This window comes from Pseudomonas caspiana, assembly GCF_040224095.2.
Classification (GTDB): domain Bacteria; phylum Pseudomonadota; class Gammaproteobacteria; order Pseudomonadales; family Pseudomonadaceae; genus Aquipseudomonas; species Aquipseudomonas caspiana.
The window spans coordinates 3,332,826-3,448,168 of the sequence record NZ_CP167995.1 but is presented as its reverse complement, the minus strand read 5'-3'; the positions used below and the strand labels follow the sequence as shown (position 1 = coordinate 3,448,168).

General features: G+C 57.3%; 98 protein-coding genes and 3 pseudogenes (2 of these 101 cut by a window edge). 57 read left to right on the top strand and 44 right to left on the bottom strand.

What is annotated here, in order from left to right; genetic code table 11:
• The 3 genes from modB to ABRP31_RS15750 all read right to left on the bottom strand — a co-directional run.
• A protein-coding gene (gene modB, locus ABRP31_RS15760; RefSeq protein WP_349969250.1) for a molybdate ABC transporter permease subunit crosses the window boundary here: on the bottom strand, positions 1–143 show its start. It extends 538 nt beyond the left edge of the window; only the first 143 of its 681 coding nucleotides appear in the window; the start codon lies at positions 141–143; the stop codon falls past the left edge of the window.
• Positions 144–911, bottom strand: coding sequence for a molybdate ABC transporter substrate-binding protein (modA, locus tag ABRP31_RS15755; RefSeq protein ID WP_349969248.1), 768 nt, complete (start codon positions 909–911; stop codon positions 144–146).
• 102 nt (positions 912–1,013) lie between these two features.
• Entirely contained in the window at positions 1,014–2,090 is a 1,077-nt protein-coding gene (locus tag ABRP31_RS15750) for a nitronate monooxygenase family protein (protein WP_087263990.1), read from the bottom strand.
• A 118-nt stretch (positions 2,091–2,208) separates the two neighbouring features.
• Between ABRP31_RS15750 and ABRP31_RS15745 the strand changes: the two genes are divergently transcribed.
• Positions 2,209–2,841: a TetR/AcrR family transcriptional regulator gene (locus ABRP31_RS15745; protein WP_349969247.1), complete on the top strand. Its 633-nt coding sequence runs from the start codon at positions 2,209–2,211 to the stop codon at positions 2,839–2,841.
• Positions 2,842–2,887: 46 nt separating this feature from the next.
• Positions 2,888–3,871 (top strand): MDR family oxidoreductase, encoded by a 984-nt coding sequence (locus tag ABRP31_RS15740; protein WP_349969246.1) that lies wholly within the window; start codon positions 2,888–2,890, stop codon positions 3,869–3,871.
• Positions 3,872–4,014: 143 nt separating this feature from the next.
• Here ABRP31_RS15740 and ada read toward each other — a convergent pair whose 3' ends face one another.
• From ada to copC, 3 genes are all read right to left on the bottom strand, one after another.
• The gene (gene ada, locus ABRP31_RS15735) at positions 4,015–5,127 is read right to left on the bottom strand and encodes a bifunctional DNA-binding transcriptional regulator/O6-methylguanine-DNA methyltransferase Ada (RefSeq protein ID WP_349969244.1); all 1,113 of its coding nucleotides are present in this window, start codon (positions 5,125–5,127) and stop codon (positions 4,015–4,017) included.
• 87 nt (positions 5,128–5,214) lie between these two features.
• On the bottom strand, positions 5,215–6,072 hold the full coding sequence (gene copD, locus ABRP31_RS15730) for a copper homeostasis membrane protein CopD (protein ID WP_349969243.1): 858 nt from the start codon (positions 6,070–6,072) through the stop codon (positions 5,215–5,217).
• 4 nt (positions 6,073–6,076) lie between these two features.
• Positions 6,077–6,466: a copper homeostasis periplasmic binding protein CopC gene (gene copC, locus ABRP31_RS15725; protein ID WP_349969242.1), complete on the bottom strand. Its 390-nt coding sequence runs from the start codon at positions 6,464–6,466 to the stop codon at positions 6,077–6,079.
• Positions 6,467–7,032: 566 nt separating this feature from the next.
• Between copC and ABRP31_RS15720 the strand changes: the two genes are divergently transcribed.
• Entirely contained in the window at positions 7,033–8,367 is a 1,335-nt protein-coding gene (locus ABRP31_RS15720; RefSeq protein ID WP_349969241.1) for an OprD family porin, read from the top strand.
• Between the two features lie 378 nt (positions 8,368–8,745).
• Here the strand turns inward: ABRP31_RS15720 and ABRP31_RS15715 are convergent, their stop codons facing one another.
• Entirely contained in the window at positions 8,746–9,018 is a 273-nt protein-coding gene (locus ABRP31_RS15715) for a DUF2790 domain-containing protein (protein ID WP_087264004.1), read from the bottom strand.
• Positions 9,019–9,297: 279 nt separating this feature from the next.
• Between ABRP31_RS15715 and ABRP31_RS15710 the strand changes: the two genes are divergently transcribed.
• From ABRP31_RS15710 to ABRP31_RS15665, 10 genes are all read left to right on the top strand, one after another.
• The gene (locus tag ABRP31_RS15710; protein ID WP_349969240.1) at positions 9,298–9,690 is read left to right on the top strand and encodes a cupin domain-containing protein; all 393 of its coding nucleotides are present in this window, start codon (positions 9,298–9,300) and stop codon (positions 9,688–9,690) included.
• Positions 9,683–11,182 (top strand): methionine--tRNA ligase, encoded by a 1,500-nt coding sequence (locus ABRP31_RS15705; protein ID WP_349969239.1) that lies wholly within the window; start codon positions 9,683–9,685, stop codon positions 11,180–11,182. Before ABRP31_RS15710 ends, ABRP31_RS15705 begins: the two co-directional genes overlap by 8 nt.
• Before the next feature lie 15 nt (positions 11,183–11,197).
• Positions 11,198–12,334 (top strand): FAD-dependent oxidoreductase, encoded by a 1,137-nt coding sequence (locus tag ABRP31_RS15700; RefSeq protein ID WP_349969238.1) that lies wholly within the window; start codon positions 11,198–11,200, stop codon positions 12,332–12,334.
• A complete protein-coding gene (locus ABRP31_RS15695) occupies positions 12,331–13,287 on the top strand; it encodes an ABC transporter substrate-binding protein (protein WP_349969237.1) in 957 nt (318 codons plus the stop codon). Before ABRP31_RS15700 ends, ABRP31_RS15695 begins: the two co-directional genes overlap by 4 nt.
• Before the next feature lie 31 nt (positions 13,288–13,318).
• Positions 13,319–14,635, top strand: a complete 1,317-nt coding sequence (locus ABRP31_RS15690) for a SidA/IucD/PvdA family monooxygenase (protein ID WP_349969236.1) — start codon at positions 13,319–13,321, stop codon at positions 14,633–14,635.
• A gap of 10 nt (positions 14,636–14,645) precedes the next feature.
• Positions 14,646–16,655, top strand: a complete 2,010-nt coding sequence (gene sbnB, locus ABRP31_RS15685) for a 2,3-diaminopropionate biosynthesis protein SbnB (RefSeq protein WP_349969235.1) — start codon at positions 14,646–14,648, stop codon at positions 16,653–16,655.
• A gap of 5 nt (positions 16,656–16,660) precedes the next feature.
• Positions 16,661–18,409, top strand: coding sequence for an FAD/NAD(P)-binding protein (locus ABRP31_RS15680; protein ID WP_349969234.1), 1,749 nt, complete (start codon positions 16,661–16,663; stop codon positions 18,407–18,409).
• A 45-nt stretch (positions 18,410–18,454) separates the two neighbouring features.
• A complete protein-coding gene (locus ABRP31_RS15675; protein ID WP_349969233.1) occupies positions 18,455–19,087 on the top strand; it encodes a LysE family transporter in 633 nt (210 codons plus the stop codon).
• A 197-nt stretch (positions 19,088–19,284) separates the two neighbouring features.
• Positions 19,285–20,439, top strand: coding sequence for an iron-containing alcohol dehydrogenase (locus ABRP31_RS15670; protein ID WP_349969232.1), 1,155 nt, complete (start codon positions 19,285–19,287; stop codon positions 20,437–20,439).
• Positions 20,436–21,578 (top strand): serine hydrolase domain-containing protein, encoded by a 1,143-nt coding sequence (locus ABRP31_RS15665; RefSeq protein ID WP_349969231.1) that lies wholly within the window; start codon positions 20,436–20,438, stop codon positions 21,576–21,578. Before ABRP31_RS15670 ends, ABRP31_RS15665 begins: the two co-directional genes overlap by 4 nt.
• Positions 21,579–21,582: 4 nt before the next feature.
• On the opposite strand, the gene ftrA is transcribed toward ABRP31_RS15665, so the two are convergent.
• Entirely contained in the window at positions 21,583–22,536 is a 954-nt protein-coding gene (ftrA, locus tag ABRP31_RS15660) for a transcriptional regulator FtrA (protein ID WP_087264025.1), read from the bottom strand.
• A 135-nt stretch (positions 22,537–22,671) separates the two neighbouring features.
• Here ftrA and ABRP31_RS15655 point away from each other — a divergent pair, with 135 nt between their 5' ends.
• The 4 genes from ABRP31_RS15655 (at position 22,672) to ABRP31_RS15640 (ending at position 25,696) form a co-directional block, all read left to right on the top strand.
• Complete coding sequence (locus ABRP31_RS15655) at positions 22,672–23,277, top strand: DJ-1/PfpI family protein (protein WP_349969230.1); 606 nt, start codon at positions 22,672–22,674, stop codon at positions 23,275–23,277.
• Positions 23,278–23,462: 185 nt separating this feature from the next.
• Entirely contained in the window at positions 23,463–23,747 is a 285-nt protein-coding gene (locus tag ABRP31_RS15650; protein WP_087264029.1) for a LysR family transcriptional regulator, read from the top strand.
• A gap of 11 nt (positions 23,748–23,758) precedes the next feature.
• Entirely contained in the window at positions 23,759–24,316 is a 558-nt protein-coding gene (locus ABRP31_RS15645) for a LysR family transcriptional regulator substrate-binding protein (RefSeq protein WP_349969574.1), read from the top strand.
• A gap of 342 nt (positions 24,317–24,658) precedes the next feature.
• A complete protein-coding gene (locus ABRP31_RS15640) occupies positions 24,659–25,696 on the top strand; it encodes a dienelactone hydrolase (protein ID WP_349969229.1) in 1,038 nt (345 codons plus the stop codon).
• Between the two features lie 24 nt (positions 25,697–25,720).
• On the opposite strand, the gene ABRP31_RS15635 is transcribed toward ABRP31_RS15640, so the two are convergent.
• From ABRP31_RS15635 to glgA, 10 genes are all read right to left on the bottom strand, one after another.
• The gene (locus ABRP31_RS15635; RefSeq protein ID WP_087264035.1) at positions 25,721–26,383 is read right to left on the bottom strand and encodes a glycosyltransferase family 2 protein; all 663 of its coding nucleotides are present in this window, start codon (positions 26,381–26,383) and stop codon (positions 25,721–25,723) included.
• A complete protein-coding gene (locus ABRP31_RS15630) occupies positions 26,380–26,979 on the bottom strand; it encodes an SAM-dependent methyltransferase (protein WP_087264037.1) in 600 nt (199 codons plus the stop codon). The genes ABRP31_RS15635 and ABRP31_RS15630 overlap by 4 nt, the downstream gene beginning before the upstream one ends.
• Positions 26,976–27,737 carry a PIG-L family deacetylase gene (locus ABRP31_RS15625; protein ID WP_349969226.1) on the bottom strand — a complete coding sequence of 254 codons (762 nt, stop codon included), beginning with the start codon at positions 27,735–27,737 and terminating at the stop codon, positions 26,976–26,978. Before ABRP31_RS15625 ends, ABRP31_RS15630 begins: the two co-directional genes overlap by 4 nt.
• A complete protein-coding gene (locus tag ABRP31_RS15620) occupies positions 27,734–28,753 on the bottom strand; it encodes an acyl-CoA dehydrogenase family protein (RefSeq protein WP_349969225.1) in 1,020 nt (339 codons plus the stop codon). Before ABRP31_RS15620 ends, ABRP31_RS15625 begins: the two co-directional genes overlap by 4 nt.
• A complete protein-coding gene (gene glgX / locus ABRP31_RS15615) occupies positions 28,750–30,945 on the bottom strand; it encodes a glycogen debranching protein GlgX (protein WP_087264043.1) in 2,196 nt (731 codons plus the stop codon). Before glgX ends, ABRP31_RS15620 begins: the two co-directional genes overlap by 4 nt.
• A gap of 158 nt (positions 30,946–31,103) precedes the next feature.
• The gene (locus ABRP31_RS15610; RefSeq protein ID WP_087264045.1) at positions 31,104–31,526 is read right to left on the bottom strand and encodes a DUF2934 domain-containing protein; all 423 of its coding nucleotides are present in this window, start codon (positions 31,524–31,526) and stop codon (positions 31,104–31,106) included.
• 17 nt (positions 31,527–31,543) lie between these two features.
• Positions 31,544–34,324 (bottom strand): malto-oligosyltrehalose synthase, encoded by a 2,781-nt coding sequence (locus tag ABRP31_RS15605; RefSeq protein WP_349969224.1) that lies wholly within the window; start codon positions 34,322–34,324, stop codon positions 31,544–31,546.
• A complete protein-coding gene (gene malQ, locus ABRP31_RS15600; RefSeq protein ID WP_349969223.1) occupies positions 34,321–36,399 on the bottom strand; it encodes a 4-alpha-glucanotransferase in 2,079 nt (692 codons plus the stop codon). The genes ABRP31_RS15605 and malQ overlap by 4 nt, the downstream gene beginning before the upstream one ends.
• Complete coding sequence (treZ, locus tag ABRP31_RS15595) at positions 36,389–38,203, bottom strand: malto-oligosyltrehalose trehalohydrolase (protein WP_349969222.1); 1,815 nt, start codon at positions 38,201–38,203, stop codon at positions 36,389–36,391. Before treZ ends, malQ begins: the two co-directional genes overlap by 11 nt.
• Positions 38,204–38,218: 15 nt before the next feature.
• Positions 38,219–39,808 carry a glycogen synthase GlgA gene (glgA, locus tag ABRP31_RS15590; protein WP_349969221.1) on the bottom strand — a complete coding sequence of 530 codons (1,590 nt, stop codon included), beginning with the start codon at positions 39,806–39,808 and terminating at the stop codon, positions 38,219–38,221.
• 596 nt (positions 39,809–40,404) lie between these two features.
• On the opposite strand from glgA, the gene ABRP31_RS15585 reads away from it, so the two are divergent.
• Positions 40,405–40,896: a GNAT family N-acetyltransferase gene (locus ABRP31_RS15585; RefSeq protein ID WP_087264055.1), complete on the top strand. Its 492-nt coding sequence runs from the start codon at positions 40,405–40,407 to the stop codon at positions 40,894–40,896.
• 244 nt (positions 40,897–41,140) lie between these two features.
• Here the strand turns inward: ABRP31_RS15585 and ABRP31_RS15580 are convergent, their stop codons facing one another.
• Complete coding sequence (locus tag ABRP31_RS15580; protein ID WP_087264057.1) at positions 41,141–41,314, bottom strand: DUF6026 family protein; 174 nt, start codon at positions 41,312–41,314, stop codon at positions 41,141–41,143.
• A 344-nt stretch (positions 41,315–41,658) separates the two neighbouring features.
• Between ABRP31_RS15580 and gnd the strand changes: the two genes are divergently transcribed.
• The 4 genes from gnd to ABRP31_RS15560 are packed head-to-tail and all read left to right on the top strand — an operon-like array spanning position 41,659 to position 46,838.
• Positions 41,659–42,636 carry a phosphogluconate dehydrogenase (NAD(+)-dependent, decarboxylating) gene (gene gnd / locus ABRP31_RS15575; protein WP_087264061.1) on the top strand — a complete coding sequence of 326 codons (978 nt, stop codon included), beginning with the start codon at positions 41,659–41,661 and terminating at the stop codon, positions 42,634–42,636.
• Positions 42,636–44,168 (top strand): glucose-6-phosphate dehydrogenase, encoded by a 1,533-nt coding sequence (gene zwf, locus ABRP31_RS15570; RefSeq protein WP_349969220.1) that lies wholly within the window; start codon positions 42,636–42,638, stop codon positions 44,166–44,168. Before gnd ends, zwf begins: the two co-directional genes overlap by 1 nt.
• Complete coding sequence (locus ABRP31_RS15565; protein ID WP_349969219.1) at positions 44,161–44,979, top strand: HAD family hydrolase; 819 nt, start codon at positions 44,161–44,163, stop codon at positions 44,977–44,979. The genes zwf and ABRP31_RS15565 overlap by 8 nt, the downstream gene beginning before the upstream one ends.
• A 38-nt stretch (positions 44,980–45,017) precedes the next feature.
• A complete protein-coding gene (locus tag ABRP31_RS15560) occupies positions 45,018–46,838 on the top strand; it encodes a glycoside hydrolase family 15 protein (RefSeq protein WP_349969218.1) in 1,821 nt (606 codons plus the stop codon).
• Here ABRP31_RS15560 and alkB read toward each other — a convergent pair.
• The 3 genes from alkB to ABRP31_RS15545 all read right to left on the bottom strand — a co-directional run bounded on the left by alkB (position 46,822) and on the right by ABRP31_RS15545 (position 48,143).
• On the bottom strand, positions 46,822–47,499 hold the full coding sequence (alkB, locus tag ABRP31_RS15555; RefSeq protein ID WP_349969217.1) for a DNA oxidative demethylase AlkB: 678 nt from the start codon (positions 47,497–47,499) through the stop codon (positions 46,822–46,824). The genes ABRP31_RS15560 and alkB overlap by 17 nt on opposite strands.
• A gap of 127 nt (positions 47,500–47,626) precedes the next feature.
• A complete protein-coding gene (locus ABRP31_RS15550) occupies positions 47,627–47,809 on the bottom strand; it encodes a hypothetical protein (RefSeq protein ID WP_349969216.1) in 183 nt (60 codons plus the stop codon).
• Between the two features lie 28 nt (positions 47,810–47,837).
• Positions 47,838–48,143 (bottom strand): DUF1883 domain-containing protein, encoded by a 306-nt coding sequence (locus ABRP31_RS15545; protein ID WP_087264070.1) that lies wholly within the window; start codon positions 48,141–48,143, stop codon positions 47,838–47,840.
• A 167-nt stretch (positions 48,144–48,310) separates the two neighbouring features.
• On the opposite strand from ABRP31_RS15545, the gene ABRP31_RS15540 reads away from it, so the two are divergent.
• Positions 48,311–48,661 (top strand): hypothetical protein, encoded by a 351-nt coding sequence (locus ABRP31_RS15540; protein ID WP_087264072.1) that lies wholly within the window; start codon positions 48,311–48,313, stop codon positions 48,659–48,661.
• Between the two features lie 6 nt (positions 48,662–48,667).
• Here ABRP31_RS15540 and ABRP31_RS15535 read toward each other — a convergent pair whose 3' ends face one another.
• Complete coding sequence (locus ABRP31_RS15535; protein ID WP_087264074.1) at positions 48,668–48,949, bottom strand: hypothetical protein; 282 nt, start codon at positions 48,947–48,949, stop codon at positions 48,668–48,670.
• Positions 48,950–49,059: 110 nt separating this feature from the next.
• Entirely contained in the window at positions 49,060–49,236 is a 177-nt protein-coding gene (locus tag ABRP31_RS15530) for a hypothetical protein (RefSeq protein ID WP_167384293.1), read from the bottom strand.
• Between the two features lie 381 nt (positions 49,237–49,617).
• On the opposite strand from ABRP31_RS15530, the gene galU reads away from it, so the two are divergent.
• From galU to ABRP31_RS15515, 3 genes and pseudogenes are all read left to right on the top strand, one after another.
• Positions 49,618–50,451, top strand: a complete 834-nt coding sequence (gene galU, locus ABRP31_RS15525) for a UTP--glucose-1-phosphate uridylyltransferase GalU (RefSeq protein ID WP_087264076.1) — start codon at positions 49,618–49,620, stop codon at positions 50,449–50,451.
• Between the two features lie 101 nt (positions 50,452–50,552).
• Positions 50,553–51,911 (top strand): glutathione-disulfide reductase, encoded by a 1,359-nt coding sequence (gene gorA / locus ABRP31_RS15520; RefSeq protein ID WP_349969215.1) that lies wholly within the window; start codon positions 50,553–50,555, stop codon positions 51,909–51,911.
• A gap of 145 nt (positions 51,912–52,056) precedes the next feature.
• Positions 52,057–53,715: pseudogene (locus ABRP31_RS15515) on the top strand (ATP-binding protein); the annotation flags it as partial.
• On the opposite strand, the gene ABRP31_RS15510 reads toward ABRP31_RS15515, so the two are convergent.
• On the bottom strand, positions 53,706–54,695 hold the full coding sequence (locus ABRP31_RS15510) for a DNA-binding protein (protein WP_349969213.1): 990 nt from the start codon (positions 54,693–54,695) through the stop codon (positions 53,706–53,708). The pseudogene ABRP31_RS15515 and the gene ABRP31_RS15510 sit on opposite strands and share 10 nt — an antisense overlap.
• Before the next feature lie 352 nt (positions 54,696–55,047).
• On the opposite strand from ABRP31_RS15510, the gene ahpC reads away from it, so the two are divergent.
• Positions 55,048–55,611, top strand: a complete 564-nt coding sequence (gene ahpC / locus ABRP31_RS15505) for an alkyl hydroperoxide reductase subunit C (RefSeq protein ID WP_027902690.1) — start codon at positions 55,048–55,050, stop codon at positions 55,609–55,611.
• 137 nt (positions 55,612–55,748) lie between these two features.
• Positions 55,749–57,311 carry an alkyl hydroperoxide reductase subunit F gene (ahpF, locus tag ABRP31_RS15500; RefSeq protein WP_349969209.1) on the top strand — a complete coding sequence of 521 codons (1,563 nt, stop codon included), beginning with the start codon at positions 55,749–55,751 and terminating at the stop codon, positions 57,309–57,311.
• Between the two features lie 66 nt (positions 57,312–57,377).
• Here ahpF and gloA read toward each other — a convergent pair whose 3' ends face one another.
• Positions 57,378–57,899, bottom strand: a complete 522-nt coding sequence (gloA, locus tag ABRP31_RS15495; protein WP_087264085.1) for a lactoylglutathione lyase — start codon at positions 57,897–57,899, stop codon at positions 57,378–57,380.
• Positions 57,900–58,073: 174 nt separating this feature from the next.
• Between gloA and ABRP31_RS15490 the strand changes: the two genes are divergently transcribed.
• Entirely contained in the window at positions 58,074–58,625 is a 552-nt protein-coding gene (locus ABRP31_RS15490) for a DUF4946 domain-containing protein (RefSeq protein ID WP_349969206.1), read from the top strand.
• A 452-nt stretch (positions 58,626–59,077) separates the two neighbouring features.
• Here the strand turns inward: ABRP31_RS15490 and ABRP31_RS15485 are convergent, their stop codons facing one another.
• The 6 genes from ABRP31_RS15485 to ABRP31_RS15460 form a co-directional block, all read right to left on the bottom strand.
• On the bottom strand, positions 59,078–59,440 hold the full coding sequence (locus ABRP31_RS15485; RefSeq protein ID WP_027901819.1) for a histone-like nucleoid-structuring protein, MvaT/MvaU family: 363 nt from the start codon (positions 59,438–59,440) through the stop codon (positions 59,078–59,080).
• A gap of 369 nt (positions 59,441–59,809) precedes the next feature.
• Entirely contained in the window at positions 59,810–60,901 is a 1,092-nt protein-coding gene (locus ABRP31_RS15480) for a tetratricopeptide repeat protein (protein WP_349969204.1), read from the bottom strand.
• 226 nt (positions 60,902–61,127) lie between these two features.
• On the bottom strand, positions 61,128–62,525 hold the full coding sequence (locus ABRP31_RS15475; protein ID WP_087264090.1) for an efflux transporter outer membrane subunit: 1,398 nt from the start codon (positions 62,523–62,525) through the stop codon (positions 61,128–61,130).
• A complete protein-coding gene (locus tag ABRP31_RS15470) occupies positions 62,525–65,716 on the bottom strand; it encodes an efflux RND transporter permease subunit (RefSeq protein ID WP_349969202.1) in 3,192 nt (1,063 codons plus the stop codon). Before ABRP31_RS15470 ends, ABRP31_RS15475 begins: the two co-directional genes overlap by 1 nt.
• Before the next feature lie 12 nt (positions 65,717–65,728).
• Positions 65,729–66,970 carry a multidrug efflux RND transporter periplasmic adaptor subunit MexE gene (gene mexE / locus ABRP31_RS15465; RefSeq protein WP_349969200.1) on the bottom strand — a complete coding sequence of 414 codons (1,242 nt, stop codon included), beginning with the start codon at positions 66,968–66,970 and terminating at the stop codon, positions 65,729–65,731.
• A 261-nt stretch (positions 66,971–67,231) separates the two neighbouring features.
• The gene (locus ABRP31_RS15460) at positions 67,232–69,658 is read right to left on the bottom strand and encodes a TonB-dependent receptor (RefSeq protein ID WP_349969198.1); all 2,427 of its coding nucleotides are present in this window, start codon (positions 69,656–69,658) and stop codon (positions 67,232–67,234) included.
• Between the two features lie 542 nt (positions 69,659–70,200).
• Between ABRP31_RS15460 and ABRP31_RS15455 the strand changes: the two are divergent.
• From ABRP31_RS15455 to ABRP31_RS15445, 3 genes and pseudogenes are all read left to right on the top strand, one after another.
• Positions 70,201–71,361, top strand: a pseudogene (locus ABRP31_RS15455) (HAMP domain-containing protein); the annotation flags it as partial.
• Positions 71,362–72,225, top strand: a complete 864-nt coding sequence (locus ABRP31_RS15450) for a methyl-accepting chemotaxis protein (RefSeq protein ID WP_372489444.1) — start codon at positions 71,362–71,364, stop codon at positions 72,223–72,225.
• Positions 72,226–72,355: 130 nt separating this feature from the next.
• Entirely contained in the window at positions 72,356–73,573 is a 1,218-nt protein-coding gene (locus ABRP31_RS15445; protein ID WP_349969195.1) for a diguanylate cyclase, read from the top strand.
• 58 nt (positions 73,574–73,631) lie between these two features.
• Here ABRP31_RS15445 and ABRP31_RS15440 read toward each other — a convergent pair whose 3' ends face one another.
• The 3 genes from ABRP31_RS15440 to ABRP31_RS15430 all read right to left on the bottom strand — a co-directional run bounded on the left by ABRP31_RS15440 (position 73,632) and on the right by ABRP31_RS15430 (position 77,844).
• On the bottom strand, positions 73,632–74,822 hold the full coding sequence (locus ABRP31_RS15440; protein ID WP_349969193.1) for an MFS transporter: 1,191 nt from the start codon (positions 74,820–74,822) through the stop codon (positions 73,632–73,634).
• Between the two features lies 1 nt (position 74,823).
• On the bottom strand, positions 74,824–76,827 hold the full coding sequence (locus ABRP31_RS15435; RefSeq protein ID WP_349969191.1) for a TonB-dependent receptor: 2,004 nt from the start codon (positions 76,825–76,827) through the stop codon (positions 74,824–74,826).
• A 111-nt stretch (positions 76,828–76,938) separates the two neighbouring features.
• Positions 76,939–77,844, bottom strand: a complete 906-nt coding sequence (locus ABRP31_RS15430) for an AraC family transcriptional regulator (RefSeq protein WP_349969188.1) — start codon at positions 77,842–77,844, stop codon at positions 76,939–76,941.
• Between the two features lie 149 nt (positions 77,845–77,993).
• Here ABRP31_RS15430 and ABRP31_RS15425 point away from each other — a divergent pair, with 149 nt between their 5' ends.
• Positions 77,994–79,196, top strand: coding sequence for an FAD-dependent monooxygenase (locus ABRP31_RS15425; protein WP_349969186.1), 1,203 nt, complete (start codon positions 77,994–77,996; stop codon positions 79,194–79,196).
• An 8-nt stretch (positions 79,197–79,204) separates the two neighbouring features.
• Here ABRP31_RS15425 and ABRP31_RS15420 read toward each other — a convergent pair whose 3' ends face one another.
• On the bottom strand, positions 79,205–79,804 hold the full coding sequence (locus ABRP31_RS15420) for a TetR family transcriptional regulator (protein WP_349969184.1): 600 nt from the start codon (positions 79,802–79,804) through the stop codon (positions 79,205–79,207).
• Between the two features lie 131 nt (positions 79,805–79,935).
• On the opposite strand from ABRP31_RS15420, the gene ABRP31_RS15415 reads away from it, so the two are divergent.
• From ABRP31_RS15415 to ABRP31_RS15405, 3 genes are all read left to right on the top strand, one after another.
• Positions 79,936–81,018 carry an alkene reductase gene (locus ABRP31_RS15415; RefSeq protein ID WP_349969182.1) on the top strand — a complete coding sequence of 361 codons (1,083 nt, stop codon included), beginning with the start codon at positions 79,936–79,938 and terminating at the stop codon, positions 81,016–81,018.
• Positions 81,019–81,069: 51 nt separating this feature from the next.
• Complete coding sequence (locus ABRP31_RS15410; RefSeq protein ID WP_349969180.1) at positions 81,070–81,858, top strand: SDR family oxidoreductase; 789 nt, start codon at positions 81,070–81,072, stop codon at positions 81,856–81,858.
• Positions 81,859–82,018: 160 nt separating this feature from the next.
• Positions 82,019–83,224 carry an MFS transporter gene (locus tag ABRP31_RS15405; RefSeq protein ID WP_349969179.1) on the top strand — a complete coding sequence of 402 codons (1,206 nt, stop codon included), beginning with the start codon at positions 82,019–82,021 and terminating at the stop codon, positions 83,222–83,224.
• 19 nt (positions 83,225–83,243) lie between these two features.
• Here the strand turns inward: ABRP31_RS15405 and ABRP31_RS15400 are convergent, their stop codons facing one another.
• A complete protein-coding gene (locus ABRP31_RS15400) occupies positions 83,244–83,681 on the bottom strand; it encodes a DUF4174 domain-containing protein (RefSeq protein WP_349969177.1) in 438 nt (145 codons plus the stop codon).
• A 297-nt stretch (positions 83,682–83,978) separates the two neighbouring features.
• On the opposite strand from ABRP31_RS15400, the gene phbB reads away from it, so the two are divergent.
• The 3 genes from phbB to ABRP31_RS15385 all read left to right on the top strand — a co-directional run bounded on the left by phbB (position 83,979) and on the right by ABRP31_RS15385 (position 87,267).
• On the top strand, positions 83,979–84,722 hold the full coding sequence (phbB, locus tag ABRP31_RS15395; RefSeq protein ID WP_349969176.1) for an acetoacetyl-CoA reductase: 744 nt from the start codon (positions 83,979–83,981) through the stop codon (positions 84,720–84,722).
• A 124-nt stretch (positions 84,723–84,846) separates the two neighbouring features.
• The gene (locus ABRP31_RS15390; protein WP_087264112.1) at positions 84,847–86,172 is read left to right on the top strand and encodes a CitMHS family transporter; all 1,326 of its coding nucleotides are present in this window, start codon (positions 84,847–84,849) and stop codon (positions 86,170–86,172) included.
• 111 nt (positions 86,173–86,283) lie between these two features.
• A complete protein-coding gene (locus ABRP31_RS15385) occupies positions 86,284–87,267 on the top strand; it encodes a GntR family transcriptional regulator (RefSeq protein WP_349969174.1) in 984 nt (327 codons plus the stop codon).
• An 87-nt stretch (positions 87,268–87,354) separates the two neighbouring features.
• On the opposite strand, the gene ABRP31_RS15380 is transcribed toward ABRP31_RS15385, so the two are convergent.
• Positions 87,355–88,041: an aspartate/glutamate racemase family protein gene (locus tag ABRP31_RS15380; RefSeq protein WP_349969172.1), complete on the bottom strand. Its 687-nt coding sequence runs from the start codon at positions 88,039–88,041 to the stop codon at positions 87,355–87,357.
• A 218-nt stretch (positions 88,042–88,259) separates the two neighbouring features.
• Here ABRP31_RS15380 and ABRP31_RS15375 point away from each other — a divergent pair, with 218 nt between their 5' ends.
• The gene (locus ABRP31_RS15375) at positions 88,260–89,330 is read left to right on the top strand and encodes an isocitrate/isopropylmalate dehydrogenase family protein (protein ID WP_349969171.1); all 1,071 of its coding nucleotides are present in this window, start codon (positions 88,260–88,262) and stop codon (positions 89,328–89,330) included.
• Here the strand turns inward: ABRP31_RS15375 and ABRP31_RS15370 are convergent.
• Complete coding sequence (locus tag ABRP31_RS15370; RefSeq protein ID WP_349969169.1) at positions 89,317–90,222, bottom strand: GntR family transcriptional regulator; 906 nt, start codon at positions 90,220–90,222, stop codon at positions 89,317–89,319. The genes ABRP31_RS15375 and ABRP31_RS15370 overlap by 14 nt on opposite strands.
• 168 nt (positions 90,223–90,390) lie before the next feature.
• On the opposite strand from ABRP31_RS15370, the gene ABRP31_RS15365 reads away from it, so the two are divergent.
• The 9 genes from ABRP31_RS15365 to ABRP31_RS15325 all read left to right on the top strand — a co-directional run bounded on the left by ABRP31_RS15365 (position 90,391) and on the right by ABRP31_RS15325 (position 102,073).
• The gene (locus ABRP31_RS15365) at positions 90,391–91,281 is read left to right on the top strand and encodes a LysR family transcriptional regulator (protein WP_349969166.1); all 891 of its coding nucleotides are present in this window, start codon (positions 90,391–90,393) and stop codon (positions 91,279–91,281) included.
• A gap of 147 nt (positions 91,282–91,428) precedes the next feature.
• Positions 91,429–94,104 (top strand): aconitate hydratase AcnA, encoded by a 2,676-nt coding sequence (gene acnA / locus ABRP31_RS15360; RefSeq protein ID WP_349969164.1) that lies wholly within the window; start codon positions 91,429–91,431, stop codon positions 94,102–94,104.
• 96 nt (positions 94,105–94,200) lie between these two features.
• Positions 94,201–95,253 carry a lactonase family protein gene (locus tag ABRP31_RS15355; protein WP_349969162.1) on the top strand — a complete coding sequence of 351 codons (1,053 nt, stop codon included), beginning with the start codon at positions 94,201–94,203 and terminating at the stop codon, positions 95,251–95,253.
• 61 nt (positions 95,254–95,314) lie between these two features.
• The gene (locus ABRP31_RS15350; RefSeq protein ID WP_087264484.1) at positions 95,315–96,640 is read left to right on the top strand and encodes an MFS transporter; all 1,326 of its coding nucleotides are present in this window, start codon (positions 95,315–95,317) and stop codon (positions 96,638–96,640) included.
• 83 nt (positions 96,641–96,723) lie between these two features.
• A complete protein-coding gene (locus tag ABRP31_RS15345; RefSeq protein ID WP_349969159.1) occupies positions 96,724–98,367 on the top strand; it encodes an acetolactate synthase large subunit in 1,644 nt (547 codons plus the stop codon).
• Between the two features lie 162 nt (positions 98,368–98,529).
• Positions 98,530–99,255: an ABC transporter substrate-binding protein gene (locus ABRP31_RS15340; protein WP_349969158.1), complete on the top strand. Its 726-nt coding sequence runs from the start codon at positions 98,530–98,532 to the stop codon at positions 99,253–99,255.
• Positions 99,256–99,474: 219 nt separating this feature from the next.
• Positions 99,475–100,380, top strand: coding sequence for a transcriptional regulator GcvA (gene gcvA / locus ABRP31_RS15335; protein ID WP_349969157.1), 906 nt, complete (start codon positions 99,475–99,477; stop codon positions 100,378–100,380).
• 74 nt (positions 100,381–100,454) lie between these two features.
• On the top strand, positions 100,455–101,282 hold the full coding sequence (locus ABRP31_RS15330; protein WP_349969156.1) for a DMT family transporter: 828 nt from the start codon (positions 100,455–100,457) through the stop codon (positions 101,280–101,282).
• Between the two features lie 29 nt (positions 101,283–101,311).
• Positions 101,312–102,073: an SDR family oxidoreductase gene (locus tag ABRP31_RS15325; protein WP_349969155.1), complete on the top strand. Its 762-nt coding sequence runs from the start codon at positions 101,312–101,314 to the stop codon at positions 102,071–102,073.
• A gap of 37 nt (positions 102,074–102,110) precedes the next feature.
• On the opposite strand, the gene ABRP31_RS15320 is transcribed toward ABRP31_RS15325, so the two are convergent.
• On the bottom strand, positions 102,111–103,079 hold the full coding sequence (locus ABRP31_RS15320) for an AraC family transcriptional regulator (RefSeq protein ID WP_349969154.1): 969 nt from the start codon (positions 103,077–103,079) through the stop codon (positions 102,111–102,113).
• Positions 103,080–103,181: 102 nt separating this feature from the next.
• Here ABRP31_RS15320 and ABRP31_RS15315 point away from each other — a divergent pair, with 102 nt between their 5' ends.
• Entirely contained in the window at positions 103,182–104,432 is a 1,251-nt protein-coding gene (locus tag ABRP31_RS15315) for an MFS transporter (protein WP_349969152.1), read from the top strand.
• A gap of 1,031 nt (positions 104,433–105,463) precedes the next feature.
• Here ABRP31_RS15315 and ABRP31_RS15310 read toward each other — a convergent pair.
• From ABRP31_RS15310 to ABRP31_RS15300, 3 genes are read right to left on the bottom strand one after another with little or no spacing between them, the layout of a single operon-like run.
• A complete protein-coding gene (locus ABRP31_RS15310) occupies positions 105,464–105,919 on the bottom strand; it encodes a MaoC family dehydratase (RefSeq protein WP_349969150.1) in 456 nt (151 codons plus the stop codon).
• 16 nt (positions 105,920–105,935) lie between these two features.
• Positions 105,936–106,769 (bottom strand): 3-methyl-2-oxobutanoate hydroxymethyltransferase, encoded by an 834-nt coding sequence (panB, locus tag ABRP31_RS15305; RefSeq protein ID WP_098479585.1) that lies wholly within the window; start codon positions 106,767–106,769, stop codon positions 105,936–105,938.
• A gap of 14 nt (positions 106,770–106,783) precedes the next feature.
• Positions 106,784–107,383, bottom strand: a complete 600-nt coding sequence (locus tag ABRP31_RS15300; RefSeq protein WP_372488783.1) for a LysE family translocator — start codon at positions 107,381–107,383, stop codon at positions 106,784–106,786.
• A gap of 154 nt (positions 107,384–107,537) precedes the next feature.
• On the opposite strand from ABRP31_RS15300, the gene ABRP31_RS15295 reads away from it, so the two are divergent.
• Positions 107,538–107,993: an Lrp/AsnC family transcriptional regulator gene (locus ABRP31_RS15295; protein ID WP_041064251.1), complete on the top strand. Its 456-nt coding sequence runs from the start codon at positions 107,538–107,540 to the stop codon at positions 107,991–107,993.
• A 292-nt stretch (positions 107,994–108,285) separates the two neighbouring features.
• On the opposite strand, the pseudogene ABRP31_RS15290 reads toward ABRP31_RS15295, so the two are convergent.
• Positions 108,286–108,757 (bottom strand): annotated as a pseudogene (locus ABRP31_RS15290) (LysR substrate-binding domain-containing protein); the annotation flags it as partial.
• Positions 108,758–108,811: 54 nt separating this feature from the next.
• Between ABRP31_RS15290 and ABRP31_RS15285 the strand changes: the two are divergent.
• From ABRP31_RS15285 to ABRP31_RS15260, 6 genes are all read left to right on the top strand, one after another.
• The gene (locus tag ABRP31_RS15285; RefSeq protein WP_313902810.1) at positions 108,812–109,114 is read left to right on the top strand and encodes a hypothetical protein; all 303 of its coding nucleotides are present in this window, start codon (positions 108,812–108,814) and stop codon (positions 109,112–109,114) included.
• 79 nt (positions 109,115–109,193) lie between these two features.
• On the top strand, positions 109,194–110,066 hold the full coding sequence (locus tag ABRP31_RS15280; RefSeq protein ID WP_098479583.1) for an AraC family transcriptional regulator: 873 nt from the start codon (positions 109,194–109,196) through the stop codon (positions 110,064–110,066).
• Positions 110,067–110,214: 148 nt separating this feature from the next.
• On the top strand, positions 110,215–111,483 hold the full coding sequence (locus ABRP31_RS15275; protein ID WP_349969147.1) for a DUF1479 domain-containing protein: 1,269 nt from the start codon (positions 110,215–110,217) through the stop codon (positions 111,481–111,483).
• A 58-nt stretch (positions 111,484–111,541) separates the two neighbouring features.
• The gene (locus tag ABRP31_RS15270; protein WP_349969145.1) at positions 111,542–112,822 is read left to right on the top strand and encodes an ABC transporter substrate-binding protein; all 1,281 of its coding nucleotides are present in this window, start codon (positions 111,542–111,544) and stop codon (positions 112,820–112,822) included.
• Positions 112,823–113,103: 281 nt separating this feature from the next.
• Entirely contained in the window at positions 113,104–114,441 is a 1,338-nt protein-coding gene (locus ABRP31_RS15265; protein ID WP_349969143.1) for an aromatic acid/H+ symport family MFS transporter, read from the top strand.
• A 24-nt stretch (positions 114,442–114,465) separates the two neighbouring features.
• Positions 114,466–115,343: the 5' portion of a gallate dioxygenase gene (locus ABRP31_RS15260; protein WP_349969141.1), read on the top strand. 385 nt of this gene lie beyond the right edge of the window; the window shows 878 of its 1,263 coding nt (coding positions 1–878); it begins with the start codon at positions 114,466–114,468; its stop codon lies beyond the right edge, outside the window.

Sequence of the window (115,343 nt, the reverse complement as noted above, 5' to 3'; positions counted from 1 at the left end):
CCGATGGGGCCTTTGAGCCACGAACGGGTATGCGCTAGCCAGAGGGCGATGGGCGTGCCGATCACCAGTAGAATAACCGTGGTCAGCGAAGCCAGTTTCAGGGTCAACCAGATTGCAGCAAAGTCGGTACTGTCGAGTGGCATTTACAGTTGGTATCCGAAGGACTTGATCACAGCAGCCGCTTTAGGACCTTTGAGGTACTCGACCAGCGCCTCGGCTGCGGCGTTGTCTTTGCCTTTATTGAGAATGACGGCGTCCTGTTTGATCGGATCGTGCAGTTCAGCCGGTACGATCCAGGCCGAACCACCAGTCACTTTACCGTCTTTATAGATCTGCGACAGGGCAACAAAACCCAGTTCGGCATTACCGGTTGAGACGAACTGATAGGCCTGAGTAATGCTTTGGCCTTCGACGATCTTGGCTTTTGTTGCATCGGTCAGGCCCAGTTTGGCCAGTACTTGAGTAGCCGCGAGGCCATAAGGGGCGGCTTTCGGGTTGGCGATGGCGAGATGCTGATATTGATTCTTCTTGAGGACGTCGCCTTTGGCATCCACGTAGCCTTCTTTGGCGGACCACAGGGCCAGCGTGCCAACCGCGTAGGTGAAGCGTGAACCTTTAACGATCTCGCCTTCGCTTTCCAGCTTGGCCGGGGTGGTGTCGTCGGCGGAGAGGAATACTTCAAAGGGGGCGCCGTTCTTGATCTGGGTGTAGAACTGCCCGGTGGAGCCGAACGAAGCTACCAGCTTGTGACCGGTGTCGGCCTCGAAATCCTTGGCGATGGCCTGAATCGGAGCGATAAAGTTTGCTGCAACGGCAACTTGCACTTCGTCTGCGAACGCAGCGTTCACCGCCAGCGCTGCGATGATGCCGGTCAGGGATTTGAGGGCAAGACTTGCGGGAAACATGCGCATTGAACAGCTCCATGGGCAGCAGAAAACAAAAATGGCCGCGTGACGGCCATTCGCTATATATGGAAATATATAGCGAGGCTTTGTCCCATGGGAAGCTAAGTTTTATGCCCGGATGAGTTTTTCCAGGGCTTGGCTGGCGATGAGCCGGGTCAGTTGCTCAGCCCCGTGCTCATGTTTGATCCCGACGGCCTGTCCTGCCCACAGGTTCATGAAGTCGCCATTGCCTGCCGGTTCGGCGATCGCCCGCAGCGGTATCAGTGCGCCTCCGGCGAGAGGAAAGGCGGGGGCAATCGGGCTGACAGGACCCAGTTCGGTCATGATCCTGTTGACGATGCCCCGAGCCGGGCGACCGGTAAAAATGTTAGTCAGCGCGGTCTGGCTTTCATTGGCGCTGCGCAGCGCTTGATAGTGCGGCTTGCTGACTTTGGCTTCGGGGCAAAACAGGTACGCAGTACCGATTTGTACCGCTGAAGCACCGAGCATGAAGGCCGCTGCCATTCCCCGCGCATCGGCAATTGCACCCGCGGCAATCACGGGCACGCTGACCGCGTCGACAATCTGTGGGACCAGGGCCATGGTGCCCACCTGAGTCGTCAGGTCAGTGCTGAGGAACATCCCGCGATGTCCGCCAGCCTCGTAGCCCATGGCAATAATCGCGTCGCAGCCGTGGGCTTCAAGCCAGACGGCTTCGGCAACAGTCGTCGCTGATGAAATGACTTTGGCGCCAGTGGCCTTGACCCGTAACAGCAGGTCAGCTTCAGGCAGGCCGAAGTGAAAACTGACCACTTCGGGTTTCAGCGCTTCGACCAGCTCACAGCTGACACGATCAAACGGAGCGCGGCTGGAAACCGGAGTAGGGGCATCGAAGTCCGCGCCCAGCTCCTGATAATAGGGGCGCAGCGCATCCTTCCAGTGCACGTGACTTTGTGGGTCATCCTTCGGCGGCTGATGGCAAAAGAAATTAAGGTTCAGCGGTCCTTTGCATTGCTGACGTATCAGGCTGACTTCATCACGGATCTGCTGTGGACTCAGCATCGCACAGGCGAGGGAGGCCAGTGCGCCGGCATTGCCTACCGCAACGGCCATCGCCGAGCCGCCCGCGCCAGCCATGGGGCCTAGAAGGATGGGCAGTTCAATCCCGAACAGATCAATAATGCGAGTATCAGGCCAGGCGCTCATAGACAGATGGCTCCATGCAGTTATTTTTGAGGTGCTATTGAGCGTGCGCGCGGCGCATTTGGCAACTGCTGAAGTGCACCGGTTGACTTAAGAGACGATCGGTCTAATATTGTCCTTCATGAATACACCCCAATTGAAACGTCGCCCGGGTCGCCCGCCAAAGGTCGACCGGGAGAACTTCGAAACCCGTGAAGCGCTGATTCGTTGCGGCACTGAAGTGCTCACTGAGCAGGGCTTCACAGCTACTGGTATCGATTACATCCTCAAGCGGATTGGTGTCCCCAAGGGTTCCTTTTATCACTACTTCCCCAGCAAAGAGGCTTTCGGTCACGCGGTCCTGGATAACTACGCCGGGTACTTCTCGCAGAAGCTCGACCGCTGGCTTCTTGATGAAACGCTGACGCCGCTTGAACGTCTGGTCGGATTCGTGCAAAACGCGAAAGCTGGCATGGCTCGTCACGACTACCGGCGGGGATGTCTGGTGGGCAATCTCGGGCAGGAAGTCAGCCTGCTGCCTGACGGCTTTCGGGAGATGCTGGAAGCTATCTTTATCGACTGGCAAACGCGCTTGAGTGCGTGCTTTAAAGCCGCACAGGCCAGCGGCGAGCTGTCGTGCCATGCTGACTGTGATGAGCTGGCAGCGTTTTTCTGGATTGGGTGGGAAGGTGCGGTGTTACGCGCCCGCCTGGTTGCCAGTGACACGCCACTCAATACGTTCATCTCGGGGTTTCTACGCGGTCTGCCGCAATAAACTTTTTTGAATATTAAAAGACGATCGGTCTAAATTGGAGGCAAGCATGTTCAACGGCATTCTGATCGAAAAGGACGACGATGGTTATCGCTCAACCCTGGCTGCGCTCAACGAAGAATCCCTGCCTGACGGTGATGTCACCGTTGACGTCGCCTACAGCACTCTCAACTACAAGGATGGGCTGGCGATTACCGGCGACGGACCGATTGTGCGCAGCTTTCCGATGGTGCCGGGTGTCGATCTGGCAGGCACGGTAACCGCCAGCAGCGATCCGGACTTCGCTGTGGGTGATCAAGTGGTTCTCAATGGTTGGGGCGTCGGCGAGGGGCACTGGGGCGGATTGGCGCAGAAAGCCCGCTTGCAAGGCAAGTGGCTGATCAAGCTGCCCGACGCGTTCAGTGCCGCGCAAGCCATGGCCATCGGCACGGCCGGTTATACGGCGATGCTCGCGGTCATGGCGCTGGAAAATAACGGCGTGACGCCTGATCACGGCGATGTGCTGGTCACGGGTGCCAACGGCGGCGTCGGTAGTTTTGCCGTGGCGATCCTTTCCCGTCTGGGCTATCGAGTCGTGGCGTCCACGGGGCGTCTGAATGAGGCTGCGTACCTTGAGCGCTTGGGCGCGTCGGAGATCATCGACCGCAATACGCTATCTGAGCCCGGACGGCCCTTGACCAAAGAGCGCTGGGCGGGAGCCATCGATTCGATTGGCAGCCACACCCTGGCCAATATCTGTGCCGCGACGCGTTATCGCGGCACTGTTGCTGCGTGCGGACTGGCTCAGGGTATGGAGTTTCCGGCTTCTGTCGCGCCGTTCATTCTGCGCGGAATCACCTTGGCGGGTATCGACAGCGTTACCCGGCCTCGCGCTGACCGCGTGGCGGCGTGGGCCAGGCTGGCGACCGATCTGGACCTCGCATTACTGCCGTTGATAAGCCGGGAAATCGGCCTGAGCGAGGTGATCGACGTCGCGCCCAGACTGTTGGCTGGCGAAATTCGTGGCCGGGTGGTGGTGGATGTGAACCGCTAGTGGGCTGGGTTGCATGCACGCTTGGGCTTCTACCTGAGACCTCTGTGTTGGCGACAACCGGCACTGATTGCAGGAGCTGCCGAAGGCTGTGAAGTGGCGAGTCAGGTCTGACGCTATCGCAGCCTTTCGGCAGCTCCTACCGGTTATTGACGTTGTAAGAGTGATGGCGGCGTGTCAGGTTCTTGCGCCAGCTCAACCTCCCTGTCCAGCAACTGCTGCTTGCGCTCCACCCCCCATCGATAACCGGAAAGACCACCATCGCTACGTACCACACGGTGACAAGGGATAGCCACCGCCAGCCGGTTGGCGCCACAGGCCATAGCGACGGCGCGGAAGGATTTGGGCGCGCCAATGCGCTGGGCGATTTGCGCGTAGCTGGCCGTAGTGCCAGGCGGAATGTCCTTGAGCGCTAACCAGACTCGCTGCTGAAAGGCTGTTCCGCGCATGTCCAGCGGCAGATCCAGGCCCAGGTTCGGTGACTCGATAAAGCCCACCACTCTCGCGATCAGTTGCTCGAAATCTTCGTCTGCGCCCAGCAGGGTTGCGTGGCAGAACTGATTCTGAAAATCGCGCACCAGTGTTTGCGGATCGTCGCCAAGCAGGATGGCGCAAACGCCGCGCTGACTTTGCGCCACCAGAATCGAGCCCAACGAGCATTCGCCAATGGCGAAGCGGATCTCGGTGTCGTTACCGCCCTGACGATACTGCGCGGGCTTCATGCCCAGCAATGCATCGGACGCCGCGTAAAAACGGCTGCTGGAGTTGAAGCCTGCATCGTAAAACGCGTCGGTGATCGAGCTGCCCGAGGACAACTGCTGACGTATCCGTTTTGCTCGATGTGCGTCGGCGTAAGCCTTGGGTGTCAGCCCGGTGACGGTTTTGAACACCCGATGGAAATGGTACGGGCTAAGTCCGGCAGTATGAGCGAGCGTCTTGAGGTCGGGAGCCGAGTCAGCCTGTTCGATGCAGCGACAGGCGCTGGCCACTAAAGCAGCATGCTGTTGAGCGACGTGGCTTTGGTCGGCGGCGTTGCGCTTGCTGGGCCGATACCCGGCTGCTTCGGCCTGTGCAGCGGTATCGAAAAACACCACATTGTCAGGATTGGGCAAGCGCGACAGGCTACTCGGGCGGCAATAAACGCCGGTAGTGCGTACCCCGTAGACAAACTGGCCGTCGGCGGAGGCGTCGCGGGTCAGCACTGATTGCCAGCGCGGGTCTTTCTCGGTGGCGGACGGTGATGATCTGCTGCGACTCATGAGCCGGTACCTTGCACGGATACGATGACGTTCAGCTTATGCGGTGGCCCAATAGCCAGCACTCCGAGTCTTGCGGTCAAATTCGGTTCAGTCGGCGAGCATGGGGGGCAGGGTTCCTAGCAGGGAAACCGCCATCAGCGCGGTCATTCCAAACAGGCATTCAACCATAACGCTGGTGCGCAGTATGTCTAGCCGCAGATAAGTGCGATTGAGCATCAGTCGATTGAATAGCGCCAGACACAGCATGCATAGCACCATGGCCACTTTGACGCCCAGCACTAGCCCGAAGCCGGAAAACGCTGGCGTCGGCCAGGGAGCTCCACTCATGACACGCACGTTGATCAATCCGGTGGCGATGATCATTGCAACCATCACATACCCAAACCCGCCAAAACGCAGCAAGAGCGCACGCATATCCACATCCGCATGATGGCGCAGGGCAACCAGCAGCAGGCAGAGCCCGCCCAGCCAGGCGCCCACTGCAACCAGATGGATGAACTGGTTGAATATCAAAAGCTGGCCGTAGACGCCTTCAAACATTGCCACATGCCCAACGGGTGCCAATGTGGCCAGCAACAGCGTAACCAGGAGCAGGCGCAGCCAGCGATTGCCAGCCAGGAACAGGGTGACCAGCAGTACCAGGTTCAGGCCGATGTGCCAGCCCCAGAATGTGCCAAACGAGGTGTGGCCCAGCACCAGCAGCAATGTAGCCGGATCAATGGCGTCGGCCCAACTGCTGGCCATGCTCGCAGCAGTCAGCATTAGCCAGGCAATCGCGCTGAGCAAGGCAAGTGCTGCAAGCCAGAACGTCAAGCGGGGCGACTGCAAATGCCTCATGCGAGTAAGGAGGGGGCGCAATAGCAGCTCTTGCGAAAGGCAAATTCCGAACAGCGTCAACAGCACCCAGAAATGTGCAAAGCGACACAGGATGAGTGCGGTCTGCATGGAATCAGGGGCTTACGGTGAAGCTGTAGCTGCCTTCGCTTTTATGGGTATCAACGGACACCGCGTGCCATTCGACCTTGTATTCGCCTGCCGCCAGCGGCGCTGCGGGAGTGACAATCAGAACTTTTCTGTCTGCGGGGTCGGTGGCAACATCGGGTACCGGTTCCACCAGCGTTTTGCCACCTTTGGCTGTCGAGGTGATGCTGATTTTGGTGAATTTCTCTTCAACACCTTCCGAGAAATGCAGGCGCAGTTCCTTGGGACTGCTGACGATGCTGTCAGCGGCAGGCAGTTGGCTGTCCAGGTGCGCATGGGCAGAGGCGTTGCTCGCCAGCGTCAGGGATGCGAGTACAGAAAGGGTCGAGAGGAGGTGCTTGAAACGTTGGGCAGACATCAAAAAAATCACCTGTTAGCGAACGCTGAATGCGCGTTTTGATCGGCAGTCGAGGGCCTAATAGACCAGAAACTGCGGAGCGACTCCAGCGTTGAGCACCATAGCAGGGCAAAACCCCCAAAAAAAAGCCACCGCACAGAAGTGAGGTGGCTATAAAGTTTTAACCAAAGGAATGATGAAGCGGGAGCATCAATCTGGCGCTCACTGATGCGGATTCAGAGAGCGATCGAAACATGTTCTTCATCGCCGCCAACACTAACATCGCGGGAAAGATTCAGACTATTACGATAATTGATAGTGACTATCATCAATTGCACAGGTCATGAATTTTGAAAGGTGTTAAAAAAATCGCGGGCAGGGGAGCAAACCTGCTATCCAGACCGGCTGCAGATTCACGAACGGAATCGCTAGAATTCTTGATCAATTCTGTATGTCAATAATATTTTTATTCATTTTATTTCTGCCGAATCTCTTCACTTATCGCGTACGTCTGCGTCAGGGCCGCAACTATTGCTGTAGCCTTGTTGCGCGAAAAACGATAAGCAATATTGAAACAGGGGAAAAGAATGAAGTTTCTGAAGTGCAATCTCATCACGCTTGCGGTGTCGCTGGGCGTCAGTCAGCTCGCGTCGGCAGGCGCTGTCAGCGATCAATCAGAGGCCACCGGGTTTGTTGCAGGCAGCAGCCTCAACATCAATCTCAGAAACTATTACTTCAATCGTGACGGAAAAAACAGCAACGGCGAACGCACGGGCGACCAGAAGGACTGGACCCAGGCAGTGCTGGGTAATTTCAGCTCTGGCTTCACCCAGGGCACGGTCGGTTTTGGCGTTGACGCCTATGGTTACTGGGGGTTGAAGCTGGACGGCGGTGCCGGGACCAGCGGCACCGGGAATCTGCCGGTGAACCGCAACGATTCGCCTGAGGATGAGTACGGAACTGCCGGCGGTGCAGTCAAACTGCGTATATCCAAGACTGAACTGCGTTACGGCAACCTGCAGCCGACGGCGCCGGTATTTGCCGCCGGGGGGACCAGACTGTTCCCGCAAACCGCAACCGGCTTCAATTTGCTGAGCAGTGAAATCGACGGTCTGGATCTTGACGTTGGCCACTTCACGGGAAGTAATGGCCCGGTCACGACCAATAACGATCACGGTCTGTACGCGTCCTATGCAGATGTCGAGGCGTCCAGCGTTGATTATGCCGGTGGCAAGTACACCATCAACGATAATCTGACCGTCAGCCTCTACGGTTCGGACCTCAAAGATGTATGGCACCAGTACTATGCCAATACCAATTTCACGCTGCCACTTGCCGAAGAGCAGTCACTCAATCTGGATTTCAATATCTATCGCACTACGGATTCGGGTCAGGCCAAGGCCGGGGATATCAGTAACACTACCTGGTCGATGGCGGCGGCTTATTCTTTCCTGACGGCGCACACGGTGACGCTGGCGTTCCAGAAAGTTAATGGCGATACGCCATTTGATTACGTGGCTTTCGGTAATAACTCGGCAGGCGATACAGCGGACTCCATCTTCCTCAGCAACTCCGTGCAATATTCGGACTTCAATGGCCCCGGAGAAAAGTCATGGCAGGCGCGTTATGACCTGAACATGGCGAGTTATGGTGTGCCCGGTCTGGGGTTCATGGTGCGCTACGTCACGGGTGATGATATCGACGGCACGAACATGCCTGCCAATACCCGGTACGGCGGTTATGGCGAAGACGGTAAGCACCATGAGACTGATCTGGAGGCCAAGTACGTGGTGCAATCAGGGCCGGCCAAAGATCTGGCGTTGCGTATGCGCCAGTCCTGGCACCGGGCCAATGCTGATCAGGGCGATACGGATAACAACGAATTCCGTCTGATCGCCGACTACCCGATCAATATCTTCTAACACCCCTCGCATCATCGCCAGGCGGACATTGTGTTTGCCTGGCGTCTTGGCCTCCCTGGCTGAAAGTCTGTAATTTACAAACGAGCAATCGTTCCCACGACATGCCGGGTATCCTGATGCATTGATACGGGTACCGGGTTCGCGCGGCCTGCAGGAATATTCGCTATTTCAGCGACCCGCGAAGTCAACATACTTTTTTATAACGATGTGTTTTTAATCATCGCACTTTTCGCAGTACTGACCATGAGTGCAATTGTTGTTCATGGCCTGTGGCTCAGGTGTCACCCGACGGGGTAACCCTAAACTGACAAGGCCGCTGCATAGTGAAATGCTGCGGCCTTTTGTTTACGTCATACGTTGAGCCAATAAGCATCCGACTCAGCCATTCTGGCAGTTGTTGCCATCACTGATGCGGGTGTATTCCAGGTTGTGTTCAACGCCTTTGCTGTCGAGGTACAGCATGTGCGCCACGACTGGGCCGCAGGTATTACTCTGCGCCGCCGTCACGTTGAGAACTTTGGCAATGTCCAGGTTTTGCGAGTAGTCGTAATCGACCGCCGCTGGAATCTGCGAGTTGTTATTGACTTGGTCGTTAGCCGAAGCGAAGACCGCGAAGAACGATAAAGCGGCGAACAGCGCGAGGTTTTTCATGTGTATCTCCAAAGACGTTTAAGTAATTTTTTCTGCAAAGCTTCAGATTTGCTTTGCTGTTGAAATGGATTCTATGCGCGCCAACGGTCATTCAAAAATGGAGCGTGTCGATACACGCCATCACCGGGGCCGATACATGTGTGAAGTTGATATTCGAACCGCTTAAACCATTCGGATCTAATAATTTGATACGCGACGTCGGTTGTATCAATGGATCAGATAGCCACTTTCTATCGCCGACTGCATGCTCTGGCCATTAATTAGCCACGGACGCTGAACATGCAGAAGTTCGAAATACTTCGACAAACCCGCTTCGATAATCTCGTTCATGAGTACGGCCTGGACGGCAGTCGTTTACTGCCATGGCAGGGCTATCCCATGCCGTTTGCCGGGGGATGGTGCGTCGTCCGGCCAGGAACAAGCAGCGAAGCGCACACCCAGATCGATCAGGAAATCTTCATCGCCATCAAAGGCCGCTCCCGACTGGTCGTGGGTGAGCGTGAGCTCGAGTTTGGCGTGGGCGATATCGCGGCGATTCCGAAGCACACCAATCACTACATCATCAATGACTCGGAGGAGGACTTTCACTTCTACGTGGTCTGGTGGGACATGAACTACGTCAATGACTTCGTCGCCCAACACAACGAAACCACGGGGTGCCTGAATGACTAGGTTCGTTGTCACCATCACGCCGCCGACACCCAATGGCGACCTGCACATCGGGCACATTGCCGGGCCTTTTCTGGGCGCGGATGTTTTCACCCGTGTTCAGCGCCAGCGGGGTCATGACTGTGTGCTGGTTTCCTACTCCGACGATTACCAGTCCTACATGCTGCGCAAAGGGCTGGAGCAGGGCGTGGACCCGGTCGAGCTGGCGGGGCGCAACTCTGATCGGATTGAAGCGTCACTCGCGGCGATCAACATCAGGCCCGACAACTGGATGCGGCCCCACGGCAATCCGTTTTTTGCCGACGCCGTGCGGGAGGTTTTCGACAAGGCCCGCGCAGCGGGAGCCATCGAATTTCGTGATTCCAGCGAGGCGTACTGCCCTGACTGTGACGTGTGGGGTTACGAAGCGTTTGCTCGTGGCCTGTGTAACTACTGCGGGGCCGAGTCCGATGCCAGCCAGTGTGAAAACTGCGCTCAGGCTCCCGACTCCGAACTGATGAGCGAACTGCGTTGCAAGCTGTGCAGTGAGCCGGTGCAGTGGCGCAGCAACCATCGGGCATTCCTCAAACTGGCGCGGTTCAAACCCGCGTTACGCGACAGCCTGCTCAATCGCAAATGGCGCAAGCCGCTGGACAGCTGGCTGCCCGAAACGCTCGAACATCTGCATGACTGGGGCGTGACACGGCCCGGCGACGCGGGGCTGGATCTGGCTGAAGGCGATTCGTGTCGGGTGCACACCTGGTTCATGGGGCTGGCCGGTTACATGGCCGCTTTCCGCGAGCACGCCGCTCGCATAGGCGAGCCCGAGCTGTTCCAGCAGTACTGGCAGTCGGGGCAGGGCACGCTGGTGCATTTTCTCGGTTTCGACTGTGTGTTCAGTCACGCTGTGGTTTACCCGGCCTTGTTGTCGGTGCTGGACGATCTGCAGATCCGCCAACACTTCATGCCCAACCAGTTCCTCAAGCTTGACGGCTTGAACCTGTCCACCAGCCGCAACCATGCGATCTGGGTCGCCGATCTGGCCGGACAAGCCTGTGCCGACAGCGCTCGGCTGTATCTGGCGAGTATTGCGCCGGAGGAGTGTGAAGGCGATTTCCGTCTGCAGCATTTCCTGCTCTGGCGCGAAAGCCTGTTTGGCGAGTTTTTCCCTGCGTTGCTTGAGGCGGGCGCCCGGCAGCGCGGCAGTTGGTGGAGCGGCATGTGCGGACCTGACGCTGGCCTGCTTGAAGCGTTGCGGCTGCAATGGGTCAAGGCCACCCAGCCGGAACAATTCTCCATGAAAACCATGGCCAGCGTGCTGCTCGACGTGATTGCCATCGCGCGTATCCGTCTGGGCGAAGGACGTCCGGTCAGCCACTTCGCGGCGTTCATTGCCGTGACTGGTCAGGCGCTGATTCCGGACACAACCGCACGCATCGTCGAATCATTCGAGCTGCCACTGGACAGGGTCAGCGCAACGATTCTCACCGGCTCGGCCGCTGAATACTGCATTTGAACGGACGCACACCTCATGTTGATGGACTATGACGTCGCAGTGATCGGCGCGGGCATTATCGGCGCCAGTATTGCGGCACGGCTCAGCACTGCCGGACTGGCTGTGGCCTTGATCGACAAGGGCGCGGCAGGCGCTGGCGGAGCAAGTGCGCTGTCCGGCGGGCTGGTGCGGCTGTATGACCCCGACCCACTGTTGATGGACTTGGCTGCGTTTTCGATTGGCCTGCTGGACGACGGTATTTTCGCCGGTACGTACGCTCGGGCCTTGCAGCGCAGCGGCGCACTCTATCGCGCTGCGCCTGAGCAAACGGACGACCTCTGCCGCGCCATTGAGCAACACGCCAGCCCTCGTTACCCCATGCGCCTGATCGCCAGTCGCGAGCTGGATGGCGGGCAGTTTCCACTGTGCCCTGATCAAGCTCGGGTCAATCTGTACGAGCCGCATGCCTGCATCGGCAACGTCAGGCTGGCGACCCAACTGCTGGCAGATGTGGTGCGGCGCAATGGCCTGTTGCTGGAACATTGCCAGGTGCGCGCCATTGATTGCAAATCACCTTACGAGGTCCATGTAGGACTGGGCGAGAGCACCTTGCGTTGCCGTGCGCTGGTGGTGGCTGCCGGTGGCTGGAGTCGGCAATGGGTGCCGGGTTTGCAACTGAAAACCCGCTCCATTCCGCTGGCTCGGGTACTGACCAACACAGCGTACTGCATGCCGGTGATTGATGCCGTCAGCCAGAGTTACCTGATTTCCCTGACGCGCCAAGTGGTGCAGACAGGTTGTGGCTTTCGCGACACGGAGCAATCCCCGGATGATCTGCCAGCCACCGACCTGCGCAATCGGCAGGACGCGGTTAATCGGGTGCGTCAGTTGACCGGCTGTACTCACTCTGAAGTGCTGGATGTGCTGCCCGGTTTTGATAGCTACAGCCCAGACGGTCGCCCGCTGCTGGGGTTTGTCGAGGAAGACAGTCCGGTGTTCCTCGCCACGGGCATGTCCGGCCTGGGCTTCAAGTTTGCGCCTGGCATCGCCCAGATCGCTTTTGAGCACATGCAAAGTCGCCTGCTCGGTAAGGAAACTGGCGCTGGCTGGTCGGCACTGTCCCCACGGCGTGCCATTCAACATGGGGATTTTGTTGCGGGAGTGCAGCCATGACGATGCTCAAAGTCGGTGTGTCTGCCTTGTTTGATCCTGCGGATACCCCGCACGCCAGAACCTTTCTACGGGCGATGTGCGTGGCACGAAACTTCATCCCGGCTCTGGCTCAGGTGCAGTGGCATTTCCTTGATGACGGCGCCAATCGTGCGCGTGCCGAGCAGGTCGCGGAGCACATGGTGGTTGCTGACGTCGACCTGGTGATCGGTCATTTCTCATCCGATGCGGCAGTCAGCGCAGCACCGGTTTATCGGCAAGCGGGCATCGCGTTGCTGACCCCGGCGGCGACGATTGATTGCCTGACCCAGGACCATCACAACGTGTTTCGTTTTTGCCCGTCGGACCGGCAACTGGCCAGGGATTTGCTCGGCTGGATCGCCGTGAAAGGCTGGCAAACCCTGCACATCTGCGCCGATAACAGTGCGCACGGACAAGCCTTGGCCAAGTGCATTGCTCAGGCCGCAAGGGATGGCGGCCTACGCCAGACCGATGAGCGTGAACTGGCGCAGGTGGAAGTATTTGCCGGGCGCCTGCGCAGCAGCCGCGAGCATTGGCGGCAACGTCGCGCGGCGGGCAGTCAGCGGCCGCTGATCCTCACCGATGATGCCGCTTCGCCGTATCTGGGCAACGCCGTTGCGGACGACCGCACGACCTGGGTCATCGGTTTCGGCAATGCCGAAAATCTAGCGCAGCCATGTCCGGGCATTTTGCAGCACAGGGCGCTTTTTGGGACAGCCGCTGAAACCTACTACCGGGAAAGCCTGCTGCTGTTCCACGTACTGGGCGTATTGGCCGGCCGCCACTGGCGTCGCGCCGAGCTGCTGCATGCCTTGAATCACACCACTTTCAACACGCCGTTGGGCGACGTCAGTTTCGACCAGGGTGAGCGCCGGGGCGCGTGTAACAACCTCTGGCGAGTGGGCCCCCAAGGGCTGCAAGCCATTTCCGAATAGCAATGCCTTAAACACTATGGATGGGACGCAAATGAGTGCATCAACAACAGGGGGCGTTCACGCAGACGCCGTGTGTATCGGCTTCGGTCCGGCGGGCATCGCGCTGTCGTGTGTCTTCGAAGACGCACGCGAAGCAGGCTCACCGCTTGGCGAGCTTTCCATGTGTTTTCTGGAAGCAGCCCATGACACGCAGTGGCATCGCGAATTGCTCCTCAGCGGTACGGACATCAATCATCACGTGTTCCGTGATCTGGTCACGCCGCGTAATCCGCGCAGCCGCTTTTCGTTCGCCATGTACCTCAAGGATCAGGGCCGCATGTTCGACTTCGGCCTGCTGGGTCGCCCGGCCAGTCGCCACGAATGGTCGGACTACCTGCGCTGGGTTTCGGCGCAAGTCGATGGTCAGACGAAATTCAATGCACCGGTCAGGGAAATTCTGCCGGTGATGGAGGAGGGGCGCCTTAGCCGTGTTCAGATCGAAACACCGAACGGCCGTGTCGAAACCCGCAATATCGTGCTGTCCAGCGGCAGCGCGCCTCATATCCCTGAGCTGTTCCAGGGTTTGCTCGGACCGACGTTGTTTCACACCTCGCAGTTCCTGACCCGCTTGCAGGCGTTCGGCGAGTCCTTGCCCAAGCGCTGGCTGGTGGTCGGCTCAGGGCAGAGTGCAAGCGAATCGGTGCTGGAACTGATCGCCCGGGAGCGCCACATCCTTGTGCATTCGGCCCATCGTTCTGCGGGTTTCAAACTGACCCAGCTCGGACAGTTCCCCAATCGGGTGTTCGCCCCGGACCACGTGGATTACTTCCACGGCCTGGACCCTGCCGCCCGGCAGCGTTTTCTGGGCTGGAGTCGATCGACCAATTACGCCGGAATCGATCCGGACGAAAGCCAGAAGCTGTTTTCACTGATCTACGAAGACGCCATCGCCGGTCGCCAACGCCTGCGCACCCATGCCTACAGCGAGATCAGCAAGGTGGAAAAAACCACCGATGGCTACCAGGTCACGCTGACGGACACCTTCAGCCTACGCAGTCAGGTGCTGGAGGTTGACGTGATCGTGCTGGGCACCGGTTATCAGCAGCCTGTCTTGCCGCCGCTGCTAAGCAACTTGCAGCCTTGGCTCAAGGCCGATCTGGATGGCGGGCTGGTGATTGATCGCGATTACCGCATCGCCACTCAGGGCCAATGCGACATCAAGTTGTGGGTCAACGGGCTCTCCGAACGCAGTCACGGCATCAGCGACAGCCAGTCGTTTTCGCTGATGGCATTGCGTGCCGAGCGTATCGCGCTGGGCCTCGAACGTGCCATGCAGGCGCAAACCCTTGAACCGCTGCTGACTGAATGACGTGACCCTCATGTACAACAACATTTCCGAAATCGTTCACGATCAGACCTTTCTCAAAGTAGCGGGGTTCGGGCCTGAGTTCTTTCTAAAGCTGGAGTCGCTGAATCCCGCTGGCTCGATCAAGCTCAAGACAGCCGTTGGCCTGGTCGATGATTTGCAGAGTCGGGGTCAGATCAACGCGGACACCGTACTGATCGAATCCTCGTCGGGCAATCTGGGTGTGGCGCTGGCGATGATCTGTGCCGAACGCGGCATCAGGTTCACTTGCGTGGTTGATCCCAACAGCTCCAATCACAACATCCGCCTGATGCAGACCTATGGCGCCGAGGTTATCCAGGTCAATGAGCTGGATGCCAACGGTGGGTATCTCGGTACGCGCATCGCGCTGATCCGCCAGAAAGTCGCTGATGACCCGCGCTACGTGTGGCTCAACCAATACGAAAACGCTGCCAACCCACGCGCTCATGCACGGACCACCGCGCAGTCCATCGGTCGGCACTTCGGCCACGTGGATTACCTGTTTGTCGGCGCGGGCACCACCGGCACGCTGATGGGCTGCGTACAGTATTTCCGCCGTCACCACCCGGCGACGACGATTGTGGCGGTGGACAGTGTGGGCTCGGTGACTTTTGATACGCCGCCCGGCAAGCGTTTCATTCCGGGGCTGGGCACCAGCCAGCGGCCGCCGATTTTCAACGCCGAGGGTATTCATTATCTGGAAATGGTCCCGGAGGAGCGGACCATTGCCATGTGCCGTTTGCTGGCGCGCAACAAAGGTCTGCTGGTGGGCGGTTCCACCGCGACGGTCATCGCCGCGGTGCATGCCTGGCGCGAGCGCATTGAACCGGGGTCGGTGGTCGTCGCGCTCTCGCCGGATTGGGGCGAGCGCTATCTCGACACCCTTTACGATGATCACTGGGTCGAGCAGCGGTTTGGCCGTCAGGTATTGCAGATGACTCTGGATGACATGCCTGTCGAGCCATCGCGGACCACTGACTTGTACAGTGCTCGCCTCAAGCAGTCGGCTTTTCATGTGGTCGATGGCAAGACTGTCGCGCGAATCCTTGCCGAGGATCCAGTGGCCTGCATCGATGATGTTCAGCAGGCCTATCTGGAGCATCATGCCGGGCGCAGCATCAACCCCGACAGTTACTTCCTGCGCTTCCCGCAGGCTCCGGCCAATCGCATTATTGCGCTGCCTGCCAGTCTGTCCGGCGAGCAATCGGTCAGTGGCATCAAGTGGATCTCCAGTTTCCCCGGCAACATCGAGTCGGGCCTGCAACGTGCCTCGGCGGTGCTGATCCTCAACGACGCGCGCAGCGGTTATGCCTATGCCTGCCTGGAAGCATCGCGGATCAGCGCCATGCGCACTGCGGCGTCAGCGGTGCTGGCGGCGCGCTGGCTTAACCGGCAGCAGCGCAAGATCAGGCGTTTGTCCGTGGTGGGTGCCGGGTTCATTGCCCGGACCATCCTCGATATGTTCGTCAGCGACGGCTGGCAGATCGACGCGCTGGAGGTGTTCGATCTGCACAGCGATTCAGCCGCCGCACTCATTGGTCACGCGACTGTGCAACACCAACTGGCCTGCAAGGCAGTTGACCTCGATAGGGCATTGCAGGCCGATGTCGTGGTGTTCGCCACCACGGCGCCGAGCCCGTATGTCATTGAACAGCGCTTTCGACCAGAGCAGATCCTGCTGAATATTTCCCTGCGCGATTTGGGACCGGAGATCATCGCGCAGGCCAATAACATCCTTGATGATGTCGAGCATTGCCTCAAAGCCCAGACCTCGCCGGATTTGGCCGTACAGCATTATCAGCATCGCGGGTTCATCACCGGCACCCTGGCGCAACTGATGCTGGGCGAAGTAGAAGTCAGCCCGGATCGGCCGACGATTTTCTCGCCGTTCGGTTTGGGTGTGCTTGATCTGGCGGTGGGCAAGCGGGTTTATGACTACGCAGTGGAACAGGGCGCGGCGTTGCGAGTGCCGGAGTTTTTCTTTGAATCGAAGCGCTGGTGATGCCCATGCCAACGTTTTTCGACGCCCAACGGATTGTCATCATCGGCATGGGTTCTCGCGGCCTCAGCGTGCTGGAACAACTGATCGGCGCGGCCCGACGGGATTCGCACAGGCCGCTGGTGATCGACCTGTTCGACCCACAACTGCCCGGCAGTGGTCTGCACTCACCCGAGCAACCGGACTACTTGATGCTCAACACCATGGCGGGCCAGTTGTCCGGCTTTTCTTCGGCTTATCCGGCGTGGCAGCCGGATGAAACGCCGGGGCTGACCTTCCTGCAGTGGTGTACCGCTGAGGGGGGGCGTCTGAACGAGCGCGGTCATACCAGTGGCAGCGAAGCAGGGCGGCCCATCGAGTTTGCTGACTTCGTACCGCGCAAGCTGCTTGGCCGTTACCTGCGCGATTGCTGTCGATATCTGCTGACGCTTTGCCCGCCCCATGTGCAGGTCAATCATCACCGCGACCGTGTCGTGGGTTGCCGTCCGCGATCTGCTGACCAAGGCTTTCAACTGCACACCGCTGACGGTCTGGACGTTGATGCTGACGCGGTGTTTCTGACCATCGGACACACGCCGCAACCAGAGGCAGATTGCGAAGGTAAACGCGTAGCGATCGAAGGCCTGGGTCTGAGCGCCATGGATCAGATCGCCCACCTGACTGAAGGCCGGGGTGGCCGCTTTGTTCGTGACCATAGCCAGGGTGGATGGCGTTATCTACCTTCGGGCCGGGAGCCGCAGATTTATCTGTTTTCCCGCTCGGGCCTGCCGTTTCATTGTCGGCCGCACGGGACCCCAGCATCTTCGGTGACGCAACGGTTGTTCTTCACCGCCCAGGCCATTGCCGAGCTGCGCAAAAACAGCCCGGACGGGCGACTGGATTTCGCTCAGCAGGTTTTGCCGCTGATCGAGGACGAGATGCGCAGTGGTTTCTACCTGGCGCAAACGCGTCTGCGGCAGCCGGGCCGGCTTGAGTTCGTTAGCCACTCGCTGCAAAACGCGAGGACTGAACAAGCGCTGCGGGATGTTTTTGCAGCATTGGCCGAAGAATTTGGCCCGTTCGAGCCGCAGGCCTATCTGAATATTCAGGGCTGGCAGGGGGATCCGCAAAACTACCCCGAATGGTTTCGGCAGTGGGTCGCCCGCGATCTGGCGCGCAGTTGTCTGGGTGTTGATGCGAGTCCACTCACGCAAGCGCTGGAGGTGTGGCGTGACTGCCGGGACCTGTTGCGGTTAGTCGCCGATCACGACGGCCTCAATGATCGCTCGACCCTTGAGTTCTACGGCGCATGGGCAGGCCTTGGCAATCGTCTGGTCGGTGGGCCGCAGAAGGAGCGTTACGAGGATTTGCTGGCGCTGATGGATGCTGGCGTGGTCATGCCTGTAGCGCCTGATGGCATCCACGCGATTGAAATCGACAGCCTGATCAGTGCCCGCAACGCACCCAGTGGCCTGGGCCAGAACCGTTCGCTTTTGATCGATGACTTGCTTGGGCAGGGCTTGATCAGGGCGGCGCATCCATACCCGGCTGACGGCATCGCGGTTGATGCCCAAAGCCGGGCATTACGCCGCGACGGCTCTACCCATGAGCGCCTTTGGGTTCTCGGGCCCGGCGTCGAAGGCAGCACGTTTTACAACCATTACGTGCCAACGCCGGATCCTGCCTGCAAAGCACCGTTGCAGGCGCGAACCGCGGTGCGGGCCTGCCTCGCGGCGCTGCATGTCGAGGTCGAGGTCGAGAGTCTGGCGGTTGATTAACTCCCCCCATTCACTTTTATCAATTACTGAAGAAGGATTGTCTCCATGGTCGAGATCACTTTGCTGACCGCGCTCGCCGGCGCTTTTATCGTGCTGATCATCAGCCCCGGCCCGAATTTTCTGGTCATTACCCAACTGTCCATCAGCCAGTCTCGACAACAGGGAATCTGCGCGGGATTGGGCGTTGCATCGGGCAGCATCATCTGGGCATTGCTGGCCTGTACGGGGTTGGGTCTGATGTTTCAGCAGTTGCCTTGGGCGCAACCCGCGTTGCAGTTGCTGGGGGGCGCGTACCTGATCTGGCTGGGCAGCAAAAGCCTGCGCAATGCCGGGGCGCAACCCAAGCCGCGCAACATCGGCGAGCTGGGTATTGGCAGTCTGGGCCGGGCGTATCGGTTCGGTTTGCTCACCAACATGACCAATCCCAAGGCGCTGGCGTTCTACACCAGTGTGTTCACCACTGTTTCGACACCGGGCTTGCCGATGTGGGTGCGTACCGCCGGGGTTTTGATCATTGCCGTGCTAGCCATCTCCTGGTTCGTATTGCTCGCCACGCTGTTTTCCATTCCCGCCGTGCAGGCGCGTTATCAGCGCATGAAAAAAGCCATCGACATCATTACCGGTGTGTTCATGGTCGCGTTTGGCCTGCGCTTGCTGATCGGGTTGTGGGCTTTCTGATCGTCTGATCCGGACAAGAGGCAGTTTTCCGGGTTGACCCAAATTCCGTAGGAGCTCACCGACGTTACGAGGCCAGCGATAGCGTTTTATCTGACACACCGCCATCGCTGGCCTCGTAACCTCGGTGAGCTCCTACAGGTCCCGTGTTTACCGGGCGACCGGGGCAGCTCTTATTGATTTGAACAAGGATGAACACCATGCAAAGCAACGATTGGCACTACCCGACGTCGATACGGGTGGGGCCGGGGCGCGTTCGGGAATTGGCCCAGGCCTGCGAAGCCAGCGGTATCCGTCGGCCACTGCTGGTGACTGACCGTTTCCTCGGCGGTACTGACATGATTCAGCGTGCACTGGCGGACTGCCGTAAAGAACTCGGATTTTGCGGTCTGTTCGATCAGGTCAAAGGCAACCCGACCGGGACCAACGTCGCCGAGGGCCTGCAAGCCTACAAGGCGGGCGGCCATGATGGCGTGATTGCCTTCGGTGGCGGCTCCGCGCTGGATGCCGCCAAGGCCATCGCGTTGATGTCCGGGCAGACTCGGCCGTTGTGGGACTTTGAAGACATCGGTGAAAACCATAAGCGCGCTGACCCTGACGGCATTGCCCCGATTATCGCGTTGCCCACCACGGCCGGGACTGGCTCGGAAGTCGGTCGGGCTTCAGTGATCACTGACGAACAGGCACGTGTCAAACGCACCATCCTGCACATCCGGATGATGCCGCGAGTGGCGATTCTTGATGCCAATTTGACACTCGGCTTGCCCGCTGACCTGACCGCAGCAACCGGCGTAGACGCCTTGACTCACTGCATGGAAGCATACTGCTCGCCGGTGTATCACCCCATGGCGGAAGCCGTTGCGGTAAAGGGCATGCAGATGATCAAGCAGTTCCTGCCCCGCGCGGTCGCCGATGGTAGCGATCTTCAGGCCCGACAGGAAATGCTCGTGGCTTCCAGCCTGGGCGCAGCGGCCTTTCAGCGTGGGCTGGGTGGTGTGCATGCGATTGCTCAGACGCTGGGCGCTCTGTATGACCATCACCACGGGTTGCTCAACGCAATCCTGCTGCCCTATGTGTTGCAGGCGAATCAATCGGCGTTGGGGCCGCAAATGGATGCATTGGCCGTGGCGCTGGGTTTGACCCGGCCGGGGTTCAACGGAGTGATGGAGTGGTTGTTGACGCTGCGTGAGCACATCGGTATTCCCCATACGCTTGGCGCCTTGGGTATCGACGAGCGCGACGCCGGGCTGGTGGGGCAGATGGCGTTTGCCGATGGCTGCTCGCACACCAATCCGATTCGCCATTCGGCTGAGATGTACACGCAGATCTTCTGCAATGCGGTGCGAGGCCGGTGATTGTCGATGCAGCGACCATCAAGCGCATCGACGAGGTCTGGCATGGCGTCGTTGATCAAGGCCGGATTGTCGGTGGCGTGGTGCTGCTGGCTCATGCGGGTGAACTTCGTTACGCCTGTGCCCGGGGTTGGGCGGATCGCGAGGCGCAGAAGCCCATCACCCGGCATCAACGTTTCCGGCTGGCGTCACTGACCAAGCTGATCACTTCGGTCTGCGTTCTGCGTTTGCAGGAGCATGGCGTGTTATTTATCGATGATGCGCTGACCCGCTGGCTGCCGGACTTCACGCCGAAACTGGCGGACGGCTCAGTGCCGATTATCACGTTGCGCCATCTGCTGTCCCACACGTCGGGGCTGGCCTATGGTTTTGAATTACCCCCCGGTAACCCATATGAACAGGCCGGAGTCAGCGACGGGCTGGACCTGGTTGCCTTTGATCAAGCTGAAAACCTGCGGCGGCTGGCGAGCATTCCGTTGCTGTTCAAACCGGGCAGCGCGTGGCGGTATTCACTCGCCACCGATGTCCTGGGCGCGGTGGTTGAACGCGCGACTGGTATAGCATTGCCTGAGGCCATCAGGCATTGGGTTACCGGGCCGCTGGGAATGAGCGCTACCGGATTTCACGCGGGCGATCCGCAATCCCTGGCATGTGCCTACAAGGATGACGACCATCTGCCGGTGTTGATCAACTGTGCTGATGAGCTGCATCTGGACACCGGCAGGGCCAGCGTTTCAGCCTGTCGCAACAGTGATGCACATGCCTGGCCATCGGCCGGGGCCGGGATGATCGGTAACGCCGATGACTATCTGCGTTTGCTGGAGTGCCTGCGACTAGGAGGTGCGCCATTATTGACCGAGGCTGCCACATCCAGCCTGTTAAGCAATGCGATCGGCGAGGTACAGATCGAGGGCAGGGGGCCGGGCTGGAAATTTGGCCTCGGCCCCATGCTGCTGACCGATCCGCTTCAGGCCCGGCAGTTACAAGGTCCGGGAAGCTGGTCGTGGTGCGGGATTTACGGCTGCCATTATTGGGTGGACCCGCAAGCCGAAATCAGTCTGGTGGCGATGACCAACACTGCGGTGGCGGGCGCCTGGGGGGAATTTCCTGACGCCCTGATCGAAGCGATTTATTCGCCGTGAGCCATCAAGCCCGGGTGAACTGCTTGCGGTAGCTGCTGGGGCTGACGCCGACGATGTTGCGGAAGTGGCGACGGAACGACTCCTCGGAGCCGAACCCTGCGACATCGACGACTTCAGTCAGGCGCATGTTCGAGGACTCGAGCAACTCCTTCGCGTAGGCAATGCGTTCACCCAGCAGCCAGTCGTTGGGGGTCAGGCCGGTGCTTTCCATGAAACTGCGATGCAGCGTTCGGGTGCTGACGGCTGCGTGATCCGCCATGTCCTTGATGCTGTGCTGGCGTTGCAGGTCGCTGCGGATCCAGTCCATCAACTTCGAGATCGGTCCTTCGCTGGCAGACACCAGCTGGCGCGAGGCATATTGCGACTGACCGCCTTCACGATGGGGCGGGATGACCATGCGTTGCGCGACCATGTTCGCCACTTTTGCGCCGTGATCGTTACGCACCAGATGCAACATCATGTCCAGTCCCGCCGCAGAACCGGCAGCAGTCACGATCTGGCCCTGATCGACATACAGCTCGTTGGGCTGGATGGTCAGTTCCGGATACATGCTGGCCAGCAAATCGGTGTAGCGCCAATGCGTCGTGACGCGTTTGCCTTCGAGCAATCCTGCTGCAGCCAGGACAAATGCACCGGTACAGATCGAGCAGATCCGTGCGCCACGGGCATGCGCTGCCTGCAACTGGGCAATCAGCTTGGGAGGGACCTCGGATTCGACGCCGCGCCAACCGGGCACGATGATGGTATCGGCATTCTCCAGCAACACTTCGCCCGGTGTGGGCACGATGGTAATACCGCCTGCGGCCGTGATCTGGCCTTCATCCACCGGGAATGTTGCGAACTCATACCAGGTGACACCCAGCTCGGGTCTTTTCAAAGCGAATACTTCAACCGTGCAGCCGAATTCAAAGGTGCACAGCTGGTTGTAGATGAGGGCGACGACGAGATGATTTTTCATGGCACGATGTTACCGGATATTGGCATTTCCGCCAGTAGTGCGGTGCAAATGTACTGGTTAACCTGAACCCCTGAAAACAGGCGGTTGCCTTAAACATTTGCCAGTGGTCGCCGGTGCGATCCAGGGAGTACGTTCGTGTCTATCAACATCGGTATCTACGTCTATGACGACGTCGAAGTTCTCGACTTCGCAGGTCCGTATGAAGTCTTCACCACCGCGACGCGCATGCACTTGCGCAAAAGCCGCGATGACCGGGCGTTGTTCAACGTATTTACCATCGGCCGTACAACCGACCCGATCCGCGCACGCGCAGGGCTCAAAGTCGATCCGGATTTCTCGATCGATGATCACCCTGCGATAGATTGCCTGATCGTGCCGGGCGGGGTGGTCAATGCCGAGTTGGAAAAAGCTGACGTCATCAGTTGGATCAGTGCCCAGTCAGTACCGGAGCGCGTGGTGGCGGCAGTCTGCACCGGGGCCTTTCTGCTGGTCAAGACCGGCAAGCTGGCCGGTAAGCAAGTCACCACGCACTGGGAAGACATTGACGACCTTAAAGAGATGTTCCCGTCGGTCGATGTGCTGAGCACTTTGCGCTGGGTAGACGAGGGCGCTTTCGTGACCTCGGCCGGTATTTCTGCCGGTATTGACATGAGCCTGCACCTGGTGGAGCGCCTGCACAGTCGCGAGCTGGCCGAGCGCACTGCGTTGCAACTGGACTTTGACTGGACCGAAAACAACTGACGTTGTTTGTGTTGTACGTCTGGCCGTGATGTCGGCCAGATGATCCCTTGCTGACGTTCGTCAACGACACCCAACACCCCGCCGTTTTTCGCAACAAGCTGGCAATACTCGCTTGTGGCACGCCACTATCGCTCTCCAACGCGCAGTCCAGAGCCTTCAACGCTTACGCTAGAGTGCAGGAAAAGATGAATACCCATTTCTTCAAAGTCGTCCAGACCGTTGCTTTCCATGGCTCGTTTTCGGAAGCTGCGGCGATTCTGGGGTGCAGCCAGTCGAATATCAGTTACGCCATTAAAGAGGTGGAGGATTACTTCAACAAACGGCTGTTCATTCGTAGCCGGGCCGGTTGCACGCTGACGCCGGAGGGCCAGGTCATCAGCCGCACGCTGGACAGTCTGCTGGCGACCCTTGAGCAACTAAAAAAAATGAGCTCGGCGGCAGTGTCGCGATTCGTTACTGCAACCACATAGACGAAACCTCCCTGACCGGGTGTATCGAGGCCATGACGCGACTGCATCCGGGTGTGCAGCTGAGTGTGGTGCAGGGGAGCGAGCAGCAGCCATCTCTGGATGTGCTGCGCAGGGAAGGCGCGGACATTCTGATTCTGCCCAGTCCGCTCCTTGATGAACATCACATTGAGCACGTGCAGTGGTCTGACGCCTACGTGCTGGTCGCGGCCCGGAACCGTTCACTGACCCCGCGCCCTTTCCACGAGATGTGTGAAAGTGTGCGTTATGTGTCCTGGCGGCACGCCGGGGTGGAACGGCTGCACAGCCAACTCGCCGCTGCGCAGGTACGTCTCAGCCATCGTGGGGAACTGAGCTGCGTTGCGACGTTGCTTGATCTTGTCGCGAAGGGGCAGTGCATGACGATCCTGCCCAGCCGCCTGATTCCGGACGACAGTCATTTGTACGAATGCATTCGCTTGCCAGTACAAATTGAGCGCAGCATCAGCGTGATCGCCCGGCCGGGTTCGCTGCTGTCCAATGCGGCGAATGAAGTGATTGAAGTGCTGAAAAGGCTGCCGGTGGGTGGTTAGGGCCACTCAGCCATACCGCCATTATCCAATTGAAACGCGATTCTCTGTGGGAGCCGGGCTTGCCCGCGATAAGCGTAACTCGGTTCGCCTGTAAACCGCAGTGTCTGAATCGCGGGCAAGCCCGGCTCCCACATGGACAGTGATCGGACAATGATTGGGGACACTTCAGATATAAAATTTCCGCAAATTTTTGGCCCGACTTGTGCACTAATCTCAACGTCGTGACTCTGATACCTGTAAGCAGTTGTTACCAGCGGTCGCGGCAGAGCATGAGGCTCGCTCCAGACCGGGTAACCCCACTGGTTGGTTTCCTTTCGGACCTTATATAGGTTGGATCGCGCGATGGTACGTATCTGTGCACTATTGCTGGTGTGCCTGACTCAAAGCCTGATTTCGGTGCAGGTACTGGCTGACGAGGAGTGGAGTGTCGGCTACCACCGACTGAGCTTCCCCGATCCGCTGGATTCCCAGCCGATGCAAGCCATCGCTTTCTACCCCTCCACAGCCGCTGAACAATCGAGCACGATTCAGGGCTACACCGTTGATGCCGGTCTCGAAGCGCCTATTGCTCTTGGGCGTTTTCCCCTGGTACTGCTGTCTCATGGCAACACCGGTACGCCTCTTGCGCTGCACGACCTGGCGACCTCGCTAGCGAGACAGGGCTTCGTCGTGGTCGCTGTGGTCCATCCCGGTGATAACACCGTCGATCACAGCCGACTGGGCAGCGTCAGCAATCTATATGGTCGGCCACTGCAAATTTCCGAAGCGATTACTACCGCGTTGCTTGATCCAACCCTGGCGCCTTATATCAGCGCTGATCAAGTGGGCGTCATTGGTTACTCGGCTGGCGGTGAAACCGCTTTGATTCTTGCCGGTGCGCAACCCGACCTTCAGCGTCTCAAAACCTATTGCACCGCGCGCCCGGACGATCGGGATGCGTGCAAGACCGGAGGCGAGTTGCTGCTCGACCGCGATGATCTGCATGCCCAGGCCGATCCAAGGGTGGGAGCGCTGATGTTGATGGCGCCGCTGACGCTGATGTTCGGCCGCCATACTCTAGCGGACGTGCATGTGCCGGTTTTGTTGTACAGCGGCGACGGGGATGAGCTGCTGGCGGTGGATCAGAATGCCGAAGCGCTAGCGCGCAAGCTGCCGCAGACCCCTGACTACAAGCTTTTGGCTGGCGCCGGGCATTTCGTGTTCATGGCGCCTTGCAGTGACGAGTTGCGCGCGACTTCACCGGTTATCTGCAATGACCGGGAGGGTGTCGACCGTGAGGATATTCATCGCAGCCTGAGTGCCGAAGCGGTGCGTTTCTTTGAGAATGCGTTGGGTATGCCTGAAGTACGCAGCGGCATGCAGACGGCTCATCAGCAATAGCGCCGTCGGATAACGGGCAAAAAATCAGCCGGTTGAAACCGTCAGCGAGCGGAGAAAGTCGGCGAAACCACCTGCGGCACGCGCTTCGAGCCGAGTGCTGGTGGTGACGCGGGGCCGACAACTCCAGGCAATGCGTGCGCCATTCAATTCCAACTGCCGAATCAATTGCACGTCTTCATGACACGCGAGCGGCGGGAACCCGCCCGCCAATCGATAGGCTGCCGCGCTGATGCCCAGATTGGCACCGTGGACGTGGCGATGACCATCACGATGCTGATAGTGCTGTTGATAGCGAATCTGCGCTTCAAGAGGAATATCGTCCTGCCATACGCCCGGTGTGACTGTTCCGCACACCGCGTCTGCATCCAGTGCTAACTGTTCCACCAGCCAGTCTTCGGCGACGGTGCTATCGCCATCGGTGCAGGCAATCCAGCGGGCACCTTGCTCCAGCAGCAACGCCGCGCCCGCAGCCCGGGCCTGCCCAACGTTGCGCACGCTGACCTCAATAGCGTCCACAGCGTATCTCTGTGCGATTACGGCGGAACCGTCGGTGCAGCTATCCAATACCGCTAACACCACAACATGCTCACCGCCCAGTGCGGGATGCTTGCTCGCCTGCAATATGGTTTCAAGGCACTGACCGAGCAATAGCTCTTCGTTGTGGACCGGAATCAGAACGCCAATCATCGTAGATTTTCCTTTTCTGCGACTGATGTTTCATCACGGCTCCACACGTCGAGGAAAAAGTCCGCTTCGTGATGGCTGAAAATCCGTGGCATGTTCAAGCGTGCCGCAAGGATTGCGTGAACCTTTTCCGCATCCAGCGGGCAGCCCTCGATTTGTGGTCGCCAGTGGCAAGCCAGTAATTGCCCTTCATCGGTCAGAGACGCCAGGGCGTGATCAATCCAGCTATTGAGGTCTTGCTCGTCCAGGTAGTAACCCAGTTCGCTCAGTACAATCAGATCAAAGCGCGCGTCCGGCCACTGCTCCGGCAGCCGCCCATGCATGACCTCTACATGGTTGAACGCCACAAGCCGCTGACGTGCCAGTTCAACCGCTGAACGGTTGGTATCGCAGACCAGCAATCGATCGCAGCGAGTCGCCAGGTCGGCACTGAGCTCGCCATTGGCGCAGCCTGGCTCGAACGCCGACACGTAACGTTCACGGGGCAGGGCGGCGAGGGTCAGCGCACGCTTGCGACGCTCATACCAGCGCTTCTTGAACGCCCATGGATCATCGCTTTTTTGAAAAAGCTGTTCGAAGTAGCTGTCATCGACGCTCACAGAAAAACCACCTCGAAAGGTTGCATCAAGCGCTCCAGCACATCCGGGGCCAATACCGGCGGCAGACCGATCTTGGGATCACCGGCCAGTTGGCTGGCAAAAGCATGAGCGGCGTGGCGTTTGCGGGCGATGGTGGACGTATCAAGCGCAATCTTGCGGGCGCGCTCCCAAGGTATCCGGTCATCTTCTGGAGACGCCCAGTGCCACGCCCAGACGGGCACTTCATGCAAGCGCGCTCCTGCGGCGCTGGCGGCTCGGGCGCTGGCGCGGCCGACTGCTTCGTGGTCACTGTGGCCGTCGTTTGCCCATGTTGTGAACACCACATCATCTGGCTGCAGGTAGCGGGTAATGAAGCTGGTGAGCTGATCTTCCTGCTCGGCGACAGTCGTGTCCTCAAAGCCGCCACGTATCCATTTCAGCGCATGCATGGGCAGATCCAGCCGGCGTAAGGCCTCAGCACTTTCCTGAGGACGGATAACGCTCAGACGTTCCGCTGGCCAGTCGGCAGAGCCCGGATGGCTGGCACTGCCGTCGGTGACCGAGATCAGCTTTAGCGGCCGACCGAGTTGCGCCAGTTGATACATCAGCCCGCCGCAGCCAAGGATCTCATCGTCCGGGTGAGGGGCGATGATTACGGCGCGGGAGTTGACCGGAACCAGTTCTTCGACACTGATCAGCGATATTCCGGCCAGTTTTTTCGAACCGTTCCAGGCCTGCAGCGAGGTGCCGCTGCCGACGATGGGGTTGTTGTCAGTCATAGTTGCCACATCCGTGATGGCGTGATTGCAGCTTGTTGGGCTGTCAGATCGCCCAGTGCTGCCAGGTCGCGCTCTGCATGACTCTGGCGCAGGAATACCGGGAGGTCAGCGATCAGCCGGGCGAAATGCGCATCCTTGCAATAAGGGCCTGCGCCCAAGGCACGGCCCACATGCAGAACCACTTGCTCGGCATTGTGTTCAATTACCGCCCGACTACGACGCGCTAACACCTGCGTGTCGGCGCTCGGGGTCTGGTCTATTTGCCGGGCTGCGTGTTGCAGGGCAGCCCAGGCGCTATGCATTGCCACATCAACCGCGCCCAGATGGGCGAGGGTGTGCGGCTCTTGTGTTTTCGATGCCTGTTGCACCAGGCGCTGGGCCAAGGCCCGGGAAGCGCCATACCAGCAGGCGGCGATACCGATTCCGCCCTGCCAGAAGCCGGGTCTGGCCAGGTAGTCGCCGGGTTTACCAATCGCCACGCCTTGAGCGCGGTCGAAGACTACTTCAACACTACCGGTGGCGCCCATGCCCACGGCGCGCCAACCTTCCTGAGTAATGCTGACGCCGGGCTGCCCGAGAGCGACGGCGACCAACTGTTGCTGGCCGTCTTCGTCCCACGCGGTCATCAACGCATGGCTGAGGACCGCAGCACCCGAACACCAGGCTTTACGCCCGTTGATTTGCAGGTCGTCGCCTTTGCGCTGCACATTGACCCGAGCCTGTGGCGGCTCAGCCGCCCACATACCCCAGCTGGTTCCTGTTTCGGGGGCGTTGACGCCCAGCTCATGGATGATGGCCAACGCATCGGTATGGCCTTCATACAATTTGCACAAACCAAGATCATGCCCCGCAACACAGGCCAGTCCCTGCCAGCGTTCAAGTATCTGACCGCCGGCAGGAAAGGGAAGCTGGTCCAGCCCTTCGTCGATCAGCGCCTGCAAGCACTCTCCCAACGCACGCGTATCGGCGTAGCCGTGCTTGCGCCAGTCGAGAAACTCACTCAGCGCCTGACTCATGGCTGTACATCATGTTGCAGTTCGAACAACAGCAGCGAACGAGCGGTGACGGTGTAGTGATCACCAAAGCCGAATTGCTCACTGGCCTTCATGTCTGGCTGATTCGTGTCGATCAGGCAGGTCCAGTGTTCACCTTCAGGCACTTGCGGCAGCGTGAAGTTAACGCCGTCGTGGTGCGAGTTGACCACCAGCAGCAAGGTCGCGTCGGCGCCAGGTCGACGAATCCCCGTCTCTTGAGCGCGGCCGTCCATCAGCATGCCGAGGCAGCGAGCATGGGCGTCTTCCCACTGTTCGATGCCCATCTCGTTGCCATCCGGCGACAGCCAGGTGACATCCTTGACGCCGATTTCTTCGTTGTAATCGCCGACCAGGAAGCGACTCCGGCGCAGGATCGGGTAAGTCATACGGAGCTTGATCAGGCGCTTGACGAATTTGAGCAGCGATTTGCCGTCTTCATCCAGATCCCAGTTCACCCAGCCAATCTCGCTGTCCTGGCAGTAGGCGTTGTTATTGCCATGCTGGGTGCGTGCAAACTCATCACCCGCGACCACCATTGGCGTACCTTGCGCCAGCAGCAGGGTGGCGAAGAAGTTGCGCATCTGGCGCAAGCGCAGCGCGTTGATTTCCGGGTCGTCGGTCGGACCTTCGACGCCATGGTTCCAGGACAGGTTGTTGTTGCTGCCGTCCTGATTGTTTTCGTCGTTGGCCTCGTTGTGCTTGTCGTTGTAGGAGACAAGGTCATGCAAGGTGAAACCGTCATGCGCGGTGATGAAGTTCACCGACGCTTGAGGCCTGCGACCACGCTGGTTAAACATGTTGCCCGACGCCGTCATGCGCCCGGCGAAGTCTGCCAGCTGGCCTTCATCGCCTTTCCAGAACGCACGCACGGTGTCGCGGAACTTGTCGTTCCACTCCATCCAGCCTGGTGGAAAACCACCCACCTGATAGCCGCCGGGACCACAATCCCAAGGCTCGGCGATCAGTTTAACCTGACGCAGCACGGGGTCCTGACGGCAGGCCACGAGGAAGCTGTGACGCTCGTCAAAACCATCGTGGTAACGGCCGAGAATGGTCGCCAGGTCAAAGCGGAAACCATCAACGTGCATTTCCGTGGCCCAATAGCGCAGCGAGTCTGTGACCATTTGCAAGACGCAAGGGTGGCTCAGATCGAGGGTGTTGCCGGTGCCTGAGTCGTTGATGTAGAAACGTTTGTCGTCCGGCATCAGGCGGTAGTACGAGGCGTTGTCGATCCCGCGCATGGACAGGGTCGGGCCCAACTCGTTGCCTTCAGCGGTGTGGTTGTAAACCACGTCGAGGATCACTTCCAGCCCGGCATGGTGCATGTGCGCAACCATTTCCTTGAACTCGGCGATCTTGCCGTGAGCGAGGTACCGTGGATCAGGGGCAAAGAACGCAATGCTGTTGTAGCCCCAATAGTTGGTCATGCCTTTCTGCAACAGATGCTGGTCGTTGACGAAAGCGTGAATCGGCAACAGCTCAACGGAGGTCACGCCCAGCTTGCGGATGTGATCGATCACGTCAGCAACCATCATTCCCGAGAAGGTGCCTTTGAGTTCGTCTGGCACGGACGGGTGACGCATGGTGAAACCACGGGTGTGGGTTTCATACAAAATGGTCTTGTCCCACGGCACGCTGACGCGCTGATCGCGACCCCAAGTATAGGCAGGGTCGATGACCTTGCTTTTCGGCACGAATGGCGCGCTGTCACGCTCGTCAAAGCTCAGGTCGCCGTCCGGGTGGCCGATGGTGTAGCCAAACAGTGCTTCGGACCATTTCAGTTCACCAACCAGTTGCTTGGCGTACGGGTCGATCAACAGTTTGTTGTGGTTGAAGCGATGACCATTTTTTGGGTCATAAGGGCCGTAGACGCGGTAGCCATAGATCAGCCCTGGGTGGGCGTCAGGCAAGTAGCCGTGATAAATCTCGTCGGTGTATTCTGGCAACTCGATACGTTCAAGTTCAACTTCGCCAGTGGAGTCGAACAGGCAGAGCTCAACCTTGGTGGCGTTGGCCGAGAAAATGGCGAAGTTGACACCCAGGCCATCCCAGCTGGCACCGAGTGGGAAGGGCAGGCCTTCACGAATTCGCGATACGCTGGCTTCGACTTGATCGGCCTTGGCGGATGCACCTTTTGGACTGTCTTTCTTTGCGTTTTTGGACTGCGTGTTCATTGTGCGTTCCTGACGGCTAATGTTTTTTCGGGGCGGCCGAAACCGCGGTCGAAGCAAGAGCGCTTCAACAAGTCGAAGTAAAGTCTGGGTTACCGCAGGTCACGATGGGTGAGAAGGTGATCCCTGCGGTACTGAATTGAAGCGGCGCCTTGGAGGAATCAAGGCGCTGAAGGTTTTACTGCTTTTTTTGCGGCAGGCTTTGCAGCAGGTTTTGCTGCGGGCTTGGCAGCTGGTTTTGCAGGCTGCTCGGCCTGAGTAGCCGCTGGCGCTGGTTTGCTTTTCACCGGTGCAGGTTTGCTGGCCGGTTTGGCGGCAGGCGATTTGGCGGCCGGTTTAGGCGCTGCCTTCGGTGCAGATTTTGCCGCAGCAGGCTTGGCTTTATCGGCTGCCGGTTTTGCGTCGACCTTCGGCAACTTTGGCTTGGTAGCCTTGCGTGCGGTTGACTTGTCCGGCGCCAGGGCTTCGGCTTCAGCCAGCTTGCGAGCCATTTCCCAATGGCGTGCATCCTGGCCCGAAGGTTTCCCCTCTGATTCCCATATCTGATACGCAAACTCGCGAATTCGCTTTTCGTCGGCACTCATCTCGACACTCCCAGGTTTTACTTAGTCTGAATAAGCAGGTTTACAGAAAATTCCTCGAGTGCTGCGCTGAGCAGCAACTCCTTGTCTGTTGTGACTACGGCGTCTGAAAAAAGTCCCTTCCAGTTTCGACTGGCATCCGCGAACGGTATAACGACCCGCGTATCCCCCCAATTTGCCGCATTGATGAATGGAGTTTGGGCAGTGCCCAATAGTTCATTGCTCAGGCGTGGCACAACAACGATAGCCTGTTCTTCGCCGAGAACACGGGCGAATGCTACGACATGCTCAGCCTGGCTACCCAGCACCTGCAGCGGCACATAATCACCCTGACTGAACAGCTCGGAGTGTGTGGCCCGCAGGTTCAGCACCTGATGGATCAGTGCTTGCTTGATCCGTCCGTTTTGCCACGACCCCAGCAGATCACTCACGGTGGACGCCTGACTTAAAGCGTCCTTTCGATCTGCGTAATCCACGGGACGGCGGTTATCCGGATCGACAAGGCTGAAATCCCAATACTCGGTGCCCTGATACAAATCAGGAACGCCGGGTGCAGTCATGCGAAGCAAGGTTTGCGCCAGACTGTTCAATGCTCCACTGGTGGCAATGCGGTTGGCGGTGGCCCCTAGCGACTGACGCAAGGCTAGCCCCTGAGGGCTGAGCAAGATGTTCTGCAGGAACTCCCGACACGCACGCTCGTAGGGTTCGTTGGCTGCGCTCCAGCTGCTTTGCAGTTTGGCTTCACGCAGAGCTTTTTCTTGCCATTTGACTAGGCGCTCTGAGTAGTTTTCGAACTCATCGTCCTGTATGTCCAGCGGCCAGCTGCCGAGCATGGCTTGATACAGCATCAGCTCGTCACCCGGGCTGATGGCGTTTTCTTCGCCTTTCAGGGGGATGGCCAACTGGCGCCACCGCTCAACCTGTTCGGCATACCAATCTGCACATTCACTGAGCACTGCCAGCCGGGTGCGCGTGTCTTCGCCCCGCTTGTGATCGTGGGTTGCTGTGGTCAACAGGTTTTCAGGGAAGGCTTGGCTACGAGCAACGCAAGCAGCGTGGAAATCCTCAACCGGCGCGCTGAAGTGCTGCGGATGAAAGCCGACGTCGTTACGCGACAGCAACACGGCGCTGCGGTAGAACGAGGTGTCTTCCACCGATTTGGCAGCCACCGGGGAGGTGAGTTGCTGGAAACGCACGCAGGCGTTTTTGTTCAGCTTGCGTTGCTTGCCCCGAGGCAGCTTGCGCCACGAATCACCGCCGAGCCAGCGCTGCAGATAATCCAGCACTGGCCAATCGGCTTCGCTCAACATCGCGCGTGCGCCTTGCATGGCCTGCTGGAAGAAACGCTCATCTTCGGCCGAGCGGCCGCATACGCTAATGTAGGTCCGGTAAATCGGGAAGTTCACCACCAGCGCGAGCAAGGACCGGCGAATCGCACCCAGGGTCAGGTCGCGGCTCATCAAGTCACTGCGCGCCACTTGCAGCAAGGACTGAGCGACGTTTTCAAAGTCACCCGCCAGCGTGCCATGCAGCACCAGATCCCGCGCTTCAAGGACCTCCTGATCAAAGTCGGCAGTACGTTCGCTGATGCGGCTCCAGAGTTCGGCCAGAGGCTCCTGACCTTTTGGATCATGCTGCAACAGCGAGACCTGATTCATGAACTCGTAGCCGGTGGTGCCGTCGACGCCCCAGTCTTCACGCAGCGATTCATCCGGGCCGAGGATCTTCTCCACGAAGATCGGCAAATGCGTCAGCTCAGTGCCTGCGGGGCGTGCCGCGAGAAGGCCGTTAACCCTGCGGCGCAATTTGCGGCAATAGCCACGCGGGTCAGCCAGACCGTCGATGTGGTCAATACGCAAGCCATCTACCAGGCCTTCGCTGATCAATTCGAATATCTTGCCGTGAGTGGCTTCGAACACATTGGGGCGTTCAACCCGTAAGCCGCCCAGCTCGTTGATGTCGAAAAAGCGCCGCCAGTTAATGTCGTCACCCGCTGTACGCCAGCTGGCCAGACGGTAGTGCTGTGCTTCCAGCAAGCGGTGTAGACGATCAAAGCCTTCAGGTGTGGTTGAGTCGTAGCGCTGCATGGCCAGGTCAATGGCCTTGGCCACAGATTTGTCCTTGACCAGTTCAACCAGCTCGGCGCGGGCTTGTCTGGCCCGCTCCCATGCCTGAGGGAATTGATCCAGCGCGGCAAAGCGCTTGCTCAGCTCATCCAGCAGCGGGTTATCGTCGGATTCAAGCAGCGGACCGTAGGTGCCAGGGTTGATCGGGAAATGATGCTGATAATGCTCGATGTAGAACACGCCGTGCCCGGGGTCGAAACGCAGCGGGATTTCGCCGGCTTGCAGCACAGTGCCGTAATCGGTGCTGAGAAACGGCAGCAGCAGTTGCCCTTTGAGCAACGGGTCCGGGGAGTGCCACTGAATGTCGAAGAAGTCCGCGTACGGGCTGCGACGTCCCCATTCGAGCAGATCAAGCCACCAAGGATTGTCGTTACCGCCCACAGCCATGTGATTGGATACGATGTCCAGAATCAGCCCCATGCCTTGCTCACGCAGGGCGCTGACCAGACGACGCAGCGCTGGTTCGCCACCGAGTTCCGGGTTGATCACACGCGGGTCGACCACGTCATACCCGTGCATTGAGCCAGCCCGCGCCTTGAGCAGCGGGGAAGCATAGATATGGCTGATACCCAGGCTGGCGAAGTAGGGCACCAGTGCCACCGCGTCGTCCAGGGTGAAGTCTTTATGAAATTGCAGGCGCTGTGTGGCTCGCAGGCTTTGCAGTGGCCGACTCATTGATCACGCTCCGCAGCTTGCAGGCGTGCCTGAGACAGCAACTCGACGCGTCGCGCGATTGCCGCATGGTCCATCAGATTTGCGCTGTGCCCTGGGATACGCCGCCGCCAGTTGGGATGCTGCGGAGTGTCGCCTGGCAAGTTGAACTGTTCGGTGAGGCCCATGGCGTCTTCCATTGGTAGCAGCACCAGAGGCGCTCGTGTATGGCCGATATAGCGGATGCTGGCGTCAATCATCTGTTCATCTTGCGGTAAACCGTCGCTGAAGTTAGTCGAGTTCTGGCTCAGCACCTGGTGCAGTCCTTCACGTTCACGATGACGCTCCTGGCGCCAGTGTTCGGCCTGTTGTTGGTCGACCATGCCCAGGCGTAAATTCCAGGCGATATCGTTTTCTGCAAGCCAGCCGGCCAGGGTCGGCAAGTCGTGGGTGCTGGTGGTCGCCAAGGCCTGATCTGACCAGTCGAGGATCGGCTTGAACTGTGCGTTGTTTTGCTCGAAAAGCAGTACGCGCATGCCGAGAATTGCCCGGGCGGCGAGCTTCTCGTGCAGACCGGGAGGCACCGTGCCCAAGTCTTCACCGAGAACAATCGCTTTGTGTCGCCACGATTCCAGGCTCAACAAACGGAGCATGTCGTCCAACGGGTAATTGAGGTACGCGCCCTCGCTGGCTGGTGAGCCCAGCGGTACAACCCAGAGGCGCTGCAGCCCCATGACATGGTCGATGCGCAAACCACCCGCATGGGCGAAGTTAGCGCGCAGCATTTCGATGAAGGCGCGGAAGCCGTTGCGCTTCAGGCCTTCAGGGGAAAATGCAGAAATGCCCCAACTTTGCCCGGCACGGTTGAGAATATCCGGCGGCGCGCCAACGCTGAGCGCTGACAACAATTCATCCTGACGACTCCAGGCCTGACTGCCCGCGCCATCGGCACCCACGGCGAGGTCTGCGATCAGACCGACGCTCATGCCGCTGCTGCGGGCCGCTATCTGCGCGCGCTCCAGACCACGGGCCATCAACCATTGGGTGAAGGCATAGAAGCCGATCTGCTCGCTGTGATTAGCGGCAAAGCGGGCGATGGCTTCGCTGCGTGGATTCTTGAACTCTTCTGGCCATTCATGCCAGTTGTCGCTCATGCCCAGACGGGGGCATTCGTCACGGATTGCTTCAAAGCGGCAGTGGTTTTCCAACGCTTCACCGCCGCTGTGACGGAAGCTGTTGAAGTCCTCATGCAATGGATGATCGCTGCCGCTGAAGGCGTCATACAGCTTGCGCAGCACTTTCCATTTCGCACCGGCTGCGGCAGGCCAGTCAATCAACGGTAATTCTTCAAGGCGTTTGAGTTCGTCGCCAAGCCCGGACTCCTCAACAGCCATTCGCAACGCACGTTCACCCAGAATCGTACCCGGCGAACAGTACAGGCTATTAAGAAACAAGCGGCTGGAGGGCGAGTAAGGACTGTAGCGATGAGGATCATTGGCGAACATGGCGTGGACAGGGCTGATCGCCAGTGCGTTTGCCCCTCGTTCTCCCGCTGCGCGAGCCAGGCTTTCCAGCGCCTGCGTATCACCAAAGCCGCCATCACCCTCACGGCGCAGTCCGTAGAGTTGAACGGTCAGCCCCCAGGCGCGGGGAACCCGGCTGTCGGTTGCCATGGCCAGACTGAAGCAGGTCGCTGGCGCCACGGCGATTGTCAGATGCTGACCGGCGATGTTCAGTTGCTGATAACCCACTGGCGCGAGACCGGGCAGGGCGGCATTTGCAGTCAGATTGGCGTCGATGGTCGCGCCGTCTTCCAGATGCAACACAAAGGGCGTGCCGGGACTGAACCAGGCACTCAGATCCAGGTTGCTGCCATGTTCCACGGTCAATAGCGGTGGCGGAACAGCTTGATGATGGGCGTTTCTCAATTGCTGCAGGCTGCTATCGATCTGCAAGTTGTCATCGGCCGGGAAGCCCAGGCAGCCGAGCACTTTGCTCAGTACTTCAGGACTGACTCTTTGCGCCCGGCCGTTGGCATCGATCCAGTCGACCGACAAGCCCGCTTCAGTCGCCAGATTCTCTAATTGCTCATTGCTCATCCTGTTCCTCCAGAACATCGGTTGCTATCAGGCTGACAATGGCCGTGTAAGGATTGAGGATGCCTCGTCGGGAAAGTTCTGCCGCATGTGGCAGGGTTTCGAAAACAACTCTGCCGCCTTTCCATTCCGGAGCGGTGACAGCGTGTTCGCTCAGATTGAGGTCGATGCGCAACAGGGCGCCGTCGCCCATCCTCCAGCGTGCTGACACAGCTCCCTCGCTCAGCACGTCTGCGCCCAGGGCATGGCTGCCAGGCAAGCGCGGTACGATGTGCTGGTGACGCAGGGCTAACAGTTGTCGATAGAGCTCAAGCCAGCTGCGGTGGTCGCTGCCCTTGTCGGTTTCCAGATACACCGCGTCAAACGCTGGCCTGGAAGCTTCGAAGGTCGCCGGGTCGTTGGGGTCAGGGATATGTTCGCGCTTTTCTTCATCGGCAAAGGCTGCGAAGTCGGCGAACTCACTGCGTCGGCCTTCACGTACCGCGTCGGCCAATTCGCCATGGTGATCGGTGAAGAACAAAAACGGCTCGCTGGCGGCCCATTCATCACCCATGAACATCAGCGGGATCATCGGCGAGAGCAGCCACAATGCGGTCGCTGCCCGTAACGCCGGGCCGTGACAGATCTGCGGCAAACGCTCACCAAAGGCCCGGTTGCCGATCTGGTCATGGTTCTGCAGAAACAAGACGAAAGCGCTCGGCGGCAGATGGCTGCTGGATTCGCCACGTGTGTGGCCGTGCCGGGTTGCTTCGCCCTGATACACGAAACCCTGACTCAGCAAGCGTGCGAGCTTATGAGTGGCCTGATGGGCAAAGTCCGAGTAATACGCGTCCGATTCGCCCGTCAACAACACGTGCAACGTGTTATGGCCGTCGTCATTCCATTGCGCGTCGTAGCCTTGTTCCAGCAGGCTGGCCTGGTTGAACTCGTTTTCCAGATTCAGCCAGACATGGCGCGGTGCGTCGATCTGCTCACGAACCTTCTGAGCGAATTCCTTCAGGAAAGTGTCGTCGTTGATGGCGTGTACAGCGTCCATCCGCAACCCGTCGAATCGATACTCCAGCAACCACATCAGAGCATTGTCGATAAAGAAATCACGAACTTCTCGACGCCGGAAGTCGATTGCGTCCCCCCAAGGAGTCTTCACGTCGCTGCGGAAGAACCCTTTGGCGTAGCGTCCGAGGTAATTCCCGTCGGGACCGAAGTGGTTGTAGACCACGTCGAGAATTACCATCAGGCCGTAGCCGTGGGCGGTATCAATGAGATGTTTGAGCTGTTCTGGCGTGCCGTATGAGGACTGCGGAGCGTAAGGCAACACGCCGTCGTAGCCCCAGTTGCGTTCGCCGGGGAATTGCGCGATGGGCATCAACTCAATGGCTGTCACCCCAAGTCCGGCCAGACGCTCCAGATGAGCCTCGACCCCGGCATAGCCGCCCAATGCCCCGACGTGCAGCTCGTAGATGACTGCTTCGTGCCAGGGACGACCTTGCCAGCCGGTGTTTTGCCACTCATAGGCAAGTGGATCAACCACCATGCTATGGCCGTGGACGTCAGTGGGTTGAGCGCGTGAGGCGGGGTCGGGGACTTCAATCTCCCCATCAATGTTGTAGCGGTAACGAGTGCCCGCCGGGCAGCGGGCCTCAAGAATGAACCAACCTTCGTTTTGAGGGAGCATGGCCAGAGACTGGCCATCCTCAAGTTCAACACTGACGTAGTAGGCGTCGGGTGCCCAGAGGGCAAACCGCGTATAGCCAGAATCCAGCAAGACGGCGCCGTGGCGCCAGCTCTCGTCCGTACGCAGAGGCATCCATAAACCCCTTGATCAATAGTGAAGTGCAGCACCCACGTTCTTTTTCAGCAAATCCTGATAGAGCTCTGCGTAAGGCTCTACCGCTTGATGCCAGTTGAATGGAGCTGCCATGGCCCGGCAACGCATAGCGTTGATCAGTGCAGGATTGGAGAACACGTTGAACGCACGGTTCAATGCTTCGGTGTAGCTTTCGACCGTTGACTCGTCGAACAGAAAACCGGTTACGCCGTCTTCGATGGTGTCAGCCAGGCCGCCTGTGTTGCGGGCAACGGGCAACGAACCGAAACGCTGGGCGTACATCTGGCTCAGTCCGCAAGGTTCGTAGCGTGATGGCATCAGCAAAAAGTCGCTGCCGGCAAACATGCGTCGGGCATCGGTCTCATTGAAGCCGATACGTACGCCAATTCTGCCCGGGAAGCGTTCTGCCAGAGCGCGCATGGCGTCCTCTTCTTCAGGCTCGCCCCGACCAATGATTGCGATCTGGCCGCCGTTGTTGACGATGTGCTCTGCAACACCAATGGTCAGATCCAGACCTTTTTGGTAGACCAGGCGCGAAACCACGGCGAACAGCGGCCCAGTGGACGGATCCAGCTCGAAGAGTTCACGCACGTGGTCGGCGTTGATTTCCTTGCGCTGCCATTCATTGGGCGCGAAGTGGCAAATCAAGTGCTCGTCGGTCGCAGCATCCCAGCTGGCATCGATGCCGTTCGGGATACCACTGAGCTGCCCACGGTTGGCTTTGTGCTGCAGGAAACCTTCCAGGCCGCAACCGAACTCAGGCGTGGTGATTTCTTTGGCATAGGTCGCGCTGACCGTGGTGATGTGGCTGGCGTAGGCCATGCCGGCCTTGATAAAGGAGAGCTTGCCGTAAAACTCCATACCGTCGGAACTCAGCGCCTCATCCGGGATACCCAGTTCGCGACTGGATGCGGTGCTGACGGTGCCTTGATAAGCCAGGTTATGAATGGTGAAGATGGTTGGCGTGGTCTGACCGCGCCATTTCATGTAGGCCGGGGCCAGGCCTGCAGGCCAGTCATGGGCGTGAACCAGCTCAGGACACCATTGGGTTTTCACGGCGCCGGCTGCAAATTCGGCAGCAGCCAGACCCAGTCGGGCGAAACGAATATGGTTATCGGACCAGTCACGGCCCTGGTTGTCTGCGTAGGGAGTGCCTTCGCGCTCGTACAATTCCGGGCAAATCAGCACATAGATGACCAGACCGTCTTTCATGTCCATTCGGCCGATCTTGCACGGAGGCAGTGCAGCATGTCCGCCCAACTGGCTGATCACATGGATCGGGTTGCCACTGTTGAGGACTTGCGGGTAGCCGGGAATCAGCACACGGACGTCGTGCAGGTGGCGCATGGCTCGCGGCAGCGCGGCAGAAACATCACCCAACCCCCCGGTTTTTACCAGGTCAGCCAGCTCCGAAGTGACAAACAAGACTTTGCGCCTGTTGCTCGACACGATGGTTGGCTGCGTAACAGCAGGCAATTGCAGCAGTGGAACGCTCGTCGTAGCGAAAACCGGCAGATGAGTCAGCTCGCTGGCCGGCTGGTTAAAACTCTCTCCCTTCTGGGTTTTGACAGCGGCGCTAATCATCGATTTCTCCCATTCAATACAGTGTCGGTACTGCATTAGATTTGTTATTGGCCATGTCCTATGGCCAGGCACACATGCGCTACGCAAGATCAGTACCCATTTACTGTTTGCGTTATTCACGGACAGACAGGTAGCGCCAAAATGCGGGCTCAGCCATCAGCATAGGCGCTCTTATGAGATGACCTGTGCGCGCAATGGAAAGTTTCGACTTTTTTTGTAGGAAATGTCTGGGATGGGCTTCAGAGCCTGATGGCGCGGGTGCAGATGTCGGCGATAAAACATGGCCAACCGCAACGATGCGCTTTGTTAGGGCGAAAAAAAGACCATGGGGCGTAGCCATTACCGGTCGTCGGATTGTTGGACGATGATGCGTCAGCGCTTTAAAAATGGGCGCGACAGGTGCCTACGTAGTGCAGAAATAATGTCTTAACGCGATCCAGGCCTTTTCTTGGTGCGGCTGTCGCTTATTCCTAGGGCGCCTGTGGAATTTTCCTCTTCGTTGATCGAAACATTTTCGCGCATGCCGAGATAGAATCGGGCACCCGACTCGGATTGAGTCAGTCCTGTTCGTGATCAAGTGACAGCAAGAGGATGTAATGGATAGCCCTGAAGTTTTGGTACTGCAAGCCAGCTACACCAACCCGGTGCACGCGCAAGCAATTGGATTCATGCTCAATCAGTACGCCGAAGATCTCATGGGCGGCGGCGAATCACTGTCGGTGGATACTCAGCAGCAATTGGCGATCGAGCTGGCCAAACGTCCTCATGCATTCAGTGTCCTGGCCTTTATTTCTGGCGAGCCGGTAGGGCTTATCAATTGCTTTGAAGGTTTTTCGACTTTTCAGTGCCGCCCGTTGGTCAACATCCACGATGTTGTGGTGCTTGGCCAACATCGCGGCTTGGGCATCAGTCAGAAAATGCTCGCTAAAGTGGAAGAGATTGCTCGTCAGCGCGGCTGCTGCAAGCTGACTCTGGAAGTGTTGGAAGGCAACCTGATTGCTCAGGGCGCTTATCGCAAGCTCGGCTTCGCGGGCTACGAGCTGGACCCGCAGATGGGCAAGGCGATGTTCTGGCAGAAGACGCTTTAAATCAGTAAGGGCCAGGCACAGCTATCTGCCGGGTAAACATAAGCCGGGCTTGAGCGTTAGGTGGGGTGTCTGGTTTCAAATCTGGAGAGGGTATGAGGCGTCGACGCACGCGTCGGGGTAGATTAATAGAAGGAAGAGGGTTGCCGGAAAGAGGTTTATTGCGTGGGGCAAGCCAGCTGATCGGGCTTGCCGCTGTTGTTCTTCATGCTACGTTGCACTGGGGCGACGTTGGGGTAGGGCGCAATCAGGCTTGCAGAGCGTTGCCGGAATGCATCAATTGCGCTTGTTGAAGCATGAGGCTCAAGTGAGCGACTTTGCTAAGCAATTGTTCGCGCTCTTCTTTAAGCTGGCGCAGTTCGTCACGACGGATAGTGACATAGAGAGTTTGTGGTGCAGTTGCCGGTAGTACAGTGCCCATTGCTCACCTCGCAAATGGCGGATTCAACATGAAAGGCCTTGGCAAATGACTATCGATGCCCGAATCGCCTCTGCTTACCTCTCTATCGGCCGCAATTCTGATTTCTTTTGCGCGAAAATGGAACTTTTTTATTTTCAATTGTCGCGAACGTTTCGCGTTCTTAATTATAGTCATTTTTGCGCTGATGTCCATTAGCCATCTTGCAGCCTCGCTACAGCCCCCGCAGGGCTTGGTGTAGCGCGAATCTTAAGCTTTAAAAATCATGCTCATGGCTGGCTCATAACGAGGTGAGCTGTACAATGAGGTAACATTTTTTTGTTTTTTGCGAATTACGGAGCACCAGCATGCAACTTGGAATCATCGGACTGGGCCGCATGGGCGGCAATATTGCAAGACGCCTCATGCTCAATGGCCACACCACCGTGGTTTACGATCGTGATGAAGCGTCCCGCAGCGCTTTGGCCAAGGAAGGATCGACTGCAGTCGCTGATTTGCCTGCCCTGGTGGCTGCAATGGACAAGCCCCGCGCTGTCTGGGTCATGCTTCCTGCTGGTGAGCCAACTGAAGAAACCATCAACGTCCTGAGCGAACTGCTCGATGCGGACGACGTGATCATTGACGGCGGCAACACCTTTTACAAAGACGACGTTCGTCGCGCCCAGGCATTGACTGCCAAAGGGTTGCATTACGTCGACGTGGGCACTTCCGGTGGTGTCTGGGGCCTGGAGCGTGGTTATTGCATGATGATCGGTGGCGAAGCTGATGTGGTTCAGCGCCTTGATCCACTGTTTGCGACACTGGCTCCCGGCATGGGCTCGGTAGAGCGCACCAAAGGTCGCAACTCTGCCGATGATCGTGCTGAGCGTGGCTACATTCATGCAGGCCCGGCTGGCGCCGGTCACTTCGTGAAGATGATCCACAACGGTATCGAGTACGGCATGATGCAGGCCTTCGCCGAGGGCTTCGATATCCTCAAGCAGAAGAATTCCGAGAATCTGCCTGTCGAGCAGCGGTTTGACCTGAACATGGCGGACATCGCCGAAGTATGGCGCCGTGGCAGTGTGGTTTCCTCATGGTTGCTCGACCTGACCGCTGATGCACTGGCTACAGACCCGCAACTCGACGCTTATTCAGGCGCAGTGGCCGACAGCGGTGAAGGACGCTGGACGATCGAGGCTGCCATGGAGCAGGCGGTTCCCGTCCCGGTACTTTCCAGCGCTCTGTTCGCCCGTTTCCGCTCGCGTCAAAAGAGCTCATACGCAGACAAAATGCTCTCGGCAATGCGCTTTGGCTTCGGCGGTCATAAGGAAGGTCCAAAATAATGGGATTGTCGCGCAGCAGTACCCGGCAAAAGCCTGAAGTTGCGCCACCTACCACGCTGTTCCTGTTTGGTGCCCATGGGGACCTTGTGAAGCGTCTGCTGATGCCGGCGCTCTACAATTTGAGCAGGGACGGCCTGGTTGATGAAAACCTGCACATCGTCGGCGTTGACCATAACGCGATCAGCGACGTCGACTTTGCGAAAAAGCTCGAGGATTTCATTCGTCAGGAAGCGGCCAGCAAGGTTGCCGATGGGGGCAAGGATCCTCTCGATCCTGAGCTGTGGAGCAAGCTGGCCGGAAGGATCAGCTACGTGCAGGGCGACTTTCTTGATGACTCCACCTACAGCGACATCGCCGAGAAAATCAAAAGCACCGGGACCGGCAATGCGGTGTTCTATCTGGCAACCGCCCCGCGTTTCTTCAGTGAAGTTGCCACGCGCCTGGGTTCTTCAGGGCTGTTGACTGAAGAGTCGGGCCAGTTTCGTCGTGTAGTCATCGAAAAGCCTTTTGGCTCGGACCTGCCTAGCGCCGTTGCACTCAATGAATGTCTGCTCAAGGTCATGACCGAGAAGCAGATCTACCGGATCGATCACTATCTGGGCAAAGAGACGGTGCAGAACATTCTGGTCAGCCGTTTCTCCAACGCCTTGTTCGAATCTTTCTGGAACAACCATTACATTGACCATGTGCAAATCACCGCGGCCGAAACGGTCGGGGTTGAGACGCGTGGGAGTTTTTACGAGCACACCGGCGCGTTGCGGGACATGGTGCCAAATCACCTGTTTCAATTGCTGGCAATGGTTGCGATGGAGCCTCCGGCAGCGTTCGGCGCTGATGCTGTGCGTGGCGAGAAGGCCAAGGTCATTGGTGCCGTTCGGCCTTGGACCGAGGAGGAGGCATTAGCCAATTCGGTTCGCGGTCAGTACGCGCAAGGCGCGCGGGACGGTGCTTATGTTCCGGGCTATCGCCAGGAAAACAAGGTTGATCCCGACAGCACCACTGAAACCTATGTGGCGCTCAAGGTCATGATCGATAACTGGCGATGGGTCGGCGTGCCGTTTTACCTGCGCACCGGTAAGCGCATGAGTACGCGCAGTACCGAGATCGCGATTTGCTTCAAGCCAGCGCCGTATGCGCAGTTTCGCGATACCGAAGTGGATCGCATCAAACCCAACTACCTGCGCATCCAGATTCAGCCCAATGAGGGCATGTGGTTTGACCTGTACGCCAAGCGTCCCGGTCCTAATCTGCACATGGAAGACATTGAGCTGGGCTTTGAGTACAAGGACTTCTTCGAGATGCAGCCGTCTACCGGCTACGAGACCTTGATCTACGACTGCCTGACCGGTGATCAAACCCTGTTCCAGCGTGCCGACAACATTGAAAACGGTTGGCGCGCGGTGCAGCCTTTCCTGGATGCCTGGCAGAAAAATCCTCAGGTCGAGCTGTACGCTGCCGGGAGCGACGGACCCGCCTCAGCGGATACATTGCTGGGCAAAGACGGTCGAGAATGGCGGGATATCAATGCCTGAAGTGCACCAACCAGACGTTCGCTTTGTACTTTCCGACATCGATGGGACGCTGTTGCGTCCTGATCACAGTCTGAGCCAGGCCAATATTGACGCCGTTGCCCGACTGCGAGACGCCGGAATCCATTTCACTGTAGCCAGCAGTCGCCCGCCACGAGCGATGCGCCAGCAGATTGAGGCATTGGGTGTCGATCTGCCGACCGCAGGTTTCAACGGAGCCAATATTGTTGCCCCGGACGGCAGCGTTCTGTTTGCTTACCGTATCGACCCGGTCGCCGCACGAACCTGCATTGAGCTGTTCTCCGGATACGACGTGGCTGTTTGGGTATTCGCCGATGATCAATGGTTTCTGATTGATCCGGAGGGCGCTTACGTCGAACACGAACGCAGCACTCTCGGCTACGAGCCGGTTCAGGTCGATAGCTTCGAGCCGTGGCTGGATCGTGTCGACAAGATCGTCGCAGCCGGTACCGATTTCGAGCTGTTGAAACGCCTCGAAACCCGGCTGAACCCTTTGATTGCTGGCAAGGCGCATGCCGCGCGATCGCAGCTGTATTACCTCGATGTCACGGCTCTGGATGCAAACAAGGGTCATGCGTTAATCACGCTGGCGAGTCAGTTGGGCGTGGACATGGCCCACACTGCTGCGATTGGCGACGGAGGCAACGACGTTGCCATGTTCCACAAAGCCGGGTTTTCCATCGCCATGGGGCAGGCTGAAGAAAGTGTTCGCAGCCAGGCTGATATTGTTACCGGTAGTAATCTGCAGGATGGAGTTGCCAGCGCTATCGAGCGCTACATGCTGCCGCGCTGAATTGCCCTTGATGCTCAACCCATTACGGATGCTTGTTCATGGCTGCATTGATCGAAGATTACGCATTGCTCGGCAACTGCAAGACCGCCGCCCTGGTTGCCAGAGACGGCTCGCTCGACTGGCTGTGCTTTCCACGTTTCGATTCAGCGGCCTGTTTCGCTGCGCTCTTAGGCAACAGTGATAACGGACGCTGGAAACTTGCTGCCGGTGGGACACTGCTCAGTACTGAGCGGCGTTACCGGGAAGGCACGCTGATTCTCGAGACGCTGTTTGAAACTTCGACCGGGCGAGCAATGCTGATCGACTTCATGCCGCCGGGCGAGGGCAGTCATGTGGTCCGAATCGTTGTCGGCTTGAGCGGGCATGTGTCTTTCGAGATGGATCTGGCGATTCGCTTTGACTATGGCAGTAGCGTGCCGTGGGTCGAGAACAAAGACGGTCAGACCCTGACCGCAGTCGCCGGGCCGGAAATGCTGGTGCTGCGTGCGCCATACCCCATGCAGGCGCATGACCACCATACCGGTTGCCATTTCCGCATTGAAGCGGGTGAGCGCAAGGGATTTATCCTGAGCCATCAGGCGTCTTACGAACCCCTTCATGACGCTATCGATGCCGAGTCGGCGTTGGCTGAAACCGAGTATTTCTGGCTTGAGTTCTCCGGACGATGTCCTGAGGTCGGGCCCTGGACCGCTCAGGTCAAGCGCTCACTCATCACCTTGAAGGCGATGACCTACCAGCCTACTGGCGGTATCGTCGCGGCAGTCACCACGTCGTTGCCGGAGCAACTGGGCGGCGAGCGCAATTGGGATTACCGCTATTGCTGGTTGCGGGACGCGACCATGACGTTGCTGGCGTTCATGAATCTTGGTTATTTCGAAGAAGCGGCAGCCTGGCGTGAATGGTTGATGCGCTCGGTGGCCGGTAATCCCGAGCAGATTCAGATCATGTACGGGCTCGGCGGCGAACGGCGATTGCCTGAATTTGAGCTGGATTGGCTTGAGGGCTATGAAGCCTCAAGGCCGGTACGGATCGGTAACGGCGCGGCCACCCAGATGCAGCTGGACGTGTATGGCGAAGTTGCCGATGCGATGATCCAGGCGATCAAGGGTGGTTTGCCTCGACCACCGCGCAGCATTGCGATCTCCAGGGTGATCATGCCGTTTCTGGAGAAGGTCTGGCATTTGCCAGACAAAGGCATCTGGGAGATTCGCTCTGAACCCCGACACTTCACTCACTCCAAGGTGATGACCTGGGTTGCCTTTGACCGCAACTCGACATTGCTCGCTGAGTCCGCTCAAACCGACGAAGAGCGGGCGCTGGCTGTTCATTTTCGCCAGGTTGCGAATGACATCCACGCTGACGTATGCCGCAACGGTTATGACCCGCGTATTGGCAGCTTCACCCAGACCTATGGCTCGCCCGCGCTGGATGCCAGCCTTTTGCAAATCGCGCTTACCGGTTTTTTACCCGTTGATGATCCGCGAGTGGTTGGCACGGTGGCCGCGATCGAGAGCAACCTGATTCAGGATGGCTTGCTGTTGCGTTATGACACAGAGCGCAGTGTTGATGGCGTGGCCGGTCACGAAGGGACTTTTCTGGTGTGTTCGTTCTGGCTGGCGGATGTCTATGTGCTGATGGGGCGGGAGCAGGAGGCCGCGGCGTTATTTGATCGGCTGTGCGGGCTGTGCAATGACGTAGGCCTGCTTGCTGAACAGTACGATCCCCGGGAAAAGCGCATGCTGGGCAACTTTCCTCAGGCGTTCAGCCATATCGGAATTATTAACACCGCGCTTAATTTGCATCGAGCGGTCTGCCCGGTGAAGTCCCGTGCCGCATGCGAGTCTACTGCGCGCGTCTGAACGTAAAGTTGATTCGCTGTTCTCCCAGCAGCGGATGGTTGCCGGCCTTGATCGGTAGCACACCATGAAAGCGCAGTCGGTCTTCGCCGCCCCAGACCACGACATCGCCATGCAGGAGCGATATGCGCTGGGTCTTGTCGCTGCGCTGATGTCCTCCAAAGAGGAATATCGCTGGCAAGCCCAATGAAACCGAAACCACTGGCCATCCGTAGTGCTTTTCGTCCTTGTCCTGATGCAGAGACATTTTTGCGCCGGGTATGTACTGATTGATCAGGCAGGCGTCGGGGGTAAAACCGGTGAAGCCGCAGATCTGCGCCGCACGCTGGGCCAGCTCCATAAAGGCTTGGGGGATTGGCGGCCATGGCAAACCGGTTTGTGGGTCGGTAGGGGTGTAGCGATAGCCAGTACGATCGGTCATCCAGCCAAAGCTGCCACAGCTACTTAGCGCTGCCGACATGGTGAAGCCGCCAGGAGTCATCATGTGCCTGAAAGGCGCTTTAGCCAAAACGTCTTCCAGTGCAGGTAACAAGCGCTCGACTTCATCCAGAGCGAAGCTGCGCAATACCCAGGAGCAAGGGCCGAGCTGCTCCATTGCGGCGCTTTGTACGGGCTCTTCAGCGAACAAGTCGAAGGTGGTCGGCGTCGTGCTTTGCCGTTTCATCGAGGGAGGGCTCCTTCAGAGTGCCGTTAGAGCTGCCGAAAGCTGCGGCACTCATCAATCTGACACGCCGCCATCGCAGCCTTCGGCAGCTGCGACATACCTTGCGCCATCTGCATCCTTGGCGGGATTACAGGGCTTTGCTGACTTTCACGTCGCTGATGACGTCGCCGCTTTCGCCGTGCATTTTTTCCAGGGCGGTCCTTGCTTCTTCGACAGATGCCGACTGTAATTGAGCGAACTCAAAGCGGCGTTCGCCGTTGAGTTTGTAGCTGATAGCGTATTTGGTCGTTCGTGGGGCAGGTGTGTTCACGTTGTCTCCTGACTTCTGGTTAGTACGATCAGCTCAGTCGAGACGTCGAGCGACGGACAATTTTGATCGAGTGAGTGAAGTTAGTCTTGCGCCCACCGTTGGAGTCCATCTTGCGCCCCGCAGTATCGATGGTGATGTTCCAGAACCCGGTACTGGGAACGGCGATCTTGGCCGGAAACTTGTCGAACGCACCGCCGTGATAGGTATGACGGCCACCGTTTTTGAAGGTGCGGAAGTTCGAGTCGTTCATCAGACGGATGTTGCAGAGCTGAGAACACTCGATGACGACGAGATCGTCTTCATTGAGGTGCTCGCGCTGGTGTACGAATTTCATGGGTGTCTCCGGCGAAAGTCTTTTTTCGAAAAATCAAAACCATAGCATGACGCGGGTCGGCATTTATCAGCGATTCAGGTTTTATTGCAGTCCGTTGGGTAAAAACGACTTTATTCGGGATTTAATTCCCGCCAAGCTTGTCGTAGCACCTTTACCGGGAGGATTGTATGAAATTGGCTGTCGTAATTTTGGCTCTGGCGATGACTGGCTGTGCCACCGTCGCAGATATCGAACATACCCCAGCAACCATGAACGTGATGTCTGGCAAATCTCCCAAGGAATATACCGAGTGTTTTGTTGGCAAGATTGCCGACAGCCGCAAGCCGCCGCTGATTGAACCTCATCATGACGGCTTGCGTGTGATCGTGGCGCAGAAGTTCAGCAAGGACCCGGCTGCGGTTCTGGATGTGGAAAACCGTTCAGGCGGCAGCTCGATCAAGGTTTACGAGCGATTGTCGAACATGCCGATCCGGCCCAAGGATGTGCAGCATGCTGCGACGTTCTGTATCTCGGGCTGATCCGTTTTACTTGCACACCACCAGCACGCTGCGGTTTTTGTAGTTGCCTACATCGGCGCCTAAAGTCTTGTCAGTTTCCGGCAGGCGTGGCGTGCCATCGGTGCCGATGATTTCATAGCCGGTGCCCGCGCAGGATGCGTCTGCTTTTTCGTAACAACTGGCCCATGACATGGCTTCGCCGGAGCAGTCGATGTTCAGTCCCTGCTTGCCATTTTTCAAGTAAGTGTTGGAGGCCGTCGCGCAGCCAGTAAGGCCCAGTACAACGATAATGGACAAAACTTTGATCATGTCTTGGTACTTCTTCAAAGGGCGTAGGTGGGTTCAAGCGTCGCTGGTGGTATGACTCACCGATAAAGCCATCGTTCCGACATCATTCAGCGATTTCAGTGGCCTTTGTTTCAGGAGCGTCGGCGTGCGGCTTTCGGCTGGTCCTGCAAGACGGCTGCAACTTCAATCGCGGCTTCTTCGCTTATAAATGGTCCCGCGATGGCTTCACCTTCAGCCGAGCACGCCCACCACTGGCCATCCTGAAGTTTTTTGATCAAGTAGCCGTTTACATTTTTCACTTGTGACATTGCAGCAATCTCGTGGGTAAGGGGGCGGGAGCGGCACATCATAAGTCGCCACCTGTGCGGCTGTCTCCTGTGCTGTGGGGGATAATCCTGCGCATCGCATGGCATTGGACTACGCTGGTATACGGCTTTCAGTGCAGGTTGAAACCGTTGGGTTCTCCTCTCCAGACAAGGTTGCTGTCAAGGGCTTGAAGCTCTTGCGGCATACCTGCCGTTGGTTGTTTGGGTGCGCTCCGATGTTTTTAAAATCTGCAATCGAGTGGAACTATCTGCTCGAGGATTCCTCTACCATGGCATCGAAAGGCCAGAGGCGGGGCATTGTAAGGTGATCGCCGCCTGATTAGACTGCGCCGCTAACGCCACCAGCCCTTATAAAGGACTTTTATGATCAAGAAATGCTTGTTCCCCGCAGCCGGTTACGGCACTCGCTTTTTGCCAGCGACCAAAGCCATGCCTAAAGAGATGCTGCCAGTGGTCAACAAGCCACTGATCCAATACGGCGTGGAAGAAGCTCTTGCTGCAGGCCTTAACGAAATTTCCATTGTTACCGGCCGTGGTAAGCGCGCGCTGGAAGACCATTTCGACATCAGCTACGAGCTGGAAACCCAGATCAAGGGCACCGACAAGGAAAAGTACCTGGTTGGTATTCGCAAACTGATCGACGAGTGCAGCTTTTCCTACACTCGCCAGACCGAAATGAAAGGTCTGGGTCATGCGATCCTCAGCGGTCGTCCGCTGATTGGTAATGAAGCCTTTGCCGTAGTGCTCGCGGATGACCTGTGTGTAAATCTGGAAGGCGAAGGCGTGCTGGCGCAGATGGTCAAGCTGCACAAGCACTACGGTTGCTCGATCGTTGCCATTCAGGAAGTACCTGCCAACGAAACGCAGAAGTACGGCGTGATTGCAGGTGAAGAAATCAAGCCAGGCCTGTTCCGTGTCACTGACATGGTTGAGAAGCCGAAGCCTGAGGACGCACCGTCCAACCTCGCAATTATTGGCCGTTACATCCTGACGCCAGATATCTTCGCGAAAATCGAAGCTACTGAGCCGGGCAAGGGTGGAGAAATCCAGATCACCGACGCATTGATGAAGCAGGCAGCAGAAGGCAACGTGCTGGCTTACAAATTCAAAGGCACCCGTTTTGACTGCGGCGGCGCAGAAGGTTATATCGAAGCAACCAACTTCTGCTTCGAGCATTTCTACAAGAAAGGCAGCTAAGTCTCTGAGGCCTCCTCAGACTTGCTTGTAGGACAAAGCCACCTTCGGGTGGCTTTGTCGTTTCTGGCTGATATGCTGTACCTCTGCTTTAGGAGATTTACATGGCTTACGACTTCGACCTCTTTGTAATCGGTGCCGGTTCTGGCGGCGTGCGCGCCGGACGTTTTGCTGCTGGTTTTGGTGCGCGCGTGGCGGTAGCCGAGAGCCGTTATCTGGGTGGTACCTGCGTCAATGTGGGCTGCGTGCCGAAGAAATTACTGGTTTATGGTGCCCATTACGCCGAGGATTTTGAGCAAGCCAAAAGCTTCGGCTGGTCGACCGGTGAACCTGGCTTTGACTGGGCGACGTTGATCGCAAACAAAGATCGACAGATTGAGCACCTGAACGGTATCTACCGTAATTTGCTGGTCAACAGTGGCGTAACGCTACTGGAAGGGCATGCCATGCTCAAGGGCCCGCACGAGGTTGAGGTCAACGGCCAGACTTACAGTGCCGAACATATCCTGATCGCTACCGGTGGCTGGCCGCAGGTCCCGGACATTCCCGGTCGCGAGCATGCGATAACCTCTAATGAAGCGTTTCATCTCAAGCAGCTTCCAAAGCGTATTGTGGTCGTTGGCGGCGGGTATATCGCGGTTGAATTCGCGTCGATTTTTCACGGTCTTGGTGCTGATACCGCGCTGATGTACCGCGGCGAGATGTTCCTTCGCGGTTTCGATGGCAGTGTGCGCAGCCACTTGCATGAAGAGCTGGTCAAGCGCGGCATGGATGTGCGTTTCAACGCGGATATCGAGCGCATCGAGAAACAAGCCGATGGCAGTCTTCAACTGTTCCTAAAGAATGGCGAGCAAGTGAATACCGATTGCGTTTTCTACGCCACCGGGCGCAGGCCTATGCTCGACAACCTGGGCCTGGAGCATGTCAACGTCAAGCTCGATAAAAATGGCTTTGTCGAGGTTGATGACAACTACCAAAGCAGCGAGCCTTCAATCCTGGCTATCGGCGATGTGATCGGTCGGGTTCAACTGACGCCTGTGGCGCTGGCTGAAGGCATGGCTGTTGCCCGGCGCTTGTTCAAGCCGCAAGATTTTCGTGCTGTGGATTATGCGCATATTCCGACTGCTGTTTTCAGTTTGCCGAACATTGGCACTGTTGGCCTTACCGAAGAAGACGCGCAGAAGGCAGGCCATGAGGTGCGCATCTTCGAAAGCCGTTTCCGCCCTATGAAACTGACCCTGACTGACAATCAGGAGCGTACGGTGATGAAGTTGGTCGTAGACGCCAAAACAGATGTAGTGCTTGGCTGCCACATGGTTGGCCCGGAAGCCGGTGAGATCATTCAGGGGTTGGCCATTGCGCTCAAGGCTGGCGCGACCAAGCGCCAGTTCGACGACACGGTCGGGGTGCATCCGACGCTCGCTGAAGAGTTCGTTACCATGCGCTCGCCGGTGGATCGTTAAGCACTCTGCGCGAAAATCACGTTGTACCCGGGATTCAGGATGAAGGCCGGGTTGATAATCTATTCCAGGAAGGACACCTGCGATGAGCAGTCAACACTATTGGGCGGCGATGCCATTGACCTTCGATGAGCAAGATATAGGTCCCATGCGCAACATTGATGCGTTACTTGAGAGTGAGCGGCAGTTTCGCAGTCTTGCTGACAACATGAGTCAACTGGCATGGACTGCGGATTCAGCGGGCAACATTTATTGGTACAACGAGCGCTGGTACGACTATACCGGCGCGTCTCTGGAAGCCATGCGCGCACTGGGCTGGCGCTCTGTTCATCACGCCGAGCATGTGGATCGGGTGACGGCTCGGTTGATGCATTGTTTTGCAACGGGGTCCATCTGGGAAGACACCTTCCCGTTGCGTGGCAAGGACGGCACTTATAGCTGGTTTCTGGCCCGGGCCTTGCCGATTCGTGATGAGCACGGACACATTACCCACTGGCTCGGCACCCACACCGACATTACGGCCCAGGTCAATGCCGAGGAGGCGCTTCGCGAACTCAATGAAAGTCTCGAGTTGCGAGTCGCCGAGCGTACCCGTGAACTGGCCAGTATCAATGAACTGCTGCAAATAGAAATGGCTGAGCGCGCACAGGCAGAAGAGACGCTGCGCCACGCGCAAAAAATGGATGCAATAGGTCAGCTGACCGGTGGGATTGCCCACGACTTCAACAATATGCTCACCGGCGTGCTAGGCGCTCTCGACCTCATGCAGCGACGCATTGCTGCTGGTCGAGCGGGGGAGATTGATCGCTACATCAGCGCGGCCATGACGTCTGCCAACCGGGCCGCTGCTCTGACTCATCGTCTCCTGGCTTTCGCTCGTCGGCAATCACTCAATACCACTGCTGTCGATGTCAACCAGATGGTGACGTCGATGCAGGAGCTTTTAGCGCGAACCATCGGCGAAAGTATTGAGTTGCGGATCGAGCTGAGCGATGGCTTGCATCGGACCAATACCGACGAACATCAGCTTGAAAATGCCCTGTTGAACCTGGTGATAAATGCCCGGGATGCGATGCCTGATGGTGGACTCCTTACGATCACCAGTGAGCATGTCAGCGTTGAAGCCAGGTCTGGCGATGTATCGGACGGTGAGTATGTGCGCCTGAGTGTTCACGACAGCGGTTCGGGTATGCCTGATGACGTCCTGGATCGTGCTTTCGATCCTTTCTTCACCACCAAGCCTATTGGGCAGGGAACCGGGCTTGGCCTGTCGATGGTCTACGGTTTTGTGAAGCAGACCGGAGGGCATGTGTTGATTGATAGCGCTGAGGGGCAGGGCACGGTCGTGCATCTTTACTTGCCTTGTCATCGTGATCTGCCAGAGCGCAGGCCGGTAAGTGTCGAGGGTCTGGAGGCTCCGCGCGCCGTCAATGGTGAGCGGGTGCTGGTGGTCGAAGACGAAGAGCCGGTGCGAATGCTGGTTGTCGATGTGTTGCAGGAGTTGGGTTATTCAACTCTGGAGGCCTGTGACAGCAAGGCCGCGTTGCCGTATCTGCAGGGAGGTGAGCGTATCGACTTGCTCGTCAGTGATGTGGGGCTGCCGGGCTTGAATGGTCGTCAGCTTGCGGAGATAGCCAGACAGTATCGACCTGAGCTACGCGTACTGTTTATCACCGGCTACGCTCCCGAGGCCCAGGTGCAAGGGGATTTTCTGGGGTGTGGAATGGAGATGATGACAAAGCCCTTCACGGTCGATCAATTGGCATTGCGTGTGCGGACCATGCTCGAGCGCCGAGATCAGTCCTGATCAGCAGGCAGGTCTGGAGGCGTCGCGCTTTTCGCGTGTGCTGCCCGCAAATTTTCAAGGGCCAGTTCGGTCTTGATCAAAATCAGTTCCACTACGCGGTTTTGCTGCAACTGATCGGTCAGTTGCTGGCGAGCGTCCGCGGCTTCCTGTTGTGCCGTGCGGGCGCGCTCTTCAAGCAAGGCACAACGCGTTTCCGAGTGTTGAAACTGCTCATTTGCACTCGCCGCCCGAGCAGTGATTTTTTCCAGATGGCCATTCTGCTTTTCGAGTTCCCGTTGAGCGCTGCGGCTTTCAGCTAGCAGGCGTTCATTGTCCCGAGTAAGCCGGGTGACTTCCGTCTGATGCTGCGTGGCGCTCTGTTGCGTCTGGCGCAGTTCAGTCTGTAACTGGCGAGTGTGCTCTTCATACCGACGCTGTGCCTGCTCGTGCTGGTCTTTTGCAGATTCGCGGGCATGCAGGTTTTTCTCTTCCAGGGAGCGGATTTGCTCGTCTTTCTCCTGTAGCCGGGTCGTCATGTCCAGATTGGCTTGAGTCAGGCGGGCGTTGTTGGTTTGCTCAATCTGGAGTCGCTCGCGGGTGGCGTGCAGCGTTGCGGTTTGCTCTTTTAGCTGGTCGGTTTTGCGCGTCAGGCGGCTGGTGATCTCCGCTAGCTGATTTTGAATCTGCTTTAACTCTTCATTCTGCTGATGGCAAGTTGCGTCGAAGCGCGACTGCGCCGTATTTATCGTTTCTTGTGCCTGACCTTGCAGGCGTTGGGCGAGGCGAGTCACCAGTTCGGTTAGCTCATCGTTAATATCGGCCGGGGCTGTACCTGTCCGGTCGGCTGCATCTAGCTCTTTCAGATAGCGATGAATCGTGGTCTTGGAGCCGGTGTTGCCCATTTCAATACGTACCGAATCGATGCTCGGGTGCTCGCCACGGGCCATCAATGCCAGTCGTGCTGTCTGTACCAATGCTTTGTTGACGCCGCCCCGAGCCATTTCGTTCGCCTTTATTTCATACTGTGGTATGTACCCTGTAATTACATACTATTTAAAGCGTTATATCGAGTTGAATTTTATTAACCGTAGGAGCGCACGAGCCTCGCTAGCCCGCGATCTCTGTTTGTCTGGTCACCGCTATCGCGGCCTCGCGTGGCTCGTGCGCTCCTACAGGCTAGTGTTTGCCAGTTGAAGACGGGCATCCTCGGTCAGGCATTCCAATTCCTTCTATTAATAAGCCGCCGTTATAGTCAAAACCAATCGTGCGCATGAGGTTTGCCAATGAGCTTGCATAGGTCATTATGCGTAAGCTCCGTTTCATCGAATTAACAACCCACTAGGAGATTCACCGATGCCTATCATCAACAGCCAGGTAAAACCGTTCAAAGCCACTGCATTCCAGAACGGCTCTTTCGTAGACGTGTCTGAAGCTGACTTCAAAGGCAAATGGTCTGTCGTCTTCTTCTACCCAGCAGACTTCACCTTCGTATGCCCGACCGAACTGGAAGACCTCGCTGACAACTACGCTGACTTCAAAAAGCTCGGCGTTGAAATCTACGGCGTGTCGACTGACACCCACTTTGCCCACGCTGCCTGGCACAACACTTCGCCAGCCATTGGCAAAATCCAGTACCCATTGATCGGCGACCCAACTCACATCCTGTCCCGTAACTTCGACGTTCTGATCGAAGAAGCCGGTCTGGCTGACCGCGGCACTTTCGTGATCAACCCTGAAGGTCAGATCAAAATCGTTGAACTGAACGACGGTGGTGTAGGCCGTGACGCTTCCGAGTTGCTGCGCAAAGTCAAAGCCGCTCAATACGTAGCTGCTCACCCAGGCGAAGTTTGCCCGGCTAAATGGAAAGAAGGCGAAGCCACTCTGGCTCCATCTTTGGACCTGGTCGGCAAGATCTAAGCTGCATGCATCCAAGTCGCGTAAGTCGGCTAGGGGCGTTGAGCTCTTAAGCAAGTAAACCGCATCGCCCCAAAAACGCCCGGGCGACTATCGCCTGGGCGTTGTTTTTTCTACTACAGCAAAAAGGAATCGCCCGCATGTTGGACGCCAATCTTAAAGCGCAGCTGAAGTCTTACCTGGAACGGGTTACCCGCCCGGTCGAGATCGTCGCGTCCCTCGATGACGGCGCGAAATCCCAGGAAATGCTGGCGTTGCTTAATGACGTGATCAGTGTTTCGAAAGACATCACCCTCAATGACAGCGGCACCGACGTGCGTACTCCGTCGTTCTCGCTTAACAGCCCGGGACAAAACATCAGCCTGCGATTTGCCGGCATCCCGATGGGCCATGAATTCACCTCGCTGGTACTGGCGCTGCTGCAAGTCGGTGGCTACCCATCCAAGTCCAGTGCGGACACTATCGAGCAGATTCGCGCTCTTGAAGGCGAGTTCTTGTTCGAAACCTATTTTTCCCAGTCTTGCCAGAACTGCCCGGATGTCGTCCAGGCTCTGAACCTGATGGCGGTGCTGAACCCGAACATCAAGCACGTCGCTATTGATGGCGCGCTGTTTCAGGACGAAGTTACCGACCGGCACATCATGTCGGTACCGAGTATCTACCTGAACGGCGAGCTGTTTGGTCAGGGCCGCATGGGCCTTGAAGAAATTCTGGCCAAGATCGACACCGGTGCTGGTGATCGTCAGGCACAGAAACTCAACGCCAAAGACGCTTTCGACGTGTTGGTCGTTGGCGGCGGTCCGGCCGGTTCCGCAGCGGCTGTCTATGCAGCCCGCAAAGGTATTCGTACCGGTGTGGCGGCGGAGCGCTTCGGCGGCCAGGTGCTGGACACCATGGCGATCGAGAACTTCATTTCCGTGCAACACACAGAAGGTCCGAAGCTCGCCGTTGCCCTTGAAGAGCACGTCAAGCAATACGAAGTAGACATCATGAATCTGCAGCGCGCAGATCAACTGATTGCTGGTAAAGACGGCGCACTGCACGAAGTGAAGTTCGCAAGCGGCGCGAGCCTGAAGGCCAAGACAGTTATCCTCGCCACTGGCGCACGCTGGAGGGAGATGAACGTTCCGGGCGAGCAGCAATATCGCAACAAGGGCGTGGCTTACTGCCCGCACTGCGACGGTCCGCTGTTCAAAGGCAAGCGTGTCGCGGTGATCGGTGGTGGTAACTCCGGTGTCGAAGCGGCCATCGACCTGGCGGGTATCGTGGCTCACGTCACGCTGCTTGAATTTGATGTGCAATTGCGCGCTGATGCCGTACTGCAGCGCAAGCTGACCAGCTTGCCGAATGTAACGGTCATCACCAACGCGCAGACCACTGAAGTGACCGGTGACGAGCAGAAGGTCAACGGCCTGCGCTACAAGAACCGCGTGAACGGCGAAGAAGTCGCGGTAGAGCTGGAAGGTATTTTCGTGCAGATCGGCCTGCTGCCTAACACCGATTGGCTCAAAGGCAGCATCGAGCTGTCGCCACGCGGGGAAATCGTTGTGGATTCACGCGGTGAAACGTCCATTCCCGGAATCTTCGCTGCGGGTGACGTGACCACCACACCTTACAAGCAGATCATCATTGCTTTGGGGGAGGGTGCCAAGGCTTCTCTCAGCGCATTTGATCACCTGATCCGGACCTCGGCGCCAGCCTGAGGACTAATGCTCGGGCAATAAAAAAGGGCCTCATGATATCCATGAGGCCCTTTTTGCTTGTGTGGATTACAGCGGCGTTGGCTGGATAATCTCGACCCAGTAGCCATCCGGATCCTTGATGAACGCCAGGCTGTTCATGCGGCCGTCAGCCAGGCGTTTCTGAAAGTCCACGCCCAGCGCTTCAAAGCGCTCGCAAGCAACATGCACGTCCGGCACGGAAATGCAGATGTGACCAAAGCCGCGAGGGTCGGTGTTGCCATTGTGATAGGCGAACTCTGGATCTTTTTCGGTGCCGTGGTTATGCGTCAGTTCGAGGATCCCCGGGATCGACTTCATCCACACGTTCCGGGCGGCGTCGTCAGCCGGAATCTGGCTTTTGTCCACCAAAGCCAGGAAGTAAAGGCTGAACTCGGCCTCAGGAAAGTCGCGCTTCTCAACGAGACTGAAACCCAGTACGCGGGTGTAGAAGTCCAGTGATGCGGTGATGTCCTTGACCCTCAGCATGGTGTGGTTGAACACGAATTGCCGGGTCGCCACCTCTGGCTGTGCGGTCACGCCAGGGAAGGTATTAAGGTCTTGCAGGCTCATGGATATCTCCGGTTGAGGTCTTCTATAGGTGTAAATGATACGGGCCACCTGCGCCGAAGCCAAATCTCGAAGCAATTGAAGTGTGCTGGCCCTTGTTCCTGATGAGCGTGGCGGGCAGACTTCGTTGCTTACGCGCTTCGGTGACGATTTTTATGTACTTCGGTGACGCCGCCCATGATTGACCCGCGATACAAATATTCATTCATTGGTTTTTGCCTGACGCTGGTTGCAGGCATCGCTCATGCAACTGATGCGGTCATCATCTGGCCCAGTGGCTGGCAAGTGGAAGACCTGACCGCACAGCAATCAGGTTCGGGCCAGTCTTCGCTGCAGTCCAGGCAGCGAGCCGCGAAAAATGATCAGGCGGGCAATCCGGTCATGGTCATGGAGTTGACTGAGTCGCGTCTGGCCTCGGGTCACCAGGTCAACGTTGAAGGGGTGTTACTGGAGATGCGTAAAGCCGTGCAGGTCAATTTTGCCCGCAGCGGTTTCCAGAGCGTGTGTACCCGAATACACCCGACCGAGCTCAGTAAGATTCCTGCACTTGAGACGAGCTGTACGATCACCCAGAACGGGGTGCACGTGATGACTCAGACGCTCGTCGCGGCTGCGACGGCTGATACTGCCTGGTCGCTGTCGTACGCAGGTTCGGCTGCTGGTTACGCCGCGACCAAGGATGAAGCCCTGCAGATCCGCAACACGCTGCGGCTTGGGTCTGGCCAGTAACCGCTGCACACTGTGAATTTCAGGCAAAAAGAAGCCCGCCGAAGCGGGCATGGGGCGCTAATCCTTTAGCGGCCTTCATCTTGGAAGACCCGCTGTGAAAAAAACGTGAAGCCTGTGAGAAAAATCTGGAACGTCCGTACTTATACATATCGGAATATTCTGACAACTTTCTACGATAATGCTGGTTGTTATTAGTCATGATTGCTGCTGATCTCGGATTGGCATATGCAAGCTCATCAACGTTGTGAATTAGGCATATAGATAGATATCTCTGGGCGACGTCAGTAGTAGTCGCTCGAGAGCCTGTCCTAACTGAGGTTGAACGAAGTTGTACGGCAGTGCAAAAATGATAAGTCGATTAATGCCAATGAATTATATCTGGCGTCAGAGAGTTGTCGCTCGCATAAAAAAACCCTGCAAGGGCAGGGCTTTTTTATACTGAAAGAACTCGATCAGGCGCGAAGCCATGAGTCGACGGTATCAACGCCGTATTGCTCTTTCCAGGATTTCAGGCCACGGTGGTTGCCACCTTTGGTCTCGATCAGCTCACCGGTGTGAGGATTCTGATAGACCTTGACGACTCTTGCACGACGGCGCTTTGGCCCAGCAGCAGCGGGCAGAGAGGACGAGCCTTTAGGGTCGAGAATCGTGATGATGTCGCGCAGACCCTTGTCGTACGTGCTCATCAGAGCCTGAAGCTTCTGTTCGAACTCGATTTCCTTTTTCAGGCCTGCATCATTCTTCAAGGACTCCAGCTGGGCGAGCTGTTCCTGAAGGGCTTTTTCTGCTGCGCGAAACTCGGCAAGTCTGGACAAATAACATACTCCAACGGTGATTGGCTGTTACCAGCGTCAAAAAACGATAAGACAAGATGCTCGGGAGTTACGCGCAGTCGATTGTCCGTCAGGGAACCAAGGGGCGTATTTTTCTCCGGTGAGTTTAGCGCTTCCTGTCGTTTTCATTTCGATGAAAAAAGGTAGTTGTAATCAGTAGCGTGTAAATCATGCACGTTTTTTTTGAGTTAGAAAATACTTTTGATGCAATTAACTAGCGGTATGGATGTCCTGAGTTTTTGATGACGCTACTCGCTTCGTCTTATCAGATGAATTCGCTTGTAAGTTATTTCTGATATTAAGCGTTCGGGGAACTACACAATTTTTCGCCTTGAAGCTGCATTTTTTTGGCTAGAGTCCCTGCTGTAGTGCCGGATCGTCAGGGTTTTGTTGCTCAAGCTCGGCTTGCAATATCTGTACGTTTTGCAACTGCCCGGTTTCCTTCCAGTATCGAATCAATAACACCCGAGCCTGGCGGTTGGCTGGCTGGCGTTGGAGGATTTCAGCCAATTGTTTTTGCGCTGCCTCCAATTGCTCAAGGTCGTGAAGTGCCACGGCCAGGTCATATCGGTAATCAGTGTTGTCAGGTTCCAGCTCAACAGCTTTGGCCAGTGCCAGCAACGCATACTCGGTCTGATCATGATCGAGCAGCCACATTCCAAGAGCGTGTTGAAGCCTCGATGAGTTTGGGTGCTGGGTCAGAAGCCGACCCAGCAATTGACGCGCTTGCTCGGTTTGCCCTTGTTGGTCGAGTTGTTCGAGATAAGCGATGGAGGCATCCAGATTTTTTGGCTCCAGATCCATTGCGACTTGCAGAGCAGCCAGCGCAGCCGGACCGTCACCGCTGTGCGCGAGTAATCGAGCCAGTTGCAACTGACTGCTGCCGGTGGGGGGCTGAGCCTTAAGGCTTGCCATGTACAGGTCGACGCTGTGCTGCAACGCTGCGAAATACAGACCTAGCTCGTCAGGCGACAGATCGAGCAGGGCCATGGTGGCGGCAAAGCGAACCGATGTTTCGGGATCTTCAAGCAATGGTCCCAGCAAAATGCTGCGTTTGCCGTCGGGCAGCATTTTTGTGGTGACCTCAATGGCTGCCTCACGCACGAGTGTTGAGTCATTCTGCAGCGCAGCATCGAGCAGTTTCAGTGCTTGAGGGCTCGGGTAGTTGGCGAGTTCGGCAAGCAGGCTGGCGCGACGAATATCGGAGAGGTCGTTGCGGGCAAGGTGCTGATAGAGGACCCGGGCCGCACCCGGTTTGCCGTTGTGCGCCAGCTCCACGGCCTCGCTGTAAGTCTGGCTGAGTACCGGCGGGGCAGGCGGGGTTGACCACTGGCGACCCAGGTAAACGGCGCCGATCAATGCGATCAGGATTACCCCGGCGATCAGTGTTATACGGCGGCGGGCCTTTGTTTTTGAAAAAAAGCCTCGAACAGGCATGAGCATACCGATATCCATTTCTTTACGGCTTGCAGCTTCGTGGAGCGACGGCTTGGTGTCAAACGATCGATGTTGAATGGGTGGGGTAACGACGGGTTCTTCCATAGAGTTACTTGTGTACATATCCGTGACCGCAGAAACGGATATGCACACAGGAATCACTAAACGCCAGACACCAAAAAGCCCCGCAGTCCAGGAGGAGCGGGGCTTAATGGTTCAAGCAGTCAATCCATCAAGCCTGTGGCTGCCAGCCTCCGCCCAGTGCTTTATAGATAGCGACGATGCCGTGGTACAGATCGATCTCGGCCTGAGCCTGTGAATCCTCGGCCGCCAGACGTTCGCGCTCGGCGTCCAACAGCACCAGGAAGTCTGCGGTGCCTTCGCGGTATTGGATCGACGCGAGATTGGCCGCAGCACGACTCGCTTCACTCTGACGAATCAGCGAAACCAGACGTTGCTGACGTTTGTCGTAATCGCTGAATGCGTTTTCCGACTCCTCCAGCGCCAACAGTACCTGCTGCTCATAGTTAGCCAACGCGCCTTCAGCGTCAGCATCGGCACCGCGAATCCTTGCCCGCACACTGCCTAGATCAAAAGCTGCCCAGGAAATGCTCGGCCCCAACGACCAGGCTCTGGCGGCTGACGAGCCGATTTGTGACCCGCGGCCAGCGGTAAAGCCCAGAAAACCACTCAGGCTGACCCGAGGGAACAAATCAGCCGTTGCCACACCAATACGGGCCGTGGAGGAGGCCAACTGACGTTCAGCCGCACGAATGTCCGGGCGTTGACGCAGCACCTGGGTCGGATCGCCAATAGGCAACGCTTTGGCAATCGCCGGCAGTTTTGCCGGGCTCAGGTCGACACTCAGGCTTTCCGGACGCTCGCCCAGCAACGTTGCGATGCGGTTACGCTGACGAACCTGTTCGGCCTGCAATTGCGGAACCGACGCTTCGACTGCCGCAAGGCGCGCATCGGCACGCATGACATCCAGCTCATTGCCTACCCCGGCGTCACGCAGTTGCGCTGTAACCCCGCGGGATTCCTGTTGGTTTTTCAGGTTTTCTCGAGCAATTTCCTCACGCAACTGCGCCCCGCGCAGTTGGCCGTAGGCATCCACCACTTCGGCGGTCAGGGTGACCTGAAGCTGATACAGATTGGCTTCGGCAACGTCCTGATCGGCTTCGCTGGCTTCCAGCTCGCGCTGAATACGGCCGAACAGATCAAGCTCCCAGGCCATGTCCAGGCCCAGATCGTAACGCTCACTGCTGACTCGGCGTTCGGTAATGCCTGGTTGCTGGCCTTTTCCCAGATCACTGCTGACCCGGCTGGTGACCACGGGCATGGCGTCATTGCTGACGTCATCGCGGATTGCTCGTGCTGCTTTGAGGCGGGCGAACGCGACGCGCAGTTCGCGGTTGTCATTCAGCGATTTGGCAACCAACTGGTTCAGGGTTGGATCGTCAAACTGCTGCCACCAGACGGTTTCCTGATGGCTGCGGTCAAACTTGCCCTCGGTCGCCGAAGCGACCTTGGCAGCTGCGGTATCAGGAGCTTTGTAATCAGGGCCGACCGCACATGCAGCCAGCGCCAAAACCAGCAGGCTCGGCATGAACAGCTTTAACGAATTCATCAATGCGCCTCCGGGTTCAGGTTTTGCACGCTCTGTGTCCTGGCCGCCTTGCGGGCCTCTTTGCGCTCTACATAGTTACGAATCAGCACGTAGAACACCGGTGTCAGCAGCAGGCCGAAGAAGGTCACCCCGAGCATCCCCGAGAACACCGCTACACCCATGGCGTGACGCATTTCTGCACCGGCGCCGCTGGAGAACACCAGTGGCACTACACCCATGATGAACGCGAAGGAAGTCATCAGAATCGGCCGCAGACGCAGGCGGCACGCTTCCAGTACGGCTTCCAGCGGCGACATGCCTTCGGTCTGCTTGTCCTTGGCGAATTCGACGATAAGGATCGCGTTCTTACAGGCCAGTCCCACCAGCACGATCAGTCCGATCTGGGTAAAGATGTTGTTATCGCTACCCGACAGAATCACCCCGGTAATGGCCGACAGCAGTGTCATCGGTACGATCAGGATCACCGCCAGTGGCAGGCTCCAGCTTTCGTACTGAGCAGCCAGCACCAGGAAGGCCAGCAGAACGCAGAGCGGGAAGACCAGCAGCGCGGTGTTGCCCGACAGGATTTGCTGGTACGTAATCTCGGTCCACTCGTAGGTCATGCCATTAGGCAGTTCGTCCTTGAGCAGTTTTTCCACGGCGGCCTGAGCCTGGCCCGAGCTGTAGCCCGGAGCGGCAGCGCCGTTGATTTCTGCCGTGATGAAACCGTTGTAGTGCATGACCCGATCCGGACCTGCGGTGTCGCTGACCTTGATGAAGGTCGCCAGCGGGATCATCTCACCCAGATTGTTGCGTACCTTGAGCTGACCAATCTGGTCGGCGTCCTGACGGAACTGTTGTTCAGCCTGAACGTTGACCTGATAGGTGCGGCCGAAACGGTTGAAGTCGTTGGCGTACAGCGAGCCCAGGTAAACCTGCAGGGTGTCGAAGATATCGCTGATCGCCACGCCGTGAGTCTTGGCTTTTTCACGGTCGATGGCAGCATCGACCTGCGGCACATTCACTGTGTAGCTGGTGAACAGGCCAGCCAGTTCCGGAACGCTGTGGCTCTTGGCGATGATATTCATCGTCTCTTTATAGAGCTCGTCGTAACCCAGGTTGCCACGGTCTTCGATCTGCAGGCGGAAGCCGCCGATAGTGCCCAGACCTTGTACCGGTGGCGGCGGGAAGATCGCCATGTAGGCGTCCTGAATATCACCGAACTTGCCGTTCAATGCACCTGCGATGGCACCCGCTGAAAGGCTGGCGTCTTTGCGATCCTCAAAAGGCTTGAGGGTCACGAACACGATGCCTGCGTTCGGGCTGTTGGTGAAGCCGTTGATGGACAGGCCGGGGAACGCTACTGCACTTTCCACACCATCCTGTTTCAGGGCGATGTCGGACATGCGTTTGATTACGTCTTCGGTACGGTCCAGGCTGGCGGCGTCCGGGAGCTGGGCGAAAGCCACCAGATACTGTTTATCCTGCGGCGGTACGAAGCCAGTCGGTGTGGTGGCGAAGCCGAAGTAAGTCAGCACCATCAAACCGCCGTAAAGCACCAATGCAATACCGCTGCTGCGGATCACCCGACCGACGATGCCCACGTAGCTATTACTGGCGCGTTCGAACACACGGTTGAACGGGCGGAACAGCCAGCCCCCGAATATTTTGTCCAGACCGCGCGAGAAGCGATCTTTCGGCGCGTCGTGAGCCTTGAGCAGCACGGCGGACAATGCCGGTGAAAGGGTCAGGGAGTTGAAGGCCGAAATCACCGTGGAAATCGCGATTGTCAGCGCAAACTGCTTGTAAAACTGCCCCGTCAATCCGGAGATGAACGCAGCCGGGATGAACACCGCGCAGAGCACCAGCGCCGTGGCGATGATCGGTCCGGTCACTTCCTTCATGGCCCGCTTGGTGGCTTCTACGGGATTCAGACCGAGTCCGATGTTTCGCTCGACGTTCTCCACTACCACGATGGCGTCGTCGACCACGATACCAATGGCCAATACTAATCCGAACAGTGATAACGCATTGAGCGAGAAGCCGAACATGTGCATTACGGCGAACGTACCGATCAGCGATACAGGCACCGCAGCCAATGGAATGATCGAGGCGCGCCAGGTCTGCAGGAACAGGATCACGACCAGCACAACCAGAATCAGCGCTTCGAACAGGGTATGAATAACCGCTTCAATCGAGCCGCGAACAAAGATCGTCGGGTCGTAAACGATGCTGAAATCCATGCCTTCCGGGAAGTTCTGCTTCAGTTCGGTCATCTTCGCCCGAACGTCGTTCGAGATGTCGATGGCGTTGGAGCCTGGGCGCTGGAAGATCGGGATCGCTACAGCAGGCTGGTTGTCCAGCAGTGAACGCAAGGCATATTGGTTGGAGCCCAGCTCGATACGCGCGACATCACGCAGACGAGTGATCTCGCCGTCGGCACCGGAACGAATCACGATGTTTTCGAATTCTTCTTCGCTGACCAGACGGCCTTGGGTGTTGACCGACATCTGGAAGCTGGTGGCGCTGGGCGAGGGCGGTGAGCCCAGTTGGCCCGCAGCGACCTGACGGTTTTGCTCGCGAATGGCGTTGACCACATCGGTTGCGGTCAGATTGCGCGAAGCGGTCTTGTTGGGATCCAGCCAGACCCGCAGCGAGTAGTCGCCCATACCGAACAATTGCACGTCACCGACACCGCCAAGGCGAGCCAGCTCATCCTTGATGTTGAGGATGGCGTAGTTGGACAGGTACAGCATGTCGTAGCGTTTATCCGGCGAGGTCAAGTGGACCACCATCGTCAGATCGGGCGACGCCTTGTCCACGGTAATACCGATGCGCGTCACTTCTTCAGGCAGTTTCGGCTCGGTCCGGGTGACCCGGTTCTGAACCTGTACCTGGGCGTTATCCAGGTCAGTACCCAGCGCGAAGGTAATTGTCAGGGTGATTTTGCCGTCAGCGGTGGATTGCGAGGACATGTACAGCATGTTCTCTACGCCGGTAATTGCCTGCTCTAGAGGAGCGGCAACAGTTTCGCCGATAACCTTGGGGTTGGCGCCGGGGAAATTGGCGCGCACGACGACGGTGGGTGGCACAACTTCAGGGTATTCACTGATCGGCAACTGGAACAGTGAGATGGAGCCCGCGATCAGGATCAACAGCGACAGCACCGCCGCGAAGATCGGACGCGAAATAAAGAATTGAGAGAAGTTCATCAGTGGTTTCCCTTAACCGCGTGGCGCGGAGATGCCGGCAACTTTTTCAGGTGCTTTAGGCTTCACTTGCGGCAAGTTGCTGGCTTCCAGAGCCTGGCGTTGTTTGAGCAGCGCAGCGAGCGTCTCGGCGCTGGCCATCGGGGTCTCTTCCGGTGTGACTGGCTGGCCAGGGCGTACCCGTTGCAGGCCCTTGACCACGATGGTGTCGTCTTTGCTCAGGCCGCTACGCACGATGCGCAAGCCTTCGACTTTCGGACCCAGCTCAACCGGGCGATACGCCGGCTTGTTGTCCTGGCCCACGACGAGCACGAACTTCTTGCCCAGGTCGGTGCCCACGGCTTCATCATTGATCAGGATTGCAGAGTAGGTGCCGCTGCCGACCAGTTTGACCCGGGCGTAGAGGCCTGGGGTGAAGCTGCCGTCGCTGTTGTCGAACACAGCGCGACCGCGGATGGTGCCGGTACGCGGGTTGACCTGGTTGTCGACGAAGTTCATCTGGCCCTGATGCGGGTTGCCGACTTCATTGGATAGACCCAGATAGACCGGGGTGGTCTGGCCGCGTTGGCCTTTGCGAGCCAGCTCCGTGTATTTAAGGAAGACACGCTCATCGGCGTCGAAGTAGGCGTAGACCTTGTCGGTGGAAACCACACTGGTCAGCGGGGTGACGTCGGCGGTGACGATGTTGCCAGCAGTGATTTCGGCGCGGCTGACACGGCCACTGATCGGCGATGTCACGCGAGTGAAGCTCAGGTTCAGTTTCGCCAGGTCCAGTTGCGCCTGGATGGCCGCTACACCGGCGCGGGCTTCTTGTGCGGTGGTGGTGCGAGAGTCAGCCAGTTCGGCGGAAATGGCGTTGTTGGTGCGCAGGCGTTCACCGCGTTGAGCTTCGTTTTCACTGCGGTTTGCGGTAGCGCGAGCCTGTTGCAGTTGAGCTTCGAGGCGGCGAACTTCTGACTGGAACGGGCGGGGATCGATCTGGAACAGCACATCACCTTTTTTGACCAGTGCGCCGTCAGTGAAAGCGACAGCATCAATCTGGCCGGATACCCGAGGGCGGATTTCTACGGTTTCCGGTGCTTCCAGGCGCCCAGTGAACTCATCCCACTCGTTGACGGGTTGTTCCAGCACCTTGGCGACGCTGACTTTAGCGGCAGCAGGCGCGACCGTCGCTTCAGGCGATCCGCCGCAAGCGCTGATCACCACCAGCGCCAATGCGGCCAGGGGGAAGCGCAATTGATTGAATTTCTGAGCCATGGGATTGTCCGCCGGAATATTAAGATGGGCGGATTCTGTTCTTGAGGGTGGTATTGCACGAATCGAATGAAACAAAAGTTAATATCATTCGGAATGATATTGAGTATCTCTTGGGCGGTAATAATCCGATGGTTTAAAGCATCGCGCCGGATGTTGAGAGTTTGCGCGCAGGTTTTAATCGGAATGCGATCTCTTGTGGGAGGGGGGCAAGCACCCCTCTCACAAGGAAAAGTACTCGCAGGCCGGTGTCAGCCAACCAAATCAAAAATCATAAGCCAGTTTGGTGTACCAGTAACCGCCACCCGGATAGAACGGCGGGTTGCCATAGGGTGCAAGGCCGAGGTTGCTGTAAACAGCGTTTTTGGATGGCCGGACGTCAAAGATATTGGTCCCGCCGATGCTTACCGTCAGTTGGTCAATAAAGGTGTAGCTGACATCCAGATCGGTTATCCATTTGGCGCCAAAACTGCGGTCGCCGCTGGGGTTAACCGCCAGCGTTTTCACTGCGCCGTAACGGCTGGTCTGCAGGTTTACCGCCAAGTCGTCGACCTTCCAGTTGGCGCCCAGAATCCATTTGGTCTTGGGTGACGCTTCGGTCAGGTCGCCCTCGCGATCACGACCTACCAGGGTTACCCCGGAATTGGCCAGCGCCGCGGGCGTATCACGTACGCCTTCAATCGTGGTTTTGTTCCAGTTGAACCCAAGACTCCAGCGCACTTCTCCAAAGGCATCCAGCGGCGTGGTGTGGTCGGCGACGATATCCAGACCACGCGTGCGGGTGTCGAACGCGTTGGTGTAATAGTTGACCCAGGTTCCTGAGGGCACACCTTGAGCGCTGAGGATGCCGTTGATAACGCCGTTGCCCTGATCATAAATGTTGCTGGTCAGTGCGATTCGATCATCGATGTCGATCAGGTAAGCATCCGCCGTAACGCTGGTTCGCGGTGCCGGTTGCCAGGTCAGCCCCAACCCGAGGTTGCGCGACTTCTCCGGTTTCAGATCATCGCCGCCCAACGCTGCGGCCAGATTGCTGCCTGACGGGGTAAGACGGGTCACGGCCGGGACCACGTTGCCGTTCACATCGACAGCGACCCGATTGTCCGCAACGGTGTAACCAATCTGGGTCAGGGAGGGCGCCCGGAAGCCTGTGCCGACAGTGCCCCGTACGGCAACCGTGTCGGTCAGTTCGTAACGGGAGTTCACTTTCAGGCCAAAGGTATTGCCTGAATCGTCGTCGTAATGTTCAACCCGCCCGGCGACGTCCAGAAACCAACGATCAGTCAGATCAAAGCCCAGGTCCAGGTAGCCCGCATAGTTATTGCGAATCAGGTTGACCTCATCCTCCGGGCGAATGGTCACTGCGGCTTGAGCCCCTGATGCCGCCGGATAGGTGCCGGTAATATAGGCCTCCGGATCGCCAGCGAAGGTGCTGAAACGTTCCCAGCGATGTTCGAGGCCGGCTGATACCTGAACCGGCGAGGTCAACTGAAACAGGCTGTCGTAGCGACGGGTGAAGTCCAGATTGTTGACCCATTGTTCAAAGCGAAACGTCGCCAGATTGTCGAACCTGGTAGGGGACGCAGTGCCCAGTGACGGGTTGATATTCAGGTCGCTGGAGTGATGCACGTTGTTACGTCCGTAGGTCGTGCTCAGGTCCCAGTTCCAGTCGGCGACCTCGCCCTTGCCACCGAACAGAAACTGGTAATCGGTATCCTTGATGTTGTTCAGCGGGTAATAACCGTCGGGGAAAACCTCGGGGACCGATGCTGTGCCTGTGGGCAGGCGAAAATAGTTAGCCGCCTCGGCGTCGCGCTCGCCATAAGTGGTGAAGGAATACAGCGTCAGATCTTCCAGCGGCAATTCGGCGTTGTAAGCCAGGTTAAAGGCTTTCAGATCCGGATCGCCATTCTTGATGGCGACGCGATCCCAGGCTGCTTCTTTTGCCGGGTCACTGAACGCTCGAACGCTGCTGTCCGCCTTGTCGTTCCACGAGGCCTCACCCCGTTTGCGGGCGTCGGCAGAAAAGTGGAAAAAACCTTTTTCGCCGAGAGTAAAGCCTTGGTCACCCGCGATCTTGAGGGTCTCACCCGCGCCCGAAAATAACTTGCCATAAGTGCTTTCATAGTGCCCGCCGGAATCGCCGGACTTGAGAATAATGTTGATCACACCGGCAACCGCGTCGGAGCCGTACTGAGCTGCAGCACTGTCCTTGAGCACTTCGATGTGGTCCACAGCACTGACCGGGATCAGATCGATGTCCACTGCGTTGGCACCGCTGTTATCGATTGAGCCTCGCTGGCCCACTGCGCCATTGTGTCGGCGCTTGCCGTTAACCAGCACCAGCGTATAAGCCGGGCCCAGGCTTCGATTGCTCAGCGGCCGGGTCACCGAGTTGTAGCCCGCGATATTGGTTCCAAAATTGAAAGAGGGCAGCATTTTGGCGATGGCCTCAGAGAGTTCTGCGCGGCCAGTCTTGAGGAGTTGATCACTGTTGATGATGTCGATAGGCGCCGGGCTGTCCGCCACTGTCCGCTGTTGTCCACGTACCCCCGTGGAAATCACCGTTACGGTACTGAGGGTCGATTCGTCGCTGGCGGCTTCGACGAGTGGCGAGAATGCCCCAAGTAATAACGCAGCGGTGAGTGTTGAAAGCGGATACGTTTTGGCGGGACTTGTTGCAAGCGTCATTGTCATATCGGGCGGTGTCCATTGAACTGGCACTGGCCCGTGGCGAGGGTGCAGATTAATTAGCCTGATGGGAAAGAGTGATAGCAGGAACGATGTCGTCTGCGCTGGATAGTATTTGCATAATAAAACCGCTGGAAATGCCGTTTTGGAATATGAATATTATTCTTTATTGGCATCATTATCTTGATAATAAATTAAATAACCTGATAGTAAGCACTGTTATGGGGCCTTTCCTATGCCCATGGATTCTGTACGGAAAAAGATGTCTATCAGGTCAGGAAAAAGCGCTGGCATATAGCCACTCGTCGATGAAATTCAATAAAAATCGAAATATTGCCGAAACAACGAATATCCACGCAACTTTCTACAGGCCTTACGAGTCGGAGCTTTGACCTTGATGATGTCTCATGGCCATTATTTGGGTTGCGCTTGTTATGCCTTGCTTTCAAGTGCGTTGGAAAGGGGTCAAAGAAGTCCCTTATAAGAGAAACGGATAGTTCTCACCCCAATAGAAAATTGCCCACCAGGGCCGTGAGAATCCTATGAACATCTTTGCTCCTGCCGTTTACCTGTCCAGTCGTTTACGCTTTCCCGCAAAATTCGCACTGCTTGCATTCATTGTTCTGATCGCGTTGTCACTCCTTGCTGCTCGAATAGTCCACCAAATCAATGACAGCATTGATGGGGTGCACTCAGAACAGCTCGGCCAGCGCTATTTGATGGATGTAACGCCCGTCCTTCGACTGTCGATGTTGCAACGTGCACTGACCAACCGATTGCTGAGTGGTGACCCCACTGCTCAAGCTGATTTCGCCGCCAACCAGGCGAAGCTTCAGGAAGCATTTTCCAGGCTTGAGTCGACTGACCGGCAATACAACGTGGTGCTGGAAACCGGCGACCGAGTGCAGCGTTTACGCGCCGGGGCGCAGCGGCTCATTGATCAGGTCAAGCCCGGTGCCAATCAGGCGAAGGCGTTCGATGAGTGGAACGATCAGCTTACCCAGACACTGAATTTCATCTATTTCGTTTCAGCCACGTCAGGCATGGTGCTGGATGAGGATTACGCGTCGCTGTTCATGATTGACCAAAGCACCCTCAGGTTGCCTCGACAAATCAACATTGTTGGGCAGCTACGAGGCTTGGCCAGTGGGTTGCGCAACGGACAACCGTTAACTGACAGCACCCGGTCTGCATTGCAATCACTGCTCAAGCAAGAAGCCCAGATACGCACAGAGCTCCAGCAGAGCATCAGTCTCTTGCGTCGCAAGGAACCCGCCCTTGCTGACACCATCCAGCTGCCTGTTACCAACGCACTGTCGAACCTCGACAGTTTTCGCAACGATGTTGAAGCGTTAACGCGCTCGACGAGCGACACCATCAGCGGGGTGCAGGACCTGCCCGCAAAAGGTAACGCTGTTGTCGCCGATTTGTATAAGGCCCAGGACATGCTGCAGGAATCGCTGTCGGCTTTGCTGGAGAAGAGAATCGGCGAAAAATCAGCGGACAGAGCGTTCATATTGGGAGCGTTAGCCTTCATGGGGTTGCTACTGATCTATTCATTCGCTGGTATCTACACGTCTATGCGCCGTGCTATCCAGGATGTACTGAGCGCTACGCAACTCATTGCCCAAGGCGACCTCACCGCTCGCGCGAAAGTGCAGGGTAAAGATGAGATGGCAGACATCGGCAATGGCCTTAACCACATGGCGCAGGCGTTCAGCACGTCGTTGACTCAGGTTGAGCAGAGCTCACATTCGGTATCAGATGCTGCCCAACGCCTGGGCTTGTCTATTGATCGCGCCAAGCAGTCAATGAGCTCCCAGCAGGGTGAGACTGAGCAAGTGGCTACGGCTATCAACGAGATGACCGCAAGCGTCGCAGATGTTGCGCAAAATACCGAGGGTGCCGCACGAGCGGCGGAACAAGCCAGCCAGGCTTCAAGCACTGGTCTGGCAGTCATGCGCGACACTCGATTGACCGTCGAGGAGCTGGCCAATGAAGTCGAAGCCAGCGCTGAGAAAGTGTCTGCTCTTGCGCTGCACAGTCAGGAAATCGGCGGCGTAATTGAGGTCATCCGCAACATCGCTGATCAAACCAATCTGTTGGCGCTGAACGCTGCCATCGAAGCGGCCCGCGCAGGAGAGCAGGGCCGTGGCTTCGCGGTCGTCGCTGATGAGGTCCGCACTCTCGCATCACGCACGCAGAATTCGACCGAGGAAATCCGTCGGATCATTCAAGAGCTGCAACTCGCAACGACGGCTGCTGTAGAGCAAATGAAAGCGGGACGCCATAGAGCGCAGGATTGTATTGCGTCTGCCGATCAAGCCGCAGCCAGCCTTGATGAAATCAACAACGGTGTTGAGCGAATTGTCGGGATGAACACCCAGATCGCCAGTGCTGCGGTGCAGCAGCATGCGGTGTCTGAAGACATCAACCGTAACGTGACTGAAATTCGTAACGGGAGCGAGGCACTCAGGGAGGAGATCGAAGATAACGCCGTCACCGCTAACGAGTTGTCAACGTTGGCTGGCGAGCTACGAATGGTGGTGTCACGTTTCAAAATGTAGAACCTGACCACTGACTTTCATGACGCCTAACCGCAGCGATCGCTGTTTTCCGATCGCTGCGGTTATCTGGATAGCAACAGGCTCCAATTGAGCTATCCGTACCGATTCTCCCTTGCCGTTGCGGTGCCGCATGCTGAATACCCTCCTGGATCGTCCCTGCACCAAAGATCCTCAAACGCTGATCGAGGTCGAGCAGACCATCGCGTCAGGTGTGCGTGCATTGCGCTTCAGCGACGAACTTGAGCGACGCTATGAAGCAGAAACGCTGGAACGCCGGCGTCGATTCATCACAATTGTCGGTATCGGAGGAGGGCTGGTTTACAACCTGTTCCTGATCAGCGACTGGCTGACGCTGCGTGATGTGTTTACCTATGTGGCAGTAGGGCGCTTGTGCCTGATTACCCCTCTGTTCATCGTGCTTTTGCTTCTGGTTCAACGTCTGACGCAACGGTGGGCGTTGGAAACCGTTGCGGCAACTGGCACTGTCGTGGCTTCGTTGATGCCGTTGGTGGTGATGATCTACAGCGATAGCCCTTACAGGCTTCACTACCAATTGGGGATGCTGTTGCTGATGGTGTATTGCACGATGATCCAGCAGCTACCGTTGCGTTACGCTGCACTTGCGATGAGCGTGATGTTGGTCATCCAGTTGGTGACGACCTACATTGCTGATTTCGCAGACTTGCGGATCTGGCAAGCCAATGCGCTGTTGTTTGTGGCGACAGTGGCGCTGTTGTTAATGGCGTCTTATTTCCTGGAGCGGGGCAGTCGCATGAGCTATCTGTTCGCGCTGCGAGGGCGTCTTTTGCAGGTGCAACTGATGGAGATGGCGCGCACTGATGCGCTCACTCAATTGTTCAATCGGCGTTATCAGGACGAAGTACTGACGTCGGTCTGGGGGCACGCCTTGCACACGCCCACCAACGTGGCCGTCATCCTGCTGGATATTGATCACTTCAAAGTCTACAACGACAGCTATGGCCACCCGCAGGGCGATACCTGCCTGAGATTGTTGAGCGAAGCTATTCAGCAGACAGCGACACATTCAGGCGCGCTGACGTTTCGTTTTGGTGGCGAAGAGATTCTGGTGTTGATGATTAATGCAGATGTCAGCAAAGCCAGCACATTAGCCGAGAAGCTACGGGCCGCAGTCGCCGCACTCAATGTTCCGCACCCGGTACTGGGCGAAGACGCCCGCGTCACTATCAGTCTGGGGCTGGCGGTTGCAGCCGCACCTCAGGTCAGTGCCGGAGCCTTGATCGGTGCAGCTGACGCTGCGCTTTATGCCGCCAAGCATGCGGGGCGTGATTGCCTTCGCTGGACCGAGCCTGAGACGATCAGCCACTGATTTTCCAATACTTGCGATTTGTATGCTTTAGAAGCTTCTGATTCACTGAGGCAGTCACTCATATTGGAATACCCACAGTCTGGCGCTGTAGTTTCAAGCACAGCTTTCGAGCAGGCCACAGACAAATACAGGCAACTCCCGCCAAACCCGACAACAGTTGCGGGTATCCCACGTAATGTGCGACTTGCAGGGTAGCCAGTGATGCCAGCATTGCCACGGCTGCATCCGTTGACTGGAGCAAGGCGTAATCCGAGGCAGGTTGATGGGGACGTACTTGTCCCATCAGCAAGTTGTACAAGGTGACGAAGCCGATTGCAGCGGCAACGTTGACCACCGCGAACAGTAAAAGCCACATCTGTAAATCAAATATCCGCGCACCGCAGGCCGCGGCGAGGGTGATACCGGCGTGGATCAGCATGCTCGGCATCAGGCAGCGCCATGTGCCCAAGCGCCTTGCCATCCAGCTACCGATCAAGATGCCCAGCCCACTGGCAAATGTGCCGTACAAGGTGGCGATCATTCCTAACTGACTGAAGTCCAGGCCATTGTCCACTAGCATGACCGTTTGTAGAGCCATCAACCCTCGCATGGCGAGGTAATAAACAGCCACCAGACAAATTACTGGCCACATGGCTTGAATGCTTCGGCGATCCAGTCGCGGGAGAGTGTCGGGTTCAGGTCGCTTGTGGCTCGCGGGTAGCCAACCCAGCGGTAGCAGCAGGCTGGGGGAAAGCAGCGCCATCGCTATGAACCCGCCACGCCAACCCCAGTGCTGAGCCAGGTACAAGAACGCCAGGCTGCCGACTACGACGCCGAGGTAGCTGCCCCCCACTTGGGCGGCGTTGGCAAACGGCCGTTCATGGCTGTCACAGGTGGTAATAGTGATGGCGTCGGCGTAAATATCATGTGTGGCTGACAATGCCGCCAGTAACAGAAGCGCCATCAGGATGAGATAAAGCGAGTGCTCCGGTGTCAGTGCACTGATCACCAACAGAGTCGTAGCCATGCCCAATTGCAGAAGGATCAGGCTGCCCAGATAACGATTACCCCGCAAACTCAGGCAATGACGCTCGCACCACGGCGCCCAGAGGCATTTGCCTACCCACGGAAGAAACGTTAGCCACAACAGGCTTAGGCTGGCCAGGCTGAGTCCTTGATGGCGAAAATAGGCCACTACTCCTTGTAACATCAATGCGCTCAGCATTCCTTGATGCAGGTAGTAACACCAGTAGGGCAGATAGCGGCGCATGCTAGAACGAAGCCTTGATGCTCAGCCCCATCTCGCGGCTGTGGCCAGGTTGGGCAAACTGTTGCCCGGCCGACTCGTAGGCATAGGTTCTATACAACTTATCACTCAGATTGTTGCCGTAGAGCGCCAATTCAAGATCCGGCTTGGGCAGCCAGGCAAGGCGGGCGTCCAGGAGGCTATAGCCGCTCTGGGCTACCTGGTTGTCGACGTCAAAATAATGCTTGCCGGTATAGCTCAGGCCAACGCTGGGGCGGACCTCGCCCAGCACGCCATCGAAGTACAGGCTGTGCTCTGCCGAAACCCGCAAAGTACGTTTCGGAGTAAAAGTCAGCTGATCACCCTGACGATCCGAGTTCAACAGGCGATTACGATTCAGAGTGCCTGCCACGCGCAGTCGGGTGGCATCGGTGGCTTGCCAGTCAAGAGACAACTCCACGCCCTCGCTGCGGGCCTTGCCGATGTTCGCCAGGGACTGAGTACCGGTGCCTGCATCGCCTACGAATTGCTGGACGTCTTCGATATCAATGCGATACAGCGCGCCATTGAGCCACACCTTCTTGTCCAGCAGACTCGCTTTGATGCCAACCTCCATGTTCAGGGATTTTTCCGGTGCATAAGCGACAGCGTCCGGGGTAATCGCGCCGATACGGTTGTAGCCGCCAGCTTTGAAGCCCTTACTCATCGATGCGTATAGCCGAGCATCTGGCGTTGCCTGGAAACCCAGGGCGACCTTCGGCGTGGTGCTGGTGAACGTGTCGTTGCCGCTGTATTCAAAGCCGGGGGTGAACGCCGCATTCTGCTGCACATAGCGCGTTTCGGCCTTTTCCTGACTATGCCGGGCACCGAAGGTCAGGTCCCAACGACTGGTCAGATGCCAGATGAACTCGCCAAATACGGATTTTTCGGTATTTTCGATACGGCTGTCTGCTTGCCCGTAGACGCCGGACAAAGGTGCGCCGGTATCCGGCTCTCGTTGTGAATGGCTTTTGCTGTTCTGCCAGTAAAGGCCTGTAACCATATCCCATGACCGATCCTCGCCTTGGGTCGACAGACGCAGCTCCTGGCTGAGAGTGCGCTGGGTTTCCGGCCAGAGGAAACCTAAGTCACCAAACAGTCGCTCATGCCGGTAGTTCTGCAGAGCGCTAATGGAGGTCAGGCGCCAGTTGTCATTGAGGCTCCAGTCCATCGTAGCGCTGCTGCTTTCCACTCGGCGTACATACACTGACTCCATCAGAGGGACGCTGGCCCGGCGCTTGCCATAGGTCTCGTCGGCGAGGTACTGCTCGTCGTATGAACGCAGCTTGTCCCGGGCGTAGGCCAGACGCAGGCTCAAGTCCTCATTGGCCTTGAACAGCAGGCCCACACGGCCGCCGCCATTGTCGCTGTCCCCATGGTGTTCACTGCGGGTCAACTCGCCATCCGTATCGTCGTGGTAAACCGCCCCTTGGACATACAGCCGATCGCTGACCAAAGGGGCTGAGCCGCTCGCAGAAACTTGCTGGTGAAGATTGCTGAAGCGGCTTTGCACGGTGGAAGTCGGCGTTTCGTCGGGCTGACGGGTAGTGATACTCAGCGCTCCCGCATGAGCGTTACGACCATACAAGGTGCCTTGCGGTCCTTTGAGCAACTCGATTTGCTCGATGTCGAGCAACTCCTGATTGAAGGTGCCCAGATACTGTGGAACACCGTCGACATAAATTCCGACTGGGGCGTTGTAGGGATCAGAGGACGAGATGCCGCGCATGCTCAGGCTGGGAAAGAGGCCTGCCCCAGTATTACGTACCAGTATCTCGGGGAATACCCGCTCTAACTCGCCGCTGCGGTAGACATTGGCTTGCTCGAGGTCTGCCGGAGTGGCTACCGCCAAAGCAAGATCTGTCTGGTTCTGAGCCTGGACGCGCTTGCTGGCGGTAACTTTCAGCTCTGGCAAGGTCAGGGTCGAATCGGCAAAGGCGCATGGCACGATCGAGAACAGTACCGCAAGGCTGATAAAAGAGCGTTGCATGGAAATAACCTGAAGAGGGGATATGGCCAGATGGTCGCGGTATAAAGATTGGCCTGCGCGCGTGATCAGGGTATCGGCGCGTGTGATCGGGTCATTTGTTGATAGTGGTTATCATTTGCCTGGTGTTTCACAGCGGTTACGATAGTCGCTGGGTGCAATTCCGTGGTGGCGACGAAATACTTTGGCGAAGTGACTAGGGTTGGAGTAACCCGCTTCCAGCGCAGCATCTACTACCCGCTTGCCTTGTTGCAACCGCTCGGCAGCCAACTCCATACGCAGATCCTGAAGCAGCGCATACGCGCCTTTCCCATATGCGTGTCGAAACCCTTGTTTGAGCTTGCGCACATTAAGTGCCACGGCTTCAGCCAGTGTTTCCAGCGTCCAGGGTTCAGCGGGACGTGCTTTGAGTAATCCATATGCCTGTTCGATACGTGCCCGGTCACGCGCGCCAACGGCGGGCTGGTGCTGCCCGCTTTGCAGATAGCCAACCATTTCGCCAAGCATCTCGAACGCCTTGCCCCGCAGGAAAATTTCCCGGGCCACTCCTTGCAGCGGACAATCGAGCATCGCCATGCCGACTTTGCGTATCACTGTCGGCGCAGGGAATTGCACCAGCCTCGCCTGGCCGTCACCGGAGATGCGCCTGTCCCACAGACCGGCTTTATCGAGCAAGTGCTGGTCAAGCCCGATGCGACTGAGTACCTGGGGGGAAAAGCTTATATTGACCCCGCGCACCCGGGTATTGGCCGCCAGCACCCCTTCACCTTGAATTGCAACGGTTCCGTGGTACAGGCAGCAGGTATCGGGGCTCAGCAACATGAATGGCGTATCGGCAAATTGCCGCCAGCCGCCGCCCAACGCGTAGTAGGCGATCGACAGCGATGGTTCGCTCTTGGCCTGGATCCGGCAGTCCTCGGCAAGCAGCAGGTCGAGGACGCGAATGTCGAGTTCCTCGTCGGCCAGATTGACGAAGGTAGGGGAGAGTGGCTGATCGCCAACGTAGTGATTGATGGACATGGAACAGGCCCTGGATGCGCGATGGCAAATGATAACATTTATCATTAAAGGGCTGATCGCGCGCGTTTCATCCCTGATCACGCGCGCGTAGTTATTGTGTGGCCTGCATTCTCCTGACCATTGTCGACGTACAAAGAAAGGGATAACCAGTGTCAGCGAGAATTCTGATTCAAGGCGCCGGGATCGCCGGGTTGGCTGCTGCCTGGTGGCTGAAGCAGCGCGGGTTTACTCCGGTCATCGTCGAAAAGTCTCCTGACCTGCGATGTGACGGTTTTGTTCTCAGTCTGGGCGGCAGCGGTTACCGGATTGCCGGGCAAATGGGCATCCTTGATGGCCTTGAAGCCAAGGGCGTGGAATTGGGCCGTACCCTGTTTCGGGACAGTCAGGGACGCGATGTGCTGCTGATAGACCATCGCAAGCATCTGCGCCAGACCAATCTGCTGCCGGTATGTCGCGATGATCTGGTGATGGCGCTTCACCGGAAGTTGGGTGATCAAGTGCCGATTCGCTTCAGCACTCAGGTTCATACTCTTGAGCAGGGGGAGGACGGCGTGGAGGTGTGGTTCAACAACCACGAGCACGAGCGCTTTGACTTTGTTGTGGGGGCCGATGGCTGCTTCTCGTCTTTGCGTCAGCGCTACTTTGCCAGTGACGAGGAGTGCCTCAAATCCCTTGGCTACAGCGCAGCTGCTTTTACTCTGCAAGGGCAGTCGGCTCAAGTAGGCGAGCGGCATGTGTCGTTCTCTGAACCCGGTTATACCGTCGAACTCTACGGGATGCGCAAGGACCTGCTGGCCGCGCTGTTCGTCTGGCAAGACAGTGACGGGCTGCGGGTGCCCCGTGAGCAGCGTGCCGTCTGGTTGCAGAAAATGTTCTCACACGCCCACCAGGATATTCAGTCGGCATTGGCCGCCAGGCCAGAAGGCTTTTATCTTGATCATTTGATGCAAGTACATTTAACCAACTGGCACCAGAACCGGCTGGTACTGCTGGGCGACGCTGCTCACTGCCTGACCCTCGCTTCGGGGCGGGGCGCGAGCATGGCTCTCACCGGTGCCTGGCTGCTGGCCGAGGAACTGGCCCGCAGTTGTGACGTTCAAGCCTTGAGCCGCTACGAAGCGCGTCTGCGACCAGACATCGACATTCTGCAGGCGCTAGCTCCGCGCATGGCCGCCTGGTATGTGCCCACCACACGTTATAGCTGGCACATGCGTAACCTGTTCATGCGTTTCACCCCGGACTGGCTGGCAGGCTGGATGCTGCGTCGGACTTTTACTCGCCTGGACCAAGGGCCTTTGAGCGAAGCGGTGCGTTTGGCGGCCCCCGTGCCTCTAGTCAACAAGGACGGTTAGATGAATCTTCAAGGCTCTGCGTGCTCAGCCAGAGATGCGTCCGGAGGCAGTGCCCCAAGAATAGCCGCGCGACTCGCCGCAAGAATTTCATCCGCAAGTGGCGAGTTATCCGGGCAGGCGCGGGACATGACGATTGCCCCGAGTGCTTGCGCCATTATGGCAAGGCGTTTGGCACGCGCCTGGGCCGAGTCCGCGTCGTTCGGCGGCTCAGCACCACCTCGCAACACGGCCAACTGAGTTTCAATACCTGTGGCAAATGTCGCGCGAACGTCCTCATCTTTGCGGGCAGCATCTGCGCACAACGACGCCATCGTGCAGCCAGTGGCGCGGTTGTCGCGGTGCTCGCGGGAAAGATAAACCTCAACGAACTCTTGAACCGATGCACCTGCAGTCAGCGCCGCAGACTGGGCGATGCCGCACGCCGCTGACTCTGCCATCAGATCGGCCTTGGAGCCGAAGTGCTTGTAAAAACCGCCCTGAGTGAAGCCAGCCGCCGCCATTAGATCGGCAATGCCAACCCCGTCATAACCGCGCTCGCGAAAAAGAGCCGACGCGGTTTCGACGATGTGCGCGCGATTCGCCTGGGCCTGTTGCTTGGTAACTTTCATCGCTTATCCAACAAGGTTTGTACCGGAATGAGTTCGACACTATACATTGATGTCGTTCGACATCAAACGGTTGACATTTTAGATTGTGATCGTAATCATTGGCATCACTCACACAGCAGAAGCCAAAACAAATGTCCGACAAAACGCTATTCGAACCTTATCTTCTCGGCGATCTGACCCTCGCCAACCGCGTCGTCATGGCGCCATTGACCCGTAACCGTGCAGGTGCCGGTCTGGTCCCCGGCGAATTGGCTGCCACTTACTATGCCCAACGCGCTTCGGCGGGGCTGATCATCACCGAGGCCACGCAAGTTTCGGCGCAGGCTCAGGGTTATCAGGATACCCCCGGTCTTTACACGCCAGAGCAAATCGCGGGCTGGCGTAAGGTCACCGATGCCGTGCACGCCAAGGGCGGTCGCATTTTCGTGCAGCTTTGGCATGTAGGCCGCGTTTCCCACGTTGATTTGCAGCCGGGTGGCGCGTCGCCGGTCGCGCCTTCAGCAATTCGGGCGCAGACCAAAGTCTTCGTCAACAATGAGTTTGCCGACACTTCCGAGCCGCGCGCGCTTCAACTCGCCGAACTGCCAGGCATCGTTAATGATTTTCGCCAGGCAGCTGCCAACGCCATTGCTGCGGGCTTCGACGGTGTAGAGATCCACGGGGCCAACGGCTATTTGTTGGAACAGTTCATCAAGGATGGGGCCAACCAGCGTACCGACGCCTACGGCGGATCGGTCGAGAATCGCTCACGTCTGTTGCTGGAAGTCGTAACAGCCGTGGTTAAAGAAATCGGAGCAGATCGGACTGGCGTGCGTATCTCGCCGGTTTCGCCTGCCAATGCGATTTCCAGTAGCGACCCGCAACCGCAGTACGAGTACATCGTTGAGCAACTCAGCAGTCTGGGCGTTGTTTTTCTGCATGTGGTTGAGGGGGCAACGGGTGGTCCACGTGATGTGGCCGAATTCGACTATGGCGCACTGCGCAGCCGTTTCAAGCGGACGTATCTCGCCAATAACGGCTACGACCTGAAACTCGCCACTGCCCACCTCAACACTGACAAGGCTGACCTGTTTGCCTTTGGGCGTCCTTTCATCAGCAACCCCGATCTGGTGGAGCGATTGAAGACCGGCGCACCACTGGCGCAGCCCAATCCAGCCACCCTCTATGGCGGCGGCGCAGCGGGCTATACCGACTACCCGAGCATTTCAGACTGAAGCTCTTGGCTATCAGAGCAAAAATCGAACCCCATATTGAAGGATTCCCCCATGACAAAGCTTGCGACTGTACTCATCACCGGCGCCTCTACCGGTATCGGCGCCACCTATGCCAAACGCTTCGCCAGCCGTGGTCACGATCTGGTTCTGGTGGCACGGGACAAGACCCGACTTGACGCGCTGGCAGCGCACTTGCGCGAGGAAAACGGCGTTGCAGTTGAAGTGCTTCAAGCCGACTTGACCCGCGCCGCCGACCTCACTGCACTCGAAACCCGCCTGCGCGATGACGCTGATATCGGCATTCTCATCAACAACGCTGGCATGGCTCAGTCGGGCGGGTTCGTCCAGCAGAATGCTGACGCTATCGAAAAGCTGATCACCCTTAACATCACCGCACTGACCCGTTTGGCCGCCGCAGTCGCACCGCGTTTTGCGCAGTCGGGCACTGGCTCAATCGTCAATATCGGCTCAGTAGTGGGTTTGGCTCCAGAGTTCGGCATGACAGTTTACGGTGCCACCAAGGCATTTGTGCTGTTCCTGTCTCAAGGCTTGAACGTGGAGCTGTCGCCCAAGGGCGTTTACGTCCAGGCCGTTCTGCCTGCAGCGACGCGCACTGAGATATGGGAAAGGGCGGGGATCGACGTCAACACCATCGCCGATGTGATGGAGGTTGACGAGCTGGTCGATGCGGCATTGGTTGGGTTTGACCTGCGCGAACTCGTCACCATTCCACCGCTGCACGTCGCAGAGCGCTGGGATGCACTGGATGCCGCGCGTCAGGGCTTGCTATCGGATATCCGCCAGGCCCATGCCGCCGAGCGCTATCAGCCCAAAGCCTGATGGTTCTGGTTTCGTAATGACCATGCTCCCTGCACCGTTGGCGTGGGGGGGCGTACCTCAATGCAGGTCTATTTAGATACTGATCGATACATAAGTTGTTGACTGCCTAGACACCCCTCCCTATATTCATACCGATCGGTATATTAGTGAGGGGTGTCAAATGACTACAGATGACAAACAAAGCGAAAAACTGCCGCTAGGTGCATTACTGGCGTTGGCGATGACGGGTTTCATTTGCATCGTTACTGAGACTTTACCGGCAGGTTTACTGCCCGAGATCGGCAGCGGCCTTGGGGTCTCGCCCTCGTTTGCAGGGCAGATGGTCACCGTTTATGCATTGGGTTCGCTGCTGGCAGCTATTCCACTGACCATTGCCACGCAGAGCTGGCGTCGCAGGACAGTCTTACTGCTGACGATTGTCGGCTTTCTGGTTTTCAACTCTGTCACTGCCGTGTCTTCCAATTACTGGCTGACGTTAATCGCAAGGTTTTTCGCCGGCGTTTCTGCAGGTTTGGCCTGGAGCCTTATCGGCGGATACGCACGACGCATGGTTGTCCCTCAACTACAGGGCCGCGCAATGGCGGTGGCAATGGTCGGGACGCCCATCGCATTATCGCTGGGTGTGCCTTTGGGCACATGGGTCGGTGGGTTCATTGGCTGGCGCATGGCGTTTGCATTGATGTCCGGGCTGACCTTGCTGTTGATCGTCCTGGTATTGGTCAAAGTGCCGGATTACCCTGGCCAGTCAGCCTCGCAGCGCATGGCCTTGCGTCAGGTATTTTTCATACCTGGGGTACGCTCGGTGTTGGCAGTGGTCTTCACCTGGATGCTGGCTCACAACATCCTTTATACCTACGTTGCTCCCTTTGTTACCAAGGCCGGTTTGGCGAGTGACGTGGATCTGGTATTGCTGGCATTTGGTATCGCAGCGCTGGCAGGCATCTGGGTGGCGGGACGGCTGGTTGATCGTCACTTGCGAACGACGGTGTTGGCCAGCCTCGCAACCTTCGCCGCGGTTTCGGTTTTCTTCGGCTTGTTTTCAGACTCTGCGCCGGCAATGTATACCGGGGTGTTTATCTGGGGCCTGACGTTTGGCGGCGCCGCTACGCTTTTGCAAACCGCGCTCGCCGACTCGGCAGGTAAGGGCGCTGACGTCGCGCTGTCGATGAACGTCGTTGTCTGGAACAGCGCCATTGCAGGAGGTGGACTACTGGGCGGCGTGTTGCTCGGTCAATCGGGGGTGAGTTCTTTTCCCTGGGTCTTGTTGGCATTGCTACTGCTCAGTCTCGTCATTGCATCGCGGGCGCAAGTCCATGGTTTTGCAAAAGGCGACAGGCACTCCGGTCAAGTTGTCATCGGTCATTGATGTACTGGCGGCATTGAGGCTAGCGGTTCTGGCGCATCGGCATTTTATCGATGGTCGTGAAGATCACGCTGATGTCCAGCGGTGCCTGTTGGTCAATCTTTGTGCCGCCGTCTTTACCCACAAGAAGCAAACGGGTCGGGCCACCGGGCTTTACGCCAAGTGTGCCCAGTAGCGCCGACGTGGCTTGTGGGTCCAGGGCCTGGTCGTTGCGTTTGCCGACGCCATCGACCACGGTGTACAGCACCATTTCCCTTTCGATAAAGGCCTCACGGTTGGCTGGCTTCATCAGGTCCTGCTGGAACTGAAGCCAGCTTGCATCACTGGCGTGAGGCGCTACCACAATCAACGGCCGGGACTGCCAGCGCTCAGCGTCCAGGGGGTTGGAGGCGGTGTCGGCCATTGCCGGGTTGGCCGCCATGACGAGCAGTAAGCTCAGTGGGGGCATCAGGCTTTTCATTGGCAACTCCTTGGCATTAGCTAATGTTGAAGTGTTCGACTTCAGTACTGCCGGTCTGATCGCAATGACGGACCAAAGGTCGACACGTTGCACAGCTACTAGCCGATGTAACCATGTTGTAACTCCGCGAAATATTTCCAGTGTTTGCTTAGCGCTCTGTGTCGGCACTCGACGCGCACATTCGATTTAATTGTACTATGTCGTCTTGCAAAACAATTGCGTATGGCGTTTATTAGGCACTGTCACGACAGTTGTCTTCATAAAAACTCCCCTACAAAAACAAATGGAGTGCTTCACATGACTAAACGCATCGCTTATGTCACCGCTGGTATGGGGGCTCTTGGGACTGCTGTCTGTCAGCGCCTGGCAAGAGATGGTTTTACCGTCGTGGTGGGCTGCGGGCCGAACTCGCCGCTTAAAAAGAATTGGCTCGACGAGCAGAAGCAACAAGGCTTCAGCTTTATCGCATCAGAAGGCGACGTCGCCGACTGGGGCTCTTGCCAGATTGCTTTCCAGAAAATCCTTAAAGATGTCGGGCCGATCGATGTGCTGATCAACAATGCCGGAACCGCTCGCAATGTGATGTTTCGCGATATGCAGCCAAGCGACTGGCAAGCGGTGATCAACACCAACCTCAATTCCCTGTTTAACGTAACCCGGCAGGTCATCGACGCAATGGTCAGTCGCGGCTGGGGCAGGGTGATCAATATCTCTTCGGTCAATGCCCAGCTAGGGCAGGTCGGTCAGGTCAACTATTCGACCGCCAAATCCGCCATTCGCGGCTTCACCCGCGCTTTGGCCAAGGAAGTGGGCTCGCGTGGTGTGACTGTGAACACCGTTTCTCCGGGGTATATCTCCACCCCCAAGCTCAAGGCTGTCACCACGGTTGATGCGATGGATCGTTTGATTCGTGAAGTTCCAACCCGACGCCTGGGCACGCCAGAGGAAATCGCTTCGATCTGCTCATGGCTGGCCTCGGAGGAATCCGGCTATGCCAATGGCGCAGATTTTTCCATTAATGGCGGCCTGCACATGAGCTGATTGCCGTTTTGGGGCAGTAAAACCGCCTGCTCGGCCTGTCCACCCTGTTTCATGGCATGTAGTTCTCGAAGCGCCTCTGCGCCAAACCATAAAAACAAATGTACTTCTAGTCGAGGAAATACATATGCTGTCAATTCTCGGTTACGGCATGATCGTAACCTTCATGGCGCTGATCATGACCAAGCGCCTCTCTCCGCTGGTGGCGCTGACCATCGTTCCGATCATTTTTGCCCTTCTCGGGGGCTTCGGCTCGACGATGGATACGATGATGATCGACGGCCTGAAAAAAGTCGCGCCGACGGCCATCATGGTCATGTTCGCCATCCTGTATTTCGGGATGATGTTTGACACCGGGCTGTTCGATCCGGTGATTCGTGCCTTTCTCAAGATCATCAAGGGCGACCCGGTCAAAGCGGTGGTCTTCACCACGCTGCTGGCTGGCATGGTCTCGCTCGATGGTGATGGCTCGACCACCTACATGATCACGGTGACCGCCATGCTGCCGCTGTTCAAGCGCTTGCGTTTGAATCTGTTGGCGATGACCTGCGTCATCATCCTTGCCGCCAGCGTCACCAATCTGCTGCCGTGGGGCGGACCGCTGGCTCGGGCGGCGGCGTCGCTACAAGTGGAAACTTCGGAACTGTTCCAGCCAATTATTCCGGCGATGATCATCGGCTTTATCGGGGTTATGTGCCTGGCCTGGTATATCGGCGTTCGCGAGAGGTCGCGTCTGGGCAAACTCAGTTTGCCAGATGATGTAGAAGGTTCAGATTTCGATGACGATGCCACTGGGATGCCTGCGATGTCTCAGGAAGACGCCGAGCTACGTCGTCCCAAGATGTTCTGGCTCAATGCGGCGCTGACCATTGCGTTAATGGCCGGGCTCGTCATGGAATGGTTACCTTTGGCCATTCTGTTCATGGTCGCGTTCTCGGTCGGGCTGGTCATCAACTACCCGCATATGGCCGACCAGCGTCGGCGCATCGCTGCCCATGCACCGACAGCGCTGAACCAGATCGCGATCTTTCTTGCTGCGGGGATTCTCGCCGGAATTCTGTCCGGTACCGGGATGGTCAACGCCATGTCGGGGAGCTTTCTGGCGATGCTGCCTGAAACCTGGGGGCCCTACATGGCACCGATTACCGCGCTGGCCAGTATCCCTGGCACGTTCTTCATGTCCAACGACGCGTTCTATTATGGTGTGCTGCCGGTGCTTGCCAAGGCAGCCGAGGCGTATGGCATCAGCCATGCCGAGATTGGCCGGGCGTCGCTGATTGGCTCTCCGGTGCACTTGCTGAGTCCGCTGGTGGCCTCCACTTATCTGTTGTGCGGGCTGGCCGGTGTCGAGTTCAGCGATCATCAGAAATACACCATGAAGTGGGCGTTCGCGCTGAGCTTCCTGATCATGGGCGCGATGGCAGCGACTGGCGCGTTCTCGATGTTTCCGTGAGCAGCTGGCGCGGGTTGTCAGGATGTCTCGGCAAATGAGCTGTGGTATTTTGGCGGGGTCGGCTGATGAAGCCGACCCTTTGCGTACAATCCCCCATCTTCACGAGCGATCATGAACTCTACCGGTGTAGCCTCAGCCCCTGAACACGGCAAGACAAAGCCTCGGATCAAGTCCGATCTGGCGGAGCAACTGGCACCGAAAATCGTCGATATGGCGCGCGCTCGATCAATGCGCAGCGGCGACCCATTGCGCGAAGAAGCTTTCGCCAAGGAGCTAGGGGTTTCCCGATCACCGATTCGCCGCTGTTTTGCCTTGCTCGAAGAGCTGGGTATTGCTCGCCGGGAACAGAATCGCGGTTATTTCCTGACCTGCGACGCTCGAGGGATTGATACGGCCAAGCTGCCGTTGGATGTCGATCCTTTTGAAGATTTTTACCTGCGCGTCGTCGATGACGTGCTTAGTGGCGATATCCCCACCTCGTTTTTCGAGGCGGAACTGCTGCGTAAGTACGATGTGCCTCGCGGTCAGTTACTCAAAGTTCTCAATCGGCTGGCCAACGAAGCGATGATTGAGCGCAAGCCGGGCCAAGGCTGGGAAATCAACGCGTTTCTGCATGACTCCAGCGCGCATATTCAGAGCTATCGTTTTCGTATGGCGATTGAACCGGCGGCGCTGCTTGAACCTGGTTATAAGGTCGACAAGGCCGCTTTTGCCAAGGCAAGGGCGTTACAGCAACAGCTGCTTGATGGTGATATTTTCAGCCTCTCCAGATCGCAGTTGTTCCACATTAACGCCCAACTGCATGAGCTGATCGTGCGCTGCTCCGGAAATGCATTTTTTCTTGAAGCCATCCGCCGACAAAACCAGCTGCGCCGCTTCATGGCCTACAAGGCCAACCTGGATCGTCAGCGTCTGATCATCCAGTCCACCGAGCATATTCAGTTACTGGATTTGATCGAGAGCGGCAAGTGCGAAGCCGCTGCCGGCTTCCTGCGTCATCACCTTGATATCGTCGGCCGACAGAAGACGGAGAAAGAGGCGCGCGATGAAGCCGAAAAGCGTGCGAGAGAAAGTGCTGCTTCTTCTTCGGTTTGATTATTCACTTCCACCAAGCACCCACAGAAAAGTATTCCAACTCAGCTACTTGTAGTTTTCTTATGAGATCTGCCGAGGGCTGAGAGCCTAGCCTTTGGTCACACCTGCAGGTGTGAGGAGTTCCAGCAACTCCGTCAGCCGTATCACGGCGCTGTCCGGGGTGGTCAGCACCGGCTTTCCGCTTTCTGACCGGACTGTTCCAGCCGCACTGGTCATGGAAAACTGCGCGAAGCAGATCACGTCACAGCCTTCAATCGCATTGGCGACATTCGCGATTTTGCGTTCATGGCCCTTAATGTCCCCCTCTTGAAGCGCCTGAAAGGCACCCGCAACAAAGTGTGTGGTGATCTGCGGAGGTGTGTCGGCGGCTATTGACGCAGCCTGGAATTCTTCAAGCATGGGTGCGATGGCCGGTTCGAATGTGGCCAACAGCGCGATACGCGACACCGAACCAAGCGCACGATCAATCATTGCCTCGTTGGGTTTCAATACCGGGATTGATACGGCGTGCTTGCAGGCGTCGATAGCGGTACCGAACGCCGAGCAGGTGAAGAGTATTGCGTCTGCACCGGCTGACTCGGCGTATTGGGCCAGGCTGAGGAATCGCTGTAACAGCGCCTCGGTCAATTCGCCTGTTACAGACAGATCTCTGGACAGCGAATCATCCAGCAGATTAGCCAGTTGCGCCTCAGGCCAGTGCCTTTTGAACGCGTCGGTGATGGGCACAATCGCCAGCGGAGTTGCGTGAATCAGAAAAATACGTGCGCCGGGCATCACTTTGCCTCCTGAATAGCAAAAATTATGCGCGAGTAGATTGCATATTAATTCAATAAAATGCAATTATTTGGCGTCCGCCTGCAAGCGGTCTTTTTCGAGATGTAGATGATTCAACGAACCCAAGGTATTAGGTTTTATTGTGTTTCGTGGTTCGTAGATACATGTCCGAAGCGACTATCGACATCTCAGCCAATGCAAACAAGAAGGAGAAGGTTATGCGTATTCTGGTTTTGCCCGGTGACGGTATCGGTCCTGAAATCATTGAATCATCCATGTGTGTGCTCGAGGCCGTGAATGCGAAGTTTGCCCTCGACCTGACGTTCGACTATGACGACGTCGGTTTCGCCAGCCTGGAAAAGCACGGCACTACGTTGCGTGACGAAACTCTGCTCAAGGCTGGACATTACGACGGGATCATTCTCGGGACTCAATCCCACGCAGATTATCCGGTACCGGAAAAAGGGGGGCGCAACGTGTCGGCCGGTTTCCGGATCGGGCTGGATTTGTACGCCAATGTTCGTCCGGCCCGTACCCGATCGTTCCTGACGTCGAATATGAAGGAAGGCAAGCGCATGGATCTGGTGATCATGCGCGAGGCAACTGAAGGCTTTTATCCTGATCGCAATATGAGCAAGGGCTGGGGTGAGGTCATGCCCAGCCCTGATATGGCGCTTTCAACCCGCAAGATCACTCGCCATTGCAGCGAACGCATTGCTCGGCGCGCGTTCGAGCTGGCGATGAAGCGTAATAAAAAGGTTACCGCTATCCATAAAGCCAACAGCTTTCACATGACCGATGGCTTGTTTCTCGAAGCCGTCCGAACGGTGGCGAAGGAGTTTCCTGACGTCGTGCTCGACGATCTCCTGGTAGATGCGTCCACCGCGCATCTGGTGCGCAATCCGGAACGCTTCGATGTACTGGTTGCCACCAATTTCTATGGCGATATTCTCAGCGATCTGGCCAGCGAGTTGTCCGGCAGCCTTGGCCTGGCCGGCTCAATCATGGCCAGTGATGTGCACTGCGCGGCGCAGGCTCAACATGGCTCCGCGCCGGACATTGCCGGGCAGGACAAGGCCAACCCGGTGTCGATGATTCTGTCGGTGGCCATGCTGTTGCAGTGGATGGGTGATCGCCATCAGCACAGCGCTCTGGTCGAGGCCGGCCTGGCGATGGACCGTGCCGTCGATGTAGTGCTGGAAAACCCGGCTACCCGGACCTTTGACTTGGGCGGCACTCTGGGTTGCAGAGGGTTTGGTGAGGCTGTGGCTGCGGTCATTCAGGGCTGACTGCTGCCTCGGCATACTGCTGCAACACAGGTGATTTACGTGCCAGCGAACCGGTCAGGTGGCGTTTCATCAGCTCGGACGCTGCCTGATTGTCTCCCTGTTCCACCAGCGCGATGATCTGCAGATGCTCCTCGCACTGCTGGTAGTAGCGCTTGCGATCCACCATGGCCCGGTATTCGATCAGGCGTCGCATGTTGTTCATTTGCACCAGCACCATGTGGTACAGCGAGTTGCCGGACATTCTCATCAGCTCTTCGTGAAAACGCATGCCGGTGCGCAACAGCGCATCGGCCGGCAGCGTTTCAATCCCTGCGCGCAATAACTGCTGCTGCTCACTGCCGAGCTTGCGCAACATCAGCGGATCGTTCTGGAACGTCGGTTCGAGGAGACCGGCAGGCTCGATCAGCAGCCGCAGGTTATAGATCTGATTCAAGGATTGCCGGGTTTTGGCAACTTCAGAAAAGCGCCAGCCATAACCCGGTTTGGGTTGTGCCCAGCCGACCGTGGCGGCGCGGTTGAGAATGTCGCTGGCTTGCGCCTTGCTCAACCCATAGCGTTCACGCACGAACGGCTCGGTCACATCCTGCGGGATGCGGTCGTTCAACCAGTCTTCGGACAACTGGTAATAGGCTTCAGGCTCCTCCAATGCACAAGGCAGAGCAGGGGAGGCGTGCTGCCCAGGCGCCAGAACAAAAAAACCACGATTGGGTTGTTGATCAAGCAGGCCTTGATCAGCAAGAGTGACCAGCGCTTCACGAGCCGGTGAGCGCGACACCTGGAATTCATCCGCAATCTTCTGCGCGCTCATGTGGCTGCCCACGGCGACTTCTCCGCTCTGAATGCGGTGTTGCAGCTGAGTCACGATGCGCTGCACTAATACACTTGATGGCATTTCCACTACACCGGTTGGTCAGGCTGTTGCCTTCGCAGGCATTCAAGCCGCGCTTCGACGCGGCCGCAAAATAAGATTGTATTGTGTTGCGTCGACATACAAAATGGCGACACGGCACGGCGCGTATTTGTGTTCTGAGTTGAATGTCGCCGGTCAAGAGGAATGCCAATGCGATACGACCTGATCAGTCTGGACATTTTCATCAGCGTTGCCGAGGAGCGCAACCTGACCCGTGCGGCACGACTCAAGCATCTGGCTGTTTCGGCAGTCAGCAAGCGCGTTACCGAACTGGAAGCCCAGGCCGGTTCTGAACTGTTGATTCGCAACGCACGCGGCGTCGATCTTACTCCGGCTGGTCAGTCGATGTTGTTCTATGCCCGTCAGCTGAAACAAACCCTCGCCAGCCTGGATAACGAGTTGGGTGACTACGCTTCAGGCGTCAAAGGCCATGTGCGCATTCACGCCATTACATCCGCGCTTTCTCAGTTCTTGCCGGGCGACATCGCTCGTTTTGTCGAGACCTATCCGCAAATCAAGTTCGATATCGAGGAGCGGGTAGGTTCGGCCGTTGTTCGTGCAGTCGCCGACGGGCGCGCTGACTTGGGCATCATTGCCGACCAGACCTCAGCCCAAGGCCTGGAAACGACGCCTTATCGGTGTGATGAGTTGACGCTGGTGGTCCCTCAGGATCATCCGCTGGCCAGCAAAAAGAGCATCCACTTCAGTGAAGTGCTTGAGCACGAATTTATCGGGCCGCACCTGGAAAGCTCGGTGCACAGCCTGTTGACCAGCGAAGCCGACAAGCTTGGCAAGGCACTGAAGCTGCGAATCCGGATCAGCAGTTTTGATTGCATGTGCCGAATGGTCTCTACCGGACTGGGACTGGCGATCCTCCCACGCACTGTGCTGCAGCCCTATCTGCGCAGCCACAAGCTCAAGGCTGTCACGCTCGATGAGCCATGGGCACAGCGCACATTGCTGCTGGCTTTTCGCAAATACGAGGCGGCATCACCGACCTTGAAAACCCTGATCGATAACCTGAAACAAACCCAGGCATGAGCGAGCAGCGTTCTCCGCTGGAGAACGAAGGCTTGGTAATACATCAATTTTCATCACAGACGGCCAATTCTACTATTCACCCACCAGCGGTGAGCGAGTGAGCCCTCGAACGACAGCGCGGATATTATAAAAATGAGTGATGCAACCATGACCGAGATTGCAACTGACCTGCTGAACAGCTTGGTGGTTGACGGCGAACAATTCGCTTACGTCGATCTGCACAAGATGTTGACCCCTGATCAAATTGCGAAGCTTCCCTATTCGATCCGCATCCTGCTGGAGAATGTTGCGCGCTGTACGCCAGAGGCGCTGCCTTCGGTGCTGGCTCGGGCGCTGGGCGACGGCCCTGACTGTGAGGTGCCGTTCCAGCCCAACCGGCTGATGTTCCATGACACTACCTGCTTGCCGGCTTTGGCGGATTTCGCCGGGATGCGTGACGTGGTCGCGGAATTGGGTGGCGATCCCAAGTCAATGAACCCGCTCATCCCCGCTGTACTGACCATCGATCACTCGGTGATCGTTGAGCATTACGCTGAAGCCGATGCTGTCGAAGAAAACCTTAATATCGATTTTCGTCGCAATAGTGAACGCTATCGCTTCATCAAGTGGGCGCAGAAGAGCCTCGACAACTTCGGCGTGATCCCGCCGGGCACTGGCATCATCCATCAAATGAACATGGAAGCTCTGGCGCAGGTGGTCTGGGAAAGCAAAACCGAAGACGGCCAGCGCATGCTCCACCCGGATGACATGGTCGCCACTGACAGCCACACGCCGATGATCAACGCCATTGGCGTACTGGGGTGGGGCGTAGGCGGGCTTGAAGGGCAGGCGGCAATGGTCGGCGAGCCTGTACCCATCAGCTTTCCTGAAGTAGTGGGCATTCGTGTGACTAACGTCATGCGTCCCGGCGTGACCGCGACCGACCTGTCGCTGCACGTGGCGGAAATTCTGCGCAAGCGTTCGGTAGTTGGCAAGTTTGTCGAGTTCACCGGCCCTGGCTTGTCCACACTGAGTTGGGCTGCACGTGGCACGGTGTCGAATATGGCGCCTGAATACGGCGCGACCGTGGTGTTCTTCCCGTTCGACAGTGACACGCTCAACTATCTGGAGCTGACCGGTCGCTCCGCCGAGCTGCGCACCAAGGTCGTGGCCTACATGAATGCTCAGCCATTGTGGCGCCGAGACGAGCATGCCGAGCCGCACTTCGACGAACTGATCGAACTTGACCTGGCCAGTATCGAGCCAAGTGTTGCCGGCCCCCATCAACCTCATCAACGCCAGAGCCTGGCGAACGCTGCTGCGTCGTTCCGTGACGGTGTGATGGGTGGCGGTAACCTGATCGCCGGTCCTGCCGAGCAGAGCTTTTTCGAGCCGAGCTTTGGCGAGCCAATCACGCATGGCGCCGTTGTGATGTCGGCCATTACCAGTTGCACCAACACCGCCAATCCCTCGCAAATGGTCCAGGCTGGCCTGCTGGCGCGCAACGCCCGTGCGCGGGGTCTGAAAAGCAAACCCTGGGTGAAAACCTCGTTGTCTCCCGGCTCGCAAGTGGTGGCGGATTACTTGGCCGAAGCCAACCTGTTGGAAGATTTCTCGGCGCTGGGCTTCGACCTTGCAGGGTTCGGTTGCATGACCTGCATTGGCAACTCCGGCAAGCTCGAAGAGCATGTTGAAGCGTTTGCCGATCAAGGCCTCAAAGGTGTGGTGGTGTTGTCAGGCAACCGCAACTTCGAAGGTCGGGTCAACCCGAAACTGCAGGCCGGTTATCTGGCATCGCCAGCGCTCTGTGTGGCCTATGCCATCGCCGGGACAATCGACATTGATCTTGAATCACAGCCACTGGGGCAGGATCAGCAAGGCCAGCCGGTATACATGCGCGACTTGATGCCCAGCGATGCCGATATCGCCAGGCAGGTGCTGGAAGTGGTCAAGCCAGAGTTCTTCCAGCAACGGCTGGCCACGGTCTGGGACGGTACCCATCAATGGCAGGCGCTGTCGGCGGTCGGCAGCGTGCAGTTTCCATGGAGCCCGGAGTCCACTTATCTGCGTCGCCCGCAGTACCTGGCGGACATCAAGGCCGAACCGAAAGATTCCCTGGCCATCAGCGGCGCGCGCGTCCTGATGGTGGTGGGCGACAACGTGACAACCGATCACATTTCACCTGCGGGTGCTATTCCGGCCAACAGCCTGGCCGGACAGTGGCTGCTCGAGCGCGGCGAGGATCCGCAGGACCTCAACCAATATTCCACCCGCCGCAGCAATCACGAAGTGATGCTGCGCGGCGCCTTCACTAACCGTTCGGTGAAAAACCTGCTGCTGGGGGACAACCAGCCGGGCCTTGGCGTCTGGGCGTGGAACGCGGACCACAGCGAGTGTCTGCCGCTGTTTCTGGCAGCTGAGAGCTATACCCGCAAGCAAATCCCGATGGTGGTCTTTGCCGGTATCAATTACGGCGCCGGCTCAAGCCGTGACTGGGCGGCCAAGGCCCAGGCGCTGCTCGGCGTCAAAGCTGTAGTGGCTAGCAGCGTGGAGCGAATCCACCGCAGCAACCTGATTGGCATGGGCGTGATCCCGCTGCAGTTCAAAGCGGGTGAGCGGGTTGAAGATCTGAAGCTGGATGGCAGCGAGCACTTCGACTTTATCGGACTCGACGATCTGGTCGTCGGTAACAACCCGGTTACGATGACTGTCCGCCGTAGCAATGGCGATCAGGATCAGGTCGAGCTGTTCGCCCGAATCGATTCGTTGCAGGAAATCCGCTACCTCACCAATGGCGGCGTGTTGCCGTTCGTGATTCGCAAGGTGGTCAAGCGCACGACCTGATGATCGCAGCGGCGACCGCGACACTTGGGTGTCTCGGTCAGCCCTGAGGGAAAGGGACGTTCGTTAAAAGGCTTCAGCTAACCGGAGACAGTTTTTATGTACGCCTATGTCGGCTCACGGACCACCCGCGCGCGAAACGCGCGCGGCAATGGCATCACGGTTTATCAGGTGGACGAAGAAAACGGCGCATTGAGACTGATCCAGATTGTTCAGGATCTAGTTAACCCGTCCTTCCTCGCACTCAACAAGTCGGGTGATCGGCTCTACACCGTGCACGGCGATCAAAGCGAAGTCAGCGCGTTCAGCGTCGACAAGACGACCGGTAAGTTGAGCTTCATCAATCAGCAGAGCTGTGACGGAAAGAACCCGGTGCACCTGGCTCTTGATCCGAGTGAGCGTTTTCTGGTCGTTTCCAACCACATCAGCGGCTCGCTGGCCGTCATTAATGTGCTCGAAAACGGTTCGCTGGGGACGATCAATCAACTGCTTGAACTCGATGGTACTGCCGGCCCGCATCGGGTCGAGCAGCCGTTTGCCAAGCCGCATTTCAACCCCTTCGATCACTCAGGCAATTTTGTGCTGGTGCCGGATAAGGGGCTGGATCGGGTGTTCAGTTTCCGCTTTGACAACGGCAACTTGTTCCCGGCCGATCAGCCTTTTGTGATGACGCGAGAAGGTGCGGGTCCACGCCACCTGGCACTGCATCCCAAGGCACCCTTTGCCTATGTCATCAACGAGCTGGACTCAACGGTGACGACCTACGAGTTTAATGCCGAAGACGGTTCGATGCAGCCGCTTCAAGTGTTGCCAACGTTGCCTTGCACTTACACCGGAAACAGCCGGGCATCGGAGATAGAGGTGGATCGCAACGGACGCTTCGTTTACGCCTCCAACCGCGGTTACGACAGCATTGCGGTATTTGCCATTAATCAGCAAACGGGCTTGTTGAACCCGGTTGAATTCACGCCCACGAACGGTAAAACACCGCGCTTTTTTGCGCTGACTCCCAATGGTCGCTTCATCTTCGCGCTCAACGAAGACAGCGACACCATCATCTCGCTGGCTGTGGATTCACACAAAGGAGGGTTAAGCAAGACAGGTTTCACGGTCACCACCGGAAGCCCCGTTTGTATGGTTTTTTCTGCCTGAGTAACGCCCGATCCATAACAAGTACATGAGCACGCAGCAGCTTGCTTACAGTGAGGTCGCCATGAACAACAATAATACGCCTGATGAAAACGCTATCGTGCGCAAGGTAACCCTGCGCATCATCCCGTTCGTTTTTCTGCTTTACATCGTTTCCTATCTGGACCGCGCCAACATCGGTTACGCCGCGCTGCAGATGAACAAGGAACTGGCGCTGACCAGCGAGGCGTTTGGTTTCATTTCCGGAATTTTCTTTATCGGTTACTTCCTGTTTGAAGTGCCGAGTAACGTCATGCTCAACAAGTTTGGCGCACGGGTCTGGATTGCCCGGATTCTGGTGACCTGGGGGGCGATCGCGGCCGCAACCGCTTTCGCCCAGACGGCCAACCAGCTCTACGTCCTGCGCTTTTTCCTGGGGGTCGCCGAGGCCGGTTTTTTCCCTGGCATCATCGTTTACCTGACGTTCTGGTTCCGCTCCAAAGAGCTCGCGACTACTGTTGCGTTGTTCACCGCAGCCATTCCGGTGAGCTACATCATTGGTGCGCCGATGAGCACCTGGATCATGGATAACATCAGTTGGTTCAACTGGAGCGGCTGGCGCTGGATGCTGTTCCTTGAGGGGATTCCCGCTGTGTTTCTGGGCGTAGCGTGCTTCTTCTTTCTGACGGACAAGCCGGAGCAGGCCAAGTGGCTCAAGCCTGAAGAGAAAGCCTGGCTGGTCGCTGAGCTGGAGCGAGATCGTCAGAGCCGCAAGAACGTCAAGAGCTTGAGCGTCTACAAGACGATGACCAATCCCAAGGTGCTGTACCTGTCGTTCATCTACTTTGTTTACCAGTGTGGCAGCCTTGGTGTCGGTTACTGGATGCCGCAGATCATCAAGAGTTTTTCCGAGTCGCTGACGCATACGCAGATCGGTTTGATCGCCATGCTGCCTTACATCGTGGCTACGGCGGCGATGATCCTCTGGTCGCGCAGTTCGGATAAACGCAACGAACGCAAACTGCACTCGGCCATTCCACTGCTCCTGGCAACATTAGGACTGATCGGCGCAGGTTTGCTGGCCAACCCCTACGTCGCCATGGCCATGATCTGCCTCGCGTTGTCCGGGTTGTACAGCTTCAAATCACCGTTCTGGGCGCTGCCAACGCTGTTCCTTGATCGCACTACCGCAGCGGTGTCGATCGCCGTCATCAACTCGATTGGCAATCTGGGTGGTTTCGTTGGGCCGTCTTTGATTGGTATGGTCAAGGGCAACAGTCAAAGTGCGGCCAATGGATTGCTGTTCCTGAGCGCACTGCTGATGGCTGGATTCCTGATGACCTTGTTCATGCGGGTGACCAACAAAGATTCGGCGCAGAGCCTGGTGGTCAGGAGTCAGGAAGCACGCTAACGGCCAGTTGATTAATGTTGTGACCGGCCCGAAATCGATTCGTAAGCGATGCCTCATCGCTTGCCAAAAGCTGAGGTAACAAGATGGCCAAGGCCGCTGATGTTGTAGTGCAATGTCTGGAAAGTGAAGGTGTTGAGTACGTGTTCGGCATCCCCGGTGAGGAGAATCTCGACCTGCTGGAGTCGTTGCGGCGCTCAAGCATTCAGCTTGTCCTCACCCGGCATGAACAACCTGCTGGCTTCATGGCAGCAACTTACGGCCGTTTGACTGGCAAGACGGGCGTCTGCCTGTCGACGCTGGGTCCTGGCGCGACGAATCTGGTGACTGCCGGTGCATATGCCTACCTTGGCGGTATGCCGATGCTGATGATCACGGGTCAGAAGCCGATCAAGAAGTCCAAGCAGGGCCGTTTTCAGATCCTCGATGTGGTGGGGATGATGAGGCCATTGACCAAATACACGCACCAGTTGGCTTCAGCCGATAACATCCCGTCCCGTGTTCGTGAAGCGATACGGCTGGCAGAAGAGGAAAAGCCCGGCGCGGTGCATCTGGAGCTGCCTGAAGACATTGCTGCCGAACAGACCGACAGCATGCCGATTCCTCCAAGCCTGAGCCGCCGGCCATTGGCTGAGTACAAATCCATTGCGGCCGCCGTATCGAAACTCAAGGAGGCCAAAAGTCCGATCCTGGTGATCGGAGCCGGGGCCAACCGGAAGATGACCGCCAAGGTTCTGCGTCAGTTGATCGACAAGACCGGCATTCCATTTGTCACGACACAAATGGGCAAAGGGGTAGTGGACGAACGCCACCCGCGCTTTCTTGGCAACGCCGCATTGTCCTCGGGGGATTTTGTCCATCGGGCGGTGGAGTCTGCGGATCTGATCATCAATGTCGGCCATGACGTCATCGAAAAACCGCCGTTTTTTATGGTTCGTGGCGGCACCGAGGTGGTTCATATCAACTTCCGTTCGGCTGAGGTCGACCCTGTCTATTTCCCCCAGATTGAGGTGGTGGGCGACATCGCTAATGCGATCTGGCAGATTTCTGAAGCGCTTGAGACTCAGGAGCACTGGGACTTCAGTCGGCTTTTGACGATCCGTAGTGCCAACGAAGCTCAGATAGTGGAGGGCGCCGAAGACAACCGTTTCCCCATGTACCCGCAACGGATGGTGGCCGACTTGCGCAAGGCGCTGCCTTCGGAGGGGATCGTGGCGTTGGACAACGGGATCTACAAGATCTGGTTTGCCCGCAATTACAAAGCGCACATGCCCAACACGGTGCTGCTGGACAACGCGCTGGCGACCATGGGCGCAGGTCTCCCTTCGGCGATGGCCGCCCGGTTGGTCTATCCACAGAAACCGATTGTTGCAGTGTGTGGCGACGGCGGTTTCATGATGAATAGCCAAGAGCTGGAAACTGCGGTGCGCATGAAGATGAATCTGATTGTCATCATCCTGCGTGACGACGGCTACGGGATGATCCGCTGGAAGCAATCGCATATGGGCTTTGAGGACTTCGGTCTGGATTATGGCAATCCTGACTTTGTCATGTACGCCAACAGCTATGGAGCCAAAGGGCACAGGGTTGAAAGCGCAGAAGCTTTTCTGCCAATGATCGAACGCTGCGTTGCCGAGCCAGGCGTACATGTCATTGATTGCCCGGTCGACTATTCAGAGAATGACTTCATTCTCAATACTGAGCTCAAGAGAAGAAGTGCTCTTGTATAAATCGATCGGGTTTCAGGCTCCAGACGGCGTTAAGCGCGGGTATAGGGCAGGGGCACGCCCATCTATATCTCACTTCGTCGCATCAGTTGCTGTATTTCCATCGTCGCGGCCGTTGCCGCTACTTTCTCACTGCCTGTCCGGGCTTTGGATTCGGAGAAAAATATGAGCGCAGTATCACCGGCCGTTCTGGCTGACCTGGCACCCGGTGGCACTCTTCGTGCCGCGATTAACTTTGGTAACCCTGTGCTGGCGCAACAAGCCGCCGATGGCAGCCCGCAAGGCGTATCCATTCAGCTTGCCAAGGCATTGGCGAAGGAGCTGAACGTACCACTGGAAATGGTCACTTTCGATGCTGCGGGAAAAGTCTTTGCCGCGCTCGATCAGAACATCTGGAATGTGGCGTTCATGGCGATCGAGCCGGTGCGTGCTGCGCAGGTTGCTTTCAGCGATCCCTATGTGGCCATCGAAGGCACTTATCTGGTACGGGCTGATTCGACGTTCACTCAGGTTGATGATCTGGACCGCGCTGGCTTGAAACTCGCAGTAGGTAAAGGCGCGGCCTACGATCTCTACCTATCCCGGAGCTTGAAGCACGCGGAGTTGCTTCGGGCTGACACCTCGGCGGGTGCAGTCGAGCTGTTCGTTGATCAGGGGCTGGACGCTGCGGCCGGGGTGCGTCAGCCTCTCGAGAAATTCGCTGCGGCCCACGCGGGTTATCGGGTGATCGAGGGGCAATTCACATCCATTCGCCAAGCGATGGCCGTGCCCCGCCAGTACGCAGCCGGTGCTGAATACATCCAGGACTTTGTAAAACGGCAGAAGGCCAATGGTCTGGTGCGCAAGGCGCTGGATGAAACCGGGCAGGCGGACGTTTCCATTCCGAAATAACCCGTGAGCATTCTGTAGCTCATTACTGGCGAGTGATCAGGCTATTCATGCCCGATCACTCGCTTATCCAGCACACCGAAGAACCCTCGCATCTTTGAGCATCCAGTTTCAATCCAGCCACTGCCCCGTTAGCACAGCGATTTTTACAGTGAATTCAGCACCTGCATGAGCTAACGTTCATGTGCGCGCTTTTTCGATAACTTGCTGGATATCGCCCCTATGAGAGACCTGCCGCCCACCGCGACCTTGCGCGCTTTTGAAGTTGCTACCCGCCATCCAACGTTTACCGCCGCCGCACAGGAGCTACATGTTACTCAAAGCGCGGTCAGTCACCAGCTCAAGCACCTTGAAGGGCTTTGGGGAGTGCAATTGTTTGAGCGTGGCAAGGCGTTACGCCTCACGGCAGCGGGCGCTACGCTGGCGCCCATCGTGCGGGAGTTTTTTATCAGTCTTGAGGCGACTCTGGGTGACCTGCGTGAGCAAAAGGGCAGGGTTCGACTCAGCGTCAGCACCACTTATTCCTTCGCGCTCAAATGGCTGCTACCACGCTTGCCGCGTCTCTCTCGTCAGCACCCCGAGCTGTTGGTCTCGCTGGACACCACGGATAAAGTCATCCACTTCTCGCACGGCCAGGCAGATGTTGCCATCAGGCTAGGCAAGGGCAATTACCCAGGTCTGCATTCGGAGTTCTTGTTTGGGGAGCAGGTATTTCCTGTCGCCAGCCCCGAACTGCTGCGGCGCGTGGGGATGCCGCAGAGCCCTTCGGACTTGTTGCACTTCCCGCTGCTGACGCGCGATGGAGCCGAGTTGGTGCCAAAGTGGGAAGTTTGGTTTCAAGCTGTCGGGCTAGCTTATTCACCGCTCCAGGAGAGCGTCCGATTTGGTGATACCAACATGACAGTCGAGGCGGCCTTGCTCGGCCAGGGTGTGGCATTGGTGCGCAGCGGGCATGTTGAGAACGAAATCAGCGATGGTCGTTTGGTGCGTCTGTTCGATGTGCCGCTCCCATCACCGCTTGCGTACTACTTCGTCTGCCCCAAGGGCATCGAAGCGCAACCGCACATCGCCAGCTTTCGCCAATGGTTAGTCGATGAGGCGCTGAAAGTACGACGTCTGGAACAGTGAGTCATGATTATTTGCTCATGCTGCGATGAGGAGACTTCGCTTTAGTCCCGGCACCGGCTTGCCTAAAGTGGCGCATGCCTGTTCATCTGATCTTCCTCGTGCTTTTTGCCGCGCTCCTGCATGCCAGCTGGAATGCGCTGTTGCGCAGCGGCGCCGACCGGCTGTGGTCCATGACGGTGATGTGCATTGCCATCGCCATCGCCAGTATCGTCGCCGCAGCGTTCATGGAACCTCCTGCGATTGATAGCTGGAGCTACGCAGTGCTTTCGGCGTTGCTGCATGTAGGCTACAACCTGTTTCTGGTGCGCAGTTATCGAGTCGGCGACCTGGGGCAGGTCTATCCGGTTTCACGTGGATCGTCGCCGGTGCTGATCACCTTCGGAGCAGCCGTGTTTGCCGGAGAACGCATCACGCCTGGCGAGTTACTGGGTATTGCGCTGGTGTCAGGCGGGATTATTTCGCTGGCCTTCAGAGGGCGCCGCCTGTCGATTCCCAACCTGCCCTATGCGCTGGGAACAGGCTGTTTCATTGCGGCCTACAGCGTGGTCGACGGCATCGGTGCCAGACTCTCCGGCGCGCCGCTTGCTTACACGGTCTGGATGTGCGCCCTGTGGGGCGTGCTGATGCCGGTGGTCTACATCTGCCTGCGCGACACCCGCAGCTTGTTCTCCGTGAGGCCCGGAATAGTGTCCGCGTTGGTCGGCGGGCTGGTCTCTTTGCTCGCCTATGCAATGGTCATCTACGCCATGAACGAAGCGCCCCTCGGCGCGGTATCCGCATTGCGCGAAACCAGCGTGCTGTTTGCGGCGTTGATCGGCTATGTGTTTCTCGGCGAGAAGCTCACCGCACGCCGAATACTGGCGTGCGTGGTGATCGCCAGTGGCACCCTCATCATCGGCTGATACAGCCAACGGCTAAGGAGCTATGTCTAATGGTCAACGTCTCGCAGGCACCGCTGATTCTAATCACCGGAGGAAGTCGTGGAGTGGGGGCAGCGACTGCCCGGCTTGCTGCAGAAAGAGGTTATGACGTCGCTATCAGCTACGTTGCCAACGAGTCCGCAGCGTTGGGCGTGGCTGCGGATGTAGAAGCATTGGGGGGCAGGGCGTTAGCGATACGGGCCGACAGTGCGGACCCCCAGCAGGTGGCCGATTTGTTCGCTGCGATCGACCGCGAGTTCGGACGCATCGACGTACTGGTCAATAATGCCGGGATGCTGGCGCCTCAGTCACGCCTGGAAGAACTCGGCTTCGAGCGGATGCAGCGTATCTTTGCGGTCAATGCCATTGGGCCAATACTCTGCGCCCAGCAGGCGGTGAAGCGCATGGCGTACCGTCACAACGGACCGGGCGGTGTGGTGATCAATGTCTCATCAGCCTCGGCGCGCCTTGGCAGCCCCAATGAGTACCTCGACTATGCGGCGTCGAAGGGCGCGTTAGAGACTTTCACTATTGGGTTTGCAAAGGAGGTGGCTCGGGAGGGGATACGCGTCAACTGTATTCGTCCCGGACATATCTATACCGACATGCATGCCAGTGGCGGAGAGCCAGGACGGGTCGATCGAGTCAAGGACTCGATTCCCATGGGACGCGGCGGCCAGCCTGAGGAAGTGGCCCGCGCTATTATTTGGCTGGCGAGCGCGGAGGCATCATTCGTTACCGGTACATTCCTCGACGTTACGGGCGGTAAATGAGTCAGAGGCGCGGATCATCGACTGCTTACGCTCGGTTTCATGTAACAGCGGGCTGCCTCACCTTGCGACTCAATCCCGGTGTCTGGCCGGTAATGCGCTTGAATGCACGACTGAAAGCCGCCTGGGATGTATAGCCCAGACGCTGCGCCACCTCTTCAATCGGCAGCCTTTCGAGGGTCAGCCACTGGCTTGCAAGGCGCATTCGCAGTTCGGTGACGTAGCGCAGCGGGGTCATGCCAATCGTCACCTGGAAGCGCTCCGCGAACACCGAACGCGAGGTATTGCAGTGCTCTGCCAGCTGCGCGACAGTCCAGTCGCGGCCCGGTTGTTGATGGAGCGCAAGCAGTGCACCGGCCAAGCGTGGATCGCGCAAGGCGGCGACCAGCCCAGAAGCGTTGCCGCAGGCGCACTCCACCCAGCCGCGAACGACCATGGCGGCCACCACGTCGGCCAACCGCGCGAGGATACCGGCGAAGCCCACACGGGCGGCGCTGACCTCGCGCTCCATGGTGCTCAGGATCGGCACCAGCCCGGGGTAACGCTGGCCGCCGGCATCAATCAGCATCAGGCCCGGCATCAACTGGCCAAGGCCATGGATACTGCCCAGTTCGAACTCCATACAACCACTGAACAAAATAGTGCTCGGCGTGGGGCTGGCATCGGTTCCGGTATCCACCGCGCTGACGGTGTCACCCAAGGGAGCGCCGTCCAGGCGGTCGATGTCTTGAACAGGCGCGTCCGGATGGGAAAACAGTTGATGGGCCGCGCCATGGGAGATGAACACTGCGTTGCCGGCAGACAGCGCGTAGGTGCTGCCGTCCTCCATTTGCAGCACCGCATTACCGACGGCCATGAAGTGGAACCAGGCATGCCTGGGTTTTTCCGCGAAACCCAAGCCAAAGGTTGGACCCGCCTGGATACGCCGGTATTCGACGCCACGCAGGCGCATGCCGCGCAACAGCTCGTTGATGAGATCCGAAGAGAGGGCAAACTGATCAGCAGGCATCGTTCAGGTGTTTTGATCAAAAAGTAGAGATTTTCGATCATAGATCATCCAGCTTCCGGCGCCTAGACTTCGGCTCGCCATGAAGATTGGGAGATCCGTGTAATGACTGACTGTGTATGTAACGCCGCGTCTGACCGCCATCCCGGCGTCGGTGCGGATGTAGAGCCTGAGACCCCGGCGTGGATGGCCGTCTTCTCGTTGGCAATGGGTGTGTTCGGATTACTCACCGCTGAGTACCTTCCGGCCAGTTTGTTGACGCTGATGGCTGCCGACCTGGGAGTGTCCGAAGCGCTGGCTGGCCAGGCGGTAACGGTGACCGCAGTGGTGGCGCTGTTCGCTGGCTTGTTGGTGCCGGGTCTGACCCGCAGCATCGACCGACGTTGGGTGTTGCTGGGTTTTTCCACGTTGATGGTCGCCTCCAATCTGTTGGTCGCCGTTTCCTCCAGCTTCGCGGTGCTGTTGTTGATGCGCATCTTGCTGGGCATTGCCCTTGGCGGATTCTGGAGCATGGCGGCGGCGGTAGCGATGCGGTTGGTGCCGAGTGCTTTGTTGCCACGGGCGTTGTCGATCATTTTCAGCGGCATTGCCATCGGCACGGTCTTGGCGGTGCCGCTGGGCAGCTACCTGGGCGGATTATATGGCTGGCGCAGCGCGTTCTTTGCAGCGGCGGCGGTCGGCATGGTGACCCTGGCTTTCCAGTCGTTCACTCTGCCGCCCCTCGCGCCGCGTCGGCCGGCACGTCTGCGCACCGTCTTCGAGGTGTTGCAGCGTCCGGGCATTGCCATGGGGATGTTCGGTTGTGTGCTGGTGCACAGCGGCCACTTCGCGATGTTCACTTATGTCCGGCCGTTCCTTGAAGGAACGACCGGTATCGGCCCGCAAGGACTGTCACTGATGCTGCTGGGTTTTGGTGTGGCGAACTTCGTCGGCACACTGTTGGCCGGCAAGCTGCTGGAGCGCCACCCGCTGGCCACTCTGGTGCTGATGCCCGCGCTGGTCGGCGTTGCAGCACTGGCATTGGTGCTCTTGCCGGCCTCGGTGCCGGGGCAGGCGGTACTGCTGGCGGTCTGGGGCCTGGCCTTTGGTGGTGTGCCGGTGGCGTGGTCGAACTGGGTCGCCAGCGCGGTGCCTGATCAGGCGGAAAGCGCCGGAGGGATGGTAGTGGCCTCTGTGCAGTCAGCCATTGCCACCGGCGCCGCCGCTGGCGGTGCAATGTTCAGCCTCGGTGGCAGCGCAGGCGTATTTGTCGCGGCGGCCGTGCTGATGCTGCTGGCAGCGTTGCTGATTGCGTGGCGTGTCCGCGTCCCTTCTGCCCATGACGTTCGCCAGCCCAAGCCCGCGTTGCACCTTTGATCCGGTTTGCCGCAGCGCCTCGATCCGTCCGTAATCAGGAGAGACCCCGTGAACAATACGACGTCTCCAAGGACGCCTCAAATCGTTGCGCGCAGCGTTCATGAGTCGTGGAGTCCATTGGGTTTAGACAGGCGGCGGGAATTCCATTACAGGCTATCAGGGTCGCCAAAAAACATTTTGACTTGGCTCTAGGAAGCTGTTTTCAGACGGAGAAAATTCAAGTGTGCCCCCAGTTTTGCCCCCACTGGCGCGGGATATACGGGCGATCGAGATTGGCGATCTCTGAGGCGTGCCAGGGTGGTCGTCGATGGCTTTCAGTGTTGCTCCTCATCGGATCTGGGTGGGAGAGGGCAGGGCTCAGGAAGGACCAGCTAGTCCGCTCTAGGTCGACAACAGCAACTCCGATCGGCTGTGTTCGACCGAATATTTGTATCCGCGTAATTGGTTTGCTGGGCTTGGAGGTTTCTACGGAACCAGTGGCGATTCAGGAGGTGGAACGACAGCTGACCGTTGCACTACGTCAACGGCTCAGCGAAGCGGCTCAAGTGTCCAGCGACGATTTTGGATTTGTATTAGACGAACGCTAAAAGTATATCGATGTCATTCGGCCGGCATGATGGTTAAAGCGTCCTCTGCTATCAGCCAAAAGCGGTAATCTGCGTTTTATAAAGTGCGAGTTAAGCAGCAAGCCTTTCGCAGGCTTTAGGTGATTATTCCAGTTTGATCGCCTCTATCCCCTCATGCTACGGCTCATTAGGCGTTGGTCTCTCAGAGGGTAGAGGCACCAAGCTTGGGGTTCGCCACGTGAAATAAAGCATCAGGGTCGCGACTAGTGCAAAGGGCAATCCCACCCATAGCGATACCTTGTAGGCCAGTAATACTCCCGCAGCGCCACCAACGAAAGCAGCTAGCAGGAGAAAGTAGGCGTCTTCAATTCCCCTTCCTGGTCTAACAATAAATATTACTAAGTCTTGCATGCGTGGTTCCTATATAAGAGGTGTTTTTGGCATGTCTTGGCCACCGTTATAAATCTAAGTTTCATCAATTTTTATTGATGCGAGTAGATTCCTCTCGGTGTCAGTGGGGATCAGCCCTGTTGTGTCTGCGAGCAAGACAGCCTGGCCGTTAATGTTGTTCACGGTTACCTCGGCTCGCGCTCGATTTTCGTCATCAATCCCCATGATTTTCCACACGCAAGTCAGCTCATCACCAATGTAAACGGGGCGCTTGAAGCGAAAATTCATAGAGGTGGCCAGCCAACCCAATTGCCCTCCGATTTCCGTAATCAGCGTCGCAGTCAGCAAGCCATGAGCGATGACACCATCAAAGCCTTTTGCTTCCGCGTACATAGCGTTGGAATGCACCGGGTTGTGGTCGCGCGATAGCACCTCAAACTGAACGATATCTGCGTGCGAAAAAGTGCGTTTGATTTCGAAAGTATCGCCTTCCTTAAGTCCTTCAATTGCTTTCTGGCGCATTGCGTTCATTGGCATCTCCGACGATTTAAAACGTATGGTCAATCCCTGGGAATGAGCCCGACTCGACGTCTTTAGCAAAGGCTTTTGCAGCGTCACCCATCACCTTTCTCATATCCGCATACTGTTTGACGAATCGCGGCAATTGACCATCACGAAGCCCTACCATGTCCTGCCAGACGAGTACCTGGGCATCGCAGCCAACACCTGCACCGATTCCGACGGTAGGGATGGAGACTGTCTCGGTGATCCTCGTAGCCACGTCTCCTGGCACCATTTCAATAAGCAGGCCAAACGCCCCTGCACGCTCGAAGGCAACGCTCAAGTTAATCAAACTCTGAGCGTCCTCGCCCTTGCCTTGAATGCGGTATCCGCCCAGCTGGTGTTCTGCCTGCGGGGTAAAACCGATATGAGCCATAACTGGAATGCCTGCGCCTACCAACTTCTCAACCTGCGCAAGCATTTCGATCCCACCTTCGAGCTTTACGGCATGAGCGCCGCCTTCCTTCATGAAACGGGCTGCGGTATGGAAACATTGTTCAGGCGATCCCTGATAAGAGCCAAAAGGCAAATCCGCAATGACCAACGCCCGCTCAGTAGCGCGCGAAACCGCCCTGACCAGAGGCAGCATCTCGTCAACTGTTACCGGCAACGTCGAGTCGTGCCCATAAACGTTGTTGGCGGCGGAATCGCCTACGAGCAGTACCGGAATTCCTGCTGCCTCAAACACCGACGCGGCGTACATGTCATAAGCAGTCAACATGGCCCATTTTTGACCCCGTGCCTTCATGTCTTGTAAATGTGGAATTCTTACCCTGCCGAGACGAGGGCTGTTATAGGGGGCGGTGATTTGATCAGACATTTTGCTTCCTTAATTCAAATGGTCAGCCGTTCGGCAGCAAGAACCACAGCAATGACGATCATCGCGGCTCCCGATATCCGGCTCACATAGGTAGCCGCTGCTGGACGTGAAGCAAGCACCGCTCCGGCGCCGTAGCCAACCGCAAGATAGACGACGCCGCAACTGAAACCGTGGATCAAACCTAACGCGATAATCTGAGCCCCTACTGGCCACCCCGCTGACGCATCAGTGAACTGAGGTAGCAGTGCCAGGAACAACAAAAGAACTTTCGGGTTGAGACCGCTGACGCACAGTCCTTTTATCGCCCAGGCCATCCAGCTACTGTCACCGCTGGATGCTCCTTGAGCAGGCAACGAAGGCTTTAGCAACATGTTGAAGCCGAGCCATAGGAGATAGGCCGCCCCCATTAGCGTTAATGTCAGCAACGCATGGGGTATTTTGACCAACACCCCGCCCACGCCTGCAGCGACGATCAACGTGGCCAAAAGGTGACCGGAAAGCATGCCGACTACGGCGGGTAGAACACGACCTCGCAAACCTGCCGATATCGAGTAGGCCCAGTCGACTCCAGGCGTGATAACAAACAAAAATGATACGGCCCAGAAGGCCATCATCAAAGACACTGTCACGATCAAATCCTTCTTTTTTCATCAGTTCAGTGCGTCGTTTACCGCCCTGAAACACTGTCCTGGAAGGATAAAGAATGCCAAGTGGTATTATCTTTCGAAGATATACGCAAAGGCGGACTTAATTAGAAGGTTTTTCTGAATGGATCGAATTGATAAGAAGATTCTTGCGCAGCTACAGCAGGATGGTCGCCAGTCGCTGACAGAATTGGCAGACCGCGTAGGTCTCAGTTTGTCTCCATGCCATCGACGTGTTCGGGCGATGGAGGACGCAGGCGTTATCAAAGGGTACCGTGCTCAGCTATCGGCGACCGAGATAGGTCTGAATTTCTCGTCCCTGGTATTCGTAACCCTTCGAGAGGGGCACCAAAAGGCGGTAGCAGATTTCGAAAATGCTCTACCGCGAATTCCTTATATAGTCCAAGCACAAAGACTTTTTGGCGATCCTGATTATCTGCTGATGGTGGTGACAGCAGATCTCCCAGCCTTTCAGAAGCTTTACGATGAAGAACTGTCTAGGCTACCTAACGTACAGCGCCTCACATCGACGTTAGTGATGAAGCACGTCATCACAGACCGTCCTCTGCCTTTAGAATAAGAGCTCAAGCAATACGGGAGAGTCAGTGGGAAGCAGTCATACGTTTGTCGAATCGTCCGATGCTGAGATACGACTACTTGTCTCGAACAAAGACTGTTGCATAGGGTCGTCTATGGCTGATAGCTGCTGCTGTTGAACGACCGGTTGAACCTACAGCCAATAGCTACCACTCAAAGTCAGCAGTAATCGCCCTATTGCAGCCGGTCGCTTCCGGCTGCAACCGATCAAAAGCATTTGCTCATTTACGGGTTTATGGGGCGGATAAAGCTCATGCGCCTTGAAGGTCGATGACTCAGCGCTTGTAGAGTAACGCTTCAACTACAACACCAAACGCTGATGAATGTTCACGACGATTCGGGTAGTAAAGGTGGTAACCGGCAAAAGGTTGGCACCAGTCCTCAAGTACCCCCAACAGTGTGCTGTTGGCCAACTGGCTCATGACCATATCTTCCGGTAGAAACGCCAGCCCCCAGCCTGCCTCCGCCGCACGCCAGATCGGCATGCTGCTGTTGAACGTCTATTGCCACTCAACGCGCACCTTGAGTTCGTGGCCGTCTTTTTCAAATCAGGCTGCCATGGGTAGGCAGGCGCAGATTGATGGAGTTGTGCGCAGCCAGATCGCTCGGTCCCTTCGGGATCAGTCGGTGCTTGAAATACTCGGGAGAACCTACTACCGCGATGCGCAATGACGGGCCGATCGGCACGGCAATCACGTCCTTCTCCACCTGATCGCCCAGACGCACGCCGGCGTCATAGCGCTGTGCATTACCACCGGCACTGCGGAAAGCCTATATCAACCCGATGGCATTCATGGGTGTATGAGTCACATTCTATTGCCCATCCACGATGGGATGTTTCGCTACCTCGGATTCGAGGTTCTTCCTCCTTTTGTCGCATGGATGCCTGGCAGCGTTTCACTTGAGGTGCGCAACGATTACCTGTCTGCTTACGAAACCAGGTTGCGAGTACTTCCAGCTACGCAAACACTGTTCTTCCACCCACGCGAGGATTACGGTAGCGACCAGCGATTGAAACCAAGCGTGCTGGCGCGCTCTGGTTTTCAATGGAATCCTTCTGCAGGTCAATGTCATGATCAGGCGGCCGACGATTTTACGCGTTGAGATCTCGTCAGCTCACTGCAGAAGTAGTGGGTGTTACGATGATGGCGATACAAGTCCCTTGCTAGGCCGAGTCGATGTCATGAAACCCAGCTTCGAGAAAGTACCCACAGAGGCTGCAACCTCTTGGACGCTATTGAACAGGCGTTTGCCGGATGCGATTCCATTCGAGTGGCATCATCATCCCGAATATGAGTTGACACTCACGCTCAATAGTCGCGGCCATCGCTACATCAGTAATGACGTAGCGCGCTATGACGATGGAGACCTGATTCTTGTAGGGCCGAATATTCCTCATAGCTGGTCTTCAGCGGAGCGTATTGATGAGGATCAGCCGCATGTTGCCTTGGTTATCTGGTTTTCCGCTGCTTGGGCCGACTCGCTTGTGACATTGTTTCCGGAAATGGCTGCGGTTCGCCCATTGCTGGCGGCAGCTCAACACGCGGTGAGTTTCAGTGGTAGGGCCTCCAGTGAAGTACGCTCCTCCATCGAGGCAATGGTCAATCAGACGCCGCCCCAGCGCTTGATCGCATTGCTAACGGTGCTCGACAGGCTGGCAAGAGACGCTGATGCTACTCGGATCCTGCCGACGCCAGGCGGGCAGGCCGGTGATCAGATTGTCGAAGACGCGCGTATTCATCGAGTTCTGCATTACCTACATGGTAACTACGCCCGGGCAATCAATGTTGCCGAGTTAGCAGAGCTGGCCTGCGTCAGTCTGTCTGCTTTCCATCGAATGTTTCGCCGGCATACACGCTGTACCGCCTTGGACTATATCGTTCGACTGCGCATCGGCCATGCCTGTGCGTTGCTGATGCAGGGCGACTCGCCGGTATCGATAATAGCGGAGGAGGTGGGCTACTCGTCGCTGGCATTATTCAACCGCCAGTTCAAGGCGTTGAAAGGGCTGACACCTTCCGCGTTTCGTCAAACGCACAGCCATCATTTTCAGTGAAGGTCAGAAATCTAGTGGGTTGATACTCCGATCGTATTGGCTCAAAACGCCATTATCGTACTAGTCGACGCTTCAAATGAGGCTGCCGTGTGCTTATTTAAAAGTGGTTCCATACCTGCATGAATAACAAAAACAGCAGGTAGTTCCCATGAGTAAATACCGTGCCTTCGAAAGCGAAACGCTTCCGCAAGATTATCGAGACAGCATCGTCAAAATGAAGCGCGCCTTGCGCGCGCAGATCGGCGACGTTGAATCTTTGTTTGAACAAGTTAGCGAATTCATCGTTGCTGAAATCGACTCAATCAAGGCGCAGGAGGCGCTAACCGGTTCGGCTTGGCCGATCCTTGAGTTCGAGGATATCGCGGTCGGGAAAGTGAGTGCGGACCAGTTGGCGCTAATCAAGCGGCGTGGTTGCGTCGTGCTCAGAAACCATTTTCCTCGAGACCAGGTTTTGGGGTGGGACGAGAGGCTTTTGGATTACCTTGACCGCAATCACTTCGATGCAATTTATCGTGGTCCAGCGGACCAGTTTTTCGGAAGCCTGGAGGCATCGCGTCCAGAAATTTTTCCGATCTATTGGTCGGAGTCGCAGATGCAGTTGCGTCAGGATGAGCGTATGGGGGCCGCACAATCTTTTCTGAATCGTCTTTGGAAGATCCATTCTCAAGGGCAGCAATGGTTCAACCCTGACATCAATGCCCTATACCCGGATCGGGTACGGCGTCGGCCTCCGGGAACACATTCAAAAGGTCTCGGACCACACACCGACTCGGGCGCCTTGGAGCGATGGCTGCACCCAGCCTACCTCAAGGTATTCGACAGAATTTACAGCAATGATTTCAGCGCCTACGACCCTTGGGACGCAGCCTTCCGTACTGAAGTCGATGAGTACGCCTACAAAGATACGGTCAAGTGCTCTGCGTTCCGCACGTTTCAAGGCTGGACCGCGTTATCGGATATGAACGCCGATCAGGGGGTACTACATACCTTGCCGATCCCCAAGGCGATGGCTTACATGCTGCTGCGGCCACTGCTGGACGATGTACCTGAGGATGAGCTGTGCGGGGTTGCGCCCGGAAAGGTACTTCCGGTGTCCCGACAATGGCATCCACTGCTATTCGAAGGGCTGAGTCCGATTCCGGATGTCCGTGCGGGCGATTCGGTGTGGTGGCATTGCGATGTAATTCACAGTGTCGCGCCCGTGGCAAATCAACAAGGCTGGGGCAATGTCATGTACGTTCCGGCCGCACCTATGTGTCAAAAAAACCTGCGTTACGCCAAAGATGTGTTCAGGGCATTCGCGAAGGGTGCATCACCCGACGATTTTCCTCGGGAAGACTATGAAACAACTTGGGAAGGTCGTTTCACCTTGGAGCGTCTGAACGCGCTCGGACGTGCCGGTCTGGGGCTCGAATGATTGCGTGAGACTGAGCGAATAGCCCACTACCTCGATAAAAAAACAATAAGGTACTGAAATGAATTTAATGAACCGCCTTGCAGCCATGGTTTCTCTTGCCGCTTTATTTCCTCTTGTGATTCAGGCCGCTGAAACCAAGGGAAGTGTTGAAGTTGTTCACTATTGGACCTCCGGGGGCGAGGCCAAGTCGGTGGAAGTTCTGAAAAAAATCATCGAGAAAGATGGATTCACTTGGCAGGACAGTGCAGTCGCCGGCGGCGGAGGCAGTGCGGCCATGACTGTGCTGAAAACCCGTGCTGTATCGGGCAATCCTCCCACCGCCGCGCAGATAAAAGCGCCAGATATTCAGGAATGGGGTCGCCTCGATCTTCTTGCCAGCATTGACGACGTCGCCAAGGCGAATAACTGGGACAGCCTGCTTCCCGAGTCCGTCGCCCAAATGATGAAGTACGAGGGACATTACGTTGCGGTACCGGTGAATATTCATCGCATCAATTGGCTTTGGCTTAACCCTGTCGTCCTGAAGCAGGCGGGCATATTCGATGTGCCGACCACACTTGATGAGCTTTATGCCGCTGGGGATAAGCTCAAGGCGGCAGGGTTCATCGCTATCGCACATGGCGGTCAGGCCTGGCAGGACACGACAATCTTCGAAAACCTCGTTTTGAGCGTGATGGGCGTTGATGGTTTCAAGAAGGCCTTTATTGATGTCGACGACAGTGTTTTCACCGGGCCGAAAATGATTGAAGTATTTAATGCGCTGCGAAGAATCCAGAGTTATCTGGATCCCGATGGTAACGGTCAAGACTGGAATCTGGAAACAGCCAAGGTCATCAATGGCAAAGCTGGCATGCAAATCATGGGGGACTGGGCGAAAAGTGAGTGGAGCGCGGCGGGCAAGCTTCCCGATACAGATTACATTTGCGTTCCATTTCCCGGCTCACAGGGTGCTTACAGCTATACCATTGATTCACTGGCGATGTTCAAACTAGCCTCGAAGAATGACAGCCCTGGCAATATTGCAGCCCGCAACGACCTGGCCAAAGTAGCGCTGGAGCCTTCGTTTCAATATGTTTTCAATCAAAACAAGGGATCAATACCCGTCATAAAGGGTTTGGACATGAGTCGATTCGATAGCTGTGCGCAAGCCTCTGCAAAGGATTTCGCTGCTGCTGAGAAGACTGGTTCACTCGCTCCGAGCATGGCATTCAACATGTCGACTTCCCAGGCGGTGCAGGGCGCTGTGTTCGATGTCGTGACACACTTCATGAATGACAAGTCAGCCGATGCTGCTAAGGCTGGCAGGCAGTTGCTGGCGGCGATCAAGGCCGCACAATAAATTGCTTTAGTTTTGAGCTGCTTCGTATACCGAATACGGAGCAGCTATTGACGTTGCATCTCCTACTAGCGGCTGCTCGTGCCGCAATCATCACCCCCCTCTCTACCACGCTCTGTTTATCTCTGTTGACTCCCCGATAAGAAAAATCGATACCCGGTTAATAATTTCCCAGAGGCGGGCGGTATACCTGCGGCTTTACAGTCACCTCCATCGTTTAGCGTGGACGGTCCAATTACAGGCCTTGTCCGTCGGGACTTCTACAAAAATAAGAAGGTGAGAGCATGAGTAGTGAAACGATCGATATCAAAGCGTGGATCGACAACCGAAAAGTGGTGCCGTACCAGTGGCTGATTATGGGTTTATGTTTTTTCATAGTGCTTTTCGATGGCTTCGACGTCGCGGTGATGGGGTTTATTGCCCCCTCGCTGATTCAAGAGTGGGGATTGTCAAAAGCGGCGTTCGGCCCGGTGATGAGCGCCGGCATGGTGGGACTCGCGATCGGCGCCCTGACCGCCGGCCCTTACGCTGACCGACTCGGCCGTAAAAAGATATTGCTTACGGCGGTGACCGGATTCAGCGTGTTGAGCCTGGCTTGTGCGTTCGCTCGCAACCCTTATGAGTTGGCCACTCTGCGTTTGATGACTGGTGTGGCGCTGGGCGCGGCTTTGCCCAACACCACGACGCTGTTGTCCGAATACTTGCCGGAGCGCAATCGGTCACTGTTCATCACGATCATGTTCACCGGATTCAACATGGGGTCGGGATTGGGCGGATTTCTCGCCGCGTGGTTGATTCCCCATTACGGCTGGCAGTCGGTGTTGCTCGCCGGCGGAATTCTGCCGTTGCTGCTGCTGCCATTGATGTGGCTGCTGTTGCCTGAGTCCGCTCGTTTTCTTGCTGCGCGCAATGCGCCTGCCGGCCAGATCGCCAAGGTGCTGAACAAGCTTGGCGGCACGTTTAGCGCAGCGACGAAGTTCGTCATCGCCGAGCCTCAAACCCAGCAAAAGACTCCGATGCGCTTGTTGTTCACCGAAAACTATCGCTTCGGCACGCTCGCTTTGTGGGCGACTTACTTCATGGGGTTGCTGGTGATCTACCTGACCATGGGTTGGATGCCGACCCTGCTGCGTGAAGGTGGGCTGTCCATCGAACGAGCCGCGACCATCACCGGCCTGTTTCAGATTGGCGGTACCGTCGGCGCCATCGTGGTTGGTTGGGCGATGGACCGGCGTAATCCGAACGCGGTAATTGCCACGTCCTACGCACTGGGTGGCGCTTTCATTCTGCTGCTGGGCGCCTTCAGCCTCGAATCCAGTCTGCTGGCGTTCGGCGTGGTGGCAGCAGGTTTCTGCATGAGTGGGGCGCAAACCGGCCTCAATGCTTTCGCGCCGGGGTACTACCCGACAGATTGCCGCGCCACCGGCGTCAGCTGGATGCTGGGTATCGGCCGCTTCGGGGCTATCTTTGGTTCACTCATCGGTGGCGCGGTGCTCAGCCTTGGGCTGGGGTTGCCGCTGCTGTTTGCCCTGTTGAGCGTGCCTGCCTTTATCGCTGCACTGGCGATCCTGGCCAACGGTCATGCACGGCGCCGAGTCAATCGGGCCTTGCTGACGCATTAATCTTTTTCGACAAAGGAACTCGTTATGGCACGCATCATTGGTGGCCTTGCTGTATCTCACACCCCGACCATCGGCTTTGCGGTTGATCACGACAAGCAGCATGAGGCCGCCTGGGCGCCGATCTTCCGTGGCTTCGAGCCGATCAAGGTGTGGCTAAAGGAGCAGCAGCCGGATGTGCTGTTCTATATCTTCAATGACCACGTGACGTCGTTTTTCTTTGATCACTATGGTGCATTTTCCCTCGGTGTCGATGAGCGTTACGAAGTCGCCGATGAGGGCGGTAATCCACGCGAGTTGCCGGGGATCGCTGGCCATGCGGCGCTGTCGCGGCACATCGGCGAGAGCCTGGTGGCGGATGAATTCGACATGAGCTTCTTCCGCGACAAGCCGCTCGATCATGGCTTCTTCTCGCCGATGTCGGCGCTGTTGCCGTGCGAGCCGGACTGGCCGGTGGAGATCGTGCCGCTGCAGGTTGGCGTGTTGCAGTTCCCGGTTCCGAGTGCGCGGCGCTGCTACAAGTTGGGCCAGGCGCTGCGCCGGGCGATTGAAAGCTACCCCGAGGACTTGAAAGTGGCCATCGTCGCGACCGGCGGCGTTTCCCACCAGGTGCACGGCGAACGCTGTGGTTTCAACAACCCGGAGTGGGACCAGCAGTTCATTGATCTGTTGGTCAATGATCCCGAGCGCCTGACCGAAATGACCCATGCCGAGTACGCCGCGCTGGGAGGCATGGAAGGTTCGGAAGTGATCACCTGGCTGATCATGCGCGGCGCGCTGTCGGCAACGGTGAAAAACCTGCACCAGGATTACTACCTGCCGTCGATGACCGGCATTGCCACATTGCTGCTGGAAAACCAGGATCGACCCGTTCCCGTCGACGTCATTGCGCGGCACTTGCAGCA

Bases quoted from the DNA above. Each gene is read 5' to 3' on its own strand.
- modA (WP_349969248.1), bottom strand. From the start codon at position 911: ATGCGCATGTTTCCCGCAAGTCTTGCCCTCAAATCCCTGACCGGCATC.
- ABRP31_RS15750 (WP_087263990.1), bottom strand. From the start codon at position 2,090: ATGAGCGCCTGGCCTGATACTCGCATTATTGATCTGTTCGGGATTGAA.
- ABRP31_RS15745 (WP_349969247.1), top strand. From the start codon at position 2,209: ATGAATACACCCCAATTGAAACGTCGCCCGGGTCGCCCGCCAAAGGTC.
- ABRP31_RS15740 (WP_349969246.1), top strand. From the start codon at position 2,888: ATGTTCAACGGCATTCTGATCGAAAAGGACGACGATGGTTATCGCTCA.
- ada (WP_349969244.1), bottom strand. From the start codon at position 5,127: ATGAGTCGCAGCAGATCATCACCGTCCGCCACCGAGAAAGACCCGCGC.
- copD (WP_349969243.1), bottom strand. From the start codon at position 6,072: ATGCAGACCGCACTCATCCTGTGTCGCTTTGCACATTTCTGGGTGCTG.
- copC (WP_349969242.1), bottom strand. From the start codon at position 6,466: ATGTCTGCCCAACGTTTCAAGCACCTCCTCTCGACCCTTTCTGTACTC.
- ABRP31_RS15720 (WP_349969241.1), top strand. From the start codon at position 7,033: ATGAAGTTTCTGAAGTGCAATCTCATCACGCTTGCGGTGTCGCTGGGC.
- ABRP31_RS15715 (WP_087264004.1), bottom strand. From the start codon at position 9,018: ATGAAAAACCTCGCGCTGTTCGCCGCTTTATCGTTCTTCGCGGTCTTC.
- ABRP31_RS15710 (WP_349969240.1), top strand. From the start codon at position 9,298: ATGCAGAAGTTCGAAATACTTCGACAAACCCGCTTCGATAATCTCGTT.
- ABRP31_RS15705 (WP_349969239.1), top strand. From the start codon at position 9,683: ATGACTAGGTTCGTTGTCACCATCACGCCGCCGACACCCAATGGCGAC.
- ABRP31_RS15700 (WP_349969238.1), top strand. From the start codon at position 11,198: ATGTTGATGGACTATGACGTCGCAGTGATCGGCGCGGGCATTATCGGC.
- ABRP31_RS15695 (WP_349969237.1), top strand. From the start codon at position 12,331: ATGACGATGCTCAAAGTCGGTGTGTCTGCCTTGTTTGATCCTGCGGAT.
- ABRP31_RS15690 (WP_349969236.1), top strand. From the start codon at position 13,319: ATGAGTGCATCAACAACAGGGGGCGTTCACGCAGACGCCGTGTGTATC.
- sbnB (WP_349969235.1), top strand. From the start codon at position 14,646: ATGTACAACAACATTTCCGAAATCGTTCACGATCAGACCTTTCTCAAA.
- ABRP31_RS15680 (WP_349969234.1), top strand. From the start codon at position 16,661: ATGCCAACGTTTTTCGACGCCCAACGGATTGTCATCATCGGCATGGGT.
- ABRP31_RS15675 (WP_349969233.1), top strand. From the start codon at position 18,455: ATGGTCGAGATCACTTTGCTGACCGCGCTCGCCGGCGCTTTTATCGTG.
- ABRP31_RS15670 (WP_349969232.1), top strand. From the start codon at position 19,285: ATGCAAAGCAACGATTGGCACTACCCGACGTCGATACGGGTGGGGCCG.
- ftrA (WP_087264025.1), bottom strand. From the start codon at position 22,536: ATGAAAAATCATCTCGTCGTCGCCCTCATCTACAACCAGCTGTGCACC.
- ABRP31_RS15650 (WP_087264029.1), top strand. From the start codon at position 23,463: ATGAATACCCATTTCTTCAAAGTCGTCCAGACCGTTGCTTTCCATGGC.
- ABRP31_RS15640 (WP_349969229.1), top strand. From the start codon at position 24,659: ATGGTACGTATCTGTGCACTATTGCTGGTGTGCCTGACTCAAAGCCTG.
- ABRP31_RS15635 (WP_087264035.1), bottom strand. From the start codon at position 26,383: ATGATTGGCGTTCTGATTCCGGTCCACAACGAAGAGCTATTGCTCGGT.
- ABRP31_RS15625 (WP_349969226.1), bottom strand. From the start codon at position 27,737: ATGACTGACAACAACCCCATCGTCGGCAGCGGCACCTCGCTGCAGGCC.
- ABRP31_RS15620 (WP_349969225.1), bottom strand. From the start codon at position 28,753: ATGAGTCAGGCGCTGAGTGAGTTTCTCGACTGGCGCAAGCACGGCTAC.
- glgX (WP_087264043.1), bottom strand. From the start codon at position 30,945: ATGAACACGCAGTCCAAAAACGCAAAGAAAGACAGTCCAAAAGGTGCA.
- ABRP31_RS15610 (WP_087264045.1), bottom strand. From the start codon at position 31,526: ATGAGTGCCGACGAAAAGCGAATTCGCGAGTTTGCGTATCAGATATGG.
- ABRP31_RS15605 (WP_349969224.1), bottom strand. From the start codon at position 34,324: ATGAGTCGGCCACTGCAAAGCCTGCGAGCCACACAGCGCCTGCAATTT.
- malQ (WP_349969223.1), bottom strand. From the start codon at position 36,399: ATGAGCAATGAGCAATTAGAGAATCTGGCGACTGAAGCGGGCTTGTCG.
- treZ (WP_349969222.1), bottom strand. From the start codon at position 38,203: ATGCCTCTGCGTACGGACGAGAGCTGGCGCCACGGCGCCGTCTTGCTG.
- glgA (WP_349969221.1), bottom strand. From the start codon at position 39,808: ATGATTAGCGCCGCTGTCAAAACCCAGAAGGGAGAGAGTTTTAACCAG.
- ABRP31_RS15585 (WP_087264055.1), top strand. From the start codon at position 40,405: ATGGATAGCCCTGAAGTTTTGGTACTGCAAGCCAGCTACACCAACCCG.
- ABRP31_RS15580 (WP_087264057.1), bottom strand. From the start codon at position 41,314: ATGGGCACTGTACTACCGGCAACTGCACCACAAACTCTCTATGTCACT.
- gnd (WP_087264061.1), top strand. From the start codon at position 41,659: ATGCAACTTGGAATCATCGGACTGGGCCGCATGGGCGGCAATATTGCA.
- zwf (WP_349969220.1), top strand. From the start codon at position 42,636: ATGGGATTGTCGCGCAGCAGTACCCGGCAAAAGCCTGAAGTTGCGCCA.
- ABRP31_RS15565 (WP_349969219.1), top strand. From the start codon at position 44,161: ATGCCTGAAGTGCACCAACCAGACGTTCGCTTTGTACTTTCCGACATC.
- ABRP31_RS15560 (WP_349969218.1), top strand. From the start codon at position 45,018: ATGGCTGCATTGATCGAAGATTACGCATTGCTCGGCAACTGCAAGACC.
- alkB (WP_349969217.1), bottom strand. From the start codon at position 47,499: ATGAAACGGCAAAGCACGACGCCGACCACCTTCGACTTGTTCGCTGAA.
- ABRP31_RS15545 (WP_087264070.1), bottom strand. From the start codon at position 48,143: ATGAAATTCGTACACCAGCGCGAGCACCTCAATGAAGACGATCTCGTC.
- ABRP31_RS15540 (WP_087264072.1), top strand. From the start codon at position 48,311: ATGAAATTGGCTGTCGTAATTTTGGCTCTGGCGATGACTGGCTGTGCC.
- ABRP31_RS15535 (WP_087264074.1), bottom strand. From the start codon at position 48,949: ATGATCAAAGTTTTGTCCATTATCGTTGTACTGGGCCTTACTGGCTGC.
- ABRP31_RS15530 (WP_167384293.1), bottom strand. From the start codon at position 49,236: ATGTCACAAGTGAAAAATGTAAACGGCTACTTGATCAAAAAACTTCAG.
- galU (WP_087264076.1), top strand. From the start codon at position 49,618: ATGATCAAGAAATGCTTGTTCCCCGCAGCCGGTTACGGCACTCGCTTT.
- gorA (WP_349969215.1), top strand. From the start codon at position 50,553: ATGGCTTACGACTTCGACCTCTTTGTAATCGGTGCCGGTTCTGGCGGC.
- ABRP31_RS15510 (WP_349969213.1), bottom strand. From the start codon at position 54,695: ATGGCTCGGGGCGGCGTCAACAAAGCATTGGTACAGACAGCACGACTG.
- ahpC (WP_027902690.1), top strand. From the start codon at position 55,048: ATGCCTATCATCAACAGCCAGGTAAAACCGTTCAAAGCCACTGCATTC.
- ahpF (WP_349969209.1), top strand. From the start codon at position 55,749: ATGTTGGACGCCAATCTTAAAGCGCAGCTGAAGTCTTACCTGGAACGG.
- gloA (WP_087264085.1), bottom strand. From the start codon at position 57,899: ATGAGCCTGCAAGACCTTAATACCTTCCCTGGCGTGACCGCACAGCCA.
- ABRP31_RS15490 (WP_349969206.1), top strand. From the start codon at position 58,074: ATGATTGACCCGCGATACAAATATTCATTCATTGGTTTTTGCCTGACG.
- ABRP31_RS15480 (WP_349969204.1), bottom strand. From the start codon at position 60,901: ATGCTCATGCCTGTTCGAGGCTTTTTTTCAAAAACAAAGGCCCGCCGC.
- ABRP31_RS15475 (WP_087264090.1), bottom strand. From the start codon at position 62,525: ATGAATTCGTTAAAGCTGTTCATGCCGAGCCTGCTGGTTTTGGCGCTG.
- ABRP31_RS15470 (WP_349969202.1), bottom strand. From the start codon at position 65,716: ATGAACTTCTCTCAATTCTTTATTTCGCGTCCGATCTTCGCGGCGGTG.
- mexE (WP_349969200.1), bottom strand. From the start codon at position 66,970: ATGGCTCAGAAATTCAATCAATTGCGCTTCCCCCTGGCCGCATTGGCG.
- ABRP31_RS15460 (WP_349969198.1), bottom strand. From the start codon at position 69,658: ATGACGCTTGCAACAAGTCCCGCCAAAACGTATCCGCTTTCAACACTC.
- ABRP31_RS15450 (WP_372489444.1), top strand. From the start codon at position 71,362: ATGGCGCAGGCGTTCAGCACGTCGTTGACTCAGGTTGAGCAGAGCTCA.
- ABRP31_RS15445 (WP_349969195.1), top strand. From the start codon at position 72,356: ATGCTGAATACCCTCCTGGATCGTCCCTGCACCAAAGATCCTCAAACG.
- ABRP31_RS15440 (WP_349969193.1), bottom strand. From the start codon at position 74,822: ATGCGCCGCTATCTGCCCTACTGGTGTTACTACCTGCATCAAGGAATG.
- ABRP31_RS15435 (WP_349969191.1), bottom strand. From the start codon at position 76,827: ATGCAACGCTCTTTTATCAGCCTTGCGGTACTGTTCTCGATCGTGCCA.
- ABRP31_RS15430 (WP_349969188.1), bottom strand. From the start codon at position 77,844: ATGTCCATCAATCACTACGTTGGCGATCAGCCACTCTCCCCTACCTTC.
- ABRP31_RS15420 (WP_349969184.1), bottom strand. From the start codon at position 79,804: ATGAAAGTTACCAAGCAACAGGCCCAGGCGAATCGCGCGCACATCGTC.
- ABRP31_RS15415 (WP_349969182.1), top strand. From the start codon at position 79,936: ATGTCCGACAAAACGCTATTCGAACCTTATCTTCTCGGCGATCTGACC.
- ABRP31_RS15410 (WP_349969180.1), top strand. From the start codon at position 81,070: ATGACAAAGCTTGCGACTGTACTCATCACCGGCGCCTCTACCGGTATC.
- ABRP31_RS15405 (WP_349969179.1), top strand. From the start codon at position 82,019: ATGACTACAGATGACAAACAAAGCGAAAAACTGCCGCTAGGTGCATTA.
- ABRP31_RS15400 (WP_349969177.1), bottom strand. From the start codon at position 83,681: ATGAAAAGCCTGATGCCCCCACTGAGCTTACTGCTCGTCATGGCGGCC.
- phbB (WP_349969176.1), top strand. From the start codon at position 83,979: ATGACTAAACGCATCGCTTATGTCACCGCTGGTATGGGGGCTCTTGGG.
- ABRP31_RS15390 (WP_087264112.1), top strand. From the start codon at position 84,847: ATGCTGTCAATTCTCGGTTACGGCATGATCGTAACCTTCATGGCGCTG.
- ABRP31_RS15385 (WP_349969174.1), top strand. From the start codon at position 86,284: ATGAACTCTACCGGTGTAGCCTCAGCCCCTGAACACGGCAAGACAAAG.
- ABRP31_RS15380 (WP_349969172.1), bottom strand. From the start codon at position 88,041: ATGCCCGGCGCACGTATTTTTCTGATTCACGCAACTCCGCTGGCGATT.
- ABRP31_RS15375 (WP_349969171.1), top strand. From the start codon at position 88,260: ATGCGTATTCTGGTTTTGCCCGGTGACGGTATCGGTCCTGAAATCATT.
- ABRP31_RS15370 (WP_349969169.1), bottom strand. From the start codon at position 90,222: ATGCCATCAAGTGTATTAGTGCAGCGCATCGTGACTCAGCTGCAACAC.
- ABRP31_RS15365 (WP_349969166.1), top strand. From the start codon at position 90,391: ATGCGATACGACCTGATCAGTCTGGACATTTTCATCAGCGTTGCCGAG.
- acnA (WP_349969164.1), top strand. From the start codon at position 91,429: ATGACCGAGATTGCAACTGACCTGCTGAACAGCTTGGTGGTTGACGGC.
- ABRP31_RS15355 (WP_349969162.1), top strand. From the start codon at position 94,201: ATGTACGCCTATGTCGGCTCACGGACCACCCGCGCGCGAAACGCGCGC.
- ABRP31_RS15350 (WP_087264484.1), top strand. From the start codon at position 95,315: ATGAACAACAATAATACGCCTGATGAAAACGCTATCGTGCGCAAGGTA.
- ABRP31_RS15345 (WP_349969159.1), top strand. From the start codon at position 96,724: ATGGCCAAGGCCGCTGATGTTGTAGTGCAATGTCTGGAAAGTGAAGGT.
- ABRP31_RS15340 (WP_349969158.1), top strand. From the start codon at position 98,530: ATGAGCGCAGTATCACCGGCCGTTCTGGCTGACCTGGCACCCGGTGGC.
- gcvA (WP_349969157.1), top strand. From the start codon at position 99,475: ATGAGAGACCTGCCGCCCACCGCGACCTTGCGCGCTTTTGAAGTTGCT.
- ABRP31_RS15330 (WP_349969156.1), top strand. From the start codon at position 100,455: ATGCCTGTTCATCTGATCTTCCTCGTGCTTTTTGCCGCGCTCCTGCAT.
- ABRP31_RS15325 (WP_349969155.1), top strand. From the start codon at position 101,312: ATGGTCAACGTCTCGCAGGCACCGCTGATTCTAATCACCGGAGGAAGT.
- ABRP31_RS15320 (WP_349969154.1), bottom strand. From the start codon at position 103,079: ATGCCTGCTGATCAGTTTGCCCTCTCTTCGGATCTCATCAACGAGCTG.
- ABRP31_RS15315 (WP_349969152.1), top strand. From the start codon at position 103,182: ATGACTGACTGTGTATGTAACGCCGCGTCTGACCGCCATCCCGGCGTC.
- ABRP31_RS15310 (WP_349969150.1), bottom strand. From the start codon at position 105,919: ATGAACGCAATGCGCCAGAAAGCAATTGAAGGACTTAAGGAAGGCGAT.
- panB (WP_098479585.1), bottom strand. From the start codon at position 106,769: ATGTCTGATCAAATCACCGCCCCCTATAACAGCCCTCGTCTCGGCAGG.
- ABRP31_RS15300 (WP_372488783.1), bottom strand. From the start codon at position 107,383: ATGATGGCCTTCTGGGCCGTATCATTTTTGTTTGTTATCACGCCTGGA.
- ABRP31_RS15295 (WP_041064251.1), top strand. From the start codon at position 107,538: ATGGATCGAATTGATAAGAAGATTCTTGCGCAGCTACAGCAGGATGGT.
- ABRP31_RS15285 (WP_313902810.1), top strand. From the start codon at position 108,812: ATGAGTCACATTCTATTGCCCATCCACGATGGGATGTTTCGCTACCTC.
- ABRP31_RS15280 (WP_098479583.1), top strand. From the start codon at position 109,194: ATGAAACCCAGCTTCGAGAAAGTACCCACAGAGGCTGCAACCTCTTGG.
- ABRP31_RS15275 (WP_349969147.1), top strand. From the start codon at position 110,215: ATGAGTAAATACCGTGCCTTCGAAAGCGAAACGCTTCCGCAAGATTAT.
- ABRP31_RS15270 (WP_349969145.1), top strand. From the start codon at position 111,542: ATGAATTTAATGAACCGCCTTGCAGCCATGGTTTCTCTTGCCGCTTTA.
- ABRP31_RS15265 (WP_349969143.1), top strand. From the start codon at position 113,104: ATGAGTAGTGAAACGATCGATATCAAAGCGTGGATCGACAACCGAAAA.